The following is a 113,052-nucleotide window of genomic DNA, read 5'->3' as shown; positions in this document are numbered from 1 at the left end:
AAGCATGTCTGCGCAGACATTGCACATTTTGCTGTTCGGTACGAACGGAGAACACTCCTTGCGAATCCTCAGAAGCCGCCCCCGGCAGGGCGCGGCCGCCGCGGTGTCGGCGCTGGTACTCGCCCTCACCACCCTGACCGTCCCGGCGTCCCAGGCACACGCGGCCGCGACTCCGTCGGGGGTCCTCGACAGCGGGACGAAGAGCGTCACCTGGCAGAGCCCCGTCTACGCCAAGGGCACCGTCGACGCTCCCGACAAGTGCGGTACGACAGCCGACGATCCGGACCAGGCCAAGTGCGCCCGGTTCGATCTGACGGTCAACCCGCCGGCGGGTCAATGGGACGACAACCCCGAGGGGGGAGTCCCGGTCTCCATCCAGTGGCAGACCCCCACCGACGACTTCGACATGTACATCTACGACAAGGACAACAAGCAGGTCGCGTCGAGCGCCGGGACCGCCGACCCCGAGGCGACGGTCATCCCCAAGGCGTCGGGCACGTACCACGTGGTGGTCGTCCCGTACGACGTGCACAACAACTCCTTCACCGGCAAGGCGTATCTCCCGGAGCCCACCGACGCGGGCAAGCTGACCGGTTTCAGCGGATCGCACGGCACCTACGACATCGCGGCCGGTGACCTCAAGGCGCGCGCCTCCTTCTTCACCGACGAGACGATGCGGCTCCAGGCGTCCCCCGACGGGGATCTCTCCGGTCCTGCGGGCAGCCACATGATCCAGAAGCAGCCGGTGGTCCAGTCGCACACCTCCGCCTTCAACGCCGGTTCCTACTACGGGATCCGGTCGAAGGGCGTCGTGCTGCGCGTCTACAAGAAGCCGCTGACGTTCGCCCTGTACAAGGCGGACAACCGCACGGTGATCTGGGCGGAGGCCGACCCGCTGCGCTGGACGTCCGGCGGAATGCGGCAGAGTCTGAAGCGCGGAGCCAAGGAGCAGTTCTTCGGCGGCGGTGAGCAGAACGGCAGCTTCTCCCACCGCGACCAGGTCATGAACGTCGGCAACAACACCAACTGGAACGAGGGCGGCTACAACAACTCCCAGCCGTTCTACATCTCCAGTGCCGGATACGGAGTCTTCCGCAACACCATGACGGCAGGGGTGTACGACTTCGGCTCACCGGTCAGGACCGGTCAGCAGGAACGGCGCCTGGACGCCTACTACTTCACCGGTGACACCAAGTCGGTGATCGGCCAGTACACCTCGCTGGTCGGCAAGCCGTTCATGCCGCCGGTGTACGGCCTTGAGCCGGGCGACTCCGACTGCTATCTGCACAACGCGAACCGGGGCGAGCGCCACACCCTGGACTCGCTCAAGATCGCGGACGGCTACAACCAGAACCAGATGCCGCTCGGCTGGATGCTCGTCAACGACGGCTACGGCTGCGGCTACGAGAACCTGCCGCAGACCGGTGAGGGGCTGAACAAGGACCACGCCCAGCTCGGCCTCTGGACCCAGAACGGTCTGCCGAACCAGGCCGAGGAGGCCAAGGCCGGAGTGCGCGTCCGCAAGCTGGACGTCGCGTGGGTCGGCAACGGCTACGGTATGGCGCTCGACGCCTGCGACCAGGCCAAGGCCGGTATCGAGGACAACAGCGACGCCCGCGGCTTCGTCTGGCTGCCGGTCTCCTGGGCCGGGGCCCAGCGCTGCGGAGTGCTCTGGAGCGGTGACCAGAAGCTGTCCTGGGACTACCTGCGCTGGCAGATTCCCACCTATGCGGGTGCGACCCTGTCCGGCATCGCGTACAACACCGGTGACGTCGGCTCGATCTACAGCCACGACCCCAAGATGTACGCCCGTGACCTCCAGTGGAAGGCGTTCCTGCCGGCCATCATGACGATGGACGGCTGGGCCAGCGACATCACCACCAAGAAGCCGCACGACCAGCAGCCCTGGCTGGACGGTGAGCCGTACACCTCCATCAACCGGAAGTACCTCCAGTTGAAGGAGCGGCTGCTGCCGTACATGTACACGCTGTCCAAGGACGCCACGAAGACCGGCGTCGGATCGGTGCGCCCGCTGTCGCTGGAGTACCCGGACGACCCGGCGACGCTCGGGGCCGACGCGAAGTACGAGTTCATGTCGGGCTCGGACTTCCTGGTGGCGCCCGTCTACAGCGACACCGACGTCCGCAACGGCATCTACCTGCCGAAGGGCACCTGGACCGACTACTGGACGGGCAAGACCTACCAGGGCCCGACCACGGTCAACGGCTACAAGGCGCCGCTCGACACCCTCCCGCTGTTCGTCAAGGGCGGCTCGATCGTGCCGATGTGGCCCAAGGGCACGACGTCCTGGGAGACCCGGGACAAGAGCGAACTCGACTACGACATCTACCCCAAGGGCACCACGGACTACACGCTGTACGAGGACGACGGCGTGACGCGGAAATTCGCGGAGGGCTCGTCGGCCACCCAGCACCTCCAGGTGAAGGCCCCCACGCACGGCAAGGGCGCCACGACCATCAAGGTCGGTGAAAGCGTGGGCAGTTACACGGGCAAGCCCGCCTCCCGCTCGTACACCTTCACGGTGCACGCCAAGGACGCACCGTCCAAGGTGGCCATGGCGGGCGGCAAGCTGCCCCGGCTGGACTCCGCGAAGGCGTTCGCGGCGGCCGAGTCCGGCTGGTACACGGACCCGGCCACCGGCGTGACCGAGATCAGGACGCCGTCGCTCTCCACGGGCCACGGCTTCTCGGTGACTCTGCGGGGCTAAGCGCTCTCCCGAGCAGCACGAGGCAGGTCAGGGGCCGTCCGAGGACGGTCCCTGACCTGTGTGCACGCGATCGGCCGGCGGCTCTTCGAGCGGCTTGTGATCGGCGCGACCGCACTGGCCGGCGCTCAGGTGCTGCTGCGCCGGGCCGCCCCGTCCCGCAGATCCAGCACTATCACCGAACCCCAGTCGTGCCGCCGGGCCTCGGTGAAGCCGAGCGCCAGATAGAAGGCGCGTGCTCCCGGGTTTCCGCCGCCCACCCCGAGGTGCAGCCCCCGCACCCCGCGTGCCCGCAGAGCTTCCAGCAGGGCCGACATCAGACGCCGCCCGAGCCCGGCGCCCTGGCCGCGCGGCAGGATGTCGATGTGCAGATGCGCGGGATGGCTCTCGTACAGCGGGTCGCCTTCGGCGAGCGGTTTCCGGTGGAGCTGCGCCACCAGCTGCCAGTCCCGGCTGCCGTCGCCCGGATCGTCCGCCATGGCCTCCGGGTGGCGCAGCCGCAGCGGGGCGTACCAGTGGTGCTCCCGCCACTTCTCGTACGCGGCGGAGTCCGCGGTCGCCACCACGTAACCGAGGACCCCGAACGCGTCCGCGGCCACGAAGGTCAGGCCCGGATCGGCGGCCGGGTAGGGGCCGGCGAACACATGGCCCAGCAGATCGGGGTCGTGGTAGAGCGCGGTGGCGTCGCCGCCCGAGTCACCGGTGCGCAGGCACACCCGGTACATGCCCGGCAGGTCGAAGGGCTGGAAGGGCCGGATCTCGATACTCATCGGGCGGCCGCCGGGGAGCCGGGCGGGGCCGAGGCGGGTTCGGTGGTCATCGTGCCAGGGTAGGCGGGTGGACGGACGTATGGTCGCCGGTGCCACGGCCGAGGTAGGTCAGCGGGCCCGCGTCCGGCACCGGGATCTCGTGGAACCCGAGCCGGTCGTAGAACGCTCGCGCCGGGGTGTTGGCCGTGACCATACCCACATGGACGGCGGACACGCCGTGCTCCGCCAGCGTGCCGAGGAACCGCGTCATCAGCGCCCGTCCGCACCCGGCTCGTTGATGGCCGGGCAGCAGATCGATGTGCAGATGGGCGGGGTACGCGGCCACTTCGGGCACCAGCATGCGCTCGGGGCGGTGCAGGAGCACGGCCATCTGATCGGCCGGTGTCCGCGGCGGCCCGGCCGGTTCCGGGTAGCGTCCGGCGACCTCGGGCAGCCACTCCGTACGGAAGCGTTCCACGAACCGCGCGGTGTCCGCGGTGCCGACGACGTACCCGACGGCGAGGCCGCTGCCGTCGTCGACGACGAAGGCGAGATCCGGTTTGAGCTCCACGTAGGGCCCGGCGAAGACACTGGGCAGCAGCCCGTGGTCGGCGTTGCGGGCAGCCGGTGACGACAGGGCCAGCGGGTGGCCGGCGGATGGAATGCGGCCGACCCGGCAGGTCAGGCGGCGGTCAGCTCGTACGCCCACAACCCGTCCAGGTCGGCGCGCCGGGTGAACCCGGCCCGGAGCAGGACCTGTTGCGAGGGCAGATTGCCCGGGTCCGTCGTGGCCAGCACCGTGTGCACAGCGGGGAGCCGCAAGGTCCAGCGGGTGAGCGCGATCACCGCGTCCGTCGCCCAGCCCGCGCCCCGCGCCGACTCCGTCAGGTCGTAGCCGATCTCCACCGCGCCTTCGGACGGCGGCCCGTGGAATCCGATCCCGCCCAGCGCGACGCCGTCGCGGGCGCGCTGGATCACGAACAGCCCCCACCCGGGCAGGTGCGCCCCGGCTTCGGCGGCCATCGCCACCATCTTCCCGGCGATCTGTGTCCCGCTGCCCGGAGCCGCGTCGAGCCAGTCGAGTCCTGCCGTGTCGCCCTCGGCGAGCACAGCGGCCGCGGCGGGCGACTGCTCACGCAGGACGAGCCGGTCCGTCTCCAGAACGAGCAGGCCGTTCTCTCGGAAGTAGCGCAGGGTCATGGCGTCGGCCACCTCGATACGGGGGAGTGGAGACCGGCGCCTCCGTGAACTCAGCCCGGCCAGTATCTCCCGGCCCGCCCCGGGAGGCCGCAGCGGCGGAGAAATCCGCCCTGTCCGACGGCGTCAGGGGCCGCTCGCCGGAACCGGACCGGGCTGCGTCGGCGCCGACCGCCCGCGCCCTCCGTTACGATTCCCGCTCATGAGCACTCCTGACCAGAGCGAAGCGGTGGACACGGACCTGACCGAGCCCGGAAAGCCGGGCCTGACGCCTCGTCAGGCCCGGAGGATACGGATAGCGGTGGCATCCGTCATGATGGCCGCCGTCGCGCTGGTGCTCGCGGAACGGATCACCAGCCGGTCGTCCCTGCTGGTCGTGGCCGACTACGGGATGGCACTGATCCTCTGCGGTGTGGTCATCGAACTCAGCCGCAGCGGCCGTACCAGGATCGCCAGTTGGCTGCTGTGCGTGGGCCTGGTGGCCGCAGTCGCCGCCGACTGGCTCGTACTTCCCTGACCTGACCTGAGAGGCCGGGTGCCAGGGTGCAGGTCAGGCGCCCTGGCCCGACCCGGTCCCCGAAGTGGGCGCCGCCTTGATCCCCTTGGTGATCTGGTCCATGACGGAGAGCGCGGGCGCCTTGGAGTTGATGTCGAAGCCGGAGCGGACGACGATCAGCATTCCGTCGGCCCCCGGTGACGGGAAAGCCAGCGACTGGACGTACCCGTCGTCACCCTTCTCCGTCACCACCTTCCAGCGCACCAGATAGCCCTGCCGGCCGGCCACCGTGACGGCCTCGGACTTCAGCAGTTGGTGCGAGGTGATCCCCGAAGAGGACTCCCCGTACGACTCCTTGGCATTGCCGGCTATGTCCTTCTTCGCGGCGGTCTCCGGGTCGGTCGCCGAGATCTTCAGGGCGAGCGCCGGTTCGGAGAACACCCCGCCGCGCACACACTGTGCGGCCTTGCCGTTCGCGCCGGCTCCGTCCGGGCAGGTGTACTTGCCGATGGTCACGCCGGCCCCGACGGTCCCCGACTGGCCGGTCCAGCCCTTCGGCACCGGGATGCTGATCCCGCTGGCCGCGTCGGTGGCGTAGCCGTCCTCGGTCTGCGGTGCCTGCCCGGGGCCCTGGTCACCGCCGCTGCCGCCGCCGTTCTGACCGCTCCCGTCACCGCCGCCCGGCGTCCCGGGGCGGCTGGGCGCCGTGGACGGGGCGGTCGCCGCGTCCGATGTGTGCCCGGAGCCCGATCCGTTGCTCAGCAGATAGATGCCGCCTCCGACGGCCGCCAGGACCACCACGGCGGCCGTGACCGCGGCGCCGATCCGCAACCGGCGCCGCCGGGTCGCGGCAGGCGGCATACGCAGCTGGTCGGTCCACTGGGCGCCGTCCCACCAGCGTTCCTGGACAGGGCCTATTCCTGTATACCCGGGGTCTCTGTGCCATCCGGGCGGGCTCATCTGGGTCACAGCCGCCACCGTAGCCGGACTGCGTGAAAATCACATGAATCGGGTCGGGGGAGTGCGTCCGGCCGCCGCCGCGTCACGCGTCGGCCCGGGCCGGACCGGCATCAGTGGTCGGTGAACTCCGCCAGTACCTCCGTGAGCCACTCTGTCCAGTACTTCTCCAGACCGATTCCGGCCCGGAGCACCAGATGCTGGAGACGGTCCTCCGGGGGCAGGCCGGGGCGCGAGAAGTCCCGCTCCTCGATGGCCAGGTACTCCGCCAACTGCTTCTCGTGCAGCCTGAGGTGGCGCGTCAGCTCGGCTCCGAGGCCGTGCGTCCCCACCATGGCAGCCGCCCGGAGCCGCAGCAGCAGGGGATCGCGTGCCGTTCGGGGATCCTCCGGTCTGGCCACCCAGGCCGTCAGTTCCGCGCGCCCTTCGGGCAGGACCTCGTACTCCCGCCTCCGCCCCCGCGAGGGCTGCTGCGGCAGCGGGCGGATGAAGCCGGACTGCTCCAGTTTCGCCAGTTCGCGGTAGATCTGCTGATGCGTCGCCGACCAGAAGTAACCGATCGACCTGTCGAACCGTCGGGTCAGCTCCAGCCCGGACGACGGCTTTTCGAGCAGGGCGGTGAGGATCGCGTGCGGGAGGGACATGCGGGCATCCTAGAGAGATCCAGACCGGGAGCCGCCGCACCGGGACACCGGGGGCTGCCGCATCGCGCCACCGGGCGCGGCCGCGATGCGGTGGCTAAGGGCTGTCCCGCAATTCCCGGCGGGCGCGCGACGACAGCTACGGCACCTCGCCGCGTTGTCGGAACGTCCACATACATCCAGTATGCGGACGTCCCTCCGCCTTGCGATGCACCGCATCTGACGCCGCGCGCTGATCCACCAGGAATTGCGGGACAGCCCTTAGGACGGTGGCTCAGACGCTCGCGGCCAGTTCGGTCCCCTGGCGTACGGCCCGCTTGGCGTCCAGCTCGGACGCCACATCGGCGCCTCCGATCACATGCACCCGGTGGCCGGCGGCGCACAGCGACTCGTACAGCTCACGGCGCGGTTCCTGACCGGTGCACAGCACGACCGTGTCGACGGGGATCACCTGCGCGGCGCCGTCGACCGTTACATGCAGGCCTTCGTCGTCGATCCGTTCGTACGTCGCGCCCGCGACCATCGTGACGCCGCGGTGCCTGAGCTCCGTCCGGTGGACCCACCCCGTCGTCTTCCCGAGCCCGGCACCGACCTTGCCGGTCTTGCGCTGGAGCAGATACACGGTACGCGGCGAGGCCGGCCGGACCGGGGTGCGCAGACCGCCGGGCGCGCTGTACTCGGTGTCGACGCCCCACTGCCGGAAGAAGACCTCCGAGTCCTGGCTCGCCGACTCGCCGCTGTCGGTGAGGAACTCCGCGACGTCGAAGCCGATCCCGCCGGCTCCGATGATCGCGACACGCTGTCCCACCTGTACGCCGTCCCGCAGGACGTCCAGGTAGCTGACGACGCTGGGGTGGTCGAGGCCGGGGATCTCCGGGGTATACGGCACGACTCCGGTGGCGAGCACGATCTCGTCGAAGCCCTCAGCGGTGAGCGTCTCCGCCGTGACCAGGGTCTTCAACCGGACATCGACACCGCGCAGTGCGAGCTGGACCCGGAAGTAGCGCAGGGTTTCGTTGAACTCCTCCTTGCCCGGTATCCGCCGCGCCACATTCAGCTGCCCGCCGATCTCGTCCGCGGCGTCGAAGAGCGTCACCGCGTGGCCGCGCTCGGCAGCCGACACGGCGAAGGCGAGCCCGGCGGGCCCGGCCCCGACCACACCGACGCGCTTGCGGCGCCGGGTCGGCGACAGGACCAGTTCGGTCTCACGGCAGGCCCGCGGGTTGACCAGGCAGGAGGTGATCAGACCGCTGAAGGTGTGGTCGAGACAGGCCTGGTTGCAGCCGATGCAGGTGTTGATGGTGTCGGAGCGGCCCTGCCCGGCCTTCGCGACGAACTCCGGATCGGCCAGGAAGGGGCGGGCGAGCGAGACCATGTCCGCGCACCCCCCGGCCAGCAACTCCTCGGCCAGCTCAGGGGTGTTGATCCGGTTGCTGGTGATCACGGGAATGCTGACCGCGCCCGTGACCTTCTTCGTCACCCAGGTGTACGCACCACGCGGCACCGAGGTCACGATGGTGGGGATCCGGGCCTCGTGCCAGCCGATTCCGGTGTTGATGATGGTCGCGCCGGCCGCCTCGATCTGCTGGGCGAGCGCGATCACCTCGTCCTCCGAGGAGCCGCCCGGGACCAGGTCGAGCATGGAGAGCCGGTAGATGAGGATGAAGTCGGGCCCCACCTGTTCACGCACCCGGCGGACGATCTCCAGGGGGAACCGGATGCGGTTCTCGTACGATCCGCCCCAGCGGTCCTCGCGGTGGTTGGTCTCCGCCGCGATGAACTCGTTGATCAGATAGCCCTCGGAGCCCATGATCTCGACGCCGTCGTACCCGGCGCTCCGGGCCAGCCCGGCCGCCCGTACGAAGTCCTCGATGGTCTGCTCGACCTCGTCGTCGGTGAGGGCGTGCGGAGTGAACGGGCTGATCGGCGCCTGGATCGCGCTCGGCGCCACCAGGCCGGGCTGGTAGGCGTACCGGCCGGAGTGCAGGATCTGCATCGCGATCCGGCCGCCCGCCCGGTGGACCGCCGCGGTCACCGGAGCGTGCTGTGCGGCCTCCGCCGCGGTGGTCAGCTTGGCGCCGCCGTCGCGCGACCTGCCCTGTTCGTTGGGGGAGATTCCGCCCGTCACGATGAGCGCGGCACCGGCGCGTGCGCGGGCCGCGTAGAACTCGGCCAGCCGCTCGAAGCCGTCGGGTGCCTCTTCGAGCCCGAGGTGCATCGATCCCATCAGGACACGGTTGGGCAGCGTGGTGAAGCCGAGGTCGAGGGGGCTCAGCAGGTGGGGGTACGGGCTCATCCGGCGCCTCCGGTGCGCAGTGGTGGTCAGCTCTTTCTAGACCAGCCGCCGCCCGTTGTGCAACAAGTTGCATAATGGAGTGCGTCACTGAGTGTGCCGTGGGGTCTGCTCCTGCCTGTCCCTGTATCAGTCCTTGTGCTGGTCTCTGCGCAGCAGGTACGTCTCCATGATCCAGCCCTTCCGGGCGCGGGCCTCCGACCGCAGTTCCTCGATGGGCCCGGCGACCTCCGACAGCCGTCCGGAGACCAGGATCTCGTCCTCGGTGCCCAGATAGGCGCCCCAGTGGATCACCGGGTCCTCGTCGACGTGGTGACGGAAGGCCTGCTGTGCGTCGAGCATGACGACGACGTCGTCCACACCGTCGGGCCACCCCTCGGCGAGCCGCCGCCCGGTGGTGATCTGCACGGGCCGCCCGACCCGGTTCAGTCCGGTGCGATGTCTGGCCGCCAGCGCCGACACACTGCTGATGCCGGGAACCACCTCATGGTCGAAGGCGACCGCGCCCCGCTCCAGGACCTCTTCGAGGATGGCGAGCGTGGAGTCGTACAGAGCGGGATCGCCCCACACCAGGAACGCGCCGCACTCGTCCTCGCCCAGGTCCTCCGTGATCATGCGCTCGTAGATACCGGCACGCGCCCGCCGCCAGTCGTCGACGGCCGCGGCGTACCCGGAACCCCCGGCTACGCGGTCCCGGTCGGGATCCCGTGCCTCTACGAGACGGTAGCCGCGGCCGTGCCCGATGTGCTCCTGCAGGATGTTGTGGCGCAGCCGGATCAGATCGGACTTCTCCGCACCCTTGTCGAGAAGGAAGAAGACGTCCGTCTTGTTGAGGGCTTTGACCGCTTGAATCGTCAGATGGTCCGGGTCGCCCGCACCGATGCCGATCACATAGATCTTTCTCACCCGCCGAGTCTGACGCATGCCCACGACGTCCGGCGCCCGCCGGGTCGAACAGCGGACCGGGCGCGGACCCGTCGGCGCCGCCGGGCCGGTCGGAGGCAGGCCGGAGAGAGGCGGAGGGAAGGGAGCTGGTCAGGCGCCGGTCAGGCGCGGGGCCGAAGCCCTCGCGTCGACCGGTTCCCGGAGCCCGTCCGCGAGTTGCTCGGCCCAGGCGGTCAGGCCGCCGATGTCGATCCCGTACGGCATGGGCTCGGGGTACGCGGCGAGTCCGCCCGCACCCCGGAGCAGCAGCCGCGCACCGCCCGCGCTATTGCCGCGAGCGGCATGCGTCAGCCCGACGGCCAGCTGCGCAAGGCCCCGCCACAGCGCGCGCTCCGACTCGGGCCCCGCCTTCCAGGCATCCTCGAACACCTCATGCGCGTGGAAGGGCATCCCGGCGTCGAGCAGCCGCTGCGCCTCCCGCACGGTCTCCGCGGGAGTACGCGTCACCCCCTCCGGCTGCCGCTCCACACCCTCGGCCCCGTACGGGAGCGGCCGCCCGAGCCCGTCCCGGGGCCGGGCGTTGCGTGCCCGGCCCTCCGCGTCGCGGTCCCTCGCGGTGTCGCGCGAGCCGTCGCTCTTCTCGTTCATCCGCTGATTGTCTCCCCATCGCCGTCCCTTATGGCGGAGTCGGTCCGGCGGTCGGAGTTGGGGTATGGTTCTCATGCAGGTCAGGCCAGGGGAAACCCCAGGTCAGACGGGCACCGGGACGTGGCGCAGCTTGGTAGCGCACTTGACTGGGGGTCAAGGGGTCGCAGGTTCAAATCCTGTCGTCCCGACGGGAGCTTGCTCCATTGTCGCAGGTCAGGGCCTTGTTTCACGAAAGTGAAGCAGGGCCCTCGGTCTTTTTCAGGGCCTGCCTCTTCGCGGCTTCTCACAAATGATGACGATCATGGGCGGCCGAACAGTTCGCCGAGCCTCCGAGGGCCGGCCTTGAGGCTCTTCGAGTCGGTGGTGAACGGGTGTCCCGGGGCCTGACCGGAGCCGTGACGACGTGGCGGGAAAAGGGTTGAGGGGTATTTACCGGGCTGGTAGCTTGCAGTCGACCGTGACACCGCCCGAGGAGGTGAGACCCGTGAACGCTGTATCAACATGGGTGCTCCTCCTTCCCCATCACGGCCGGCGATTGACGTAGGTGTCGTCGGGAGCGCCTCGACAACAAGGCACTCCCGGAAGGCAACACCTATGCACTCTCTGCAGTTCGCCGCCGAGTCGTCGTCAAACGGCGTGGCTGAGCGCGACTTCACCGTGGACAACGTCCCCGGCGTTCTCTGGTCGCCGGCTTCCGGCGCAGCCGATCACGCGCCCCTGATTCTGATGGCCCACGGCGGCGGCAACCACAAGAAACATCCGGCGATGTCCGGCCGCGCCCGTCTCCTCGTGTCTGGCTGCGGCTTCCACGTAGCCGTCATCGACGCACCCGGTCACGGCGACCGGCCGCGCACGACGCACGACGAGGCGGAGATCGCCGAGCTGTTCCGGGCACGGGCGGCGGGCGAGCCGGAAGGCCCGGTCGTCGTGCGCTACAACGCGCACCTGGCGGAGCGCGCCGTGCCCGAGTACCAAGCGGTCCTGGACGCCCTCCAGGGACTCCCGGAGATCGGTACCGGCGGCCCGGTCGGCTTCTGGGGCATCAACATGGGCACCGCGATCGGCATACCGTTCGTGGCCACCGAACCCAGGATCAGCGCCGCGGTCTTCGGCCAGCACTGGCCCGATGCCCTGGCTGAGAAGGCGGAGCAGATCACCATCCCGATCGAGTTCGACCTGCAGTGGGACGACGAGCACATCTCGCGCGAGGAGGGTCTTGCGCTGTTCGACGCCTTCGCCTCGAAGGAGAAGTCATTGCACGTGAACTCGGGCAGGCACAAGGAGCTGCCCCGGTTCGAGGCGGACAGCGCGCTCCGGTTCTTCGCCCGGCACTTCGGCCGGCCGGTCACCTCGCCGGCCTGACGTGCGCAGTCGCGACGTCCGGCTTGCCGGCCGGACGCCGCGACCGCGGCCCCGGGTTTGAGGCTGCGTACCCGGGCCTTCGGCCTTCTCCAATATCGGTGAGGGCCCGGGCCGGTGGAGGGCTCGGTGTCGCGTCGGGCCAGGCGTGCGTGAGGTGCCGACTGCCGGGCCATTGCCGCAGGTTGCGGTAGTCCCGCCCCTTGCCGGCGAAACTCGGGGGCCCTCAGCGCACCGTCTGGGTAGAGTCGGGCGGTGCCCGAGTTGAAGCGACTGCGTACTGACCATGCCCCAGCGGTCCTGGCCTTCGAGCTGGCGAACCGTGCCTACTTCGCTGCCTCGATTTCCGACCGCGGCGACGAGTTCTTCGACCAGTTCCCCGACCGGCACAGCGCCGCGCTGGCTGAGCAAGAGGCCGGCATCTGTGCCTTCTACGTGCTTGTCGCTGATGACGGCTCGGTTGTGGGCCGGTTCAACCTGTACGACATCGAGGACGGCACTGCCAGACTCGGCTATCGGGTCGCTCAGCAGGTGGCCGGCCGTGGCGTGGCGACCAACTCCGTCCGGGAGCTGTGCCGGACAGCTGCGGCGCGGCACGGGCTGCGCACACTGCGGGCGGCCACCTCCCACGACAACGCCGCGTCCCGGAAGGTGCTGGGCAAGGCCGGGTTCGTTCCGGTCGGTCCGGCCACCGCAGCCGATCTCGGCGGTAAGACCGGCACCTGGTACCAGCGCGACCTCCAGCCATAGACCTCAGTCGACGCCGGACGAGGGCAACCGAGCCAACGCGTTCCCGTGTGACTCCGGCGACTGGTTTGTGCCGTCCTGTCGCAACCGCTCCAGCCCGTGCGAGGTACGGCGGAGCCTCGGTGCAATGACCCCGTCCTGGGTGAACGGGGCCTGGCGGTACTCCTTCATCTCGCCTAGTAGCCGCGCCAGACGTTGTCGAACGCCGCGTCCTCGATCGCCCTACGCTGGCGTACGGCTCGCAGCTCCTGCACGGCGCCCCCGACGGCGGCCAGCACCACCGCGACCGCATCAACGACGAGTTGCGGTGTGTCCTCGACCGGCTCGTCGCGGATTCCTGCCTCGGACGCCAGGGCGGCGAGCACGGGTTCGCCCGCCGCCCAGCGGGCCTCGGCACGGGTCCGGGCCGCCGAGTCGACCAGGTCCGTGTGCCCGGTCCGCAGCGGGATCCGGCGGCCCCGCGGCCGGGCCGCCAGCCCCGCCCGCTCCAGCTCGTCGACGTATGCCGTGGAGAGCCCTCGGCCCCTGCGCCACAGCCAGTCCTCGACCGACTCGTACGGTTCCTGTCGCCTGAGCGCCCCGGCGGCCTGGTCCAGGAGGCCGTCCCCCGTGGGTGCCTGGGCGCTGGGCAGGATGCGGTCGCCGTCGACGACGAGGGCGTTGGCCTCCATGAGGTCGAGCACCTCGGCTCCGGCGAGCGCGAGCGACAAGTCGCCCTGCTCCACGGGGAGGCGGGGTGCCATGCCCAGAGCGACGATCGCGAGATCCTGTGCGGTGGTCATGAGCGGCTCCACGTCAGTTGGCCGAGTGCGGGCGAGCGAGTCGAGGCCGGCCGCGGCGGGCAGGGCGTCCGGCCGGTTCTCGCCGTTCATCATGTGCCGTGCGAGGGCCACCGGGGTTCGTCAAGGCCCGGTCGTATCGGCGTCTACTGTACGGTCAGGCCGCGCTGTCCATCGCGGACACCTCAGAGCCCCCTGTGTCGTCGTCCTGCTGCCCTTGTCCTGCGATCCCGGCCAGGAAAGGCCAGGGCATGCGGCCACACGCCGCGGAGTGCGTTGTTGAGCGCGTCCGACGCGCTGCTCGGGGAGCCGTACGGGTCTTCACCGCCACCAACATCACGAAACTGTTGAACGGCACAATCCCCACACGGGCGGCCTGCACCTTGGCGAGCGCGTCGGCCTCCGTGAACGGTGGTACGGGAGGGCGGGCTTGGGCTTCGGGGGTACGGGGCACCGGCTACGCGGGCCCCGGGGGCAGGTGGACGGTCATGATCAGGTGGCAGGTTTCGGCGCCCGCGCCGCGGTAGGTGTGAGGGGTGTCGGCCTCGAAGGTGGCGGTCTGACCGGCTTCGACAGGGTGCTCGGTGCCGTCGACGACGAGTGTCATCCGTCCTGCGGTGACGCTGACGGTTTCGGTCACGCCCGCCTGGTGGGGGTGGCTGGGGTACTCCTCACCGGGTTCGAGTGTCCAGCGCCAGACCTCGGTGGCCGCCGGACCGCTGGTGGTCAGCATGAGCCGGGCCTCGCTGCCACGCGCGCCCTTCCACAAGGGCATGACGGCGTCGGCGCCCACCACCCGGACGCGTTCTTCGGTGTGGCCTTCCATCAGGGCCGATACGGACACGCCGAGCGTGTCGGCGAGACGGACCAGGGTGGCGAAGTTCGGGTTGCCCTGAGCCTTCTCCAGACCGACCAGGGCGCCCTTGCTGACCTTGGCGCGGCGGCCGAGTTCGTCCAGGGACAGCCCGGCGCGGGTACGGGCCGCGCGTACGTTGTGCGCCAGCGTCCGCAGGGCCGCCTCGGTCTCGGTCATCCCCTCACCCTCCAGGGTGGTTCAGTGGATTGCACCACACGGTCGTTCGGTTGACGAACGGCGGTCGGTGCGTTGTACGGTGTAGTCGTTCCGTTGATAGTAAGGGATGTACCCGTGATCGCTCTGCTGCTGGCCCTGGGCAGCTCCCTGGCCTACGGATGTGCCGACTTCCTGGGCGGCCTCGGGGCCCGTAAGGCCCATGTCCTGCGTACCGTGATGATCGCCGCCCCGGCTTCGCTCACCGTCGAGTTGCTGCTGTGGCCCTTCCTCGGTGCTTCCTTCGCCCCCGCAACCCTCGCGTGGGGCGCCGCGTCCGGTGTGGCGTCGGCGGCCGCGTTCGCCCTGCTCTACCGCACACTCGCGATCGGCCCGATGAATGTCCTGTCCCCGGTCACCGCGCTGGTCTCGGCGATGCTGCCGGTCGGCGTCGGGCTGCTGCAGGGCGACCACCTGGGTCTGGCCGGGCTGATCGGTCTGCCGCTGGCGCTGGCGGGGGTGGTGCTGGTCAGCGCCGGACACGGCGCCAAGTCGGCCCGCCCCTCGCGTACCGCGTTGCTGCTGGCCTTCGGCGCCGGGGCCGCCATCGCCCTGCAACTGGTCTTCCTGCACCAGGCCCCCTCCGACAGCGGCGTCGGCCCGCTGATCATCGGCCGCGCCGTCTCTTCCGCCGTCACCCTGGCTGCCGCCGGACTCATGTACCGGCGGCTCGGCCCGGAGAAGCCGGCGTACGCGATGTCGGCGACGGCCGGCGTGCTGGACTCGGTGGCCAACCTGCTGTTCCTGCTCGCCGCCCGCAGCGGCGACCTGGCCGTCGTCGCCGTCATCATCGCCCTGTATCCGGTCGGCACCGTCCTGCTGGCCCGCGCCGTCCTCGCCGAACGCATCCACCGCGGCCAGCTGATCGGCCTGGGCACCGCGGCCGTCGCCGTCAGCCTCCTCGCCCTCACCTGACCTCGCACCCCACCCGGAGGGACTCGCGCATGTTCATCCAACCCTGGGACGCCGCCCTGGACGACGCCGAGTGGCAGTCCTGGATCGCCGACGGCCACGACTTCGGCATCCTCAGCGTCAACGGCCTGCCCGGCCAGGCGCCGGTGGTCGTGCCCACCCACTTCACCGCCGACGGCAGCACCCTGCTGATCCACCTCGCCCGCCCCAACCCGGTCTGGAAGACGGTCGAGGCCGACCCGAACGTCACCTTCACCGTCACCAGCGACTACGCCTTCATCCCCGGCCCCTGGCGCGCCAAGCCCGACATCCCGCCCACCGACGGTGTCCCGACCAGCTACTACGCAGCCGTCCAGTTCACCGGCCGGGCCACGATCATCGACGACCCCGAAGCCAAGGCACGGTTGCTGCGCCACCAGATGATCCACTTCCAGCCCGAAGGCGACCACGCCCCCATCGAGGTCGACCAGCCACCCTACGGGCGGATGCTGCCCGCCATCCGCGGCCTGCGCCTGGACGTCACGGAGGTACGGGCGAAGTTCAAGTACGACGACCACAAGCCCGTCGAGCAGCGCACCGGTAACGCCCGCCGGCTCACCGAACGCGGCACCGGCCTGGACGCGCCCACCGCAGCCCAGCAACTACGCCGCCTGGGCCGCATGGGCACCTGGACATCCTGACGCGCCCTCCCGCCCGCACCACCCTGGAACGGACCCCCCAATGACCACCTTCCGCATCAGCGCCGCCGTCGCGGACGCCTTCCCCGACACCCTCATCGCTGTCGTCACCGGCGCAGGTCTGCGCGGCCATGAATCCTGGCCCGCCACCACCACCGCCCTGCAGAACCTGGAACAACAGCTCGCCGCCGGCGCCTGGCAGCCCGCCGACGAGACCGACCCGCGCATAGCGGCATGGCACACCGCCTACCGTTCCTTCGGCACCAACCCCCGCCGTATCCGGCCCAGCGTCGACGCACTCGGCCGCCGCCTCGCCAAGAAGGGCGCCCTGCCCCGCATCAACCCGGCCGTCGACTCCTACAACGCCGTCTCCGTCCGCCACGGCCTGCCTGCCGGCGCCTTCGACCTCGACCACGTCACCGGCGACGTCGAGATCCGCTACGCCGACGGCACCGAGACCTTCACCCCGCTCGGCGAACCCGACGCCACCGAGAACCCCAAGCCGGGCGAGATCATCTACACCGACACCACCGACGTGCTCACCAGGCACTGGAACCACCGCGATGCGCACCGCACCCGGGTCACCGACGGCTCCACCCATGTCGCCTTCGTGCTGGAGACCGTCGCCGCCACGCGCGACGGGCACCTGCTCAAGACAGCGACCGACGAGTTGCAGACCCTGCTCCAGCCGCACTGCGAGACGAGCACCGTGCAGTACCTCGGCCCTGCACAGCCCGCCACCCCTACCACCTGAAGCAGTCCCTGCTCGCTGAGGAGGACCGCACCGACACCTACGGCCGCATGCACTACTGGCGGGTGTCGGCGCTGAGTGGGCGGCTGGAAACTCGCACTGGCCGGTCTGGCAGGCGGCGGGCCCGGATGAGTTGCTGGACGATGGGGGCGCCCTCATCGGGGTGGTGCAGCAGATCGACGGACTCGACGCGGAAGCCGTACTCGGTGAGCAGGTCACACCACAACTGCGGTGCCAGGACCCACATCTGGGTCGGCAGGGGCGGGTCGTCGCGCAACAGGATGGTCTGTTCGCGCGGTGCCACCTCCGGCGACGGTTCACGGCCGTCCACGTCGGTGTGCAGGAGCGAAAGGATGAGCGGCGCGCCGGGGCGTAAACCGTCGTGCAACGCGGGCAGTACGCGGTGGGGATCGATGAATGCCAGGGTGCCGATGGCGTAGGCGGCATCGAACGGTCGGGCCTCGGCGAGGTAGTCGGCCACATCCCCGTGCGCGAATTCCACGCCGGACACGGCCGCGTGCGTGGAGACAGCGCGTTCGTGCTGGGTCGGGGACAGCTCGACCCCGGTGACGCGCGCGCCGTGGGCCTGGGCGAGATGCACGGCATGGTGACCGGCGCCCGAGCCGATGTCCAGGACACGCCGGCCGGTGACGTCGCCCAGGACTTCAGCTCCCGGCCCGGCCCCCTCCCAGGGCGTCCAGCAGATGTGGTCGGGAACGGGCGGTGTGTAGGCGCGGGCCAGCTGGCGCTTGCCGTAGACGGTCCAGGCTTGGGTGTTGATGTCCTCGGAGGGCACGGTGTCTCCTCGGTGGAAGGCGCGACACGGTCAGGTGTGCGTGATGAGATACGCGGGGCCTTCGCCGCGCCGGGCTCGTTCGACGGCGTCGAGGCGGACAAACGCCCGCAGCGTCATCAACTCCCGCCAGCCGGCGAGGTCGTGGATGGCCCACATGTCGTGCTCGGCGGGATCAAGGCGGATCCGGCGGAGCTGGTCCGTGCCGAGCCGGCCTCCGTCGAAGATGAGACCGATCTTGTTCAGCGGCATCCGGGAGCCGCCGGCGTGCAGGAAGTGGGTGAGGAGCAGCTTCGGTGTGCCCAGGCCGAGTTCGAGGCCGGTCTCCTCCACGGTTTCGCGGCGGGCGGTCTGCAGCGGGTCTTCCCCCTGCGCGTCGAGGTTGCCGCCCGGGAACTGCCAGAGCCGGGACCCGTAGACCGAGCGCAGCTGTACCGGCCGGTCGTGCTCGTCGCGTACGTACAGGCAGCCGTACACCGTGTGGTGCGGGACGGTCGGCGCGTACTGCGAAGGTGTCATCGGCATGGGGCGGCCGGGCTGAGCGGGACGGTGGTCGAACTCGAAGGCGACGGGGCCGAGAGACTCATCGGCCGCCGGACAGATGGTGCGCAGGCTGGTCAGTAGTTCCTCGCGCGGCCCGTCTGGATCGATGCGGGCGGGGTCCTCCGCGCTGAGCAGCTCCTCGAACGAGGCGTACCGGCTGACCCGCTTGACGATGATGTCGAGCTCCCGACCGCTGTCCTGGTCGTGGAAGACGACCGTGTCCCCGACCTCCACGGTCGCCTTCACGGGAGTGCGGACGCGCACTTCGATCGTCTTCCGGCCCGACTCCACCTGCCCGTAAGAGCGTCCCAAGAGGTGGAAGTCATGCCGCCGGGGCGACGTGGCCCCGGCCGCCCCGGGACTCCCCGTGCCGGACGGACTGCTCTGCGCTCCGGCGACCGGGGAACCGACTTGCAGGGGGGCCTCGTCCGTCCCCGGGCCACGCAGGATCACGAAGGCCAGCCCTTCGGTGTCGTAGCGTTCGGAGGTGGACCAGCGGGCCTGGAGTGCTGTGAGCTCGGCTTCGCCGAGTGCGATACCGCGCCGCTCGGCCGGGGTATCGGTGGCGAGCGGTGTGATGACGACGAGGGCGCCCCCGGGGCGCAGACGGCGCCCCAGGGCGCACAGCGTGCGGTCGCGGGAGTTGAGGAATGGAGCCACGAACCGCAGCGTGATCAGGTCGTATCCGTCGGCGAGGGGCGCCCAGTCGTCGCTTTCGACATCGAGGCGGAGCCATCTAGCCGCCTCGCCATGGTGGGTGCCGGCGTCGGCGAGAGCGGCTTCGGACCAGTCGACGGCGTCCACGATGTAGCCGACGGCCCTCAAGTGGGCGGCGAGTTCACCCACCCCGCACCCCACATCCAGAGCCCTCCCGTCGGCCGGCGCCGGCGCGTGGGTGGCCAGCAGCGAGCGCTCACTGTCGCTGAGCCCGCGATAGCGGCTGCCTTGGGCGTAGCCGGTGTTCCATTCGTCCCGTGTGTAGAACATGAGGGGTTCTTCCCGGAAACGGTGCACTCAACGGGGCGCACAGGGGGCGGCTGGGTGTGACGCTGCGCTCCGGCCGCCCCCTGGGAGTGCTGATCGGGGTCAGGTCCACCCAGTAGCTCCCAGCTCTCCTGCCACCACGCGGCTCATCGTCCGCACGACCTCGAACAGCAACTCGTCGGCGGGCGTGGAACCGCCCCCTCACCGACATCACCACGGTCTCCCATCCTTGGACGACCTCGCGGCCTGGCAGCCGTAGGTCAACTGCGCTCATCCGGGGCGCAGCCGGCCGGCTCGACCCGTCCGCTGAGGAGGCGTCCCGCACCCGGCACCGTCGGCGTCAGGCCGAGCTCGGTCAGCAGGCGGAACGTCGTAGCCGTCGCCGCGGAGAGCACCGGGATCCCGCACTCGTCCTCGACCGCCTGGATCGCGTCCAGGGAGGGCATCTGCACACAGGCCGACAGGACCAACGCGTCCGCCCCGCTCAGATCCAGGCGCTTGTAGTGGTCGCGGAGGTCCGCGGGGTCGAGGCGGGCGACGGCGAGGTTGTCGGGGACCTCCAGGCTGAGGGAGTCGACCACCTCGGTACCGGCGGACTCCATGTACTGCGTGACGAGTGAGGTCAGTGGCTTCATGTACGGGGTGACGATGGCGACCCGCCGGGCGCCCAGCGCGGCGATCCCGTCCAGGAGCGCGCCGGCGCTGGACACGACGGGGGCCTTGGCGCCCTGTTCCCGGAGTACGGAAGTGATCTGGTCCTCCGCCGTGCAGTGGTAGCCCGGGCCCTGCGCCATGATCGCGACCAGGCAGGCGGTGGCCACCACATCCGGCTGGGCGTCAGCCAGTTCGAGAGCGGCGCGCTCTGTCTGCGCGTTCATGCTGCGCAGTTCTTCGGGCGTGACCTGGCGCATCCGCATACGGCTGCTGTGGAAGACGAAGCGATCACCGGGGTCGGCTTCTTCGCGGGCCCGCAGCATCCGCGGGACCTCGGTCTCCATCGTCAGGTTCGAGCTGGGCACGATCATCCCGATGTGGTGCGTGGTCATGTACTTCCTCCACTGAAAGTCCGGACACGTACGAAATAGGTTGTGGTGAGCCCCGAATGCCTGGCGGAGGCGGGGCGGTTGGGGGAGTCAGGAGCTTCGGGCCAGCTGCTCCCAGTGGTCGGCGAGGCGGGTCAGCTCCCGGACGATCTGCTCGCGACGTTCGGGGGCGTAGGGCTGCAGCAGCTGCTCGTCCAGTTCACGTGCACGTGTGTTCGCCCTCTCGACCACCTCTTTCCCCTCGTCCGTCAGGTGCAGCAGCTTGCGCCGTGCGTCGGCCGGCGAGGGGGTGCGGGCGAGCAGCCCCCGGTTCTCCAGGCGCCGTGCGATGTCCGCCATGGTGGACGTGTCGAGCGCGGCGAGCGCGGCCAGGGAGCTCTGGTCGAGTCCCGGGTTGGCCTGGGCGATCTGCAACACCGCGAACTGCGGGCCCGTGAGGGTCGCGTCGACGCTGCGTACCCAGACCGCCAGATACGCCTGGTAGAGGCGCCGGGCCTGGAATCCGGGCGCTTCGACGAGCCGACGTGGAGCAGCGGGGGCGTCAGTGGCCGCCGTGGAGTCAGTCATAGGGCAACTTTCCCACGGACACGGGCTCGTCGGCGGAGTGGGGAGCGCCGAGCACATCACGGAGCAGCGTGAGGGAAGTGTCCGGGTTGTCCCAGAAGACCATGTGTCCTGCGTCCGGTACGCGGATGAGGCGGGCGGCGGGAAGCGCACTGGCGGCCTCGGCGGCCCCTGCTGCCGTCACGACCGGGCTGTCAGCCCCGTACAGGAGAGTTGTCGGTGTGCTCGTACCGATCCGCGGCCACCAGTCGAAGAAGTCCTCGCTCTCGAATCCCTCGTGCGTGGCGGTGATCGCCGCGTCACCGCAACTGCTCAGCCATCGCGCGCGCAGCTCCTGTTCGCGGCGGGGCCAGCGCGGCCAGGAGCGGGCGACCTCGTCGGCGTCCGTGCCGCGCCGGGCCTCCTGCAGTTGGTTCGAGAACGCCGTCAGCGGGGTCGGGTACGGGCCGCGCCCCGGCCCGGACATCGGTGGGTCCACGACGACCGTGCCGCTCAGCGGCACCCGTGCGCGTACGGCCGCGACCGTGGCGATGCGCGCGCCCATGGAGTGCCCCAGCAGTATGGGGCGATCGAGACCCAACTGTTCGATGACGGCCTCGGCGTCGGCCGCGTAGTCCTCCAGCGCATAGCTCTCGCCGTCGTCGGAGAGGCCTCGGCCGCGTACGTCCAGGACAACAGGGCGTACGGGACCGGTCAGGGCCCGGGCCACGAAGTCCATGGTCACGGCCGGGGAGGTGATACCGGGCAGGATCAGCACCGGAACGCCGTCGCCGCCGTAGTCCAGCGCGTGCAGGCGCAGGCCGCCGTGGTGGGTCCAGCGGCTGCGGGCGGGGATGCCGGCGAGGTCGGCGAGGGCCGGCTGGGTGAGCGAGCGGTGGTGGTTCATGTGCGGGAGCCTCACTGTGCGGTGGGGAGTGCGGCGAAGTAGCCGATGGCGTCGGACTGGTCGATGACGTCGCCGTACTTGGCCTGGATGTCGAAGAGGGCGGCGTCGTGCGGTCCTTGGGCGCGGTCGCCGACCGCGTCGCTCGGCACCAGCACCTGGAAGCCGGACTGGACGGCGTCGACGGCGGTGGCGCGCACGCAGCCGCTGGTCGTGGCCCCGCACACCACGGTCGTGTCCCGGCCGAGTGCCGTGAGCTGTGCGGCGAGCGAGGTGCCGGAGAACGCGGATGCGCCCTTCTTCACCACGAGTACGTCCTCGTCGCGATACGGCAGCCGGGGGTCGAGCGCGACCGCGTCGCTGCCCTCGCGCAGGGCGCGCATACCGGTCGCCTTGTCCAGCCAGGCGACGGAGCGGCCGTCGGCTTCGGCGGGCGTGTAGCTGATCGCGGTGAAGATCACGGGTACACCGGCTTCGCGTGCCGCCTCGATGAGCCGGGTCGTGGCGGCGACGGTCGCGGTGAGGTCGCTGCCGGTCGGGAAGTCGTCTTCGGTGAACCCGCGGGTGAGGTCGACGACGACAAGGGCGGGCCGGGTGCCGCGGGGCACGGGGGCGCCGAAGCCGGCCCGTGCGTAGACGGAGTCGGTCCGTGGGCCGTAGTGCGCGGTCATGGTGGGTCCTCACATGGGGGTGTCAGCGGCGGGCGAAGGCGCGGGTCATCAGCCAGCCCTGGAACATCCCGGCGGCGAAGGCGGCCACGACGGGTACGTAGCGGGTGGCCGTGGGGCCGACGAGGAGCGCCAGCCCGTCGAGTTCGGGTGCTGTGGCGGCAGGGGCAGCCGCGGGTGCCGGGCTTCCGGCGGCGACCGTGGTGGTGCTTCCTGTGGCGATGACCGGGCTGTCGCCGGACAGCTGCCCCACCAGGTTCTGGGCGAACTGCCGCAGCAGCCGGTCGGAGACCGTCACGATGGCGCCCTTCCCGAACTGGGCGATCTTGCCGCGGATGACCAGGTCGGTGGAGATCCGCAGCAGCGACCCCGAGCCGTCGGGGGCCTCCGCCACCTCCAGGTCGACCGCGGCCTCGGCGTCGCCGCTGCCGTGTACGTCGGCGCCGCTGGCCTGCAGCCGCAGGCGGCGTGCCGCCGGGTCGGATTCCAGGAACCGCACCGTCCCCGCGTAACCGGCCGTGATCGGCCCGACCTTGACCTTGACCCTGCCGCGCCACGCGTCGCCGTCGAGTCCATCGAGGGCGGCGCCCGGCATACAGGCGGCCACCCGCTCCACCTCGTTGAGGAGCTTGAACACGGCATCGGGCGCTGCCCGCACCGCGATCTCGTTGGTGAGGATCACTGGACGTTCCCTTCCTGGTGCCCGCGACGGGCCGCGGCGCAGTGCTCGACCGCGTCGACGATGGTCTGGTAGCCGGTGCAGCGGCACAGATTGGAGGAGACGGCCTCGCGGATCTCCTTCCGGCCCGCGTCCGGGTTCTCGGCGAGGAAGCCTTCGGCGAGCATCAGGAAGCCGGGGGTGCAGAAGCCGCACTGGAGTCCGTGGTGGTCGGCGAACGCCTGCTGGAGATCGCTGAGCCGGCCGTCGTCGGAGAGTGACTCGACGGTCCGGACCTGCTTCCCCTCCGCCTGCACGGCGAACATGAGGCAGGAGCGGGCCGGACGTCCGTCGACGAGTACGGTGCAGGCCCCGCAGATGCCGTGCTCGCAGGCCAGGTGGGTGCCGGTGAGGCCGAGGTCGTGGCGGAGGGTGTCGGCGAGGGTGCGGCGTGAGTCCAGTACGACCTCACGCTCCGTGCCGTTCACGGTGAGGCTGACCAGCTGGTGGTCCGTGGTGTTACTGCTCATGCTGGTGCGGACTCCTTGTGCTCGTGGGCCGCCTGTTCCAGGGCGAGTTGGATCTGCTCCGGGCGGACGGGGGTGTTCTCCAGCTCCACGCCGGTGGGGCGCAGGGCGTCGTTGACGGCGTTGAGGACAGCCGCCGGAGCGCCGATGGTGCCGCCCTCGCCGGCGCCCTTCGCGCCCGTCTCGGTGATCAGGGAGGGAGTCTCCAGGTGGTGGATGGTGATGTCGGGGATCTCGGCCGCGGTGGGCATCTTGTACTCCATGAATCCGGTGCACTCGGGGTCGCCCTGGGCGTCGTAGGTGACCTGCTCGTACAGTGCCCCGGCGATTCCCTGGGCGATGCCGCCGCGGCACTGGCCTTCCACGACCGTGGGGTTGATGGCGACGCCGCAGTCCTCCACGCAGATGTACCGCAGGATCTCGACCTGGCCCGTGCCCTCGTGCAGCTCGACGACGACGCCGTGGGTGGCGTTGGAGAAGGTGCCGTCACTCAGGGTGTCGAACGACGCGGTGGCCGTCAGGCCGGGTTCCGTACCGGCGGGCAGCAGGTCCGCGCGCAGATAGGCGACCTCGGCCAACTCGACGTGGCTCAGGCCGCGTTCGGGGTCGTCCCGCAGTCGTACCCGGCCCTTGTCGAGGACGGTGTCCTCGTACGGGACATCCAGCAGCCCGGCCGTGAGGGCGCGCAGCCGCTCACCCAGCTTTCCCGCGGCGCGGCGTACCGCGCTGCCGCCGATGGCGATGGAGCGGCTGGCGAAGGTCCCCCAGCCGTAGGTGATCCGTTCGGTGTCGCCCTGGTGCAGCTTGACCTTGTGCAGCTCCAGGCCGAGCTCGTCGGCTGCGATCTGGGCCATCGTCGTCTCGTGGCTCTGCCCGTGACTGATGGTGCCGGTCGTGACGGTGAGCGCGCCGGTGGTGTCCATCCGTACTTCGGCCAGGTCGAACCCCGGCACTACCTTCATCTTCCGTTGCGCGAAGGCGGCGGTGCCGTACCCGGTGCGCTCGCTGAAGCAGGAGTAGCCGATGCCCAAGTGGCGCCCCTGCTCAGCCGCTTCGGCCTGGCGCGTGTACCAGCCCTCGTCCCGCAGCGACTTCTCGCACAGGTCGAGCGACTCCAGGTAGGAGCCGGGGTCGTACGTGATGTTGTTGACGCCGGTGTACGGGAATTCGGTGATGACGTTCCGGCGGCGTATCTCGACCGGGTCCAGGCCGAGTTCCCGTGCGGCACGCTCGAAGACCCGCTCGACGGCCATCACGTACTGGGGGCGGCTGACGCCCCGGTAGGGGGCGGTCGGTGCCTTGTTGGTGGTGATCGCCCGGCCGCGCACCCGGTAGGCGGGGACGCGGTAGACGCCGGGCATCTCGGACGAGGCCATCAGCGGCTCGATGCCCACGGTGAACGGGTAGCAGGAGTAGGCACCCATGTCGCAGACCACATCGGCGTCCAGGGCCAGGATGTGGCCGTCGGCGTCGAACGCGGCGCGCAGGCCGTAGTGCTGTTCGCGGGCCAGGAAGGACGCGGTCAGGGCGTCCTTGCGGTCCTCGATCCACTTGACCGGACGGCCCAGGCGCAGAGCGGCCGCGCCGACGGCGATCTCCTCGCGGCCCACCACGCACTTGATGCCGAAGCCGCCGCCCATGTCGGGCACCACCACCCGTACGGCCCGCTCGTCCAGGCCCATGCAGTTCGCCATCACGGTCCGCACCTGGTGGGGGATCTGTGTGCATGTGTGCACCACCAACTGCTCCTCGCGTGCGTCCCACTGGGCGAGAGCGCCACGTGTCTCCAGCGGCAGTGCGTTCTGCCGCCCGGTACGAGACTCGACGCGGACGGTGCACGGGGCGTCGGCGAAGATCCGGTCGATGCCCTCCGTCGCGAAGAGGGACACGTCCAGCAGGGTGTTGCCCGGGGCCTCTTCGTGGACCAGCGGGGCATCAGGGGCCAGCGCCGCGTCCTCAGTCAGGACCGGCGGCAGCACGTCGTAGACGGCCTTGGCGGCCTCGATGCCGTCCTCGGCGGCGTACGGGTCCTCGGCGATCACGATCGCGACGGGCTCGCCGACGAAGCGCACCCGGTCGCGGGCGAGTACCGGCATCCCGGTGGGCACGTACTCCTCGGGGGGGCGGTGCAGACCGGCGGTGATCGCGTTCAGCTCCAGGTCATCGGCGGTGAACGCGGCCACCACACCCGGCACTTCGCGCACCGCGGACAGGTCCAGGGAGGTGAGCCGGCCCGATGCGACACTCGCCCGTACGAACTGGGCGTGCAGCATGCGCGGCACGTCGATGTCGTCGACGAACCGTCCGCGCCCGGTCAGCAGCCGGGGATCCTCGCGGCGCGGGACGGCGGAACCGACCAGAGTGGCAGTGGATGGGGCCGGATGTGTGTGGCTCATCGGGACATCGCCTCCTCGCAGGCCTGCAAGACCAGTCGGCGGGTGAGGACCCGCCGGTAGCGTGCGCTGCCGTTGCCGTCACCCGGCGGATCGATCGCAGCGGCGGCGGCCTCGGCACAGGCCGCGAACAGCACGTCGTCCGACCCGCCCCGGGCGAGCGCCTCCTCCGCTTCCGGCACCCGTACCGGCGCCGGGGCGACGCCGCCGAGCGCCACCCGCCCGCCGCGCACGGCGCCGTCCTCCACGTCCAGATCGACAGCTGCCACCACGATGCCGAAGTCCCCCTTGCGCTCGGCGAATTCGGTGAGCGCGGCATGGGGTGCCGGGCGCGGGAACACCAGCTCGGTGATGAGCTCGTCGGGTTCCAGCGCGGTGCTGAAGAAGCCGTGGAAGAAGTCGCCGGCGGTGATGGTGCGGGTGCCCCGTGGGCCCTGGGCCACGATGTGCGCGCCGAGCAGGACGGCGAGCACACACCACTCGGCGGTGCTGTCCCCGTGGGCGATGCTGCCGCCGACCGTGCCCCGCGTACGGATCGGCAGGTGGCCGACCCAGCCCATGGCGTCCCTCAGCACGGCGAAGCCGGCTCCCAGCCGCGCTTCGTCCGCCGTCTCGACCGCGTGGTGTGTGGTCAGGGCGCCGATGCGCAGCCCGTCGGGGCCGCGCCGGAACCCGGTCAGGCCCTCGCTCGCCGGGAGGCTGCCGATGTCCACCAGGTGCCGGGGCCGTGCGAGCCGGTAGTTCATCATGGCGATGAGACTCTGACCGCCCGCCAGCAGCTTGGCCTCGTCACCCAGCTCGGCGAGCAACCGGGCGGCGTCCTCGGTCGAACGCGCGCGGTGGTAGGTAAAGGGGGCGGGTTTCATGGCCCTCCTCTCTTCGTGCTCGGATACGGGTCAGACGGCGGGCCGGGCCGCCTCGGCGGACGGGCCGGCCGAGCGGTCGGCCGCAGTGGCGGAGGACGGGTCCGCCCCCACGTGGTCCAGCTCGCGGCCCTTGGTCTCGGGAGCGGCCACGGCCATCCACCCCACCGCAAGCGCCGCCACGGCACCGAGGACCGTGAAGGTCAGCGGCAGTCCGAGCACCGGCCACATGAGCGTGCCGAACAGGAGGGGCGCGAAGCCCGTGGCGACGCGGCTCGCAGCGGAAGCGGAGCCGAAGCCGGTGGCCCGCATCGAAGTCGGGTACAGCTCGGCCACGTAGGCGTACAGCACCGGGATGGTCAGTTGAATGGTGAACCCGAAGACGCCGAGCGCCACCATGGCGGCCGTCGGAGTGCCCAGCAGCAGCGCGAACAGCACCAGCGCGGCGGACGCGAGCGGAGCCGAGACACCGATCAGCCACTTCCGGCCGACCACGTCCACCAGCCAGGCCGACGCGGCGACTCCTGCGATACCCACGGCACTCATGAGCGTGGTGCCCGTGAAGGCCGCCGTGTTGCTGTATCCCTCGTCGGCGAGGATGGAGGGCATCCAGCTGAGCGCTGCGTAGTACACGAGCATGATCGTGACGAACAGCGCCCAGGCGACCGACGTGATGCGTGGGTTGAACGTCCACACCCGTCCCAACTGCGCGAACGTTTCGGTGAGTCCACGCTTCGGGGAAGCCTCCTCCGGTGGGGGAGCGGGTACGGCGTACGGCTGGGCGGGGGTTCCGGTGCGGGCCACGAGGGCGTCGATGACGGTACGCGCCTCGGCCTCACGTCCCTTGGCGGTGAGGTAGATCGGTGACTCGGGTACCCCGCGCCGTACCCAGAAGAGCAGCAGTGCGGGCAGCGCCATGGCGCCCAGCATCCAGCGCCAGTTCCCGCCGAGGTCCAGCATCACGGTCGAGGCCAGGCCGCACAGCGTTCCGCCGATCGGCCACCACAGATCCAGCGCGGTCAGGATGCGGCCGCGGTATCTCCGTGGTGAGAACTCGCTGATGAGCGCGTAGTCGACGGGGATGCAGCCACCGAGACCGACGCCTGCGAGGAAGCGCAGCAGCAGGAAGGAGCCGTAGGCGGGGGAGAAGGCGGCCAGGACGGAGAAGACGGCGAAGACCAGCAGCGTGGTACTGAATGCCTTCTTGCGGCCGACACGGTCGGCGACGGAGCCCCAGGCCACCGCGCCGGCCGCCATTCCGATGAGGTTGGCGGTGGCGACGAGACTGCGTTCCCCGACGGACAGGTCGAACTCGGTGCCGAGCAGCGGGGTGAGGAAGCCGTTGAGGGCGACGTCCCAGGCATCGAAGAGATAGCCGAGGCCGCCGATGATGAAGATGCGGCCCTGTACGGCCCATCTCCAGGGGAGTTCCTGGACAATCTGGTCACCGGTTTTCACGCGCGTACTCCAGATCTGCAGAGGAGGGGCGCCGCGTCGTCGCGGGCGCTGGGGTGACTGCACGAGCTGCGGGTGCCGGCCGCCGGGCGCGGCCCGGGGGTGAGCGGAGCCGGGGAAGGGATCAGCGGTGGTGCCGGTAGGCGAACTGCTCCTGACCGGCGCTGTCGAGCGGACTGCCGCTCCACAGCCAGTCGTACGACACGTCCGACTCGCCGTCGAAGCTCGCCGCGAGCGCGGCGTCCCGGGCCTGCTGCTCGGGCCCGTCCGGGTGACGGTAGAAGGTCCTGTTGCGCAGCGAGGCCTGCTGCACCATCCCGGCGTGCCCGGCCCGGCGGTGGACGTAACGCTGCAACGCGTCCTCCACCCCGGCCACCGTCACGCCGGCGAGTTCTTCGGCAAGGACGGCGGCGTCCTCCATGGCCTGCGACGCACCCTGGGCCTGATAGGGCAGCATCGCGTGGCAGGCGTCGCCGAGCAGCGCGACCCGGCCGTCGGTCCAGACCGGGTCGGGGCGCCGGTAGTACAGGGCGAAGCAGGTGACATCGTCCTTGGCCTTCGACAGCATCGCCGGAACGCGGTCGTCCCACCCCTCGTAGGCATCGACCAGCTGCTGGGCGGAGGCTGTGGTCGCCCACTGCTCGGCGACCTCGTCGGTGCACGGGACACAGCCGACGACGTTGAGGGACTCGCCGCCACGGATGAGGTAGTGCACGAGGTGGCGTCCGGGCCCGTACCAGATGGTGCTCTGGAAGCGGTCGAACAGAAACCGGGTGGCCGGGTCGGCCCGCAGCAGATCTCCGGGGATCAGGGCGCGGAAGGCCATGTCGCCGGAGAAGACGAGCGTGTCCTCGGCGCCAATGAGGTCGCGCACCTGGGAGCGGACGCCGTCGGCGCCGATGAGGGCGTCGCCGGCGTACCGGGTGCCGTCCTCGGTGACCGCGACGGGGCGCTGCGGATCGCTGCGGTCGAGGGCGGTCACGCGGCTGCCGGTGCGGATCCGCACGGCGGGGCCGGGACCCTCCGGATCGGTGCAGGCGTCGAGGATGACCTGGTGCAGATCCGCCCGGTGGTAGTGCCAGTACGGGGCGTTGAAGGTTTCCTTGACGCGCCGGCCGAGTGGCGTGAGCCCGATGATGCTGCCGTCCTGCCAGCGACGGCGGACCTGGTCCTGGGGCTCCGTACGGATGGCCTCCAGGCGGCGGCGCAGGCCGAGGCCCATCAGGATACGGCTGGCGTTCGGCGCGGTCTGGATGCCCGCTCCCACCTCGCCGAGCTCGGCGGCCTGTTCGAGGACGGTGACCCGCAGGCCCTGATGACGCAGCGCCAGGGCGGCGGTGAGCCCGCCGAGGCCCCCGCCGACGACGGTGATTTCAAACGACTGGCTGAGAGCCACGATGGCTGTTCTCCCGGGAGTCTGGTGAGGTCGTGGGTCCTGCGGGGCCGGCCGGCGGCCGCGACTGTTCGGGTGTCGGCCGCAGCTGTTCCCTTGTCGGCCTCAGCTGTTTCGGTGCTGACCGCTTTCGATGTCAGCTCTCGGCCAGGCAACCACTGATGACGACCTCGGCGCCGTCGACGGCGACCGTGCAGCCGCGCATGGCGATGTCGAGGTGGGCGTACGACTCGCGCTGCAGGTGCGGGTGCGGGCCCGTCGACCACAGGAAGTTCCCGGCGAAGGCGCGGGCGTCCATGCCCATCAGGTCGTCCTTGCCGTACATCGCGGTCGCGAACCAGTCCGCGGTGCGCATCAGGCCCCAGCCCATGTGGGAGAGGCTGCGGGCCCACCGGTCCTGCGAGTCGTCGAAGAACGTGTTGAGCATCTCGGCCTCGGCGCCGCCGGTGACCTTGTCGATGTGTCCGCCGGAGACCTCCAGGGTGACGGGCGTGCGCACGTACTCCTTGAACGGGAGCAGGATGTCGCCCTCGGCGAGCACGATCCGCCCGTCCGAGATCTCCGGCCAGCACAGCACCATCGTGCTCGGCCAGTGGTCCCAGCGCCCCGGGTCGTCGGCGAAGCCGCACTGGAACTCCGGCTTGGAACCCGGGAGTTGGATGGTCAGGTCGGTGCCGGCGGCCGAGGTGACGTGCATGACGGACGAGGCCTTGAGCAGCTCGACCCCGCGCAGCACCTCCTCCTTGTCCGACTCCTTGGGCAGATTGCGGATCAGCACGTCCGGGGCGTCGCAGACGAAGATGATCCGGGTGCCGGCGCGCAGGATCTCCTGCTGCACCGGGGCGTGGATGAACCCCTCGCGGGTCAGGTCGACCACCAGGTCGGCGGACTTCAACAGGGTTTGCGCGGTGGTGTCGTTGAGTACGGAGATGAGGCCGGGACCCGCTCCCGTGTGGGTGCTGGGCATCGGGGCCGGGCTGCCGCCGGGCACCGTCGCGGCGATGACATGCGCGCCGCACGTCTTGGCCGCTCCGAACGCGGCGGCCACGTAGTCGCCGCGGCTGCCCGGCTCGGACAGCACGACGACGTGTTCGCCCTCGCGGAGCTTGCAGAGGCGGAGCTGGCGGGTGAATGCGTCGAGCAGATCGACGGAGGTCAGATCGAACACGAGATGTCCTTCCTGGGCTCGGCTGGGTGCACGAGGGCATGACGGAACAGCCTCTTGTGCACGGGTGGTGAGCTGCGAAGACATGAGGCGGAGTACCGCCCGACAGAGATAATCCGAACACGTACGATCTCGCTTTGGCAAGGGGTGGGGGAGGAGTCGACGCGGCTTTCCCGGCACGGCGGCACCTCCGTCCGCGCGTGCGGCCGGACAGCGGGCCCTCTGGCGCTTGGCATCGGAGGGGACCGGCCCGATGTGAACACTTGAGCAGCGGAGTGTGCCGTGTGTCAGCGTCATGTCCGCGTATCGTCCTGCGGGCCGGGGCTGTGGACCGTACGGGCGTGAGGAGTACAGGTGGACGGGTTGAAAGCACTCCGGGCCGGCGCGGTGGCGGCCCTCGTCGTGGGTCTTGCCGTCGGCTGTTCGTCGGCGAGCGGCCGGCACCAGGGTCCGGACCGCTCCGTCCTCACGGGGGAGGGCGGGGCAGCCGGTCGGGTGCTCGCCGTCAAGGTCGACAACGTAGGCCCCGCCCGGCCGCAGACCGGGCTCAATGACGCGGACCTCGTGTACGCCATCGAGGTCGAAGGCGGGCTCTCGCGGCTCATGGCCGTCTACGACAGCAGTCATCTGCCGCCGGCGGTGGGGCCCGTCCGCAGTGCGCGGGAGACGGACCTTCAGCTGCTCGCCGCCTACGACAGGCCCGCCCTCGCGTTCTCCGGTGCCCAGAGCATGCTGCTGCCCGTGCTCAAGAGCTCGGACATCATCCTCAGAACCGGTACCGGCGCGTTCTTCCGCGCCCAGGACCGGCCGGCCCCGCACAACGAGTACGTGCACACGAAGGGGCTCACGGACGGCGCCGGTGCGGCCAAGGACATCGGTCTGCGCTTCGCGTCGAAGACGCCCGGCGGCGGCAAGGCGGTGTCCGTCACCTCGGCCTCGATGCCCTCCGCCCGGTTCACCTTCACCTGGGACGCGCCGCGGTACCGGGTCGCCATGGACGGCTCGGCGTCGCCCTGGACGGCCGACAACGTGATCATCCAGCGGGTGCAGATCAAGGAGTCACGCTTCCACAGCCGTACGGGCTTCGTCCCGTTCACCCGGACCATCGGCAGCGGTTCCGGCGTGGTGCTGCGCGACGGGCGTTCGTACGACGTGCACTGGAGCCGGCCCACGGCGGACGCCGGGACGGCGTACACCTCCGACGGGCGGACCCTGCCGCTGCGGCCGGGCAGGACCTGGATCGTTCTCGCCCCCGCCTGACAGTGCCGCGCGTCGCCCGGGGCCCGCTGACTACTCTCGCGAGCCGGGCGCGCGGGGGTCAGCGAGGGCCGCGGCGCCGAGCAGCCGCGCCGCCGCCGACCGGGCCGATGCCAGGGCCGTCCGGCGTTCCGCACCCCGCTGGCCCAGCGCCACCCGGGTGCTCAACCCGTCCAGCAGCGCCAGGAGTTCACCCGCGCGGCCCGCTACGTCGTCGATCGTGAAGCGGTGCTGCGCCGCGCCCTTGGCGAGCACGGCTTCGAGGTCCTCCTGCCAGCCGCGGTCCAGCTCCTCCTGAGCCGCGCGCAGCTGCTCGTTCGACCCGGCGCGCGCCCACAGTTCGATCCAGAGCATCCAGCGCGGGTCCCGCGGCCCCTTGGGCAGATACAGCTGGAGGAAGCGGTCGAGCAGGCGCGCCGCCGCCGTCCGGCCCGCGAGCAGCGCCCGGCGCTCCCCGGTGAGCGCCTCCTCGCTCCAGCGCAGCGCATCGAGCAGCAGCCGGTCCTTGCTGCCGAAGTAGTACAGGATGTGGCCGCCGCTGGTTCCCAGCCGTTCGGCGAGTGCGGACATGGTGAGCGCGGCGAGCCCGTTCTCGGCGATGGCCGTCATGGCCTCTTCGAGCATCCGGTCCCGTGCGATCTGTCCGTCCTTGCGATGTGCCACTTCCGCCCCGCTCACGCTGGTCTGCCCCGGACGCTGCCGAGCCTATCCCCGACCGGGGACACCGATTCGGCCGGAGGTCTTGACGTGCCGCCGGTGTGGGGCGCATCTTGAATGCCGTTCTAACTCTTAGAACGGCATTCAAAGTATGGATGCGGAAGACGGAGGCCTCGTATGGCGCGACAACCGACGGACGTCACCGAGCGGAGCACGCCGCCGAACTCGCCGGGCGCCGAGCCGAGCACCCTGCCGAGCGCCCCGCCGGCGCCGGCCGGCGGGGGCACCGCTGTCGCCAGCGACGAGGTGTTCCAGGTCGAGACGCACGGCATCGACCCGATTCCGGACGAGGAGCGGCACGGCAGCGCCAAGGACCTCTTCTGGCTCTGGTTCGGCTCCAACCTGACCTTCACCTACGTCATCAACGGCGCTCTCGCCGTCAGCTTCGGGCTCACCTTCTGGCAGGCCACCGCGGTCGTCGTGATCGGCGGGCTGACCTTCTTCGTCATCAGCGCCGCCGGGCTGAGCGGTATCCGTACCGGCACCGCGACGCTGGTCATCTCACGTGCGTCCTTCGGCGTCCTCGGGAACTTCCCCGCCGGGCTGCTCAACTGGATCGTCTCCATCGGCTACACCATCGTGAACACGGTGGTCGGCACCCTCGCACTCGAATCCCTCTTCGCCGACCTCGGCTGGCGCGACGGCGGTGACACCGCCCGGGCGCTCGCGCTCGTCATCACCCTCGCCGTGACGTTCGCGGTCGCCATGTGGGGGCACGCCACCGTGCAGTTCGCCGAGCGCTGGATGGCGTACGTGCTCGCCGCCGGCTTCGGCGTGCTGCTGGTCTTCCTGCTGCCCGGCGCCACGACAGGCGCCGCTTCCGGCGATGCGGCCGGGTTCTCCGGCTGGACGCTCGCCTTCGTCGTCATGCTGGCCGGGCCCTTCTCGTACCTGCCGATGCCCGCCGACTACACCCGCTACCTGCCCCGCGAGACCTCACTGCGCTCCATCACCTGGAGCGGTGCGCTCGGCGGCCTCATCTCGTCCGTGGCGCTCGGTGTCGCCGGTGTCGCGGCAGCCACCCAGGCCGACATGACGGACGCCGTGGCCGGGGTGGAGAAGCTGCTGCCCGGCTGGTTCCAGCCGGTCTTCCTGCTGCTCGTGCTCGGCGGTTCGGTCACCAACTCCATCCTGACCCTCTACTCCTCCAGCCTGAACCTCCAGGTGCTCGGCATTCCGTGGAGCCGTGCCAGGGCGATCATCGTCAGCGTCGTCGTGACCGCGCTCGGCTCGCTCGGCGCGCTCTTCCTGGTGGACTTCACCGAGTCGCTGCTGAGCTTCCTCTCCCTGCTGATCATCGTGTTCGCCCCGTGGGGCGGGGTGTTCCTGGCCGACATGCTCATACGCCGCTGCCGGTACGACACCCTCGCACTGCACGCCGGACGCGGCGGGGCGTACTGGTACCGCGGGGGACTCCACCTCGCCGGGATGGCCTCCCTCGTCGCCGGTATGGCCTTCGCCGCCCTGACCTGCAACTCCGAACTGTGGACCGGGCCGCTGGTCGCCCCGCTCGGGGGCGGCGACCTCACCCTGCTCGGCTCGGTCGTCTCCGGGCTCGTCTACTGGGCGCTGACCCGCCGCCGGTTGCGTACCGCCCCCGCCGACAGCTGACCGGTCCGCACGCGGGAGCCTCCGGCCGCCCCCTCGTACAGCCCGTACCGACCGCCCCACACCCGTACCGCCCGCCCCGTCTACCCGAGGAGCACGTCCTTCATGACCCGCACCACCGCCCCCGCCGACATGATCCTGCGCAACGCCCGTATCCACACCGTCGACCCGCGGCTCCCCGCCGCCGAGGCGCTCGCCGTCCGCGACGGCCGTATCGTCTGGCTCGGCCCCGACGCGGAGGCGGCGGTCTGGGCGGGGGAGGACACCCGGATCGTCGACGGCGCGGGCAGGCTGGTACTGCCCGGCTTCATCGACGCGCACAACCACGTACGGCTCGGCTCCGACGACGCCTGCGTCCAGCTCGCCGGAGCCCGTACGCTCACCGAGATCCACCACCGCATCACCGCCTGGAGCGCCGAACACCCCGACGCCGAGTGGATCGAGGCCGAGGCCTTCGACTACTCCGCGATCCCGGACGGCCGGATGCCGAACGCGGCCGACCTCGACCAGGTCACCGGCGACACCCCGGCCTTCGTCCTCAGCTACGACGTTCACACCGCGTGGCTCAACACCGCGGCCATGCGCCGCCTCGGCGTCAGCCGGGAGGCGACCTCACTGCCGTTCGGGCGTGCCGAGACCGACCCGGCCACCGGTGAACCCACCGGTTTCATCAAGGACTTCGCGGTCAAGGGGCTGTCGCGCGACGGACACCGGGCGCTGCGCGAGCTGGGCGTGCCGTGGGCCGCTGCCGACCGCCAGTACGGCCGGCTCGTCAAGAGCCTGGACGACGCGATCCGCTTCGGCATCACCACCGTGGTCGAACCCCAGAACTCCCTGGACGACCTTGAACTGTTCACCCGTGCCCGTGCCGAGGGCCGGCTCCGCTCCCGCCTCGTCGCGGCGCTCTTCCACCCGCGCGGCACCACCGACGCGGACCTGGACGACTTCGCGGCCACCGCCGCCCGGTTCGACGACGACCGGCTGAAGGTCGGCCCGCTCAAGCTCTACATCGACGACGTGGTCGAGCCGCGGACCGCCGCGCTGCTCGAGCCGTACACGGGCTGCGGCAAGCACCGGGGCGACACGTTCTACCCGGCGGAGGAGTTCGCCGGGCTGCTCGCCAAACTGGACGCCCGGGGCTTCCAGTGCTTCGTGCACGCCACCGGCGACCGGGGCATCCGCACCGTACTGGATGCCGTCGAGCACGCCACCGCGGTCAACGGCCGGCGCGACGCCCGCCACCAGGTCGTCCATGTCGAGTGCCTCGACCCGCAGGACACGGCGCGCTTCGCGGAGCTCGGCGTTGTCGCCTGTATGCAGCCGAGGCACTGCGCTCCCGAGATCGCGGGCCCCGGCCAGGACTGGGCGGAGAACATCGGCTCCGGTCGCTGGCACAAGGCATGGCCCATGCGCAGCCTGCACGAGGCGGGGGCCGTACTGGCCTTCTCCAGTGACTGGAACGTGGCCGAGATGGACCCGATGATCGGTATCTACACCGCGGTCACCCGCCGGCCGCTCGGCGGCGGCGAGCCCTGGCAGCCGGCCGAGACGGTGGACGTGGAGACGGCGGTCCACGGCTACACCATGGGCTCCGCCTACGCCAACTTCCTCGAGGAAGAACGCGGTTCGCTCAGCGTCGGCAAACTGGCCGACTTCACCGTCCTGTCCAGGGACATCCTGCGGATCAGCCCGGAGGACATCCCCGGTACGACGGCCGAGCTGGTCGTCGTCGGCGGCGAGGTGGTCGCCGGGACCGGGGCCTGAGAGCCCGGTGGCAGGCGCGGTGGCCCCCGGCGGCCGCCGCCCCTGCCGCGTACGGCATCGTGATGACCGGCAGGGACCTCCGGGTCCACCGGAACCGGGCGGAACCGCCGCGGCCGTGCGGGCGCTCCACCGGGACAAGCACAGGCAGGGGACCGGCGATGAGCGACGACTGCGTGCTGGCGCGCGCCGAGGGGCGGATCGGCCACCTCACCCTCAACCGGCCGAAGGCGCTGAACGCGCTGAACCGCGCGATGGTCAACCGCATCGACGAAGCGCTCACCGCATGGGAGCAGGACCCCGCAGTCGAGAGCGTCGTCCTCACCGGGGCGGGGGAGCGCGGTCTCTGCGCGGGCGGCGACATCCGGATGATCTACGAGGACATACGCGCCGGAGGGACCGCGTCGGACGAGTTCTGGCGTGACGAGTACCGGCTGAACGCCCGGATCGCCCGCTACCCCAAGCCGTACGTCGCCCTCATGGACGGCATCGTGATGGGCGGCGGTGTCGGGGTCTCGGGGCACGGGAGCGTCCGGATCGTCACCGAGCGCTCCCGGGTCGCCATGCCCGAGACGGCCATCGGGTTCGTCCCCGATGTCGGGGGCACCTTCCTGCTCGGCCGGGCGCCCGGTGAGCTCGGTACCCATCTCGCCCTGACCGGGGCCGCGGTCGGTGCGGCCGACGCTCTGCTGTGCGGGATCGCCGACCACTTCGTACCGGCGGACCGGCTGCCCACCCTGGTAGCGGACCTCGCCCGGGAGCCGGTGGCCGACGTGCTGCGGGCCCATGGAACGCAGGCCCCGGACGGGGAGTTGGCCGAGCGGCGGGAGTGGATCGACCACTGCTACGCGGCCCGCACCGCCGAGGAGATCGTCGACCGGCTGCTCGACACCGGCCTCCCGGCCGCCAAGGAGACCGCCGCCACCCTGCTGAGCAGGTCGCCCACCGCGCTGAAGGTGACGCTGGCCGCCGTCCGCCGCGCCCGTGAACTCGGCCCGCTGGAGCGGGTCCTTGAACAGGAGTACCGCGTCTCGTGCGCCGCGCTGACCTCGCCCGACTTCATGGAGGGGATCCGCGCCCAGGTCATCGACAAGGACCGCGACCCGCGCTGGTCGCCCGCGGAGCTCGCCGGGGTCGCCGATGAGCGGGTCGCCGGATTCTTCGCACCGCTCGGCGCGGCGGAGCTCAGCCTGTCCTGACCGCGGCCCGGGGAACGGGTGAAGAGCGGGCTCATGCAGTTCTCATGAACGGCCGGATCGGGATCGGTTCAGGCCAGTGCCTGTGCGACCAGAGCGAGGCCCTTGGTCGTGGGTACGCTCATGCGCACGCTGCCGGGCACACCCAGCGTGCTGCCGGGACGGGCCGAGACGCCACCGGCGGCCAGACGCGCGAGCAACAGCTCCTCGTCGGGGGCCTGCACCAGGACGAAGTTGGCCTGGGAGGGGACGACGTCGTAGCCGGCGCCGGTGAGAATCCCGGTCAGGGCGGCGCGCTTCTCAAGGGTGTGCGCGCGGACCTTGTTCCGGTGGCCGGGATCGCGCAGCGCGGCCACCGCGGCTGCCTGGGCCGGCGTGCTGACGGAGAACGGGGCGCGGACCTTACGCAGCGTCGCAACGACGTCTCGGCCGGCCACCAGGTAGCCGACCCGGAGTCCGGCCAGCCCATGGATCTTGGAGAAGGTGCGGAGCACCACCGCCTCGCCGTCACGGGCCAGGGGGAGCGCGGTCGTGGCGGCGGGGTCGTCGCTGAAGTCGATGTACGCCTCGTCGACCACCACCAGACGAGCCCTGCTCGCGGCGACGAAGCGCTCCAGGTCCGCGCGGGACAGTGCGGTGCCCGTCGGGTTGTGCGGATTGACCACGTAGGCGATGTCCGCCTCCACGCGCGCCATCGCCTCCAGGTCGTGAGTCCAGTCGGCGAGCGGGACCTTCGTCAGCCGGGCGTTGACGACCTGGCTGCTGATCTCGTCCATCCGGTACGCCGGGTCGGCGCAGACCGCGTGACCGCCGTGCGCGAGATAGGCCCAGGCGAGCAGGAAGATCAGCTCGTCGGAACCGTTGCCGATCAGGATCTGCTCGGGGTCGACCTGGTGCCGCGCGGCCAATTCCTCGCGCAGTTCCGTGGCCAGCGGGTCGGGATAGTGGTGGGCGCGGACGACGGCATCGGCCATGGCGCGGGCGACCTGGGGACTGGCGCCGAGCGGCGACTCGTTGGAGGCCATCGAACCGTCCTCGGTCGCGGCGTGGGTGCCGGGCCGGTACGGCTGGATCTGCCTCAGCCAGGGCCTGGGCTCGATCATGTGTTGCTTCCTCCGAGTATCGATGTCAACCGGGCGGCGGCGTGCCGCACCTGCTCCGTGAGCTGTGGACCGGGCGTCGGGGAGCCACTGAGGTAGCTGACCCCGACCGCACCCCTGGGACCGCCCGCGTCGAACACCGGTGCCGCGACGCAATCGACGCCCGAGGCGACCTGGCCGTGGTCGTCGGCGTAACCGCGCTCACGGATCCCGGCCAGTTCCCGCACCAGGGCTTCCCTGCCCTCGGCCCACGCCACGGGCTCCACGTGGACCGCCACCTGCGCGGGCTCCAGCCACGCCAGGCCGCACTTGCCGACCGCGGTCAGGTGCGCGGGCAGCCGGGCACCCACGGAACTGGCCAACTGCACTCCCGACCGCGGCGGGTCCTGCTTGTAGAGGTACACGGCCTCGACGCCGTCCAGCACCGCGTAGTGGGCGGTCACCTCCAGCGCCCGGGTCAGTCCCGCCAGTTCGGACGCGATCACCGTGTCCACACCGGCGACGCGCAGGTGCGCGGCTCCTACCTCGAACGCCTTGATTCCCACGGTGTACGCCGTGGGTTCGTGAACATCCACGAACCGTTCCCTGGCGAGGTCCCGCAGGATCCCGTGAGCGGTGCTCTTCGGAATCCCCAGGGTCTGCGCGATGTGCTTGAGAACGACCGGGTTCTCCGCCCTGGCGATCAGGTCCAGGATTCGCAGCGCCCGTGTGACTGAGCTGCTCTGCATCAACATTCCGTTCGTATATACGAATGATGATCGCTTATGCGAACAGTCGTGACCTTAGGAGCGAGCGCGGGCGCGTGTCAATGCTCCGGGCCACTCGCCGGCCTGCGTCTGCGCGCCTCCCGGTCTGCGAAGACGTGCTCAGCGGCGGCCCGGCGGCATCATCAGGCGGTGAGTGCGGGCGGAACCGCCGCCAGCGCTTCCTGGATCGCGGCGACCAGGGCGCGGGCGGACCCGGCCGTCAGCTCCAGGGCGACCCGGGCCGACGGGCCCTTCGATGGATCGGTGAAGTCGATGTTGAGCGTGTGCTCGGCCATCGCGTGCACCGGGTGGTCGAAGTACACAGTCACGTCGGACACATGGAACCAGGAACCGCCCGGTCCCTTGGCGCTGCCGTCCACCGTGTCCTTGATCGTCGTGTAGGTGCACATGCTCAGGCTCCCAGGTGCTTGGCGAAGAAGGTTTCGATCTGCTCCCAGCCGTCGTTCGCCGCAGCCACGTTGTACGAGGGCCGGTCGTTGGAGAAGAAGCCGTGGCCGGCCCCCTCGTACGTGTGGAACTCGAAGTCCTTGCCGTGCTCCGTGAGGATCTGCTCCAGCTCGGCGACCTGCTCGGGGCCGGGGAAGCTGTCGTCGGCCCCGAACAGGCCGAGTAGCGGAGCGCGCAGCTGGGGGAGCTCGCCGACCAGATTGCTGACCTTCAGGGGGAAGCCCTCGGGCGGTGTTCCGGTGACGAACGCGCCGTAGCAGTCCACCGCCGCGTCCAGGTCGAGACGGCACGCGGCGAGTACGCTCTGCCGTCCGCCGGAGCAGTAACCGATCGTGCCCACCTTGCCGTTGGAGGTGGCCAGCGCGCGCAGATACGCCGCTGACGCGCCCACGTCGCCGGCGAGACGGTCGTCCGGCACTCCGCCTGCCGCGCGGTTGGCGGCGGCCGCGTCGTCAGGGGCCGCGCCGGGCGCCTCGCGGTAGAAGAGGTTCGGGCAGATCGCGTCGTAGCCGATCTCGGCGAACCTGCGGACGATCTCCTTGCTGCCCCGGTCGAAACCGGGCATGTGGTGGATGACCACGACGCCGCCGCGCGGGGCCCCGCCCCGCGGGCGGGCCAGATATGCCTCGATCTCATCGCCGTTGTGACCGGTGAGCCTGACGGTTTCCGCGGTTAGTGAGTCACTCATGAGACAGCTATACCACCGGATCCGCCCGGCCCACGAAGACCGGCTCCCGAAGACCGGCCCATGAAGACCGGCGCATGAAGACCGGCCCACGAAGACCGGCCGGACAGGCCTACCCGCCGGACGACTCCCGGGGCCAGCTGCCGGTCGTGCGCAGCAGGGCGATGAACGCCCGCTCGGCGGGGGAGAGCAGCCGGTCGCGCCGGCTCACCAGACTGATCGGGCGGGACCGCGGCTGCGGGCTGACCGGCACCACGGCCAGCGAACCGGCCCGTACATCACCGTCGACCGCGTGCTCGGAGATCAGCGCGAGCCCGAGCCCGGCGGCCACACACTGCTTGACGGCCTCCGGGCCCCAGATGTCGCCGTGCGACACCTCCGTCAAGTCCCACTCGGCCAGCACCTGTTCCTGCAGCTCGCGGGTCTGTGAACCGGGCTCGCGCAGCAGGAACCGGGAGCCGGCCAGCTCGGCGGGACCGACTTCGCCGGCCCCCGCCAGCGGATGCGACGGCGCGGCGACGAGCACCAGCCGCTCGTCCAGTACGTGTTCGACGACGAGCTGGGCCGTGGTGGGCGCCCCCGCCACCACCGCGACCCCGATTCCGCCCCCGGCCAGCCGTTCCAGTACGGCCTCGTTGTTGCCCACGAAGATGTCGCACTCGATGCCCGGATGCGCTGACTGGTACCGGGCGAGGAGCGACGGCAGCAGATAGGTGCCGACCGTCGTCGTACCGCCGATCAGCAGCCGGCCCGAGATCAGCCCGCTCACCTGCTGCACCGCCGCGACGGCCTCGTCGGCCAGCAGGAAGACCCGTTTGCCGTACTCGGCCAGGACCTCGCCCTCGGCGGTGGGCCGGGTCCTGGCGCCGGAGCGGTCCACCAGGGTGACCCGCAGGGACTGCTCCAGTCTGCGTACCTGGTTGGAGACGGACGGCTGGCTCATGTAGAGCTTCTGGGCCGCCGCCGAGAAGCCGTGGTGCTCGACCACTTGCATAAAGATCCACAATCGGTGGAGGTTGAGTTCCACAGGCCTCCTGACATTGCTCACCGACCGTCCGCGCGGCGAGCCTAGCGGCGAACGGCCCTGGTGGGGAGGGGGTGCGCCGGTCCCTGCACAGCTATGACCGCCATAGCGATTCCGGTGGTTCTCCACCCGTGGTGGCGGGTGCTACCCATGAAAAGGAGAGCGGCAGCCACCGCTCCGGACTACGACCTCAGGGGTGGATCCGTACATGAAGGAACCTGTTGCCGGACGGCTCGATGTGCTCGATGTGAACGGGCGCGGCTACGGCCGGCCCCGTCGGCCGGTCGTCGTGGTCTGCATCGACGGCAGCGAGCCCGCGTACCACGAACGGGCCGTGGCAGACGGCCGGATGCCCTTCCTGGAACGCATGCTGGAGCACGGCAGCGATCTGCGGGCCGACTGCACCATGCCGTCCTTCACCAACCCCAACAACCTGTCCATCGCAACCGGTACACCGCCCTCGGTGCACGGCATCTGCGGCAACTACTTCTACGACACCGCATCCGGCACCGAGGTCATGATGAACGACCCGGCGCTGCTGCGGGTGCCCACCCTCTTCGCCGCGTTCTCGGCGGCCGGGGCGAAGGTCGCCGTCATCACGGCCAAGGACAAACTGCGCAGGCTGCTGGGGCGCGACCTGGTCGACGGCATGTGCTTCTCCGCCGAGAAGGCCGACCAGGTCACGGAGGAGGAGAACGGCATCAGCAAGGTGCTGGAGCGCGTCGGCATGGAGCTGCCGTCCGTGTACAGCGCCGGGCTCAGCGAACTGGTCATGGCAGCCGGTACGGACGTCCTGGAGCAGGAGCGGCCGGACCTCATGTACCTCTCGCTCACCGACTACATCCAGCACAAGCACGCACCGGGCTCGTCCGTCGCCAACGACTTCTACGCCATGCTCGACGGTTACTTCGAGCGGATCGACGCACTGGGCGCCGTCCTGGTCGTCACCGCCGACCACGGGATGAACGCCAAGAGCGACGCCGGGGGAGACGCCCGGGTCGTGTTCCTCCAGGACGTCCTGGACGCACGGCTCGGCGAGGGGACGGCGCGGGTCGTGCTGCCCATCACCGATCCGTACACCGTGCACCACGGGGCGCTCGGCTCGTACGCGACCGTGCATCTGCCCGCCGCCACCGACGTGGCGCCGCTGGTCGCCGCGCTCACCACGCTGGACGGCGTCGACACCGTCCTCACCCGTGCACAGGCCTGCGAGCGCTTCGAGCTGCCGCCGGACCGGATCGGCGACATCGTCGTCATCGCCGAACGCAACACGGCGCTGGGCACGACCCCGGCGCGCCACGACATCTCCGGCTTCGAGGAGCCGCTGCGCTCGCACGGCGGGCTGACGGAGCAGCGTGTGCCGTTCCTGGTCAACGCCCCGACCGGGCCGCTCCCCGAGGGACACCGGCTCCGGAACTTCGACGCCTACTGGGTGGGCACCGCACTCGCGGCCGACCGGCCGCTCACCACCTGACCGGAACGCTCCCGAAACGAACGTTCCCCGCACCACTGACCCGGCCCCGGCGCGCGCGCTGTCGAGGCGCGCGCCGGGGCCGAGCCATGCCCAGGTACGACTCCGATCCCTCCCCCCGCACCCCCGCGCCGAGGACAGGACACCGCCATGGCAGACACCCCACTCCAGCAACCACCACCGACCGGAACCCCCGTCACCACACGTGAGGCGCTCGAAGAGGTCTCACCGCTGCTCCGTTCGGCGCGCGCCCGCCGTTGGCGACGGCAGATCTTCGCGATCACCCGGCTCGCGTACGTCGGCTTCTACTTCGTCCGGCAAGCGTTCTCCGTGGCCAAGCTGGGCATTCTGGACGACCCTTCGGTGAACACGGTGCTCACCGAGCACGTCCTCGGCATCATCGACGCGGTCTATCTGGCGGCCTACGCGGCCGGGCAGTTCCTCTGGGGCATGTGGGCCGACCGGTTCGGGCCGCGCGTGGTGGTGATCGGCGGGATGGCCGGTGCCATCGCCGCGGCCTGCCTGATGGGGCTGAACAGCGCGCTCCTGGTGTTCGGCGGCGCCATGGTGGTCCAGGGGCTGTCCCAGTCGGCCGGGTGGGCGCCCCTCTGCAAGAACATGGGGAACTTCTTCTCGGTGGGGGAGCGCGGCCGGGTGCTCGGTGTGTGGAGCACCAACTACGCGTTCGGCGGGCTCGTGGCCCCGCCGTTCCTCGGGTGGATCGCCTACTCGCTGCTCAACAGCTGGCGGGCCGCCTTCCTCTCCGGCGCCGCCACGCTCGCCGTCGTACTCCTGCTGTTCGTGCTCCTGCAGCGCAACTCGCCCCGAGACGTGGGACTTCCGGAACCCCCAGAACCCACCGAAGTCATCGAAGACACCGAACTCACTGGAGCCATCGGAGCCACCGACCCCGCGGAGCCGACGGACTCCGCGGAACCAGTGGGACCTGTGGGACCTGTGGGACCCGTGGCGCCGGCCGGGCCGCGTCGCTCTGCCATCGGCCTCTACCGTGAGACCCTGCGCGACCGCATGGTGCTCACCCTCGGCCTCTGCTACTTCCTCCTCAAGCCCGCCCGTTACGCCATCCTGCTCTGGGGACCGGTCATCGTCAGCCAACGGCTGCCCGAGATCAACAAGGTCGGCGCCACGCTCATCCCCATCGCGTTCGGGGTCACCGGCGTCCTCGCCCCGATCCTGGTGGGCTGGGTGTCCGACCGGCTGTTCCGGTCCCGGCGGGTCCCGGCGTGCGTCCTCGCCCTGGGCATTCTGACCGTGGCCCTCGCTCTGTTCATGCCGCTCACCGCGGCCGGCAGCGTCGAGGTGATGATCGCCGTTCTCGCGGTGATCGGACTCGCCGTGTACGCGGCCGACGCGATGATCTCCTGTGTCGCCGCCGTGGACTTCGGCAGCGCCAAGGGCGCGGGAACCGCCGCGGGGCTGGTCAACGGCTGTGGCTCGGTCGGTGCCATCCTCGGCGGCCTGCTTCCCGGATTCCTCTCCGGCGGTGTGCTGTTCACCGGTTTCGCGGGGGCCGCGCTGCTCGCCGGGCTGCTGATGCTCCCGCACTGGAACCGCGTACCGCGCCCCGCGACCTGAGCCTCCTGCACGCACTCATGCACCCACTGCTGCATTGACCGAGAAGGAGATCCCATGACCGTCAACCGTGCCGACACCGCCGTCGTCGGCGGAGGCATCGTCGGCCTCGCTCACGCACTCGCCGCCGCCCGACGGGGGGACCGCGTCGTCCTTTTCGAGCGCGACGACTTCGCCGTCGGCGCCTCCATACGCAACTTCGGCATGATCTGGTCGATCGGCCAGCAGCGCGGCGAGGTCTACGAACGCGCCCTGCGGACGCGCGAGATCTGGCTGGAGATCGCCGCCAAGTCCGGCCTCTGGGCCGCACCGACCGGATCGCTGCACCTCGCGCACCACCCCGATGAGGTCGCGGTGCTCGAAGAGTTCCTCGCGATCACACCGCCGGCCCGGGACCGCGGTAGCCGGATGATCACGCCGGCCGAGACCCGCGACCTCAGCGCCACGGCGCGCACCGACGGTCTGCTCGCCGCGATGTGGAGCCCGACCGAGCTCAACGTCGACCCGAGGCTCGCCATCCCGGCGGTCGCCAAGTACCTGGTGACCGAGTACGGCGTCGACATCCGGTTCGGCACGACCGTACGCGACATCTCGCTGCCGACGGTCTCCACCACCGAGGGCGAGTGGCACGCCGACCGGGCCTATGTGTGCAGCGGCAACGACTTCGCGACGCTGTACCCCGAAGTCTTCGCCCAGAGCGGTCTGATGCGGTGCAAACTCCAGATGATGCGCACCGGGGCCCAGCCGGCCGGCTGGCAGCTCGGCCCGATGCTCTGCGGCGGGCTGACCCTCCTGCACTACGCGGCCTTCGACGATTGCGAGTCGAAGGCCGCGCTGGCGGCCCGGATGGGCGAGGAACTGCCCTTCCACCGGGAGAACGGGGTGCATGTCCTGCTCTCCCAGACCGCGGACGGTCGGCTGACGATCGGTGACAGCCATGCGTACGCCCAGACTCTCCACCCCTTCGAGAGCGAGGAGATCAACGAGGCGGTCGTCGACTATCTGGGCACATTCGCCCAGTTGCCCAACCCGGCCATCACCGAGCGCTGGAGCGGCTACTACCCGTCGCTGCGGGACGGCCGTTCGCAACTGGTGGTCGAGCCCGAACCGGGCGTCACCGTCGTGAACGGGGTCGGCGGCGCCGGGATGACGCTGTCGTTCGGACTGGCCGAGGAGGTCGTCGGCGGCTGACGCCGGCTCACCTGCCAGCCGGCGGTGCCCCTGACCGGATCCCGGTGAGGGGCACCGCCGGTTGCTGTCACCCACGGCCTGCCCCGGCGATCAGTGATTTTGCCCGGGGTTTGGTCCAGTCCCGATCAGCCAGCGTCAGGCCCATGACAACGTAGCCCTCGGAGGAATTGGTCTAGTCCTTAATTGGTCCAGACTATTGACGTCTCCTCCAGCCGCGGATATCTCCTTATCAACCGTGCTGCGCGAGCCGGTGTGCCACATCCGCCATCTGGAGGTTCCCGTGCAATCCAGGAAGAGAACGCTCATGGCCGCCGCCATGAGCGCGGCGCTGGCCGCGGGAGTGCTCACCGCACTCGCAGCCGGCGTCTCCGGCGCCCAGGCGGACTCCGTGTCCGCCGCCAAGCCGCTGGCTGCCGCCGCGAGCAGCGGGGGCGTCAAGATCGCGTACTACGACCAGTGGAGTGTGTACGGCAACGCCTTCTACCCCAAGAACCTCGACACCGAGGGGATAGCGGGCAAGCTGGACATCCTCAACTACTCGTTCGAGAACATCGACCCGAGCAGCCACACCTGTTTCGAGGCGACCAAGGCGTCTGACTCGACGAACGAGAGCGACCCCAACGCCGGGGACGGCGCGGGCGATGCCTTCGCCGACTACCAGAAGTCTTTCGGCGCCGACATCAGCGTGGACGGTGTAGCCGACAAGTGGGACCAGCCGATCGTCGGCAACTTCAACCAGCTCAAGAAGCTGAAGGCGAAGTACCCGAAGCTGAAGATCATCGCGTCGATCGGCGGCTGGACGTACTCCAAGTACTTCTCCGACGCGGCCGCGACCGACGCCAGCCGCAAGAAGCTCGTCAGCTCCTGCATCGACATGTTCATCAAGGGCAACCTGCCGGTGCAGGGCGGTTACGGCGGAGACGGCTCCGCGGCCGGCATCTTCGACGGCTTCGACATCGACTGGGAGTACCCCGGCTCGCCCAACGGCCACACGGGCAACCACTACAGCACCGCGGACAAGGCCAACTACACCAAGTTGATGGCCGAGTTCCGCACCGAGCTGGATGCCTACGGCGCCGCCAACGGCGGCAAGAAGATGCTGCTCACCGCGGCGTTGCCGGCCGGCCAGGACAAAATCGCGAACCTTGAGACCGACAAGCTCGGCCAGTACCTCGACTACGCGAACGTCATGACGTACGACATGCACGGCGCCTGGGACGCGACCGGTCCGACCAACCACCAGGACCCGACGTACGTGTCGCCCGACGATCCGTCGACGCCGGTCTCGCCCGGGACCGAGAAGTACTCGACCGACAACGCCATCAAGGCATGGACCACCGGTGACCCGGCCTACGGCATCCCGGGCGGGTTCCCGGCCGACAAGATCACCATGGGCTACCCGCTGTACTACCGGGGCTGGACGGGCGTTTCGGCAGACAGCAAACACGGCCTGTACCAGCCGGCCACCGGGCCGGCGCCGGCGCGCGGTACCAGCCAGGTCCCGGGGACCGCGTACTACAAGGAACTGACGGGCATCGTCGCCAACCCGTCCACCACCTTCTACGACGCGGCCTCGCAGTCCAACTACTTCTACAACGGGACGGAGTTCTGGACCGGACTCGGCGACCAGAGCATCCAGGCCAAGGCCGACTACGCGCACTGCCACGGCCTGGGCGGCTCGATGATGTACTCGCTGCTCGACCTCGACCCGGCGGCCACCCTCTTCAACAAGATCGTGTCCGCGACGAACGGGTCCGCGTCCGGGTGCTCGGCGCCCCCGACGACACCGCCGACCACTCCGCCGCCGACCACTCCGCCCCCGACGACGCCGCCGCCCACCACGCCGCCGGTCACCCCGCCCCCCTCCGGTACCTGCACCTCGCCGTCGTGGAGCGCCTCCGAGGTCTATGTCGGCGGCAAGCAGGTCTCCTGGAAGGGCCACAACTGGAAGGCCAAGTGGTGGACCACCAATGAGGAGCCCGGCACCACGGGCGACTGGGGGGTCTGGCAGGACCTGGGTGCCTGCTGATCATTCCGCAACTCCCGCGATGCCCGGCCGGGGCCTTGGCAGCCCCCACCTGTTCCGGCCCGCCGGGCATCGCGGGGCCCGTAGACGCGCCCCGCGCTTCCGCTCCCTCCAACCGGTGTTCTCAGGAGACTCGCATGAGACCTGTACGTACCCTTCTCACTGCCTTTGTCACAGCCGCGGCCGCGGCCGGGCTCGTCACGGTCGGCAGTGGATCCGCTCAGGCGGCGACGCCGTTGCCGGCGCATGTGTACGCCCCGTACTTCGAAGCCTGGACCGGCGACAGCCCGGCCGCCCTGGCCGAGCAGTCCGGCAGCAAATACCTGACGATGGCGTTCCTCCAGGCAGCGAGCAAGGGCTCGTGCACGCCGTACTGGAACGGCGACAGCAGCACGCCGGTCTCGTCCGCCAGCTTCGGCAGCGACATCAGCACCATCAAGGCCAAGGGCGGTGACGTCATCGCCTCGTTCGGCGGCTACACCGCTGACAACACCGGCACCGAGATCGCCGACAGCTGCACCGATGTCAGCCAGATCGCCGCCGCATACGAGAAGGTCGTCACCACCTACGACATCACCCGGATCGACCTGGACACCGAGGACAACTCCCTCACCAACGCCGCGGGCATCGACCGGCGCAACAAGGCCGTCAAGCAGGTGGAGGACTGGGCAGCCGCCAACGGGCGCGCCGTCGAGTTCTCCTACACGCTGCCCACGACCACACACGGTCTGGCCTCCAGCGGTCTGGCCGTGCTGAAGAACGCGGTGTCCAACGGCGCCAGGATCGACGTCACGAACATCATGACGTTCGACTACTACGACAATGCGACGCACGACATGGCCAACGACACCCAGACCGCGGCCCAGGGCCTGCACGACCAGTTGGCGAAGCTGTACCCGTCGAAGACGGACGCGCAGCTATGGGGTTCGATGGGCGTCATCGAGATGCCGGGCATCGACGACTTCGGGGCCGCCGAGACGTTCACCACCGCCAACGCCACGGCCGTCTACAACTGGGCTGTCGACAAGGGCATCAACACCCTGTCCATCTGGGCCCTTCAGCGTGACAACGGCGGCTGCCCGGGACAGGGCGGCTCGGACTCCTGCTCCGGCATCGACCAGAGCACCTGGCAGTTCGCCCACACCTTCGAGCCGTTCACCAGTGGCAGCACCACACCGCCCCCGGCCAACGACTTCTCCGTCTCGCTCTCCCCGGCCTCGGCCACCGTCGCGGCCGGCGGCTCCACCACGTCCTCGGTGCACACCGCGGTCACCGCCGGCTCGGCGCAGCCGGTCGGCCTGACGGTAAGCGGCGCCCCGGCGGGCGTCACCGCATCGGTCAGCCCCGGCTCGGTCAACGCCGGTGGCAACGCGACCCTATCGGTCTCCACCACCTCGTCCGCCGTCTCCGGCACGTATGCCCTGACGGTCACCGGCAAGACGGGTTCCGCCGCCCACGCGGCCACTTACACACTGACCGTCACCGGCGGGGCCACCGCCTGCAGTGCGGCGCAGTGGAACAAGACGGCGGTCTACGTCGGCGGCAACACCGTCTCGTACGGCGGCCACACCTGGAAGGCCAAGTGGTGGACCACCGGCGAAACACCCGGAACCACGGGTGACTGGGGCGTCTGGCAGGACCTCGGCGCCTGCTGATCCTCCCGACCCCGAGATCTCGATTCTGATGTCCCGGTTCTGATATGCGGTGTCCGGCAGGGCCACATGCCCTCCCGGGCACCGCAATCGCGTTTGAAGATCCCTAAGGGCTGTCCCGCAATTCCCGGCGGGCGCGCGACGACAGCTACGGCACCTCGCCGCGTTGTCGGAACGTCCACATACATCCAGTATGCGAACGTCCCTCCGCATTGCGATGCACCGCATCTGACGCCGCGCGCTGATCCACCAGGAATTGCGGGACAGCCCTTAGTAGCTGATGCAGGCCGAATGCCACTCCGTGTAGAAATCCCACACCTCGGGGGAACACTCCGGCGGGCCGTACTGCGACGCCTTCGACCCGACATGCGGGAGATGGGAGTACGCCCCGACGCCCGGACGGTTCACATGGAGCATCCCCGCCTCGAACCGCTCGATGGCTTCGAACGCCCGTGACTGGGACGCCGTGAAGACGGTGCCGGACATCCCGTACTTCACCGAGTTCGCCACCGACATCGCCTCGTCGAAGCCGTCCGCGTCGATCACGGCCAGCACCGGTCCGAACACCTCCTCCTGCGCCAGAGAGCTGTCCGCCGGCACATCACGGATGACGGTCGGCTGGACATAGCAGCCATCGGGCAGATCCGCCCGCTCCTCCCGGCCCCCTCCGCACAGCACCTTGCCGCCGTCGCGCTGCGCCCCGGCGACCGCCGCCAGCGCCGCGTCCATCCGGACGGTGTTGACGACCGGGCAGACCCGAGATGCCGGATCGTCGCCCGGCCCGACCCGCAGACCGGCGACCCGCTCCACCAGCCGGTCGAGGAACTCTTCCCGCACCCGGACATCCACCACGGCCCGGCTGGTGGCCGAACACCGCTGGCCCGCCTGGCCGAAGGCGCCGTTCACGACGGCGTCGACGGCCTTGCCGACGTCGGCGTCGTCGCAGACGATCAGCGCGTTCTTGCCGCCGAGTTCGAGCTGGGTCCGCAGCAGCCGGTGCGCGCCGCCGCTGTGGATGGCGGTGCCGACCGGTAGCGAGCCGGTGAAACTGATGCCCGCGACCGAGGGGTTGGCGACCAGAGCCTCGCCCGCCGCCGCATCGCCCTGCACCAGATTCAGTACCCCGTCGGGGACCCCCGCCTGCTGGAAGATCTCGACCAGCAGCGCCGAGGTGAGGGGGGTCAGCGGGGACGGCTTGAGCACCGCCGTGCACCCCGAGAGCAGCGCGGGCGCCACCTTCCACATGGGAATGGCGAGCGGGAAGTTCCACGGGGCCACCAGACCGACCACCCCGATGGGCCTGCGGAAGGTGTACGCGAAGGTGCGCTCCTCCTCCGCGGGCGCGGTCACCCCGCCGAGCAGCCGGGCCTGTCCCGCGGTGAAGTCGATGACGGCCCGCGCCCTGGCCACCTCGCCGCGGGCCTCGCTGAGCAGCTTGCCCTGCTCGCGGGTGATGACGGACGCGACCTCCGCCGCCCGCTCACCGAGGATGCGGCTCGCCGCGGTGAGATATCCGGCGCGCGCGATCGGCCCCTGCGCTCGCCACGCGGGCAGGGCCGTGGCCGCGGCGTCGACGGCGTGGTCCACGTCGACGCCGCCGGACTCGGTGAACTCGCCGATCACATCGGAGAGGGCGGCGGGATTGATGTTCTCCCTGAGCTGTCCCGATTCCGCCGGGAGCCACTGCCCGTCGATGAAGTTGAGCCGAAGGTGCCGCGGAACCTGATTCTCCTGCGCAACGCTTGTCATGCCCTCCCCTTCGCTGGACCTGCCGGCGCTGCTGCCGGTCCTGGCCAGGCTCGCTCAGGGGAGGGGTCCGTCACAATGCGCGATTGACGAATACGCTTGATAGCCGGGGTCTATCGGGTCTCCGGAGCCCCCTGCCCGCCGTGGTCGTGACGGACGGGCGGGGGCCGGCCGCACCGCTGCTGTCCGCTGGGTCAGAGCAGCACCGGCGTCAGGTCCGGGCCGCCCTCGCTCTCGTACGCGTCCTCGTCGAAGGGGTACAGCGGGCGCTCCACCCGGTGGTGGCCAAGGCGCAGCAGATCCTGGTCGACGCCGCCGGGGGTGAGGGCCAGCAGCCAGTCCGCCGCCATGTCGTGCAGCTCCGGCTCCAGGTAACCGATCTTCACGACGACCAGGTCGAAGGTGCGCGGGTCGATGCCCAGACCGCCCTGCGCCGGTCCGGTGAAGTCGGCGACCGTGTGGAACGGCTTGCGCTGCCCGGTGACGACGACCGTGAGTCCGCCGACCGTGATCGCCGCGAGGTCGCAGCCGCGGTCGTACGCGCCGCCCTCGGCCCGGTCCGTCTTGTCGGCCGCGCGCTGCAGGCCCGTCACCGTGCCGGTGATCTTGCACGGTCCGCCCTGGCTGGTGTCGACCTTGCCGCCGACACCGACGGTGACCGTGGCGCCGATCCCGGCCTCGAAGCAGGCGCGGACCGCGGCCGGGTCGGTGATGCCGGGGTGCACGGCGGTCACCCTGCCGGAGGCGATCTCCTCGTTCTCCAGCAGCTTGCCGAGCATGTACGCGAGGTCGCCCGCGCCGCCGGCCGTGGGGTTGTCCCCGGAGTCGCTGATCAGGAACGGGCGGCGGTCGGACGCCACCGCCGCCGCGATGCACTCATCCGCGGTGCCGGTCGGGCCGACGAACTCGAAGTCGCGGCGTACGTCCCAGTACTGACGGGCCAGCGACTCGGCCTCGGCTGCGGCGAGTTCGGCGTCGTCACCGGTGACCACGATGGCCGCCTTGCAGCGCGGCTCGTCGGCCCAGGCGTACCCGACCCAGATCGCGGCGTCCACGATGCCGGGCTTCGCCTCGATCCCGGCGAGACGCCCGTACAGCCCCTTCGCGGGTTCCAGCCGGGTGCTGGTCTTCTCGCCGGGCAGCAGGACGGGCACCTGCACCCAGGCGCGGTGCGGGCGGCGGTCCGCTGCGGGCAGCCGCAGCCGCTCGACCAGCTTGCGGGCCGCACGCTCGCGGGTGTCCCAGGCGTCCTCGTGCGGGGCGAGCCGGTGGGCGGTGAGCAGCTCGACCGGCTCGGCGAAGCGGCGCGAGACGTTCCCGTGCAGGTCCATCGCCGCGGACATCATCGGGCGGCCGGACGCCGGGTCCTCCGGGGTGCCCACCGCGTCCAGCGCGGCGCGCACGGCCTCGGTCAGATCGCCCTCGGCGTCGGTGAGGCCGATGACGCTCATCGCGCCGTGCAGGTCGTAGACCATGCCGTCGAGGGGGCCCGCTGCCCGGATCCGGGAGACCAGCTCGTCCTTGAGCAGCAGATACGACCCCGCCTCGACGGGACCGCCGGGCAGCGCGGTGGCGTGCAGCAGCGGGACCCACTCGACGAGCCCGTCGAGGTCCGACCCGGGCTGCGTCCAGGTGTAGCGGTCGAGGAGTTCCTGACCTCGGGTCTGGCGGAAGTCGTCGGCGGTGGAGCGGTGCGGACAGAAGGTGGACGACTCGATGCCGATGCCGCCGATGGCGATGCGCAGACGGCGGGCGGGGGTGGCGGTGGTCATGTGGCGCTGCTCTCCGGGTTGCGGGTGGGGTGGTACGGGGCCGTGCCCGCCGGGTGTCCGGGCGCGGCGGGGGCGGGATCAGGGCGCTTCGGCGTACGGAGCGCCGGTGCGCAGGGCCGTCAGCCCCGCGCCCAGCAGGCCCGCGTCGCGGCCCGAGACGGTGGTGGTGATTTCGAGCCCCGCCGTGGCCATGGGCAGGCAGCGCTCGTACAGGACTCCGCGGACCGCGGCCACCAGGGGCTCCGCCGACGCCAGCGCGCCGCCGAGCACGACGGCCTGCGGGTTGAAGAAGTTGACGACGACGCTGAGGACCGTGCCGATGTGCCGGCCGGCCGCCCGGACCAGGGTGGTCGCCTGCGGGTCCCCGTCGGTGACCAGCCGCAGCAGTTCCGCCGTGCCGTCCACCGGGGTACCCCGGCGGGCGAGTTCACGCAGCACGGCGGCGCCGCTGGCGACCGTCTCCAGGCAGCCGATGTTCCCGCAGCTGCACGGGCGCTCCTCGGCGGCTTCGACCCGGACATGGCTGATGTCGCCCGCGCAGCCGTTGGCCCCGCGGTGCGGGCGGCCGGCGGAGATGACTCCGCAGCCGATGCCGCGGCCCGCCTTGACGACGACGAGGTGCTGGAGCTCCGGACGGGCCGACTGGTGCTCACCGACGGCCATCAGGGTCGCGTCGTTGTCCACCGTCACCGGCAGTCCGAGCCGGTCGGCGAGGACGTCGCGGAGCGGGAAGTTGTGCCAGCCGGGCATCCGGGAGGGGGTGAGCACCCGGCCGGCCTGGACGTTGACAGGGCCGGGGAAGGCGATGCCGACGCTCCGTACGGTGCGGCCCGCCGCGCGCTGCCGGTCGGCGAGCGCGGTCAGCCGCTCCACCAGCCAGTCGGCGGCCTGTTCGGGTCCCGCGGTGAGGTCGTGGCTGTGGTCGGCGGCGTCCATGACCGTGCCGTCCGCGGAGACGGCGGCCAGCCTGCCGTGGTGCGAGCCGAGGTCGGCTGTCAGGGCCACCCCGCCCTGCTGCGGGACGCGCAGCAGTCTGGGGCGCCTGCCGCCGCGGGACGCGCCCTCGCCCGACTCCGTGAGGAGCCCGGCCGCGACCAGCTCCTGCACCCGGAGCGAGACGGTGGAGGCGGCGAGCCCCAACTCCCGGACCAGATCGGCCCGTGAGGACGCGGTGCCGGACGTGACCATGCGCAGAATCTGCTGGTTCGATGCGCTGTCCGTCATTGGTCTCCCCGTCATCGCGCTCCCCGGACCGTTCCGAGTGGCTCCGTGCGGCTCGGAGTTGTACCGAGCCACTTCTGGCCAGTCGGCCACTTCCAGTTACTTCGAAATTTCAAAACAAGTTCATGCTGTCCCGATGAAAGTTAGCGATCCAAGGCCATCTTTCGCCAGGGGTAACGGGAATGTTTTCAGTAATTCGCCATTGAAATATGGGACATATGGCATCAAAAGCTCCAGGAAGGGTACCCTAAGTCGAATCTTTACCCTTGACTTAGTTTCGAAGGCCGTCCTAACTTTCAGACATTCTCCAGCCGATGTTCACGTCGGCTCGCTGCTGGAACCCGATGGAGGCCCACCCATGCGCCCAAGGCGCTCATCCGCGCGGCGTCGCGCGCTCGCCGCAGCGGTCACCGGGGCGGCGCTCGTCGTGGCCCTCTCGGCCTGTTCGCAGGACGGCGGCAAGATCGACATGGGGCCCACCGGCGGCACACCCGTCGAGGGCGGCACCGCCACGATGGCCCTGCCGCCCGCGGCCACCCCCAACTGGATCTTCCCCATCGGGGCCCCGGGGTACGGCGCCACGTACAACTTCGCCATTCAGTCACTGCTCTTCATGCCGGTGTACGACGCGGTGAAGAAGGACGGCGCCCTCACCACCACCGGGCCCAACACGCTGGGTACGAAGCCCGTCTACAGCGACGGCAACAAGACCGTCACCGTGCCGCTCCGCAAGGACATCACCTGGTCCGACGGCAAGCCGGTGACCGCGCGCGACATCGAGTTCTGGTTCAACCTTGTCAAGGCCGACAAGGCGGAGTGGGGCAGCTACTCGGTCGGCACCATGCCCGACAACGTCAAGAGCTTCGAGACCGTCGACGCCCACACGGTCCGGCTGCACCTCAACCGCTCGTACAACCCCGACTGGTTCACCGCCAACCAGCTCACCCTGATGCGCGCCCTGCCGCAGGCCGCCTGGGACGCGAAGAAGGACGGCGGCGCCGTCGGCGACTGGGACCGGACCACCGCCGGCGCCAAGGCGGTCTTCGCCCGGCTGACCGCGCACTCCAAGAGCCTCGGCGCCTACTCCAAGGACCCGCTCTGGAAGACCGTCAACGGGCCCTGGAAGATAGCCGAATGGCAGAACACCGGCCAGGTCACCCTCGTACGCAACCCGAAGTACACCGGTAACAACAAGGCGCATCTGGACAAGGTCGTCCTCAAGCCCTTCACCACCGCGGACTCCGAGTTCAACGTGCTGCGCTCCGGCGGCGTCGACTACGGCTACATAGCGCCGTCGGTGCTCGCGCAGAAGAAGAAGTTCGAGAGCCGGGGCTACCGCGTCGACCCGTGGGAAGGCTGGGCGGCCACCTACATCGTCTACAACTTCAACTCCTCGCACGGCGGCGCGGCCATGCGCCAGCTCTACATCCGCCAGGCCATGCAGCACCTGGTCGACCAGAAGTCGATGAGCAAGGTCATCTGGCAGGGCAGCGCCGACCCGACGCTGGGCCCGGTGCCCGTCACACCGAAGACGCAGTACACCACCCCGCAGATGCAGAAGAACCAGTACCCGTACTCCGTGAAGGCGGCGCGCGCGCTCCTCGCCGACCACGGGTGGACCGTCCGCGACGGCCAGGCCCGTTGCACCCGCCCCGGCACCGGCGCCGACCGGTGCGGAGCAGGTATCGCGAAGAACGCCCCGCTCAACCTGACCCTGCTCTCGCAGTCGGGCTCCACCGAGTCCACCAACATGATGCAGGAGCTGAAGTCCTCGCTGAGCAAGGCCGGTATCGACCTCAAGGTCCGCCAGCAGCCGCTCAACTCGGTCCTCGGTAACTCCGTACCCTGCAAGCCGGGACAGCCGGGTTGCGACTGGGACATGTCGTTCTTCGGCACGGCCGGCAGCTGGTACTACCCGCTCAACCCCAGCGGTGAGCAGCTCTTCTCGACCGGCGCCTCCGCCAACTTCGGCAACTACTCGGACCCGAAGGCAGACAAGCTGATCCGCGCCGTCCAGTACTCCAGCAATCCCGACGCCATCCACGCGTACGGCCAGTACCTCTCCCAGCAGCTCCCCGTGATGTGGATGCCGAACCCCGCCTACCAGGTGTCGGTGATCCGCAACGACCTGCGGGGTGTCGACCAGAACCCCACCGTGACCCTCGCCCCGCAGGACTGGTACTACGTCAAGAAGGGGGCCGACCAGTGACCGGCTTTCTCCTCAAGCGCCTCCTCCAGGCGGTGGTCGTTCTCTTCCTGGTGTCGGTCATCGTCTTCGTCCTGCTGCACATGCTCCCCGGCGGACCGGCGCGTGCCATCCTCGGGCCCAAGGGCACACCGCAGCAGATCGAGCACTTCAACCACGCCCAGGGCTACGACCGTTCGCTGCCCTTCCAGTACTTCGAGTATCTGAAGCGGCTGCTCACCGGTGACCTGGGAGTGTCGTACAAGCTGAACCAGCCGGTCTCCGACCTGCTCATGCAGCGGCTCCCCAAGACACTGCTGCTCACGGCGCTCTCCACGCTCCTCGCCGTGATCGTCGCGATCCCGCTCGGCCTGCTCCAGGCCGTCCGGCGCGGGAAGATCACCGACTACCTGCTGACCGGGGCGGCCTTCCTGGCCTACGCGACGCCGGTCTTCTTCCTCGGCCTGATCCTGATCATCGTCTTCTGCCAGACGATCCCCATCTTCCCGTCGGAGGCACCCCAGGGCGAGTCCCTGTCCAGTATCTTCAGCGGCTTCTCCGGCATGGTGCTGCCCATCGTCACCATGGCGCTCGGCGTCATCGCGATGTTCAGCCGCTACATGCGCTCCGCCACGCTCGACAACCTCACCGAGGAGTACGTCCGTACGGCGATGGCCAAGGGCCAGTCCAGCCGGCGGATCCTCGCCAAGCACGTGATGCGCAACGCGCTCATCCCGCTCGCCACCCTCCTCGGCCTGTATCTGCCGACGCTGTTCAGCGGCGCCCTGGTCGTCGAGGCGATGTTCAACTACCCGGGTATGGGCCTGCTGTTCTGGAACGCGGCGCAGGGCTCCGACTTCCCCGTACTGCTCGGGGTGACGCTGGTCGTGGGCGTCGCCACCGTCGTCGGATCGCTGCTCACCGACATCGTCTACGCCGTCCTCGACCCCCGGATCCGGAGCGTCTCATGAGCACCGCAGTCATAGCCCCCGGACACGAGGACGCCGACCTCGCCACGCCTTCGCTGGCAAAGCGCACTCTCCAGGTCTTCACCGGCAACAAGCTCGCCCTCACCGGCGTGATCGTGCTGGTCCTGCTCCTCGCGTTCTGCTACATCGGCCCGCTGGTCCACTCCACCGACCAGGTCCACACCGACCTGGCGCAGGCCAACCTGGCACCCGGCAGCCCCGGACACATCCTGGGGACCACCGACCTCGGTTACGACCTGCTGGGCCGGCTGATGCTGGCCGGACAGTCCTCGCTCGAAGTCGGCCTCGCCGCCGGTCTGCTCGCCACCCTCTTCGGCACGCTCTGGGGCGCCGTCTCCGGCTACTTCGGCGGCTGGACCGACGCCGTGATGATGCGTGTCACGGACGCGGCGCTCGCCATCCCCGCGATGTTCCTGCTGGTGGTCGTCGCCGCGATCATCACGCCCAGCAAGGGCGTGCTCATCGTGATCATCGCGGCGGTGGCCTGGCTGTCCCCGGCCCGCCTGGTCCGTGGTGAGGCGCTCTCGCTGCGCGACCGCGAGTACGTCCAGGCCATGCGGATGATGGGCGGCGGCGGAGCCCGCGCGGTGTTCCGGCACATCGTGCCCAACGCCATCGGCACCGTCATCGTCAACTGCACCTTCCAGATCGCCGACGCCATCCTCTACGTCAGCTATCTGGCGTTCCTCGGCCTCAGCATCCCGCCGCCCGCGACCGACTGGGGGTCGATGCTCTCCTCGGGCATCACCTACACCCAGAACGGCTACTGGTGGCTGATCTTCCCGCCGGGCATCGCCATCGTGCTCGTCGTCGGCGCGTTCAACTTCGTGGGCGACGGCCTCCGGGACGCCTTCGAAGTACGGCTCCAGAAGAAGTAGCCACACCCCCTGCCTGCTTTCCTGCCTGCACTGCCCGGAGGACACTCCCATGACCGAGCCGCTGCTGCGGATCGACGATCTCCATGTCGACATAGCGTCCCGCAATCGCACCGTCCACGCCCTCGACGGCGTCAGCCTGGACCTCGCCCCCGGCGAGGCACTCGGAGTGGTCGGCGAGTCCGGCTGCGGCAAGACGATGACCGCGCTCAGCGTCCTCGGGCTGCTGCCGCCCGGTGGCGCCGTCGCGTCGGGCCGGGTCCTCTTCGACGGACACGACCTGGCGTCGGCCGGTGAACCCGTGCTGCGCGACGTCCGGGGCAACACCATCGGGATGGTCTTCCAGGACCCGCTGACCTCCCTCAACCCCACCATGACCATCGGCGCACAGGTCGCCGAACCCCTCCTGCTGCACCGCCCCGTCAGCAAGCAGGAGGCCTGGGCGCGGGCCGAGGAGATGCTCGGCCTGGTAGGTATGCCGCAGCCCTCCGAGCGGATGAAGGCCTATCCGCACCAGCTGTCGGGCGGTATGCGCCAGCGTGTCGCCATCGCCATGGCGCTCGTCTGCGAGCCCAAGCTCCTCATCGCCGACGAGCCCACCACCGCGCTCGACGTCACCACCCAGCACCAGATCCTGGAGCTCATCGACGGGCTGCGCTCCCGCCTCGGCATGGCGATGATCCTGGTCACCCACGACCTCGGCGTCATCGCCAACCGGGTCGACCGGGTCGCCGTGATGTACGCGGGCAAGGTCGCCGAGACCTCCGGCGTACGGGACCTCTTCGCCCGCCCCAGGCACCGCTACACCCAGGCGCTCTTCGCCGCGCTCCCCGAGAAGGCCGTCGAGGGCGAGACCGAACTGCGCACCATCCCCGGTCTGCCGCCGAACCTCGCCACCGCCCAGCAGGGCTGCCGGTTCGCGGCGCGCTGTGCGTTCGCCACCGACGTCTGCCGCACCGACGAGCCGCAACTGACCGAGGGCGACCACCGGTTCGCCTGCTTCCACCCCGTACCGGAGGAGGGCGAGCCGAACCTCGGCGATGCACTCACCCAGGAGCGGCAGGCTGCCGGCGCCGTCGTACCGGACGGGGTGCCCCTCCTCGAAGTCACCGGCCTCCGCAAGGACTTCCCGCTCACCGGCGGCCCGTTCTCACGCAAGCGCGGCACGGTCAGCGCCGTCGGCGGTGTCTCACTGACAGTGCGCAAGGGCGAGACCTTCGGCATGGTCGGCGAGTCCGGCTGCGGCAAGACCACCATCGGCCGCATGATCGCCGGCCTTGAGGACCCCACGGCGGGCTCGATCGTCTTCGAGGGCCAGGACCTGGCCACCATGGACCGTGGCCGTCGCCGCGCCCACCGCCGCCGGATCCAGCTGATGTTCCAGGACTCCGCCGCCGCCATGGACCCGCGGATGCGGATCGGCACCATCCTGCGCGAACCGCTCGTCATCCAGGGCGTCGGCGACCGGGCCGAGCAGGACCGGACCGTCGCCGAACTCCTCGACGCGGTCGGGCTGCCGCGTGGCGCCGTCGACCGCTACCCGCACGAGTTCTCCGGCGGCCAGCGCCAGCGCCTCGGACTCGCCCGCGCGCTGACACTCTCCCCGGACCTGATCGTCGCCGACGAGCCGGTCTCGGCGCTGGACGTCTCCGTACAGGCGCAGATCCTCAACCTGATGCGCGAACTGCAGCGCGAGCGCGGGCTGACGTACCTCTTCATCTCCCACGACCTGGCGGTGGTCCGCTACCTCGCCGACACGGTCGGGGTGATGTACCTCGGCAAGCTGGTCGAGTCTGGCCCGGCCGAGAAGGTGTACGCGAACCCCCTCCACCCGTACACGCGCGGCCTCCTCGACACCGTCAACGTCCCGGACCCCGGGGCGGCGGGCTCCGGCCGCATCCCGCTCGGCGGTGAGACGCCCTCCGCGGCGAATCCGCCGTCGGGCTGCCGGTTCCGCACCCGCTGCCCCATCGCGAAGGACATCTGCGCCGAGACCGAGCCCCCGGCCAGCACCCCGGCAGGCGCGGACCACCAGGTGGCCTGCCACTTCCCGCTGGTACGGGAGAACGCGGCCTGAGCCGGCCGGCGGGCGACCGGGTGGGGACAGTGCCGTGGTTACGCCACTGCCTCGCGCAGCGCCCGCCGGCAGAGCGCGTCGGCGCGCCGGGTGGACTCCGGCAGCCGGTAGTCGGGGGAGAGCCGCAGCGTGTGGGCGCAGGCGTTGTCGATGGAGACCCGGTGCCCCACGGACACGAAGACCGGCTTGACCCCGTCCTGGGTGCGCAGCGCCCGGCCCACCTCCTCGCCGCCCTCGGCCAGCAGCGGCGCCTCCGCACCGCGCCGGACGCCCGGCTGCTCGTACGAGAAGGTGAAGGGGTTCTTCGCCACACCGATCACCGGCAGACCCGTCAGCACCCCCAGATGGCTGGCGAGGCCGAACCGCCGCGGGTGCGCCAGTCCGTACCCGTCACAGACGACAAGACCGGGTCCGGCGGAGAGTGCTTCGAGGGCCGCCAGTACGGTCGGGATCTCCCGGAACGCGAGCAGTCCCGGGACGTAGGGGAACGTCACCCGGCCCACCGCGGTGGCCTCCTCCACCACGGCCAGCGTCGCGGCGTCGAGCACCACAGCGGCGGCTGCGACCATGTCCCGCTCGTCGTCGTACGCCACATCGACACCGGTGATGAGCCCGGTGCCCGGGGCGGGACCCGGCTCGTCCAGCACCACACGGGTGCGTAGTTCGTCCTGGACCGCGCGGGCTGCCGTCTCATCGGCGGGTGTCTCCATGGGCCTCACCCTATGAGGGCGGTTCCGCGCCGGAGCGTGCCGCGGTGACCTGCGACTTCGGCCGGATGGGCCAACCCCGTTGCGGGCGGGCCGGACAGGGAGGGGAGAGTGGGTACGTACGTCCGCCGCCGGGGCCGCTCCCGCTGTCCCGCGGGCGGCCGTCGCCGCTGATCCGCTGCCACAGATCTGGAGACTTCCGATGACCTGCATCAAGCGACACGACCTCGGACTGCTCGCCCTGCGGGCCGGTACCGGGGCGGTGCTCGTCGCACACGGTTCGCAGAAGCTGTTCGGCTGGTTCGGCGGCGGCGGGCTCGCGGGGACCGCGGCGGGGATGGAGCACATGGGCTTCCTGCCGGGACGCCAGAACGCGGTCGCCGCGGGCCTCGGCGAGGCGGGCGGCGGGGCGATGCTGGCGCTGGGCCTCGGCACCCCCGTCGCCGGCGCCGCCATCGCCGGCACCATGGCGGGAGCGGTGGCCGTCCACGCGCCCGCCGGATTCTTCGCCCAGTCGGGAGGCTACGAGTACCCGGCGTTCCTCGGCTTCACCGCTGCCGCCATCGGGGTCGCGGGCGCGGGACGCTACTCCCTCGACCACGCCACCGGCCGCCGCTTCGACCGGCCCTGGATGCTCGCCCTGGCCTTCGCCGGAAGCGCGCTGGCGAGCGCCGCGGTGGTCAGCAAGCGGAACAAGGCCCAGGCCGCCCGCGCGAAGGCGGAGGCCGACGCGGTGCCGGGAGCGGGCGCGTAACAGCCACAGACAGATACGGAGACGCATCGCGTGGCACGCTCAGGCGGCGGTGACAAGCACCCGGCGCCTGGGCGCTGCGCGCGACCGGCCTGCGGCTCGCCGGCCGGGAGGCCGAACAGCAGCCCTATTTCTGCAACAGGTCGGCGAGAACCGTGGCCTGGCTGATGTCGGAGCGCTTTGTCGCTGTCAGAAGCGTCAGCTTCCGTTTCTTGGCGAGGTCGCGCAGATGAGACAGCGCCTCGGCCCGGTCGGTCTCCTCCAGCTCGCTCCGGTAACGCTGTCCGAACTCCTCGAACTTGTCGGGGTCATGGGCGTACCACTTGCGCAAGTCGGTCGAGGGCGCCACCGCCTTGCACCATTCGTCCAGGCCCGCCTTCTCCTTGGAGAGGCCCCGGGGCCAGATGCCGTCGACCAGCACCCGCGCCCCGTCCCGGTCCGACGGGTCCTCGTACACCCGCCGTACCTCCACTTTCGGCCGAGCTGACATATGCGCCGCCTCCTGCTGCCGGAACGGTCTGATCCAGACGGAGGGCCCTAGCTTCCCTGCTGCCCGCCGTCCCCGAACCGCCTCTCGAATTTGGCGACTTGACCTTCCGAGTCGACCACCCGGGCCTTACCCGTGTAGAAGGGGTGGCTCTCCGCGGAGATCTCGACATCGATCACCGGGTAGGTCTGCCCGTCGTCCCAGGCGATGGTCTCGTCGCTCCCCGCCGTGGACCTGGTGAGAAACGCGTATCCGGCGGAACGGTCGCGGAAGACGACCGGCCCGTACGCAGGGTGCTTGTCCTCTTTCATCTGCTGCTCCTTGCCGGTGGTTCGCGGATGCCTGTCCGGGCCCGGTCGCCGCGAGCGCCGGACATTGGCCGCCTCAGGATCTGTGCGGGTGTACTTCCAGCGGAGCCACGTGCGCCTGATGGCCTCCTGATGCCAGCATGCGCACTTCGCCGCCCTGGCTGATCTCCGCGCGCACGATGCCCGTTCCGTCGGCGTAGACCGGGGAACCGCCCGCGCCCGTCATCGTGGTGCGCCGGACGAGGACGATGTCGCTTCCTTCGCCCGTCTTCTCGAAGACGAGTTCGTAGCTGTCCGGAAAATCAGGTGTGTTCATGGTTGGCCCACGCTTCCCGGTTGAGCTGCGCCTATCCGAGTACGCCCCGCGTGTGCACCGGCACACGACGACCGGCCCCGTACCCGGACCACGATGCCGGGTTTCGCCCGGACGCGCATGCCGAGCTGTACGGAGAGTGAGTGATCGCAACCCGTGCATACGGTGCGTGACAGTCTGGGATGCGGCAGGAAGCGGTACCTGGTTCGCTGAGAGGACCCCTTCCAGAACACCAGGAGCTGTGATGAGCGGTGCGGGCGAGAGCGGCAGGCGGATCCAGCAGATGCGTGCCAAGGCGCAGGACCTGAAGCAGGCGGCCGAGCGGACCACCGACCCGGAGGAGCGGCGTCGGCTGAAGGACAAGGCGAGCAGGCTGGACCGGCAGAGCGAGCAGGAGAGCGGCATGGCGGCCGGGGACATCTATCCGTCCGAGTGACGGCATCCTCCTGCCTCTGCGAGGACTGCAAGCCGGGCACGTAGGTGGCTGACGGGCCATCACTTCGCTTCTCGGCAGGTCACTTCGCATCCCGGTAGGGGCGGAAGAACGCCCGCAGTTCCTCCGCGTAGAGCTCGGGCTCCTCGAACGGCGCGAAGTGCCCGCCGCGTTCGGGTTCGGTCACGCGCACGGCGTTCGCCGTGCGATCGATCCACGCCCGCGGCGGGCGGACGATGTCGCCCTGGAAGAGCGAGAAGCCGGACGGGACCTCGACCCGGCGGGCGAGCTGCGCCGGCGGGATCGCGGCGTTCGCGCTGTACATGCGCATCGACGAGCCGATGGTCTCCGTGAGCCAGTAGAGCGTGACGTTCGTGAGGATCTCGTCCTTCGTGAAGCTCCGCTCGATCTCGCCGTCGCAGTCGCTCCAGCCCCGTAGCTTCTCGACGATCCACGCGGCGAGCCCGGCCGGCGAGTCGGTGAGCCCGAAAGCGGCGGTCTGGGGCTTTGTGCGGTGCATGGCGGCGTAAGCGCCCTCGGTCGCGCCCCAGGACGCGACGCCGTCGAACCAGGCCCGCTCATCGGGTGCGAGGTCCGCCGGGTCGCCGGTGAGAACGGGCAGGCCCGCGTCTGTGCGGTGGACGGCCACGACCCGGTCGGGGTGGTCGAGTGCGAGGTAGCGGCTCACGTGGCTGCCGACGTCCCCGCCCGCCGCGCCGAACCGTTCGTAGCCGAGGGTGCCCATGAGTCGGGCCCACAGGCCGGCGACCGAGACGGAGTCGAGAGGCAGGCCGGTGGGGCGGTCGGAGTACCCGTAGCCCGGCATGTCGGGCACGACCACGTCGAACGCGTCGGCGGGGTCGGCCCCGTGCGCGCCGGGGTCGGTGAGGAGCGGGACGACCTTCGCGTAGCGCCAGAAGGAGTCCGGCCAGCCGTGGCAGAGGACCAGCGGAAGGACGGGCCCGGCCGGCGCGGTGGCCCGGGCGTGTACGAAGTGGATCCCGAGGCCGCCGACCGGGACACGGAAACGGGGCAGCCGGGCGAGCGCCGCCTCCTGCGCGGGCCAGTCGAACTCGTCCGCCCAGTAGGCGACCAGTTCGCGGAGGTAGCCGACGTCGGTCCCGAGCGACCACCCGGCGTCCTCGGGCGAATCGGGCCAGCGCGTCGCGCGCAGCCGCGCACGGAGGTCCTCGAGAGCCGAGGGGGAGGCCTGCGGGGTGAACGGTTCAGGGCGGGGCGCGGAGTCCGGCATGGGCGTCAGCCTATGCGCGCGCTACTGGAAGTCCGAGCGCCAACCGACGCGGGGGCGGGGACGGGGGCGGCCTCCGGCCGAACCCTGTCAGCCCTCCCGGCTGAGGCGGTTCGTGCCGATGTCCGCCAGGGCCGCGATCAGCGCGGCGACCACGAACGCGACCGACACGATGAGGCCGTGGTCGTACGCGGTCGGCCACCCGTCGGCCACCTGGGCGAAGAACACCGAGCCCACAGCGGCGATGCCGACCGCCGAGCCCACCCGCTGGCCGGTCTGGAGTGTGCCCCCCGCGCTGCCCCCCATCGCCACCGGAACCTCCGACAGCGTCAGGGTCTGGTTCGGGGCGATCACCAGACCGCTCCCGAGCCCCGCCAGCAGCAGCGGCGCCGCCATCGCCCAGCCCGCCCCGCGGCCCGGCACCATGTGCACCGCCAGGGCCGTGCCGCCCAGCCCCACCGCCACCATGGTCAGCCCGATGGCGATGAGCGGCCGGCCGAACCGGCCCACCAGCCGGCCTCCCAGGGCAGCGGTGGCACCCGAGCCGAGCGCGAAGGGGGTGATGGACAGCCCGGCGAGCAGTGCGCTGTAGTGCAGCCCGCTCTGCAGATACAGCGTGCTGATGAAGAAGATGGAGGTGAAACCGGCGAAGTACAGCAGGATCAGCAGACATCCCAGCCAGTACGAACGCACACGGAAAAGCGCCATGTTCAGTACGGGCTGGACGCCACCCGCTGAGCAGCGGGACTCCCACCAGGTGAAACCGCCGAGCAGCAGCAGTGCGACCGGCAGCAGCAGCCACTTCAGCCCGCCGTGCCACTGCTGGGCCTGAACGAAGGGCAGGAGCAGCGCCAGCACACCGGCGCCGAGCAGGAAGACACCGAGGGGGTCGAGGTCGCGCAGTCGCACATGGCCGGCGGTCGGGGTGTCGGGCAGGAGCCGCCGGGCCAGCGGGAGGCAGACGGCGCCCAGCGGAAGGTTCACGTAGAAGACCCATCGCCAGCCCTCCTCCGGGCCGGCCGCCTGGATCAGCAGGCCGCCAAGGAGCGGTCCCACGGCCGTCGAGATGCCCACCACGGTGCCGAACATCCCGAAGGCCCTGCCGCGCTCGCCGCCGCGGAACATCTGCTGGATCAGTGCGGAGATCTGCGGCGAGATCAGGCCGCCCGCCACGCCCTGCACCAGCCGTGCGATCACCAGCCACGTACTCGACTGGGCCGCGCCACAGGCCGCCGACGCGAGGGTGAAGAGAGCAAGGCCCACCATGAACACCGCGCGGCGGCCTCGCGCGTCCCCCAGCCGGCCCGCCGGGATGAGGAACAGACCGAAAGCGAGCGCGTACCCGGACAGGACCCACTGCAGATCGGATTCCGGGGTGTGCAGTCCTTCGCGGATCGAGGGCAGCGCCACGTTGACGATGGATACGTCCAGGAGCGTCATGAAGCCGGCGATCAGGCACACCCCGAGCGCGGTCCAGCGCCGCGGGTCCGGGGCTTCGGGTGTGCCGCCCTGCGGCGGCGGTTCTCCCTGTTCTCCGTGGACCGACGTCACTTCCGTGCCCGTCCGATGAGCGCTCTGCCCACCCCGAGGGCGATAGCCGCACTCACCGCTGACACCAGCCGGGCGTGCTGGGAGGCCCAGACCTGCACGCTCCGTGTGTGCGCGTTGTTGTCGAAGGATCCGTGCGCCCCGTAGTCCTTGGCTCCGGACTTGTCCATGGGCTCCCAGAGGTTGCCGGGGCGCTCCGGCACACGCTCGGCCGTCTGCTGGGAGTCGTAGCCCGTGCGGCCCAGATAGCGGTCCAGCAGGGGCGCAGCGAACTTCTGCGCGAGAATCGTGGCGGCCGTGCTCCCGGCCACCCAGTACTGCTTGCGCCGGGGATGGTCCGCTGCGAACACGATGGCGCGGGCCGCGACTTCGGGCTGATAGATCGGGGGCACCGGCTGCGGGTGGCGCGGCAGCCGGGACAGCACCCAGGAGAACTGCGGGGTGTTGACCGCGGGCAGCTGCGCGATGGTGATGTGTACATTGCTGTGGTCGTGGATGAGTTCGCAGCGTACTGATTCCGTGAACCCGTTGATGGCGTGTTTGGCGCCGCAGTACGCGGACTGCAGGGGGATGCTCCTCGATCCGAGCGCGGAGCCGACCTGTACGACGGTGCCGCGGTCGCGCGGTTTCATGCGGGCCAGGGCGGCCATGGTTCCGTGTACGAAGCCCAGGTAGGACACCTCGGTCACGCGGCGGAACTCATCCGCCCCGATCTCGGCGAACGGGGCGAACACCGAGGTGAAGCCCACGTTGATCCATACGTCAATGGGTCCGAAGGTCTGCTCGGCCTGCTCGGCCGCGGCCTCGACGGCTGTGTAGTCCGCGGTGTCGGTGGGGATCGCCAGGGCTGTACCACCGGCCTCCTCGACATCGTGGGCCGCGCCTTTGAGCCCCGCCTCACCGCGCGCGAGGAGGACGACGTTCGCCCCGCGCCGGCCGAAGAGCTCGGCGGTGGCCCGCCCGACGCCTGCGCTCGCTCCGGTGATCACTACGGTCTGCGGCATCTGTGTGCCCGTCCTTTCTGACTGGGGTGGAGTGCCGGCCGGCCTCGGGAAAGCGGGCGCGGCTCGCACTGAGCCGGCGCTATCCGGGCGGCGGAGGCTCTTCGGTGAGGCGGCCCGCGCACTCCAGGAGCAGTGCGTGGACGAAGGCCTGCGGCAGGTTGCCGCGCAGCTGCCGCTGTGTGATGTCGTACTCCTCCGAGAACAGCCCGGGCGATCCGCATGCCGCCCGGTTGCGTTCGAAGAAACGCAGGGCGCGCACGGTGTGACCCTGCTGGTGCTCGGCCAGCGCCATCATGAATCCGCACAGCAGGAAAGCCCCTTCGGCGTCGCCGAGCGCCCGCTGGTCGTGGCGGAAGCGGTAGACGTACTCGTCGCGGGACAACTCCTCCCGGACGGCGCGCAGGGTGGCGAGGGTGCGGGGGTCCGAGGCGGGCAGCGCGCCGCGAACGGGCGGCAGCAGGAGTGCCGCGTCGACGCCGGGGTCGTCGGGCGCCCGCTGCCACCGGCCGTCGGCGTGCACGCTGGTACGCGCGGTGTCGGCCAGGATCGTGTCGGCGAGCGATGCGTACCGGGCGACGTCCCTGGCTCTGCCCGGCAGCGCGGCGACGGCACGCAGGCCGCCGACGCAGGCGAGCCGCGAGTGCGTCCAGCGCCGGTTGTCGATTTCCCAGAGGCCGGCTTCCGGCCGGGACCAGACCTGCTCGACCGCGTCGACAGCGGCCTGTATGGCGCCCCATCCTTCGGGGCCCAGACGCTCGCGCCGGTCAGCGGCGGCCAGCAGTTGCAGGGCCTCGCCGAACGAGTCGAGCTGGAACTGCTGGTTCACCCAGTTGCCGACCTTGTCGGTCCCGCCCGGATAGCCGGGCAGGTTCAGCTCGCGCTCGGAGGGCACCGCGCCGCCCGTGACGGTGTAGGCCGGTTTGAGGTGCGGCCCGTCTTCGAGGAGCCGGGCGGAGACGAAACCCACCGCGGAATCGAGCAGCTCGTCGGCGCCGACACCCGCCGCAGCGATGCCCGCGTAGCACTGGTCCCGGATCCACGCGTAGCGGTAGTCGTAGTTGCGGCCGGTGCCCGCGCGCTCGGGCAGGCACATCGTGGTCGCGGCGACCATGCCGCCACCACTGCTCGTCAGGCCGCGCAGGACCGCTTGGGCATGGTGTGCGTCGCGCGTCGCGATGGTGTTGGCGGGCGCCGGGCAGGCCCGCGCCCAGGACGCCTCAGTGGCTGCCCATGCCAGGTCCGCGTCCACCGGTTCATCGGGCAGCGCCTCCCTGGACAGCTCCAGCACCAGGTCGTGGTGGCCGCCCGGGGGCACGGTCAGATCGAATGCCAGCAGCTCGCCCTTGCCGTCCACGTGGTCGGTCGGCCGCGCCGCTTCGGCGCCCGTCCAGCGCCACCGCAGTGGGCCTGTCCGTCCCGTCCATACCCCGCCGTGCTGCCTCAGGTGGCGGTTGTGGTCGTACCCGAACCCGCCCCGTGGCTCCAGCAGCACCCGTACGCGCGCCGGGCGGTCGACTGCCAGGACGCGGCGCAGCAGGACCACCCGGTCGCGGTCGCCGGGGAACGCGAGCGCCTCGCGGCATTCGATGGGGCCGTCGGTGGTGATCCAGCGGCTGTGCCAGATCAGGCTTCCCCGCTCATAGGAGCCGCCCCACACATGGTGCGGGTCCTGTGGGGTGACCGCGTAGGCCCCACTGCCTCCGATGAGGGCGGAGAACACCGCGTCGGAGTCCCAGTGCGGAGCGCACATCCACGCGATGTCCCCCTGCGGGCCGACCAGTGCGCCCCGCTCTCCGTCGGCCAGCAGCGCGTAGTCGCGCAGCACATGCGGGGTGAACGCCGCACCGGTGTCGGTGGCGTTCGGTGTCACCATGGCGGAACGTCCTCTCGGCGGGCGGGGGCATGGACCGGGATCAGGTCAGGCGATGCGGTAGGGCTCGGCTGCTTCGTGGCGGAGTGTCAGGCCGAGCCCGGCCGCTCCGGACAGGCCGGGCCGGAGCGCCCCGCCGTCCGGGTCGAGTACGCCGTCGAACAGCATCCGCTCGATGCGTACGTGGTCGTGGAACCATTCGAGATGACGGAGGTTCGGCACGGACGCCGCCACGTGGGCATGCATGTGCGGGGCGCAGTGCCCGGAGATCTGGAGTCCGGCGGCCTCGGCGAGCGCCGCGACGCGCAGCCATACGGTGATGCCGCCGCATCGGGTGACGTCGGCCTGCAGGCAGTCCACGGCGCCCGCGTCGAGCATGTGCCGGAAGTAGGACAGCGTGTAGCCGTACTCGCCGGCGGTGACCTCCGTCGTGACCGCGTCCCGGATGCGCGCCAGACCCCGGAGGTCATCGGACGACACGGGCTCCTCGAACCAGGAGACGCCGTTGTCATCGAGGTGCCGGGCGAGCCGGACAGCCTGTTTGACCGTGTACGCGCCGTTGGCGTCGACGAACAGCTGAGCGTCGTCACCGATGCTCCGCCGGGCCCGTGCGACGCGTTCGCGGTCCCGCTTCTCCGCCTGCCCCCAGGACTCACCGATTTTGATCTTGACCCGTGGGATGCCCTGCTCCGCCACCCAGGTACGCAGCTGGCGGTCCTGCTGCCCTTCGTCGTACGTGGTGAAGCCCCCGCTGCCGTAAACGGGCACCTCGGTCCGGCTCGCACCGAGCAGCCGGACAAGGGGGAGGCCGAGCAGGCGGGCCTTGAGGTCCCACAGCGCGATGTCGACGGCGGAGACGGCCCCGGCGGCCACACCCGGGCGCCCGGCGTTGCGCAGGGCCCGGGTCATGGCCTCGTTGGCACCGGGTGTGTCCCAGACGGACCGGCCGGTCACCACGGACGTGAGGTGGTCCCTGATGACGTTGGCGGTGGCCGGCGCACCGTAGGTGTAGCCGAGCCCCACGGCGTCGCCGCAGTGCACCTGCACGAGAACCAGGGTGGTCGACTCCCAGGCCAGCGTGCCGTCCGCCTCCGGTACGTCGGTCGGCACCGTGTACGCGGCGACCTCGACGCCCGCCACCAGCGGGTCCGTATCCGGAGGAGTGCCTGGAGCAATCAACTGTCAGCCCCTCCCCGGGACTCCGGAGCGTCGCCGTGCCGGTGGCCGCCGGGCAGCATTTCCTGCACCTTGGCCTTGAAGCCCTGCCGGATCATGCCCGCCCGGTCACTGTCGCCCTTGGCGATGGCGGCGGCCGCGGCCTCGATCTGGTCCAGGCTGGCGTGCGGCGGAATGGGCGGTACGGCGGGGTCGGTGCGGAAGTCGATGACGAAGGGGCGGTCGGCGCCCAGAGCCCGGTGCCAGGCGGATTCCACCTCTCCCGGCTTCTCCACCCGTACCCCGTCGAGGCCGATGGACCGAGCGAAGTCCGCGTAGGGCACATCCGGGATCGCCTGTGAGGGAAGGAACTGCGGGGCCCCCGACATCGCGCGCATCTCCCAGGTGACCTGGTTGAGGTCCTGGTTGTTGAGTACGGCCACGATCAGCCGGGGATCCTCCCACTCCTGCCAGTACTTGGCAGCGGTGATGAGCTCGGCCATCCCGTTCATCTGCATCGCACCGTCACCCACGATCGCGAGGGCAGGCCGGCCCGGGTGGGCGAACTTGGCGCCGATCACATAGGGCACACCGGGCCCCATGGTGGCGAGGGTCCCGGACAGAGAGCCGCGCATCGTCCCACGCATCCGCAGGTGCCGGGCGTACCAGTTCGCGGCTGAGCCGGAGTCGGCGGCGAGGATCACGTCGTTCGGCAGCAGTGCGTCGAGCGCGTGCACCACGTACTCCGGATTGACGGGGTCGGCCTCCACGGCGGCCCGCCGTTCCATAACCTCCCACCAGCGCGCCGTGTCCTTCTCGATCTTCTTGCGCCAGGCCCCGTGCTTCTTCCGCTTCAGCTGCGGCAACAGCGCCTTGAGCGTCTCCTTGGCGTCGCCCACCAGGTTGACCTCGAACGGGTACCGCATCCCGATCATGTGGGGGTCGATATCGATCTGCACCGCGCGCGCCTGGTCGAGCTCGGGCATGAACTGGGTGTACGGGAAGCTGGAGCCGACGACGAGCAGCGTGTCGCAGTCCTGCATCAGTTCGTACGACGGACGGGTGCCCAGCAGGCCGATCGCCCCGGTCACATACGGCAGATCGTCGGGCAGCGCGTCCTTCCCCAGCAGCGCCTTGGCGACCCCGGCGCCCAGCACATCGGCCAGTTCCTCGACCTCGGCGCGGGCACCGCGGGCCCCCTGGCCGATCAGGATCGCGACCTTCTCTCCCGCGTTCAGTACCTCGGCCGCTTTGGTGATCTCGGCTGCGGCGGGCACCGGAGCGTACTGGGCCATGCCCAGGCTGGAGGGCACCATCTTGAAGGCGTGGGCCGGAGGCGTGTAGTCCAGCTCCTGCACATCGGCCGGAATGATGATCGCGGTCACCGACCGGCGGGCGTAGGCGGTGCGCATGGCCCGGTCGATGACATTGGGGAGCTGCTCGGGGACCGTCACCATTTCGCAGAAGTCGGAGGCGACGTCCTTGTAGAGGCTCAGCAGGTCGACCTCCTGCTGGTAGGAGCCACCCATGGCGGTGCGGTTGGTCTGTCCGACGATCGCGACCATCGGGACGTGGTCGAGCTTCGCGTCGTACAGACCGTTCAGCAGATGGACCGCTCCCGGGCCGGACGTCGCGGCGCACACACCGACCTTGCCGGAGAACTTGGCGTAACCCACCGCCTCGAAGGCCGCCATCTCCTCATGGCGCGCCTGGACGAACTTCGGCTTGTTGTCCGCGCGCCCCCAGGCGGCCAGGAGGCCGTTGATGCCGTCACCGGCGTAGGAGAAGACATGGTCGACATCCCACTCGCGCAGTCGCTGGAGAATGTAGTCGGACACCTTGATCGACACGGGGCTTCCTCTCGTTCGACTTCTGGATGGTCTTGGCCGGGCGTCGAGGGCTCATCCGCGGCCCTGCCCGTTCGGATCACGGATCAGCGGCGCCGCCACGCCCACACACCGATGGCGGCCCCTGCCGCCCCGGCCGCGAGGGCCGTGGCTGTGGTCAGGCGGGCGCCGTTCGGCGAGGCGCCGGGACGTTCGGTGAGTTTCTCCGGATGGTCCGCGGGTGCATGGGGGTCGAGGCCGAGCGCGAGGGCCTCGGCCAGGTGCATCGCGCGGCGCCCGGTGTCGCCCTGTTCGATCTGCGTTCTGCAGCTGAACCCGTCGGCGAGGACCAGAGCGCTGGGCGACGCCTCGCGCACGGCGGGCAGTACCCCCTGTTCGCCGACCTTCATGGACACGTCGTGGTGGCCGCGTTCGAAGCCGAAGTTCCCGGCCAGACCGCAGCACCCCTCGTCCAGTACGTCAGCGTCGATGCCGGCGCGCTTCATCAGCTCACGATCGGCGTCGTACTTCATCACCGCGTGCTGGTGGCAGTGCGTCTGCACCATGGCAGTGCGGCTGAGCGACGGCGGCTGCCAGCCATCGGGGGCGTCGTTGACAAGCAGCTCGGAGAACGTCCTGAACTGCTGCGCGAGGCGCTGCACGTCCTGGTCGTCGGGCATCAGTTCCGGCGCGTCGGAGCGGAAGACAGCGGTACAGGACGGCTCCAGTCCGACGACAGGGGTGCCCGCCTCGATCCATGGGCGCAGCACGTCCAGCGTGCGGTTCAACACCTGCTTCGCCGTCGCGAGTTGGCCGGTGGAGATCCAGGTGAGCCCGCAGCACACCGTCCCGGGCGGCACCGCCACCTTGAACCCGGCGTCCTCCAGCACCCGCACCGCGGACTTGGCCACGCCGGGATGGAAGTGGTTACTGAAGGTGTCGGGCCACAGAACGACCGTACGCGGATCGAAGGGATCGGGCTCCGGGGTGCCGCGCCGGACCCACCACTCGGCGAAGGACTCCCCGGCGAAGAGCGGCGCCTCACGCTCGGCGGCGACCCCGGCGAGGCGCTTGCCGATCCGCGCCAGCCCCGGGGCGTGCAGGACAGCGTTGGCCAGACCCGGCGCCACCCGTGCCAGACGCGCCCACAGCGGCAGCCAGCCCATCGAATAGTGGGCGGCGGGCCGCAGCCGCCCCTCGTAGTGGTGGGAGAGGAATTCGGCCTTGTACGTGGCCATGTCGACACCGGTCGGGCAGTCGGACTTGCAGCCCTTGCAGGCCAGACACAGGTCGAGGGCGTCGCGGACCTCAGCCGAGCGCCACCCGTCGGTGACGGGCGAGTCGGCGTGGCCGCCCAGCATCTCGAACAGCAGCCGGGACCGGCCCCGGGTCGAGTGTTCCTCCTCACCGGTGGCCCGGTAGGACGGGCACATCACACCGCCTTGGTGGCTGCGGCAGTTCCCGATACCGACACACCGCATCACGGCCCGGGTGAACGAATGGTCGTCCTCCGGGTAGCCGAACTCGGTGTCGTCGTCACGGGGGCGCCACAGAGGCCCCAGCCGCAGGTTCTCATCCACCCGGTACGGATCGACGACCTTGCCCGGGTTCATCCGGTTGCCGGGGTCGAAGAGCGCTTTGACCTCGCCGAACGCTGCGACCAGCCGGTCGCCGAACATACGGGTCAGCAGCTCGCCGCGTGCCTGTCCGTCACCGTGCTCACCGGACAGCGACCCGCCGTAGGAGGAGACCAGATCGGCGGCCCTCATCAGGAACTCCCGGAAGGCCGCCACACCGTCAGCGGTCTTGAGCCCGAAGGGGATACGGGTGTGCACGCATCCGTGGCCGAAGTGTCCGTAGAGCGACGGGTGGTCGTAGTCGAACTCGTCGAAGAGCTTCTTCAGATCACGCAGATAGTCGCCCAGCCGCTCGGGCGGGACCGCGGAGTCCTCCCAGCCTTCCCATGTCTCGCGGTCGTCCGGCGGCCTCGCGGTGACCCCGAGCCCCGCCTCGCGGGCCTGGAGCATTTTCTGCTCGCGCCCCGGATCGTCGGAGACGGCGACCGAAGGATCGTGCTCGTCCCGCCCCAGCGCCCGCAGCATGTCGCGAACCTTGGAGTCGGCCTCCTCGCGGCTTTCCGCGCTGAACTGCACCAGCAGCCAGCTCTCCCCCTCGGGGAACCGGGCCAGTGAGTCCAGATGGGAGTGCTCCTCCCGCATCAGCTGGGCCATGCGTCCGTCCAGCGCCTCCAGGAGCTCCGGATCGCTGTGCTCCAGCACCCGCGGTACGTCATCGGCCGCGGCGCAGATGTCGCTGTACCCGAGCACCGCCATCGCCTCGTAAGCCGGTACCGGCACCAGGTCGAGCTCGGCCGACAGCACCGTGACGAGAGTGCCCTCGCTGCCCACCAGGGCCCCGGCCACATCGAAGTGCTTCTCGGGCAGCAGCGAGTCGAGGTTGTAGCCGGACACCCGGCGGGGGATGTCCGGGTATCCGCGCCGGATGTCCGCGAGGCAGCGCTCACTGATCTGCCGCAGGCCCCGGTACAGCTCGGCCCGGCGGCCGCCCCCGGCGACGATGTCATCGAACTCCGCGTCAGTGGTGGGGCCGACCCAGCAGCGCAGCCCGTCGTAGGTCAGGATCTCCAGGCGCCGTACGTTGTCCACGGTCTTCCCGTACGCCTGGGCCGACGCGCCGCAGGAGTTGTTCCCGATCATCCCGCCCAGCGTGCAGTGACTGTGAGTCGCGGGCTTCGGCCCGAACTTCAGCCCATGACCGGCCAGTTGCCGGTTGAGCTCGTCGAGTACGATCCCCGGCTCCACGACACAGGTCCTGGCTTCCGGATCGACCGACACCAGGTGGTGGCAGTACTTCGTCCAGTCGATGACGACCGCCGTATTGGTGCACTGGCCGCCCAGACTGGTGCCGCCGCCCCGGGACAGCACCGGCGCGCCGAACTCGGCGCACACTCGCACCGCCTCGGCGCCCGCCTCCACATCGTGGGGCACGACCACACCCGTCGGCACCTGCCGGTAGTTCGACCCGTCCGTGGAGTAGGCACCCCGGCTCCCCGGGTCGAACCGCACCTCGCCCCGCACCCTGGACAGCAGCGCCTTCTCAAGCCCGGCTGTGTCGAAGGCCGCTGTCGCGCCCGCCCCTGTGGCGGCGTCCTGCGCCGGCTCCGGCTGCATGGCTCCCTTCCTTTCCCGAGTCTCACGAACGTGTGCGCATGACGCGGGCACGCGGACCTGGCTGCCCCTGCCTTCGCTCACAGGACGCGAAGATCCGAGTCGCCTCGAACATCCTCACGCGGAGTGGCGGCTGTGGCATCTCGGCGCTGTCCGCCGTAGCCACAGCCATCAGCCATTCGCGTAGCCGCAAGAGCGCGACGGAAACCCCACAGGAAGAAATAACCACAGGAAGAAATAAGGGGGCCCGGGAGCGGTTCAGGCCCCGGGGGAGAGGTCACCCGAGTGGTAGGAGGAGCGAAAACGGCGGAACGTTGTCCCACGTGGGGGTGTGGCCCGCCCGCGAATCCTGAAAGGAGCGTGACGGCAGTGTCGTCCACTTTCAGCGTGCTCAGTAACCGGGCGGCACAGGCCCGCCCGCGACGAGCGGCGCCCGGCTCATGAGCAAGAGCGCGCTCATCGTCATTGACATGATCAACACATATGACCACCCCGATGCGAACCGCCTCCTTCCCACCGTGTCGGAGGTGGTACCGACGATCGCCCGGCTGCTGGAACGGGCCCGCGCCGACGGCATTCCGGTGATCTACGTCAACGACAACTTCGGGGAATGGCGATCGCACCATGGCGAGATCGTCGACACCGCGCTGGCGGCCCCGCACGCGGAACTGGTCGAGCCCATCCGGCCGGACGACACGTCGCTGTTCGTGGTGAAGGCGCGACATTCGATCTTCTACGAGACGCCGCTTGCCTACCTGCTCAACCAGCTCGGCATCGCCCACGTGGTGCTCTGCGGCCAGGTCACCGAGCAGTGCGTCCTGTACTCCGCCCTCGACGCGCACATTCGGCATCTCAAGGTCACCGTCCCGCGTGACGCTGTCGCCCACATCCACGATGACCTCGCTGACGCCGCGTTGCGCATGATGGAACGCAACATGAGCGCGCGCATCTGCTCCACCGACGAGATCGAGTGGTAGCCGGCTGGGACATCGCAGCCGTACACCGACCGGGCCGGACGGTACCCGCTCGGCCCAGCGCCGCATTCCGGCCGGACGCCGGGTCAGCGCAGTCTGTCCAGCCTCTGCCGGGCTGCCGGGAGGGACCGGCCGCGCCCCAGGCCCGACCAGGGTTCTGACCCGGCGAGCTCCACGATGGCGTCCACATCGCGCAAGGACCAGCTCCGGGCGGTGAGGCCGGGGTCTTCGAGGTGGTCCCAGGTCAGTGGCACCGCGACCGGCGCACCCTCCCTGGCCCGTACCGACCACGGAGCGACCGCGGTCTGGGCGTAGGCGTTGCGCTGGACATCGAGGTAGAGGCGGTCGCCGCGCGCGTCCTTGCGTACCGCGGTGGTCAGCCGGCCGGGGTCCCGGGCGGCCAGGACTTCGGCCGCCTCCCTCGCGAAGGCCCGGCAGTCGTCGAACCCGGTGCGACCGTCGAGCGGGACGGTCACATGCAGCCCCTTGGAGCCGGTGGTCATCAGCATGGCGGGCAGCTTCAGTTCGTCCAGCAGCTCCTTCGTCAGGCGAGCCGCGTGACGCACCGCCTCGAAGTCGTGTCCCGGCGGGTCGAGGTCGAAGACCAGGCGGTCGGGCTGGTCCAGGTGCGCGGTGGTGGACAGCCAGCGGTGCAAGGTGACACAGGCCTGGTCGGCGAGGAAGACCAGGGTGGCGGCGTCGTCGCAGAGGGTGTGCCGGACGGTGCCGCCCTCCTTGGCGACCTCGGCCGTGTGCACCCATTCCGGGTAGTGGTCCGGTGTGTCCTTCTGCATGAAGTGCGGCTGTGCTCCGATGCCTTCGGGATGGCGTTCCAGCATCAGCGGGCGCCCTTTCACCTCGGGCACCATGTACCGGGCGATCCGCCGGTAGTACTCGGCGATATCCGCCTTCGTCAGACCGCCGTCCTCCGCGAAGAGCACCTTGTCCGGCCTGTGCACTTCGAGGGTGCGCCGGCCGGCGCGGATCCGATACGTGTCGTTCATGACGGTGTCCTGTTCCTTCCCGTCTGCGGCTGTTCCCGTACGACATCTGCCGCGGCCTTGTCCTGCCGGAGCCCCAGGAAGCGCGGATGGCGCAGCATTCCGTCGCGGGTCCATTCGGTGAAGCCGGTCTCCGCCACGAGCACGGGCTCGACCCAGTGGGCGCCCCGCTCCCGTACCGCCGTGCTGAACGGCGAGGCGGTGGTCTCCAGCGCGTCGAGCCGGGCGCGGAGCCGGGCCAGCGTCCTCTGGTCGAAGCCGGTACCGACCTTGCCGGCGTAGATGAGGCGGCCGTTGTCGTAGTAGCCGAGGAGCAGCGCGCCGAATCCGGTGCGCGACCCGGCGGGTTCCGTGAAGCCGCCGATCACCAGTTCCTGGCCGTTCGCGCACTTGAGTTTGAGCCAGTCCGGGGACCGGCGGCGCTGGTAGCGGCCGTCGGCGCGCTTGGCGATGAGGCCCTCCCAGCCCCGGCCGCAGGCCTCATCGAGCTGCTGCTGTCCGCCCTGGTTGCGGTGCGGGGTGAAGCGTACGGGGGCGCGGAAGTCGAGAGCGCGTCGCAGCAGGGACTTCCGGGTGCGCAGCGGAAGCCGGGTCAGATCGAAACCGTCCAGCCGGAGCAGGTCGAAGACGTAGTAGGTGACGGCGACCCCACTGGCCCGCGCACGGCGCGGATCGGTGAGCTGCATGCGCTGCTGGAGGCGGGCGAAGTCGGTACGGCCGTGGGCGAAGGCGACGATCTCACCGTCGACGGTGAATCCGTCGCTCGACTGCCCCGCGAGCGCGTCGGCGATCTCCGGATAGCCCCCTTCCACCGCACGGCCGGTGCGTGAGAGCAGGCGTACGCGGTCCGCGTCGCGGGTGGCGAGGGTCCGCATCCCGTCCAGCTTGCGTTCGAAGACCCAGTCGGAGCCGAAGTCGCGGCGGTCGGTGAGGACGGCGAGCATCGGATCGGCCGCCGATTCGTGAGCGGCCGGAGCAGGCGTCAGCAGCCGCTGCTGGGCCTCGGGCAGAGCCCGGAGCAGGTCGTTCATCCGGCGTCCCCCGAGCCTTCCGCAGTGTTCTCCGGGTCCTCATCGGCGACCTGTTTCAGGGTGCGGCCGCTGAGCGCCGAACGGGCCCGCTGCGGGTCGGGGGCGGGTTTGCCGTCGGCACGGGCGTCCTTCTTCTTGACGAGGAGCCAGGACTCGCGCTCTCCGGACTTCTCGCCTCCGCGGAAACGGGTGAGTGCGTAGGCGCCGTGCAGTTTGGACCCGTCGAGACGGAAGGTCGCGTGACCGTGTTCCAGAGCCTCGGCGAACGTACGGCCCTTGTCCCCGGTACTGCCCGCCAGCGGTTCGTACGTGCCCTGGTCCCAGACGATCACTGTGCCCGCCCCGTACTCGCCACTGGCGATCACGCCCTCGAAGGTGCGGTAATCCATGGGATGGTCCTCCGTGGGCATCGCCAGCCTCTTGTCGTGTATGTCCGCGGAGGGCCCCTTCGGCACGGACCAGGACTTGAGGGTGCCGTCGACCTCCAGCCGGAAGTCGAAGTGCATCGTCGATGCGTCGTGGATCTGGACCACGAAGACGGGCTTCTCACTGGCGTCGCTGTCCTCGCCGCGGGGTTCGCGCGTACGGTCGAAGTGACGCTTCCCCCGGTACCTGGCCAGCTTGTCGTTGTCGTTGTCGCTCACGCCTGCATGCCTCCTGCGGGACGGCCGCCGGCTCCTCGTCCACTCCGGGGGCCCCGGGTCACCGCCCGTACGTCTCGTCGGGGCGACCCGGGGCCGCGCCTTGTCAACAGGCCGGCGCAAGGTTCTAGGGCTGGTCCTCGGCTCGTGGAGTTCCGCGGTGGTGGGACGGCCCGGTGCCGGGGTCGTCCGACTGTGGTCCGGACGCGCGCCGAGACCGGTCGGCGGACCTTTCATCGGCGGGCTTTTCGTCGGCGGGCGAACCGGTCGCACCGCCCCTGGTGCGGCTGGGCTCAGCGGCCTTCATGTCCTCGTCCGTCACAGGGCCCGTCGCGCCCCCGGTCTTCGCGCCGCCTCTGGTTGATTGCTGCTTGCCCTCGGTGTCGGCCGATTTCCGGCGCCCGGCATAGGGCGGTACGGATTTGCCCGCGGCGTCCATGTCGTCGGGTCCGCTCGATTTCCTCGTCACGGTGGGTTCTCCTCCCTATGCCCCGAGCTTTCTCACATCCCAGCCGGAGCTGTCTCAGCCGCCGCCCGACTGCAGGTCGGGGGCGTCCGGATGGGAGGACTTCCGAGGCTTGATGGACGTGTCGGACTTCTCGTCCGCCGTGCCGGCCGGCCTGTCGGCCGGTCCGCCGGACGGTTCGTCCGAGCCCGTGTCGCGAGACCCCTTCGCCCCGCGCTCCTCCTGCGGCTCTTCCTGGATCCTCGCACCTTTTCTGTCCGACATCGGAACCCGCTTCCTTGCTGCCATCGCACAACCGCGGCTGTCCGCGGGTGCTGGGTCGGCTGCTGACCCGGAGCATCGCCTCCGGGCCGGGAAGCACGGAGGAAACCCCCGTCAGACCATCCTTCACCCTTCTGCACCAGCCTCGCATCCGGAGCGGCACCAGCGCTGCTGACGCCAGTGAATTCCGGGGCCGGACGACGAGACGCCCAGGTATACGCGGTGGTGCCGGTCACCGGTGGTGGCGCGCCCAGGCCGGGAGCACGAACCAGCACAGGATGAACCAGACCACCATGGCGCCCACCAGCCACATGGCGAGCGGGCTGTGCAGGGCGACCCGCAGGATCAGCAGCAGCGACAGAGCCATGGTGCAGAGCAGGAGCCCCAGCCCCACCAGCGTCAGCCTGCCCGCCCACTCCACGGTCTGCGGCTTCAGCTGCCGGCCGGTGAGGAGGCGGTGCATTGAGACGGGCCCGACGAGGGCGCCGGTCGTGGCCGCCCCGAACATGACGGTGACGGCGTAGATGTTGCGATCGGTCCCGGACAGATCACTGAAGCGCTGCTGGAAGACGACGGTCAGCAGGAAACCGAACAGGATCTGCACCCCGGTCTGGGCCACGCGCAGCTCCTGAAGCAGATCCGTCCACTTCCGGTCTGCGCGTTCCTGCGGAGTCTCGCTGCGACCGTCGTCCCTGCTGCCTGCGTTGTCTTCGCTGTCTGCGCTGTCGTCCCGCACGTCGGAACTACCGGCGACGGCAGAGACAGAAGGGGTGACCGGCCGGGTCGGCGTAGACACGGAAGCCGCGCTCGCCGTCGGCGTCGTCCAGATCCAGTGGGGTGGCGCCCAGCGCGAGCACCTGCTCCTGCGCCTGCTCGATGTCGTCGACGTCGAAATCCAGGTGTGCCTGCTGGGAGTTGTCGCCGGCCTGCGGCCAGTCGGGCGGGCGATATCCCGGAGCCCGCTGGAAAGCGAGCCGTACACCGCCGGGGGCGTACAGGTCATACCAGTCTTCCGCGTACTGTTCGACCTTCCCTCCGAGCACATCAGCGTAGAAGCGGGCCAGCGACTCCGGCTCGGGGCAGTCCAGAGCCACCAGACTGAACGTGGCGACAGCCATCGTGTCCTCCTGAACATCGACATCTGTACGAGAACCAGTGCCCTCTGCGGCCAACGTAAACCTTCCGGCGACAGCCCGCTGGGGCTGAAGGGCGAGCAGGGAGGCGATGACTTCAGCACGGAACCGGCGAAGGCCGGTTGGAAGGAGTGCGGGTCATCCGGCGCGGGCGGTCGCGCCGGAGAGGGCTTTGACGAGCTCCTCACGGGTCATCGAGGACCGGCCGTGGATTTCGGCAGCCGTCGCGCGCTCATAGAGCTCCGCCTTGGTCAGCTTCCCCAGATCCTCGGCGGTGGACCGCCGATCGGATGCGGCCCTGCCGCGCTTGTGGCTCTTCCCCCCGCCCCGGGCCCCGCTCCGGCTCCCGGACTGCTTTCCGGACTGCTTTCCGGACCCGCCTCCGGCCGAGTCGACGCTGGCCCGCAGCGCGCTCATCAGGTCGATGACATTCGTCGACTCCGGAGGCGCCTCCGCCTTCTCCACGGTCTCCCCGCTGAGTTTGGCTTCGATCAGCTTGCGTGTCTGTTCCTGATAGGTGTCGTGGTATTCCTCGGGGTCCCATTCGATGCTCATGGCCTCGACCAACTGCACGGCCGTCTTCATCTCCCGGTCGCTGACCTCTGCTTTCCCCGGCAGATCGGCCACTTCGCGGCGGGGGTCGCGTACCTCGTCGGCCCAGTGCAGAGTGTGCAGGGCCAGAATGTCGCCTTCGGCCTTCACAGCAACCAGATATTGGCGGTTGCGCATCACGAACGTGGCGATACCCGCCTTGTTCGACTGCGCCATGGCCCGGTGAAGCAACGCGTAGACCTTCTCGTACTCCTTCCCGCGCGGGCCCAGGTAGTACGTCTTGTCGAAGAAGATGGGATCCACGTCGTCGAGGTCGACGAAGCCGCTGATCTCCAGCGATTTGGAACGCCCCGGCGCGATGTCGTCCAGCTCCCTGGGTTCGACCAGTACGTACTCGTCACCCGCGTCGACCCCCTTCACGATGTCGTCCAGCGGTACCTCTTCGCCCGTACGCTCGTTCACGCGCCGGTTCCGTACCCGGTCGGAGGTCCCGCGCTGGAGCTGGTGGAAGTGGACCGTGTGGCTCTCCGTCGCGGAGTACAACTGGACGGGCAGGCTGACGAGCCCGAACGACAGGGCCCCGCTCCACACCGGACGCGCCATTGTCACCACCACCCTCTCTCCCTCCATCGCACTCCCTTCCGGCGCCACCCGCATCCCCGCAGCTCCGCAACGCCGCATGGCCAGGGGCGCCGGAGCCTGGAGCAGGCGGCCCGAGGAGTGCATGCCGGCAAGCCACTTGGTACGTTTTACGGGGGGTGTTTCTCCGTACGGAGGAGGTATTCACGGTGTTCCGGCTGGCGCGCTGTCCCCATCTCTCCCCGGCCCGCGGTAGTCACCGGAGCCCGTACGGTCTGGACCGGGGATGACCGGCCGCAGCGAAGGCGCAGCGGGACAGGGCTACGACGCCACCCCGTACCTCCCGGCCCGCGGCGGGCTCCCGGCCCACCGGAAAGCGGCCTCCGAGTGCCATGGCTGCCCCCTCTTCGAGAACGCCTCCGGCACGGTTTTCGGAACCGGTGGTGCTGCGGCCCGCGTCGTACTCGTCGGTGAACAGCCGGGCGACCAGGAAGACCGCCAGGGAGAGCCGTTTGTCGGGCCTGCGGGGCGGATGCTGAGAAAGGCCCTCGAAGAAGCCGGTGTGGACGTGGAGGAGGCCTACCTCACCAACGCGGTGAAGCACTTCAAGTTCACCTCTGACGGGACGGGCAAGCGCCGGATCCACAAGCCGCCGAGTCTGCGTGAACTCACCGCCTGCCGCCCCTGGCTGACCGCCGAGCTGCGGCTGGTCGACCCGGATGTGGTCGTGGCGCTCGGTGCCACGGCGGCCCGGTCCTTGTTCGGTCCCACCTTCCGGGTGACGAAGGACCGAGGTGTGCTGTTTCCGCTGCCCGCTTTGGACGGCGGCGATGACGGAACGGCCGCAGACGGCGGCGCCGACGCCATGGCGACGATCCATCCGTCGGCCGTTCTGCGGTCCGACGACCGCGCGGCCATGTACTCGGGACTCGTAGCGGACCTGCGGGTGGCGGCTGAAGCCCTCCACTGAGCAGGTTCCACGCCGATAGGGAGCGACAGATGCCGGAGCTGCCCGATGTCGAAGCCTTCCGCGCGGTCCTCGACTCGTGTGCGGGCGGCCGGACCGTCCAGCGGGTCGAGGTGCGGGACGCCGGTGTCCTGCACGGGGTGAGCGCCGCCCGGTTCCGCCGTGAGGTGGAGGGGTGCCGGTTCACCGAGTCCCAGCGGCACGGGAAGTGGCTGCTGGCCCGTACCGACGGCCCCACGCTTCTGCTGCACTTCGGCATGACCGGCCAGCTCGTCTGCCGCCGCCCGGACGAGAGCCTGCACCCGCACGACCGCGTCACGTTCACGGTCGGGGACGACCGGCAGCTCCGTTACCGCGACCAGCGCAAGCTCAAGGGCCTGTGGCTGGCCGGGGGAGGTGACGTGGAACGCCTGCTGGACAGTCAGGGGCCCGACGCCGCGGAGATCGGACGGGACGACTTCGACGGGCTCATCGCCAGACGCAGGGGCGGCGTGAAGTCGGCCCTCATCGACCAGTCCAATCTGGCCGGGCTCGGGAACCTGCTCGCGGACGAGATCCTGTGGCGCGCCCGTGTCGACCCGGCCCGCAAGGCGGGCAGGCTGACCGGTGAGGAGCGTGGGCGTCTGTACACCGATATGAGGCGCACGGTCCGCTCGGCCGTGCGCGCGGGGCGCGTGCCGCCGAGAAAGACCTGGCTCACCGGGCATCGTGACGACACCGACGCGACCTGCCCGCGCTGCGGCGAAAAGCTGCGCAGAGGCCGTGTCTCGGGACGGAGCACGGTGTGGTGCCCGCACTGCCAGACCGGCTGACCGGGCAGTTCCACCTACGCACCCACCTTGAGCAGTTCCACCTACGCACCTTGAAAGGAACGTGAGGGCATGTCGTCTTCCTCCACCCGGGGCACCGGGAACACCGGGCTCTACGGGCTTTCCGCTGTGGTGATCGGCGGATCACGCGGGCTCGGGCTGCTTCTCGCGGACGAATTCCTCCGCCGGGGCTGCGCGGTGACCATCGCGGCACGCGACAAGGAGGAACTGGAGCGGGCGGAGGGGGCGCTGCGCCGACGCCGCGGCAGTCGGGTGCGGGCCGTCGTATGCGATGTCCGCGACCGCGAAGCCGTCCATGATCTCTTCCGGGAAGCGGCCGCGGAGTGGGGCTCGGTGGATATCGCTGTCGCCAACGCGGGCATCATCCAGGTGGCCCCACTCGAAGCCCTCGGGCCGGCCTCCTTCGAGGACGCGATGAGCGGCATCTTCCAGGGGGCCGTCCACACGGCGCTGGAATCGATGCCGTACCTGCGCGACAGTTCCGCCGGGGGGCGGCTGGCGCTGATCGGGTCCGTGGGCGGGCTGCTCGCCGCTCCGCACCTTCTGCCGTACTCCTGCGCGAAGTCCGCGGTGGGGACGCTCGCGGAGGGGCTGTACGCCGAAGCGGCCCGGGACGGTGTGTCGGTCACCGTCGCACACCCCGGTCTGATGCGCACCGGTTCCCATCTGCATGCCAAGTTCGGCGGAGACCGGCGGAAGGAATTCGGCTGGTTCTCCGCGGTGGCCGGGACCCCGCTGGTATCCATGGACGCCCAGCGAGCGGCCGGCCGCATCGTGGCAGCGGTCGAGCGCCGCAGTGTCCGGCTCGTGCTCACACCGGCCGCCCGGGCGGCCGGGCTGGCACACGGGCTGGCGCCCGTGCTCACGACGCGTCTCAGCGCCATCGCCGCCCGGGCGCTTCCCACCGCGCACGGCGAGCCGGAGCTGCGTCCTGGCGCCGATATCGAGCCTCCCTCCCACCCGGTGGGGGCAAAGCTGCGCGCCTGGGGCAGCGCGCTCAACGACCGTGCGGCAGATGCCTACAACGAGCGGCGCCGGGCGCAGGAGTAGGCGGGGCTCCACGGACGACGTAACGACCGGAATACGTGTCATGGATTGCGGGTATTCGCACCTGACCTTGTTCCAGCCACGACGATGAGGTCTCCATGGTCAACGCACATAACGACGACGAGGACGAGTTCTACTCGCGCGACCGGCCCGAACACCCGGTACTGCCGGAAGACCGCCCCCGCGGAGGACAGCCCAAGCAGCCGTTGCAGCACCGGGGTCCGTGGACGGTGGCGGCCATCATCGTCGCGGTGATCGTGCTGATCATCGTCGGGGTCGCGCTCTTCCCGTAGTCGCGCCTCCCGCTGACGGGATCAGCCGCACGGTACGCAGAGCGGGGCCCGGTCTCAGCCGACGCGGAGGGCGGAGCGGCCGGCTCGCCACTTGCCCAGGAGGCAGGCGGCCAGTCGGTCCTCCAGGAACACGGTGGCGTCCGCACCGAAGGCCACATCGTTCTCCAGACACGGCTCATCGGTGAGCAGCCCACCGATGACCTCGCGGCGTACGACCTGTTCGTGCACGGCGTCCGCCTCCACATGCTCGGCGTAGAACCGTTCAGCGGCCGGCCCCGCTCCGATGCGCCGTATGGCGTGGACGAGTCGGCGCGATCCCGGCGGCGAGGTCACCTCGACGCACGCGAAGTGGCCGACCAGCGCTCCGCGCAGGCCCCGGTGCAGCCCGAACAGCGTCATCAGGTTCACCGTCGCGAGCGCGGCAGCCGGCGCCGACTTGAGGTAGTGGCCGTAGCGGGTGTCAAGACCCAGATCTGCCATGAGGTCGGCGAAGAGCTGTGCATGCACGTTCTCGGCCCGGCCCGCACCGAACTCGTCGTACTCGATGGCTGCCATCGCGGCCTTGGCCCGGCCGCTCAGCCGCGGGATCACCCAGACATGCGGGTCGGCCTCCTTCAGGTGGTAGAGGGAGCGCAGGGCTGCGTACTCGCGCAGCTGCCACAACTCGCCCTCGTGCTCCAAGTGGTATGCCACGCTGTCCCGTTGATCGGCGGGTTCCAGCAGAAGTTCCCCGAACGCGTCCTCGGTGCTCCGGCCTCCGGGGATGTCACGGCGCAGAGCGCGGAGGAAGCGGTCTTCGAGCGCCTTGCGCAGCGGCATCAGAGCGGGATGCCATTCGCGGTTGTCGGCCACCCCTGCGAAGCCGCGGTAGTGCAGCTCGTAGAGCAGGTAGAGGGACAGCTGCAGATCCTCGCTGTACGGATCCGCCGCGTCCACGGCCTCCAGGACACCGGGGGCCGGCTGGGGCTCCGCGGTGAGAGCGGTGATGACGGCCGCTGACAGCGGGCCCCGGTGAGCGGGCAGAGCGGGCTCGGCGCGGTGCCGCTCGGAGCTGGTCGTCGCAGCGGTCATGACGCGCCTTCCCCGGTGTGGTCAGGGCCGTGTACGGGGCGGTCGGCGGGGGACGGCCGTCTGCGGCCGCGGTGGCTGGTGTCGCACCACGGGTAGGCGTGGCTGCGCCGACAGGTGCAGAGGGCGACGACGAACCGGTCGGATACGACAACCGTGCCGTCGTCGAGGGCCACTTCGACCGGTCCCTCGATCAGTATCGGACCACCTGGGTCGACGGCGACCCGCCTGGGCCGCTCAGCATCGCTCGGCACGGATCACCACCAGTTCCTCGGTGTCGTCGGCCGGCCCGATCAGGCCCTGCGCGCGGAGCCAGGGCAGCCGTGGGGTGAGTACCGGCCCGAAGGGCACCTGCACCCGGTCGAGGACCGAGCACCGCAGGCCGGCCCCTGTCAGCTGCCGCAGCGTCGTCCCGGTACCGCACAGGCCGGAGTGCACCATCAGCAGCACCCCCCGCGGGCCGAGGAGCGACGGGGCGTGAGCGCAGACGCGGTCGAGTACGTGCCTGCCGTCGCGTCCCGCGTCCCACGCGCGGGCGCGGCCCCGCACCGGAGGCAGGGCCTGCTCGGACGGCACATACGGCGGATTGCTCACCACGACGTCGAAGGTCTGGTTCCACGCGACCGACAGATCGCCGCGCCGGACCCGGATGCGGTGTCCGCCCCGCAGGGCGTTGACGCGAGCGGTCACCACGGCCCGTCTGGAGATGTCGACCGCCGAGACCCTGGCGCCCATGCGAGCGGCCAGCAGGGCGAGAGCGCCGCCTCCCGTACAGACATCGAGGACCTCCATCCCGGCCGTGATCCGCTCGGCCCGAAGTGCCCGCGCGAGGAGAAGGGTGTCCATCTGGGGCGCGTACACCCCGGGAAACGTCCAGACGGACCCGAGGCCGGAGAGCCCGGCGGCGGTCGTCATGGAGCACCTCCGCGATTCCGGTCGGGTTGTGACTACCGCCCCACTCGTCGGGAGCCTCTTGTCTCCAGCGTCGGTGCAAGCGTTGTACGCCGCCAGTCGAGGCTGTTCAGCCGGAGGCCAGTGGAGTGGCACGAGTCGCCGGTCCGTTTGGGAGGGGACGCTGAAGGCAACCCGCATCACTATGCGGTTGTCTTCAGCAGTGTCCAGGAAGTTCGCGTCAGGCGCCCGGAGCGAGAGCCGGAGAGGGGCCGAGCGCGGCCCGGCCGAGGCTTCGCTACTGAAGTCACTTGATGCCATGGGTGACACGGAGTGGCTGGACGTGCTGATCAGCCCCGTGCAGCGTGTGGTGCGCGCCCTGCCTCTGGGACCGGCGCGCGACGTGTTGCACGGCCGCCAGCTCGGTCATCCACTGCACCCTCTTCTGGTACAGATTCCGATGGGCGCATGGCTGTCCGCAGCGGTACTGGATCTCGTGCCCGGCAGAGAACGCAGCGCACGCCTCCTGGTGGGGGTCGGCGTTGTGTCGGCGGTGCCCGCCGCGTTGGCGGGCTGGGTCGACTGGGCCGAGCAGCACGAGCAGCAGATGCGCGTCGGCCTGGTGCATGCGGCGTCGAACGCCGCCGCGGTAGGCCTGTACGCCGCTTCCTGGGTGGCGCGGGGGCGCGGCCGCCAATGCTGGGGCACCGCCCTGGGGTTCACCGGGCTCAGCGCCGCGAGCATCGGAGGGATGCTGGGCGGGCACCTCGCGTACCGGCAGGCAGCCGGAGCCAACAAGACCGAACCGGTGCCCCATCTGCTGGAACCCACCTGGCAGAGCCTGGGCACGGTGGATGAGTACCCGATCGGTGAAGCCGTGCGCCGGGAACTGGGTGAGGTACCACTTCTGGTGGTGCGCGAGAGCGACACCGAAATCCATGTTCTGGCGGACCGGTGCAGCCATTTCTCCGGCCCTCTCTCCGAGGGGAAACTCGCCGACGGATGTGTGGAGTGCCCTTGGCACGGAAGCACCTTCCGGCTTTCGGACGGCTGGAATGTACGGGGCCCTGCCACCGCGCCGCAGCCTTCTTTCCAGACGCGCGTGGACGCCGACGGGACCGTGCGGGTGCGGCTCCCCGGCGCAGGCTGAGCGGTCACGCTCCAACGGCACGCCGATCGGCCGCCCCCACCGCTGCCGGGAGCACCACGACAGCGATCGTCGTGCACCCGGCCGAGGAGGACGGCGGAGAAGACCAACCCGGACAAGGAGTGAAAGTGCAGATCGGCTACAAACTCGCTGCCGAGGCCTTCGGCCCCAAAGAACTGGTACGGCAGGCCGTGCTCGCTGAGCAGGCAGGTTTCGACTTCGTGGAGATGAGCGACCACTACCATCCCTGGCTGGATGTGCAGGGCCACTCACCGTTCGCCTGGACGGTGCTCGGGGCGATCGCCGCCAAGACCGAACGCATCGGTCTGGCAACAGGAGTGACCTGCCCGACGGTCCGCTACCACCCCGCGATCATCGCCCAGGCCGCAGCGACCCTCGCCCTGGTGTCCGACGGCCGTTTCACGCTCGGTGTGGGCTCGGGGGAGCGGCTCAACGAGCACGTCACGGGAGAGGGCTTCCCCAACTCCGTGCCCGAGCGGCACGCACGGCTGCGGGAGGCGCTGGAGATCATCCGCCTGCTGTGGAGCGGTGGTTACCGGTCGTACGACGGCCGGTACCTGAAACTGGACGACGCCCGGGTCTTCGACCTCCCGCCGGAGCTCCCGGATATCGCGGTGGCCGCCGCGGGCCCCGCCGCCGCCCGGATCGCCGCCGAACTCGGGGACGGCCTCTTCGCCACCGAGCCGGCGAGGGAGACGGTGGAGGCTTACCGTCGTGCGGGTGGGGGCGGCCCGCGGTACGCCGAGGTCCCCATGGCCTGGGCCCGCCATGCGCACACCGGCGCCAAGGCCGCCCTGGAGACCTCGCGGTGGGCGGTGACCGGGTGGAAGGTGATGGCCGAACTGCCCAACCCGGCGAACTTCGAGGCCGCCACCAGCACCGTGCGCGAAGAGGACATCCTGTCGACGTTCGCCTGCGGAACCGACCCCGTGCGGTTTCTGCAGACGGCACAGCCCTTCGTGGACGCGGGCTTCGACCGGCTGGTGACCCAGAACGCCGGGCCGGACCCGGACGGGTTCATGGAATTCTACCGAAGCGAGCTGGACCAGCAGTTGCGCGCCCTGAAGCCCAAAGCCGGTGCCTGAGACGCCCGTTGGAGACTGATGGTCGTCGCGCTCTCCAGGTTGAGAGGTCGAACGCCCCGTCACCGGGCCCGCCCGGACGGGCCGGGCGTGAGCGGTGACGGGGCGAACCTGGTCCGGGACGGCCACAACCGCGGTCACCTGGGCAGCAGTTCCTGTTCGATCTGCTCCAGGCTCTTGCCCTTGGTTTCGGGGATGCAGCGGAGGGCGAACAGGGTCAGCAGCGCGCACACCACCGCGTACAGGGTGAAGGTACCCGCCCCGCCGAAGGTGCTGAGCAGGGTGAGGAAGGTGAGGGAGACCAGGAAGTTCATCGCCCAGTTCGAGAACATCGTGGCGCTCATCGCCGTCCCGCGGATGCGCAGTGGATAGAGCTCGGAGGGGATGATGAAGACCACCACGTTGAGCGTCGTGGCGACGGCGGCCACGAAGAGGACCACGAACAGCACCGCGAGCCAGGCGACCGATGAGCCCTGACCGCCGGCCGCGAGGGTGATGGCCAGGCCGGCCAGCGAGAGGGTCATGACGGCGGCGCCGGCGGCCAGCAGTTTCTTGCGGCCGAAGCGGTCCACGGCGAACATGCCGACCGGCGTCATCAGGAGGTTGACCACGCCGACACCCACGGTCGCGAGGATGGACGAGGAGGAGCCGAGTCCGCTGCTCTCGAAGATCTTCGGGGCGTAGTAGATGACGGTGTTGACGCCGGAAGCCTGGCCGAGGATCTGGAGGCCCACACCGGCGATGATCACCGGTCGCACGGAGCGGTCGGTCAGCGCCCGCCACCGGCCCTTACGGGGTACGCGGGCCTTAGTCTCGCCCGCCCCGGCCATCGCCTCGGCCAGTTCGGCTTCCACCCCGGCCGGATCGCCGGGCCCCCGCAACCGGGTGAGGACGGCCCGGGCGCGGTCGGTCCGGCCGCGCAGGGCCAGCCAGCGCGGGGACTCGGGCACCGACAGCATCCCCACACCGAAGAGCACGGCAGGCACGGCGGCGAGGCCGAACATCCAGCGCCAGCTGTCGGCGACGTTCTCCAGCGAGTAGTTGGCGGCATACGCCAGGACGATGCCCAGCGTGATCATCAACTGGTTGAGGCCCACCAGCCGTCCCCGGTAGAGGGGCGGGGCGGCCTCCGCGATGAAGACCGGCACCAGGTTCGAGGCCACGCCGATGCCGAGCCCGAGCACGACACGCGCCGCTGTGAGCATCGTCGCCGAGGGGGCGAAGGCCGCCATCGCGGCCCCGAGCGTGAAGATGGCCGCGGCTGCCACCAGGACGGGGCGGCGGCCGTAGCGGTCGGAGAGATTGCCCGCTGCCGCCGCACCGATCATGGCGCCCACCAGGATCGAGCTGACCACGACACCGGAGCTGAACGAGGAGAGGTGGAAGTCCGACTCGATCCTGAGGAGCGCTCCCGAGATGACCCCGGTGTCGTAGCCGAACAGCAGTCCGCCGAGAGCGGCGACCAGAGCGACGCCGATCACCGGCCGCAGACTGCCGTTGATCCCTTGCGTCACAGTGGTGTCGGGTGACGCCATGGCGCTTGTCCTTTCGAGACATGGAGACACGGACGGCCGGGTGGGGCGCCGAGCGACCGGGACGTTCTCAGACATCGCCGGTCTCGGAGGGACGCAGCATTACCGCGACTGTCCAAATTGGATGGGACCAATGTTGCACTCGGCTTGGCTATATGCAAGATCTGACGTAATAATTGCCTTATTGGTTGGTACCTATCCTGGGTGCCCTCGGATGTGGGAGTGGTGCGCGTGGCCAGACAGGCCAAACACGAAGAGCTCCGGCTGGCCTTGCTGACCGAATTCACCGGGGCCCCGCCGCACACCCCGCTCCCGACCGAGCGGGAGATCTCCGCCCGGCACGGCGTCTCACGCAACACCGTCCGTCAGGCCATGGACGCCCTGGAGGCCGCCGGGAACGTCTACCGCGTGCAGGGCGCCGGCACCTTCGTGTCACCCGCGGTGGTCTCCAAGTCGCTCACCCTCACCTCCTTCTCCGAGGACATGCGCGAGCGCGGCCTCGAACCCGGCACCCGGCTGCTGGCCGCCGAGACGGTACGGGCCGGACGGCACATCGCCGAGCGGCTCGACACCACACCCGACATGGAGGTGGTCCGGGTCTCCCGGCTCCGCCTCGCGGACGGCTCGCCCATGTGCCTGGAGACCGTCCACCTCCCGGCACACCGGGTGCCCGGGCTCCTCGAAGCGGACCTGACCGGCTCGCTCTACACCCTGCTGAGCGAGCGCTATCAGCTCGACATCCGCTCGGCCCAGCAGATCGTGCGCGCCGCCGACCTCGACGACACCGAATCGGCGCTCCTGGGCGTGGAGCTCGGCAGCGCCGGCCTACGGGTCCAGCGAGTCGGCATGGACCACCGTGAGACCCCCGTCGAGGCGACCACGACGACCTACCGCGCGGATCTCTACGACATCCGCTTCACCGTACGCAGGACACAGTGATGACCACTCCGCACCGGCCGCCCGCGGCCACATCCGTAGCCCCGACCCTCCTCGGTGTCGACGTCGGCGGCACGAAGACCGCCGCCGGTCTCGTCTCGGCCGACGGCACTCTGCTGACCTCCGTCGTACGGCCCACACCCGCGGCCCAGGGGCCGGCCGCGGTGCTCGACGCCATCGCGGCAGCTGTACGGGAACTCCCCGGCCATCACCTCGCCGAAGGTCTCGGCATCGGCACCGGGGGCGTCATCGACCGGGACAGCGGGGTCGTCCTCTCCGCCAACGCACTGCTTCCGGGATGGGCGGGCACCCGCCTGAGCGAGGAACTGACCGCCCGGCTCGGACTGTCCGTGGCCGCCGACAACGACGCCAATGTCTTCGCCCTGGCCGAGCAGACCTACGGCGCCGGCGCGGGCTGCCGGTCCGCGCTGTACGTCAGTGTGGGCACCGGCATCGGCGGGGGACTGGTCACCGGTGGCCGACTGCTGCGCGGCGCACACTCGACGGCCGGTGAGTTCGGCCATATCGCGGTGCCCGAGGCTGCCGGGCTGAGCTGCAATTGCGGCCGTACCGGACACCTCGAAGCCGTGGCCTCCGGCCCGGCCATGGCCGGGCGCTTCCGTGCGCTGACCGGACACGACGACGGCCGGGGCCTCCGGCAGGTCGCCGACCTGGCCGATGAGGACTCCGGTCGCGCCGGCGACACCGCCCGCGCGGTCCTCGCCGAGGGGGCCGGGGCGCTGGGCCGTGCGCTGGCCGGCCTGGTGAACACCGTGGATCCCGAACGGGTCGTGATCGGCGGCGGCGTGGCCTCGATCGGGGCCGTGTACTGGCGCCCGCTCACCGAGGCGTTCGTGGCGGAACTCCTGCCCGGCCCCTCCGGCCTGCGCCCCGTCCCGGCGAAGCTGGGCCCGCGCGCAGCCGTGGTCGGCGCGGCGGCGCTCCTCCTGGAGGACCGCGACGCCGCCGGCCAGCCGCTCCCGGCCACATCCTGACGGACCGGGCCCCACGGCGGAGCCCTCCACGGCGGAGCCCGGGAAAACCGCCAGAACCAAGAACCCCCCAGCCCCTAGCCTCCATCCCCAACCCCACACCCCACCCCACCGCCCGCACCAAAGGACCAAGGAACGACGTATGACCGAGTCCGTCCCCGCCGACGGCGGGACCAGGCCCAGCCGGACCGCGATGTCCGCCGAGCGCGTCCGCGAACTGCTCGACGCGCTGCGCGGACGACTGATCGTCTCCTGCCAGGCACCCCCCGGAGACCCGCTGCGTGCCCCCGAGCACATGGCGGCGGCCGCCGCGTCCGTCGCCGCCGGTGCGCCCGTCGCCGCGATCCGCGTACAGGGCGTGGAGGACATCCGCGCCGTACGCGCCGTCGTCACACTGCCCCTCATCGGCCTGTGGAAGGACGGCGCGCAGGGCGTGTACATCACTCCGACCGCGGCGCACGCGCGAGCCGTCGCCGAGGCCGGAGCCGAGATCGTAGCGATCGACGCCACCGGCCGTCCCCGGCCGGACGGGCGGCCCCTTCGCGAAACAGTCGAGGCAGTGCACCAGCTCGGCCGCCTGGTGATGGCCGACGTGTCCACGGCGGATGAGGGCGTGGCAGCCGCCTCGCTCGGGGTGGATCTGATCTCCACGACCCTCTCCGGCTACACCTCGTACAGCCGGCAGCAGACCGGCCCCGACCTGGCGCTGATCGCCGAACTGGCGGACCGCGTCGACGTGCCGGTCCTTGCTGAGGGCCGGCTGCACACACCGGAGGAAGCCCGTACGGCGATGGAGTCGGGTGCCTGGGCCGTCGTCGTCGGCGGAGCGATCACCGCACCCGCCGCCATCGCGAGCCGCTTCGCGGCCGCGCTGCCGCAAGTACAGTGAGGCAGAGCCGTGCTGCCGCAGGCACAGTGAGGCAGAACTGAGGAAGAACGGAGGCAGTTTCGCCTCCCGCCCTCCTTCTCGCGCTCGGTACGTAAGCTGGCAGGCATGCGGATGCGACCGACGCTGACCTGGGAGCCGACTGTCGGACTGCCACCGGCCTCGACCGATCTGAGCGCCGTGGCCGAGGCCGTGCGTGAGGGCGGGGTCGCCGTGCTGAGCGGAGCGGGACTGTCCACCGAGTCGGGCATCCCCGACTACCGCGGGGAGCACGGCTCACTGCAGCGGCACACCCCCATGACGTTCCAGGAGTTCACCGGCGACGAGCAGGCGCGGCAGCGTTACTGGGCCCGCAGCCAGTTGGGGTGGCGGGCCATGACCCGGGCCCGCCCGAACGCCGGGCACGGAGCCGTGACCGCCCTGGCCGGAGCCGGACTCGTGACCGGGGTGATCACCCAGAACGTCGACGGGCTGCAGCAGTCCGCCGGGTTGCGGGACGTCATCGAGCTGCACGGGAGCCTGAGCCGGGTGGTCTGCCTCGGCTGCCGGCGCGTCGGCACCCGCTCGGAGCTCGACCGGCAACTGCGGGAGGCCAACCCGCGGTTCGAGGCAGCCGCCGAGCGCCACCGGGCAGTACGGGTCAATCCGGACGGCGACGTGGACCTCCCCGAAGAAGCGGTCCGCGAGTTCCGGGTGGTGGCGTGTACGGCCTGTGGCACCGGCGTACTCAAGCCGGACGTCGTCTTCTTCGGCGAGAACGTTCCGCCGGAGCGGGTCGAAGCGTGCCGGCGCCTCGTCGACGAGGCTGCCGCCCTGCTGGTGCTCGGATCCTCCCTGACGGTGATGTCGGGGCTGCGCTTCGTGCGCCGGGCGGCGGAGAGCGGTAGCCGGTGCTGATCATCAACAGGGGGCCGACCCGCGGCGACCGATGGGCGGACCATCGCGTGGATCTGCCGCTCGGCCAGGCGCTCACGGCTCTCGTGGCACTGGCGTCCCACTGACCCAGCCCGCTGCCACGAGATATGCAATCCTTGTATTTCGTACCGTTTTGCGAATTTTTGTGTGGTGGTTCGCAGGAGATAAGCACGTGGCGCCGACCCGGAAAAGGAAGCGTGCCACGCAGGCCGGCGTCGCACACGTTCTTCTCATCCGGCCTTCTCATCCGGCGCAGCAGGAGGTACCGATGAACTCGTCCAAGCTGGTCTACAAGCCCCTCGGGATGGCCCTCGGCGCAGTCAGCGGGGTGCTTGCGGGCGCCGTGTTCAAGCAGGTCTGGAAAGTCGTCGGGCATGACGAGGACGCTCCTGACGCCACCGACCCGGAGCGCAGCTGGCGAGAGGTCCTGCTCGCGGCCGCGCTGCAAGGCGCGATCTTCGCCGGCGTCAAAGCAGCGGTCGACCGCGGTGGCGCCAGCACCATGAACCGGCTGACCGGGACCTGGCCCGGCTGAACGCACACGGACGGTCACCGCGGTGAGGAGCGGATCCCTCCCGATGGCAGGCGCCGGTCCCGGACGCCACGTGACTGCTCGTCCGATGAGCGGGTACCTGAGTCTGCCAGACGACGACAGGAGGACCCGTGCCTAGGAAGAACGTCTTTGTGATCGGCCTGAACGAGCCGAACCTGCCCAGCCTGAAGGCGATTCCTGACGCTCAGGACTATGAGTTCCATCAGCTTCTCACCATCGAGGAACTCCAGGTGGGAGAGGTGTCGGTGGCCGCGCTGCTGGAGAAGGCGCAGCGGCAGCTGGATGCCTTCGACGGGAGCATCGACGCGATCGTGGGCTACTGGGACTTTCCCGTCAGCACCCTGGTGCCGATCCTGAGCGAGCGCTACGGAACCACCAGCACCAGTCTGGAGTCCGTCGTCAAGTGCGAGCACAAGTACTGGAGCCGGCTGGAACAGGCGAAGGTCATCGACGAGCACCCGCGTTTCGGCCGGGTGGACCTGGATGCGGAGCACCCGGAACCGCCCGACGGCGTGCGGTTCCCGATGTGGCTCAAGCCCGCCCTGTCGTACTCATCGGAACTGGCCTTCGGGGTGAAGAACGAGGAGGAGTTCCGGGCGGCCGTCGCCGAGATCCGTGAGGGCATCAGCCGCGTCGGAGGGCCCTTCCAGTCCGTCCTCGACCGGCTGGAGCTGCCGGCGGAGATGGCGGGAGTCGGTGGGGAGGTGTGCCTCGCGGAGGAAGCGCTGTCGGGCATCCAGGTCGCGGTGGAGGGATACGTCCGCAACGGTGAAGTCACCGTGTACGGCGTACTGGACTCCATCAACTACCCGGACAGCTCGTCCTTCCTGCGGCATCAGTACCCCTCCACGCTGCCCCAGCCGGTCGTGCGCCGGCTGCACGACGTGTCCGAGCGGGTGATGCGGCAGATCGGTATGGACTCCGCGACCTTCAGCATCGAGTACTTCTACGACCCGCGGAACGACGAGATCAACCTCCTGGAGATCAACCCGCGCCATTCGCAGTCCCACGCGGAGCTGTTCAACTACGTCGACGGCGTACCCAATCACCACTGCATGGTCAGTCTCGCTCTGGGCAAGGACCCCAGCCTGCCCCGTGGCGCCGGCCCCTACCGGACCGCCGCCAAGTGGTACTACCGGTGGTTCGCCGACGGCACGGTGCACCGCGCGCCCACCCATGAGGACATCGAGCGCATAGAACGCGAGATTCCCGGCGTGCGGGTGGAAGCGGTGCCCGAGGAGGGGCGGCGGCTGTCACGTATGCCTGAGCAGGACAGCTACAGCTTTGAGCTCGCCCATATCTTCACGGGCGGGGACAGTGAGCAGGAGCTGCGAGAGAAGTACGACCGCTGCGTGGCGGCCCTGAACCTCAGTTTCGTCGAGACCACGCCCGGTGGGCGCGAGGTGAAGAACCCTTGAACTCCCTCCGCGCGCCGCGCGCCGCACCGCCATGCCGGGGACGTCTGCTGTACTGCCTCGCACGAAAGGAACGACCGGCCGAATGCGTTATGTGAGCAATCTGCCCCATGCGACAAAGGCGGAAGAACACGTCGCGATCACCATGTCCGACGGGATCCAGCTGTCGGCGCGCATCTGGCGCCCGACGGACTCGGACCGGACCCCGGTGCCGGCGGTGCTTGAGTACATCCCTTACCGGAAGCGCGACCTGACGTCCGTGCGCGACTCGATCCACCACCCGTACATCGCCGGGCACGGCTACGCCTGCGTCCGCGTCGATCTGCGCGGCACCGGAGATTCGGAAGGGGTGCTGAAGGACGAGTACCTGGAGCAGGAGCAGGCCGACGCGGAGGAAGTCCTCGCCTGGCTGGCCGAGCAGCCCTGGTGCGACGGCAACACCGGCATGATGGGCCTCTCCTGGGGCGCCTTCGCCGCCCTTCAGGTCGCCGCCCGGCAGCCGCCGAGCCTGCGTGCCATCGTCATCGCCTCCTTCACCGACGACCGCTACGCCGACGACATGCACTACATGGGAGGCGCGCTGCTCTCGGACAACCTGGCCGAGGCAGGCACCATGTTCGCCTATGCCACGCTCCCGCCGGACCCGGCCCTGGTGGGCGACCGCTGGCGGGAGATGTGGCACGAGCGGCTGGAGAACACCCGCCCCTGGGTGCTGGAATGGCTGCGCCACCAGCGCCGGGACGACTACTGGCGCCATGCGTCCGTCTGTGACGACTACCAGGGCGTGCGTTGCCCCGTTCTGGCGTCCAGTGGCTGGGCGGACGGCTACTCCAACGCGGTCACCCGGCTGCTCGGCAATCTGGACGTTCCGCGCAAGGGCCTCATCGGGCCCTGGTCGCACAAGTTCCCGCACCTGGGCGAGCCCGGCCCCGCCATCGGCTACCTCCAGGAGGTCGTGCGCTGGTGGGACCACTGGCTCAAGGGCATCGACAACGGAGTCATGGACGGCCCCATGCTGCGTACCTGGATGCAGGACAGCGTGCCCCCGTCCACCTCCTACGAGGCACGACCGGGCCGCTGGGTCGGCGAGGACACCTGGCCTTCGGAGCGCATCGAGTCCGTGTCCTGTCCGCTGGTGCGGCACCGCATCCTCGGCCCTGCCGGGACCTCGGAGCCCGAAGCGGAATCTGCTGCGGACCACGACGCGATGACCGTGCAGTCGCCGCTGTCCGTAGGGCAGTTCGCCGGCAAGTGGGCGTCGTACAACGCGCCCCCCGACCTGCCGTACGACCAGCGTGAGGAGGACGGCGGCTCGCTGGTGTTCAACACCGACCAGCTCACCGAGCGCGTGGAGATCCTCGGTGCGCCGACCGTCGAACTGGACCTCACGGCCAGCGAGCCCATCGCGATGGTCGCGGCGCGGCTGTCCGATGTGGCCCCCGACGGCAGCGCCACCCGTGTCACCTATGGTCTGCTCAATCTCACCCACTGCTCCGGTGCGGACGAGCCGAAGCCGCTGGAACCCGGTCGGCGCTACCGGGCCACCTTCCAGCTCAACGGGGTGGCTCAGGCTTTTCCACCGGGTCATCGCATCCGGCTCTCCCTTTCGACGTCGTACTGGCCACTTGCCTGGCCGCCGCCCAAGCCGGTCCGGCTGAGTGTGTACCAGGGCTCCAGCACGCTGACGCTGCCGGTGCGTCCCACCACGGAACCCGACCGGTTGCCGCAGCGTCCTTTCCAGGAGCCGGAGGGTGCACTGCCCCTCGCGAGTACCCAGTTGACGCCTCCCGAGGAACGCTGGGAGGTCAAGCGCGACCTCATCGGCTACCGGAATGAGCTGGAGATCCTTAAGGACCGTGGCATGGTCCACTTCGAGGAGACCGGCCTCGACGTGGGCCGCCGCGCCTACGAGCGCTACACCTCCACCGCCGACGACTTCACCTCCGCCAGCGGCGAGTCGACGTGGACCATGCGCTTCAAGCGCGACGAGTGGGACGTCCGGGTGGAGACCCGCACCGTGTTGCGGTGCAGCGAGGAGGAGTTCTTCGTGGATGCCACCCTGGACGGCTTCGAGAACGACCGGCGGGTGTTCTCCCGGAGCTGGAACGAGAAAGTGGCCCGCGACTATCTGTAGTCCTGCTTGTTCACCCGTACCCGGCCGTACGTGATCAGCGACTGACGGGCCCTCCGCGGGGCGGTCCGGCGTGGCCACACGCCCGGACCGCCCCCGCAGGCCCGGGCGTGCGGAACAGTTTGACCCTCCGCGGTACGGACAGGCGGAAGTGAGCCGTTGCCGAGCCAATACTGTCCGCGCCCGAGTGGCTTCCGGGCCCGGCGCTCAGTTCCTTCCTGGCCGCGGCGACCGTGCTCCGGGCGTGGCGCCCATGGTGACGACATGGAAGGCCGCCAGGCCCGCCAGAGGCAGGACGAGGAGGACTGGACGATGTCCGGGGCGCTGTCCGAGTGAGAGGGCCGCACGGTTGGCGCAGCGGGGCGCGCCGGGGCCCAACGGGTCTGGGACGCTCACTTCGACGTTGATGTCCCCGGAGAAAGGTGTCGTCATGCTGGAGCGTTCCCGCCGTAAGGACAAGAGGGAGATCACCTTCGTCCTTCCGGCCGATCAGCCCACCGGTCAGGTCAGTGTGGTCGGTGACTTCAACGACTGGAAGCCCGGGGTCCACCCGTTCACCGAACGGGCAGACGGAACACGTGCGGTCAGCGTCACACTCCCCGGTGAACGGCACTACGGTTTCCGCTACCTCGCTGCCGGAGACTACTGGTTCGACGAGGCACACGCTGACGGTCACGACGGGCAGAACAGCATCCTGCACACCTGACGGCTCAAGGGCCCGGCGGGCCGCCGGGCCCGTTGGCTTTCCCCTCACTGGTGGACCGGACGCTCCTCGGGCCGGGAACCCCCGGCCTTGACCACAAACACCCTGTTCCCGTGCAACTCAGCGCACCGGAACAGGGCAGTTCGCGTACCGGGGAACAATCCCGATCGAGAGAATGCGAATGGGCCGTTCATCCGGGGGCAATTCGTCCCAGCAGACAGAACGAACCTCGAAGCGCAGGGCAGCTCATTCCGCGCCATCCTTTCGCGCACTTGCCCCGGGAGGCCACACGATGGACCATTCGCAAGCGCCGGTACTCGACGCTCTGACGGCGTACCAGGCTCAGCGACAGCTGCCGTTCACACCGCCCGGCCACAAGCAGGGGCGCGGCGCCGATCCACGGGTACGAGCCGTGCTTGGGGATTCCCTCTTCGGCGCGGACATGCTCGCGTTGGCCGGTATGGACGACCGGACCATGTCCCAGGGCGTCCTGCAACGGGCCGAAGAGCTGATGGCTGACGCGGTGAGCGCCAAACACACCTTCTTCTCCACCTGCGGCAGTTCCCTCTCGGTGAAGGCAGCCATGCTGTCCGTCGCCGGCCCGCACGAGAAGCTGCTGGTGGGGCGGGACGCGCACAAATCGGTGGTGTCCGGCCTGATTCTCGCGGGCATCCGCCCGGTGTGGGTCGAACCACGGTGGGACGCCGACCTTCGCCTCGCTCATCCGCCCGGCCCCGAGGCCTACCAGGCTGCGCTCGACGAACACCCGGACGCGCGCGGCGCCCTGGTCACCAGCCCTACGCCCTACGGCACCTGCGCCGACATCGGAGCCGTCGCCGCGCTCTGCCACGCACGGGGGGTGCCGCTGATCGTGGACGAAGCGTGGGGTGCCCACCTGCCCTTCCACCCCGACCTGCCCACCTGGGCCATGGACGCCGGCGCGGACGTGTGTGTGACATCGGTCCACAAGATGGGTTCCGGCCTCGAACAGGGGTCGGTCTTTCACCTGCAAGGCGACCTGGTGACCGCGGACACGCTGGCCTCCCGCGCCGACCTGCTGGGCACCACCAGTCCCTCGGTCCTCGTCTACGCGGCCATGGACGGGTGGCGCCGTCAGATGGTGGAACAAGGTACCGAGCTGATGGGGGGCGCGCTCTCAACAGCCCACGATGTACGGAAGGCCGTCGAAGCCATCGAGGGGCTGCACGTCAACGACCGCGCCGACTTCTGCGGTCCAGGACGTGCCTTCGACCTGGACCCCCTCCAGGTCTTCATCGACCTGCATGAGCTCGGGTTCAGCGGTTACGACGCCGCTGACTGGATGCGCCGCCATCACCGCATCAACCTGCACACGTCCGACCACCGCCGTATCAACGCCCAGCTCACCCATGCCGACGACGAAACGACTACGACACGACTGCTGGACGGCCTGCGCGACCTCGTGGCCCATGTCGGCCAACTGCGGCCGGCCCCGGACATCCGCATCCCTGACCCGGGAAGCCTCCGCCTCGAACAGGCAACGCTTCCGCGAGACGCCTTCTTCGGCGACGTCGAACAGGTCCCCGCTGACGAAGCGGTCGGCCGGGTCTGCGCCGAAATGCTCACCCCCTATCCCCCCGGCATCCCTGCTGCCCTTCCCGGTGAGCGGCTCAACCGTGCCGTGGTGGACTATCTGCGTACGGGAGTCGACGCCGGAATGCTCATCCCCGATGCGGCGGACAGCGATCTCGGGACCATCCGCGTCTCCGTGCACGACGTGGGCGCCGACTGAGCGGAGGCGGTGCTTGACCGGCCGACGGCGGCCTGCTCGGGGCCGTCGGCCAGTGGAGTCCTTCGGCTTCGCAGGTGTGGAGGGCGTTCAGCCACTGCCCGCCACACGCCGGACTCGGCCAAGCGCTTCAGGAAACCGGGTTGGCCGGCCACCACCGGTGCAGGAACGGGGGTCATCGAGCATCCGCCCGCGCCGGTGCCAGTCCGCGCTGCGGGGCCAGGTGCGGTGGCTCCCAGTAGAAGGTGCTGAGAGTGCTGGCATTCAGCCGCACCCGGCTCGTCGCCGTCGCGCGCAGCGACGGTCCACAGCAGCACCGGGTCGAGGTATCGCTTCATGCCGAGTCCTTCCGGTGTTCCGTCAACCGTCCGGTCAGACGGGAAGCTCGGTGATGCTGAGGGCGAAGTCCAGGTTCCCCACGCCGTGATTGGCCAGGCCCACCGTGACCACGCCCGCTCCTTCCAGCCAGTGCGCCATGGTCAGGCCGCCGACGTCCAGCGGGCGCAGCCCGAGGCTCTCGATGAACGCCTCCACACTTGCCTTGGCCTGCGCATTGTCGCCGGCGAGGAAGACGTCGGGCCGGCCCTTTTCCAGGACATGGCGGAAGACGGTGTTGAACGCCTTCACCACGCTGGCGCTGGCCGGGGCCGTCTTGGCGACTTCCTGCGCGATCGAGGTCTGCTCGCGGTGGGCCAGCCCGTCGAATGTGGAATTGAAGGGGTTGCTGATGTCGACGATGACCTTGCCCGCGAGAGCGTCTCCGTACTGGGCGACTGCCGGCACAACACCGTCGTACAGCAGAGCCACGATGACGACGTCCCCGGCCGGGGCGGTGGCCCACTCTCCCGTCGTGGCGCCGCCGCCGAGAGTCTTGGCCAGGTCGGCGGCCTTGGACTGATCGCGGCCCATGATCTCGACGGTGTTGCCGCCCGCTACCGCTCGCGCGCCGAGGGTGCGAGCCATATTCCCGGTGCCGATGATGCTGATGCTGCTCATGAGGTGTCCCGTCCTGGATGTGGTTGTTCGGTTCAGAGGGCGGTGGTTCCGCCGTCGGCGACGAGTTCCATGCCGTTGACGTAGCTGGAGTCGTCGGAGGCGAGGAAGAGGGCGGCGGTGGCGATTTCGTCGGGGCGGCCCATCTGGCCGCGGGGGATGAGTGACTCGAACTGGCGCCTGGTGGCCTCGTCGAAGAGTTCTTCCTGCTTGGCGGTGGCGACCTGGCCGGGGGTCAGGACGTTGACGCGGATGCGGCGGTCCTTGAGCTCGTTGAGCCAGATTCGGGCCCATGCCTGCTGGACGGCCTTGCTGCCGGCGTAGACGCTCCAGCCGGGGAAGGCGCCGAGGGAGGCGTTGGAGCCGGTCATGAGGATGGAGCCGCCGTCGTTGAAGAGCGGGAGGGCCTTCTGGACGGTGAACAGGGTGCCGCGGGCATTGAGCCCGAACCAGGTGTCGAACTGGGCCTCGGTGATCTCGCCGAGCGGGGCGGGCTCGCCCCCGCCCGCGCTGGCCCACAGCACGTCGAGGCTTCCCTTCTCCCTCTTGACGGTGTCGTACAGGCGGTCCAGGTCGTCCAGGTCGGCGGCGTCGCCCTGGACGCCGGTGACGTTGCGGCCGATCTGCTTCACGGCCTCGTCCAGGGCGTCCTGGCGGCGGCCGGTGATGAAGACGTGCGCTCCCTCAGCGACGAACAGCTTCGCGCCGGACAGCGCCATGCCGGTGGTGCCGCCGGTGATGACCGCGACCTTGCCGTCGAGCTTTCCCATGGTCATTCCCCTGGGTCGGTGGTGCCGTGTGTGCCTGGGAAGGCGGAGTTAAGTACACCGCCTTGTGTGCTTAACGTAGGCGGTGCGGGGCCGGGGCGCAACTATGTACACCGGTCGTTACCCGGCTGCGGTACGGTGGACCCATGACGGAGTTGGAGAAGGGCCCCACGGGCAGCCGCCGCGGCCGGGGCGCCCGCGAGCGCATCATCAGCGCGTCCCAGCAGCTCTTCCGCGAGCAGGGCATCAACCGCACCGGCATGAACGAGCTCTGCGCGGCGGCCGAGGTGTCCAAGCGCACGGCTTATCAGCACTTCGGCGGCAAGGACGAACTCGTCGCCGAATACCTCCGCCGGTTCGACCCCTCCGTGCTGTCCGGCGTGTTCGACCGCACCGACCTCACCCCCCGCGAACGGCTCCTCGCCGCCTTCGATACCTCCCCAGACACACCCCTGTGCCCGTACATCGCTGCCGCCGTGGAGCTCCACGACCCCCAGCACCCCGCGTCCCAGTGCGCACGCGACTACAAGAAGGCCGTTGCCGCGCGGCTCGCCGACACCGCCCGCGAAGCCGGCGCGGCCGACCCCGAGCAGCTCGGCGAGCAGCTCGCCCTGCTCATCGATGGCGCCGCTGCCCGCACCCGGGTCCTTGACGCCGATGCCTTCCCCACCGCCGCCGCGATCGCCGCCGTCCTCATCGATAACGCTCTCCCCGCCGCTGCGGGCCACAACCGCCGACGGGAGGGAGTGTCGAGTTGACCTGGCACTCCGGGCCTGACTGGACTCGTTGCCGGTCATGCTGCTGCACCCGCTGGTAGGGGACACCCTTCGCCCGGCACCTGAAACGGACCTGCTGACTTTTTACGGAACTGGCCGCCCGCTGAAGGCCGCAGTGGAAGCCGCCACACGCAAGGGAGGACGCGAGGGGGCTTGTCGCAGGTGGCTATTGGGGCGTGGCCCGACTCCCGGGCGGCCCGTGCGTGTGACCGTGATCACGGACGTCCTTCGGCGGTGCTGCGTAGGCTTGGGGCGTCGTCGCGGTGGGATCCGTGAGGGGATGGCCCTCCTCCGATCACCTGACGTAGTGTCAGGAAAGGCAGCAAGTGGTCAGCGTGAGTCCTGAAAAGCCTGGGGAAAGCTGCCCGCACATGCGACTCGTTGTAGGGTGTCGAAACAGCCCTTGACCTGCAAAAACGCAGGCAGGGAGCCTAGAGCCAGGAGTGCCCTGATGCTGCGCACCATGTTCAAGTCCAAGATCCACCGTGCAACCGTGACCCAGGCCGACCTGCACTATGTCGGGTCCGTCACCATTGACGTCGCGCTGATGGAAGCCGCCGACCTGCTGCCGGGCGAGCTCGTGCACATCGTCGACATCGACAACGGCGCCCGTCTGGAGACCTACGTCATCGAGGGCGAGCGCGGCTCGGGCGTCATCGGCATCAACGGGGCCGCCGCCCACCTCGTGCACCCCGGCGACCTGGTGATCCTCATCAGCTACGCCCAGGTCGACGACGCCGAGGCGCGTACGTTGCGGCCGAGCGTCGTGCACGTCGACGCGGACAACCGGATTGTCGCCCTCGGGGCCGACGCATCCGCGCCCGTACCGGGAACGGACCAGGTGCGCCCTCCGCACGCCCGGTCGCTGGCCGCCGGAGTCTGACAGCGCGGGCACGCACAACTGGCCGGTAACCGGTACGGCCGGGAACCCGTTCCGGCCACGCCGTGCGGGCATCGTTACCATCTCCGGCATGCTCACGCTCCTGCACACCTCGCCCGTCCATGTCCCGGTCTTCGAAGCGCTGCGGGACCGGGACCTCCCGGGTCTGCCGATGCGCCACCTGGTGCACGAGAACCTGCTGGCCGGTGCACGCGAGGGGGGCCCCGAATCGGTCGGCGGCGAAGTGCGGCGGGTGCTGGCCGGAGCCGTGGCCTCGGGCGCCGGCGCCGTTCTCTGCACCTGCTCGACCATCGGCGGGATCGCCGAGGCGGCCTCCGCCGCGACCGGGGTGCCCGTCCTGCGCGTGGACCGGCCCATGGCCGCCGCCGCGGTGGCCGTCGGGCCGCGGATCGCGGTCGTCGCCACAGTGGAGAGCACACTGGCGCCGACCACCGCGCTGCTCCACGAGGCGGACCCGGACGCCGACGTCTTCCCCCTGTTGGCGGAAGGCGCCTGGGAGCGCTTCGAGGCCGGGGACCGCGACGGACACCTGGACCTGGTGGCCCGCACGGCCGACGCCGTGCAGGACGTCGATGTGATCGTGCTGGCCCAGGTCTCCATGGCGGACGCGGTCGGCCGTACGAGCACTGCCGTGCCGGTGCTGTCGAGCCCGCTCTCCGGGCTGCGTGCGGCGGCCGGGCTGGTTTGACCCGGCGCGCGTGGGCAGGCGGAGCGGGAGACATTGGTGAGGACACGCACCGTACTGTGGGAGGTCCACCGTGACGCATCCTTATCCCCGCCCTGCGCCGCCGAATCCGGGCGGTCCGGATCCTGTGCCGCCCTCGCCGACTCCGCCGCCCGGCCCCGGCCCGGCCCCCGAGCCGCCGCCGCTGCCCGACCCGCTGCCCGACCCCGTACCGCAGCCGCCCGGCCCCGAGCCGACACCGTCGCCTGGGCCTGGGCCTGGTCCTGGCCCGGACCCCTCGCCGGAGCCGCAGCCCGGCCCCGTGTCGGACCGCTGACCAGTAGCACTCGTGGCATAGGTCTGAGCCACGGCGCACCGATGTGCGACCGGCGGGCTCCGCGGAGCCCGCTCGGACGCGCGGTGTGCGGAGCACGTCGGCTCGTCGTCAGCCGCGGTGAGCGCCGGTCAGCTCTGGACCTCGGACTTGTCGCCGCTCCAGAGCGTGTGGAAGACGCCGTCGCGGTCGACGCGGCGGTAGGTGTGTGCGCCGAAGTAGTCGCGCTGGCCCTGGGTCAGGGCGGCGGGGAGGCGTTCGGCGCGCAGCGAGTCGTAATAGGCGAGAGTGGCGGCGAAGGCCGGGGTGGGGACGCCCTGGGTGACGGCGGTGGCGATCACGGCGCGCCAGTCGTCCTGCGCGGCGGCGATCTCGTCGGCGAAGCTCTTGTCGGAGAGGAGGCTCGGCAGCTGAGGCTGGGCTTCGTAGGCGCTGGTGATCCTGTCGAGGAACGCGGCCCGGATGATGCAGCCGCCGCGCCAGATCGCGGCGACCTTGCCGAGGTCGATGTTCCAGTCGTACTCCTCGCTGCCGGCCGCGATCTCGTGGAATCCCTGGGTGTACGAGACGATCTTCGAGGCGTACAGGGCCTGCTCGACCTGCGCGGCGAAAGCCGTCGCCTCGGCTTCGCCGAGCTTGCGGGCGGTCGGTCCGACGAGGTGGTGTGAGGCCTCGCGGAAGGCGGCGTGTCCGGAGACGGAGCGGGCGAAGACGGCCTCCGCGATGGCGGACACGGGGACGCCCAGGTCGAGGGCGATCTGCACGGTCCAGCGGCCGGTGCCCTTCTGTTCCGCCTGGTCGAGCACCACGTCCACGAAGGGCTTGCCGGTCGCCGCGTCGACGTGCGAGAGCACCTCCGCGGTGATCTCGATGAGGTAGGAGTCCAGGCGCCCGGTGTTCCAGGTGCGGAAGATGTCCGCGATCTGCGCGGCGGAGTAACCGGCCACGTCCCGGAGGAGTTGGTATGCCTCGCCGATGAGCTGCATGTCGGCGTACTCGACGCCGTTGTGCGTCATCTTCACGAAATGTCCGGCGCCGTCAGGGCCGATATGCGTGACACACGGCGCCCCGTCCTTGGCCTTCGCGGAGATCTTCTCCAGCATCGGCCCGAGTGAGGCGTAGGACTCCTTGCTGCCGCCCGGCATGATGCTCGGGCCGTTGAGCGCTCCCTCCTCGCCGCCGGAGATGCCGGTACCGACGAAGTGGATCCCCCGCTTGCGCAGCTCCTTCTCGCGCCGCCTGGTGTCCGCGAAGTGCGCGTTGCCGCCGTCGATGATGACGTCGCCCTCTTCCAGCAGCGCTGCGAACTCCTGGATCACCGCATCGGTCGGGTCGCCCGCCTTCACCATGACCACCAGCCGGCGCGGGCGTTCCAGGGCTGCGACGAACTCCTCCGGGCTGTTCGCGGGCACGAAGGCACCCTCCTCGCCGAACTCTTCCACCAGCTCGTGCGTCCTGGCCGCCGTGCGGTTGTGCAGCGCGACGGTGAATCCGTTTCGTGCGAAGTTACGGGCGAGGTTGCGGCCCATCACCGCGAGACCCGTGACGCCGATCTGGGCTGTTCCACTCATTGGCCGTACTCCTCGGACTCGTGGGGGATGCGACGCCTGGGCGTATACCCGGACCGTACGTCCGGCGACGCGATCCTGTCGGGATCTGTGGGCCGGGCGGCGTACTGGGCACCGGGGCCATTCCGGGGAGACGGCTGCCCAACTCCACCGGGGCGTATCCCCGTTCAACCGCCCTTGATGCCCGATCGGCCTGCTACTCGACCCGGCCCCCGGTTCCCCGCCCCGCTGTCAGGCTCGCGAGACGGGACGGGCGGCGGTGGCCGTCGTCCGCGCGAGCAGACCGCGGGTACCGCTGACCGCCAGCGGCACCACCAGTGCGGCCAGGGCCGCTGCCTGGATCTCGCCGCCGTCGATGGTGGAGCGCGGGGCCTGCGCCTCCGTCAACAGGCCCATCAGGGCGCAGCGTTGGGCCAGAACGGCGGCTCGGCCAGCGCGAGTGGCAGGGCTGGTTCGGCGGTCCCCGAACCGCGCCGTGACGGCCGGATCCGTACGACCCACCAGGCGATGCCCGCCGTAACGACCACGGTGCCGCTGCCCCAGACCGAGTCCGCACCCTGGGGCTACACCACCATCGAACCGCCCATGAGCACACAGGCGCCCAGCAGCGTGGGGCCCGCCGGAGCGAAGGGCAGCCGGGCGGGCGGGGCGTCCGAGTGGTACCCGCACCGCACGGCCGCGACCGTCAGCCAGGCCGTCGCGGCTGTCACGACCGTCAGCGCGGACGGCGCCACGCCGGGCCCCCGGTCCAGCGGCCGGCCGACGAGATACCAGAGTGAGGGCGCCGCCCCGAGCAGGGCGAGCGTGAACGCCGCCCGCCGGCGGTCCCGCAGCAGCGCGGCGTACGCCACCGGCCAGGCGAGCGGCAGCACCCACAGCAGGGTCTGGGCCACCCCCATGAGCACCCCATGACCGGTGAAGGTCTTCATGAAGTCGGCCCGGTCCTTGGGGCCGGCGCCGCTGAGCCAGGCCGCCGGAAGCGCCCGTCCGGTGAGGGCGTCGGCCGCCAGGAGCGCCACGCTGAGCAGGGCGAAGAGGCGCACCGCTGATCCGAGGGCCGCGTAGCGGGGCGGGGCGCCCGCGCTGCCGAGCCTGGTGCGGACCGAGAGGGCGGCGATGCTCGCCACCTCTCCCCAGGCGGGGCGCGCGAGGTCCTGGCCGGTCTCATCCATGTCGTCCAGATAGGTCTCGACCATCTCCTCCTCCCGCTCGGCCCGGTAGTACGCGGGCAGCAGCCGCAGCACCGTGCGGTAGCGCTGTCCGAGCAGTGTGGTCATGCGCCGCCTCCTGCGAGGCCCGGGCGCCCTGCCTTTCGGGCCTTTCGGGCCTTTTCGGGCCTGAGGGTGAGGCGTCCGCCTGCTCGCGTGTCACCTGCCCGCGGGTCCACCTGCCTACGGGACGAGCCCCACGCCGACATAGCCGGGGCACGGCGTGAACTCGGGTGCGGGGGCGCCCTTGAACCACTCGGGTGCCGTCACCACGCCCGGCTCCACCGGATCGAGCCCGTCGAAGAACCGCACGATCTCGGCGCGCGACCTGGGCTGGAAGGGGATGTGGCTGGAGTAGGTGCTGGCCACATGCTCCTCGGCCTCCGGGAACGAGTCGAGACTGGCCTGCGCGAGGATGAGGCAGCTGCCGGACGGCAGGTGGCCGACCAGCTCCCGCACGATCGCGTACGGCTCCTCCTCGTCGAGGATGAAGTGCATGATGGCGATGAGCGACAGGGCTACCGGCCGGCTGAAGTCCAGGAACCTGCGCGCGTGTTCGAGGATCACATCCGGTTCGCGGACGTCGGCCTGGATGTAGTGCGTGGCGCCCTCCGGGGTGCTGACCAGCAGGGCCTCGGCGTGGCGCAGCACGATGGGGTCGTTGTCCGCGTAGACGACCCGGGCCGCAGGAATGACCTCCTGGACGATCTGGTGGAGGTTCGGCTCGGTCGGGATCCCGGTGCCGATGTCCAGGTACTGGTCGATGCCTTGATGCGCGGCCCAGGCGGTGGCGCGGTGCATGAACGCCCGGTTCTCTTCCGCTCCGACCCGGATGAAGCCGGCCAGTTTCTCGCCCAGTTCACGGTCGACGAGATAGTGGTCCTTGCCGCCCAGCAGATAGTCGTAGACGCGCGCGGGGTGCGGCTTGCTGGTGTCGATCTGATGCTTGGGGCTGCCTGCCGTCATGGGTGCTCCGTTGCGGGTCCGAATGTGGCGAGGGGCGTGACCGGGAAACCGTCGGGGAGGGCGGCGGAGCCACGGCGCTCACGCACCGCTCGGCCGCCGATCCCCACCTCGGAGTCTGTCACTCCCGCGCCTGTCGATGCGGGGTCACGGTCCGGGCCCCGCGGCATGCGCTCTCCGGGATCGTCCGCCGGGTTACGTGAACACGCACTCTTGTCATTTCCTCCACAGCGGCCTTACTTTTGCGCCCTGCGACGTATCCGGCAGGCATATCCGACGGGTGTGACCGACGGGCGTGCCCGACGCGCGAGTGGGGGAGCCCAGCATGGCCGCATCCGGTCGTCATCGCCGTTACGAGCCGGGCCGCATCAACCGTGCCTCGCTCGCGGTCACCGCCGGCGGTGCCGGACTCGCGCTCCCGCTGCTCACCGCCGGATCGGCCGGCGCGGCCTCGGGTGACGTCTGGGACAAGGTGGCGCGCTGCGAATCCACCGGTGACTGGCAGATCAACACGGGCAACGGTTACTACGGCGGGCTGCAGTTCAGCCGGTCCACCTGGCAGGCGTACGGCGGTGGCGTGTACGCCGCGCGTGCGGATCTGGCGACCGAGCGGCAACAGATCGCGGTCGCGGAGAAGGTACTCAGGGCGCAGGGGCCCACCGCCTGGCCGATCTGCTCGGTACGGGCCGGGCTCAGCAGGGACGACGCCGCGCCGGAGACCATCGTACGGACGGGGACAGGGACGCGGACGGGGACAGGGACGCGGAACAGCGGGTCGCGCGAAGCGGCACCGAAGCCCCGGACCGCGAAGCCGGAACACACGTCGGTGCCGACCGCGAGACCGGCGGTGTCCACGACCCCCGCCGCGCACCACGACGCCTACACAGTGGTCGGCGGCGACTCGCTCTCCGGGATCGCCGAGGCCGAGGACGTCAGCGGAGGCTGGCACCAGTTGTACGAGCAGAACCGCACGGTGGTCGGCGCCGACCCCGACCTGATCCGTCCCGGCCAGCGGCTGCGTATCGGCGAGCAGCAGAAGCAGAAGAAAGACGCGGCGGAGCACACCGCGGGCCCCGCGAAGACCGGCCCCGCAAAGACCAGGCCCGCAAAGACCAGGCCCGCAAAGACCAGTCCCGCGAAACACCACGCCACGGCGCCGGCCGCGACATCGACCGCCCTGGTCGCGCCCGTACCCGGCCACCACACCACGCCCTACCGCGCGTCCGGCGGTTCCTGGTCCAGCGGCCACCACACCGGCATCGACTTCCCGGTCCCGACCGGCACCTCGGTCAAGGCGGTCGCCGCGGGCCGGGTCGTGGCCGCGGGCTGGGGCGGGGCCTACGGCTACCAGGTGGTCATCCGGCACGCGAACGGCAGGTACACCCAGTACGCCCATCTGTCCGCACTGACGGTCCGGATGGGCCAGAACGTCCAGCAGGGACAGCGCATCGCCCGCTCGGGGTCGACCGGGAACGCCACCGGTCCGCATCTGCACTTCGAGGCGCGGACCGGTCCGGCGTACGGCAGCGACATCGACCCGCTGGCCTACCTCAGGGCGGGCGGTGTCGCCGTCTGATCGTCCTTCTTGGCCCGGGAGCGCGCGGCCACCAGCCGCGGCGCCGGTCCCGGCGGCCCGCCGGGTGGCGGGACGTGGGCGGAGGTCCGCCGGTCCTGTGACCCGCGCCCGTCGCCGGACCCAGGCCGGCTCGCGGAGAGCCGCTCCGTCGTCAGCAGGATCAGCCCGCCCGCCGCCACGACACCGCAGGCGAGCGCCAGCACCGTACCGGTCACCCCGAAACGGAACTGCTCGCCGAAGAGCGTGACCCCGATCGCTGCGGCCAGGACCGGGTTGACGACAGTGACGGTCGCCAGCGGGGCCGCGAGCCCGGCTCCCCGGTACGACGCCTGCGAGAGCAGTACCCCGGTCGCCGCGAACCCGGCGATCGCCAGCAGGCTCGCCCACTCGGCAGTCGGCGCGTGCGAGGTCAGGTCCACCGCGACGGTCTTGGTGAAGACGGACGCGGCGCCGAAGGCCACACCCGCGCCCGTCGCCAGCACGATGCTCCGCACGACGGGCTTGCGCACACGCAGGGCTGCCAGGAAGAGCACCGCGATCCCGCCGAAGGTCGCGAGCGCCAGTACGATCCGCTCACCGCCCGGGAGCGTGCCGCTGTCCGCACCGCCGGTCAGCGCGAGCAGCCCCGCAAGACCCACAGCGGCCATGATCGCGCCGCGCCAGGCCGCAGCGCCCGCCTTGCGCCGTACGAACACGGCGGCCATCGGGAGCGCGAAGACGATGGTCAGCGCGCCGAGCGGCTGTACCAGACTCAGCGGCCCGTAGGCGAGTGCGACCACGTGCAGTCCCGCTCCGAGGCCGTTCAGCGTCATGGCGGCCCACCAGCCGCCATGACGCAGGGGTGCGTACGGGCTGCCGGGGGTGGCCGCGGCGACGCGTTCCTGCACGATGGCTCCGGCCGCATACGCGACCGCGGAGACCAGCGACAGCAGAACGGACAGCGCGAGGGCACTCATGTTTCAACGATCTCTCCTTTCGGCCGGAATGTCGTCGTACCCAGGCACCGAATCCTCCGTACTACCAGAGCAGTACGCGCCCGCCCGGGAGGTAGTCCTCGCGGCGGTCGTGCGGGAGGCCGAGATCCGCCCCGTGCGACCTCACCCGCCGCCGGGGGCGGCCGGGCCGGGTGTCACAGCATCCTGCGGCGCCTGCCCAGCCAGGTCTGGGCGATGACCACGGCCGCCAGGAAGGCGCCGCTGACCACCTGCTGGTAGGCCGAGTCCAGCGAGCCGATCTGGTTGATGACGTTCTGGATGACCTTCAGCAGCAGCACACCGACGAGCGATCCGCTGATGAAGCCGAATCCGCCGTTCAGCAGGGTGCCGCCGATGACGACGGCCGAGATCGCCTCCAGCTCCATGCCCGAGCCGAGGATGGTGACACCGGAGACCAGCCAGGCCGCGTTGAGCGCGCCCGCCAGCCCTGAGCAGACCCCGGAGAGCGCGTACACGGTGGTCTTCGTACGGGCGACGGGGGCGCCCATCAGCGCGGCCGCGTCCTCGTTGCCGCCGACCGCGTACACGTACTGGCCGAAGCGCGTGCGGCGCAGCACCACCGCTCCCAGCACGAAGAGCACCACGGTGATCCAGACCGGCACCCCGACGCCGAGCAGCTTGTCCTGGCCGAGACGGGCGAAGAACGACGTGTCGTCGACCAGGTAGGTCGTCGCGCCCTCATGGGTGATCGCCAGCAGAATGCCGCGTGCGGCCAGCAGGGACGCGAGCGTCACAATGAACGGCGCCAGCCTGGCCCTCGCGATCAACAGGCCGTTGACCAGGCCGATCAGCCCGCAGACCGCCAGCGGGAGGAGCAGGGCCACCAGGGTCCCGTACCGCGAACCCCACGCGCCGAGCACGCCACCCAGCGCGAAGAGCGAGCCCACCGACAGATCGATTCCGCCCGTGATGATCACGAAGGTCATACCCAGGGCCACAACGGCGAGGAAGGCCGAGGAGACGGCCATGTTGCCGAGGTTGTCGGTGGTGAGGAAGGTGTCGAAGCTCAGCGAGGCCGCGATCACGGCGACGATCAGTGTCACCAGGGCGCCGTGCTGCTGGGCGAGGGCGCTGATGCGCTCCCCGCGGGACGGCCCGGGCGGCCCGGCCCCTTCGGTCGGCTGACCGGTCCCGATGGTCTGCACGGCGGTCACCGCTTCCCCCGTTCCCGTGCCGCGTACACCGCGAGCACGATCACCACGGCCTGGGCGATCTGCGTCCAGGACGGAGGCAGATCGTGCTTGATGAGTGTGGCGGTCAGCAGCTGGATGAGGACGGCCCCCGCCACGGTGCCGCCGATCCTGATGCGGCCGCCGCTCAGCGGCGTACCGCCGACGACCACCGCGGTGATAGCGGAGAGTTCCATCAGATTGCCGAGCGAGGTCGGATCACTGGCCTGCAGGCGCGCCGACGCGAGGACACCCGCGACCGCCGCCAGCACCCCGGAGCAGACATAGACCAGGATCAGCACCCGCC

General features: G+C 70.3%; 105 protein-coding genes, 1 tRNA gene and 1 pseudogene (1 of these 107 cut by a window edge). 43 read left to right on the top strand and 64 right to left on the bottom strand.

Features of this window, described 5'->3' with window-relative positions; translation table 11 throughout:
- Positions 1-58 precede the first annotated feature (58 nt).
- On the top strand, positions 59-2,728 hold the full coding sequence (locus OG452_RS03140; RefSeq protein WP_327294058.1) for a glycoside hydrolase family 31 protein: 2,670 nt from the start codon (positions 59-61) through the stop codon (positions 2,726-2,728).
- A 125-nt stretch (positions 2,729-2,853) separates the two neighbouring features.
- Here OG452_RS03140 and OG452_RS03135 read toward each other — a convergent pair whose 3' ends face one another.
- Genes OG452_RS03135 through OG452_RS03125 form a run of 3 tightly spaced genes read right to left on the bottom strand, consistent with a single transcriptional unit; the run spans position 2,854 to position 4,674 of the window.
- Positions 2,854-3,495, bottom strand: a complete 642-nt coding sequence (locus OG452_RS03135) for a GNAT family N-acetyltransferase (RefSeq protein WP_327294057.1) — start codon at positions 3,493-3,495, stop codon at positions 2,854-2,856.
- A 46-nt stretch (positions 3,496-3,541) separates the two neighbouring features.
- Positions 3,542-4,138, bottom strand: coding sequence for a GNAT family N-acetyltransferase (locus OG452_RS03130; RefSeq protein WP_327299490.1), 597 nt, complete (start codon positions 4,136-4,138; stop codon positions 3,542-3,544).
- Between the two features lie 17 nt (positions 4,139-4,155).
- Positions 4,156-4,674 (bottom strand): GNAT family N-acetyltransferase, encoded by a 519-nt coding sequence (locus OG452_RS03125; RefSeq protein WP_327294056.1) that lies wholly within the window; start codon positions 4,672-4,674, stop codon positions 4,156-4,158.
- A 199-nt stretch (positions 4,675-4,873) separates the two neighbouring features.
- On the opposite strand from OG452_RS03125, the gene OG452_RS03120 reads away from it, so the two are divergent.
- Entirely contained in the window at positions 4,874-5,188 is a 315-nt protein-coding gene (locus tag OG452_RS03120) for a hypothetical protein (RefSeq protein ID WP_327294055.1), read from the top strand.
- Positions 5,189-5,221: 33 nt separating this feature from the next.
- Here OG452_RS03120 and OG452_RS03115 read toward each other — a convergent pair whose 3' ends face one another.
- The 5 genes from OG452_RS03115 to OG452_RS03095 all read right to left on the bottom strand — a co-directional run bounded on the left by OG452_RS03115 (position 5,222) and on the right by OG452_RS03095 (position 10,591).
- Positions 5,222-6,127 (bottom strand): DUF2510 domain-containing protein, encoded by a 906-nt coding sequence (locus tag OG452_RS03115; protein ID WP_327299489.1) that lies wholly within the window; start codon positions 6,125-6,127, stop codon positions 5,222-5,224.
- 110 nt (positions 6,128-6,237) lie between these two features.
- On the bottom strand, positions 6,238-6,768 hold the full coding sequence (locus OG452_RS03110; RefSeq protein ID WP_327294054.1) for a PadR family transcriptional regulator: 531 nt from the start codon (positions 6,766-6,768) through the stop codon (positions 6,238-6,240).
- A 271-nt stretch (positions 6,769-7,039) separates the two neighbouring features.
- Entirely contained in the window at positions 7,040-9,061 is a 2,022-nt protein-coding gene (locus tag OG452_RS03105; RefSeq protein ID WP_327294053.1) for an NADPH-dependent 2,4-dienoyl-CoA reductase, read from the bottom strand.
- Positions 9,062-9,187: 126 nt separating this feature from the next.
- Positions 9,188-9,964 carry a precorrin-6A synthase (deacetylating) gene (gene cobF / locus OG452_RS03100; RefSeq protein ID WP_327294052.1) on the bottom strand — a complete coding sequence of 259 codons (777 nt, stop codon included), beginning with the start codon at positions 9,962-9,964 and terminating at the stop codon, positions 9,188-9,190.
- Positions 9,965-10,093: 129 nt separating this feature from the next.
- Complete coding sequence (locus tag OG452_RS03095; RefSeq protein ID WP_327294051.1) at positions 10,094-10,591, bottom strand: DUF309 domain-containing protein; 498 nt, start codon at positions 10,589-10,591, stop codon at positions 10,094-10,096.
- A gap of 114 nt (positions 10,592-10,705) precedes the next feature.
- Here OG452_RS03095 and OG452_RS03090 point away from each other — a divergent pair.
- The 3 genes from OG452_RS03090 to OG452_RS03080 all read left to right on the top strand — a co-directional run bounded on the left by OG452_RS03090 (position 10,706) and on the right by OG452_RS03080 (position 12,700).
- Positions 10,706-10,779 (top strand) — tRNA-Pro (locus OG452_RS03090).
- Positions 10,780-11,185: 406 nt separating this feature from the next.
- The gene (locus OG452_RS03085; RefSeq protein WP_327294050.1) at positions 11,186-11,953 is read left to right on the top strand and encodes an alpha/beta hydrolase; all 768 of its coding nucleotides are present in this window, start codon (positions 11,186-11,188) and stop codon (positions 11,951-11,953) included.
- Between the two features lie 252 nt (positions 11,954-12,205).
- Complete coding sequence (locus OG452_RS03080; protein WP_327294049.1) at positions 12,206-12,700, top strand: GNAT family N-acetyltransferase; 495 nt, start codon at positions 12,206-12,208, stop codon at positions 12,698-12,700.
- A 173-nt stretch (positions 12,701-12,873) separates the two neighbouring features.
- Here the strand turns inward: OG452_RS03080 and OG452_RS03075 are convergent, their stop codons facing one another.
- Together OG452_RS03075 and OG452_RS03070 are read right to left on the bottom strand one after the other, a co-directional pair.
- The gene (locus tag OG452_RS03075; RefSeq protein ID WP_327294048.1) at positions 12,874-13,479 is read right to left on the bottom strand and encodes a GOLPH3/VPS74 family protein; all 606 of its coding nucleotides are present in this window, start codon (positions 13,477-13,479) and stop codon (positions 12,874-12,876) included.
- Between the two features lie 454 nt (positions 13,480-13,933).
- A complete protein-coding gene (locus OG452_RS03070) occupies positions 13,934-14,509 on the bottom strand; it encodes a helix-turn-helix domain-containing protein (protein ID WP_327294047.1) in 576 nt (191 codons plus the stop codon).
- Between the two features lie 114 nt (positions 14,510-14,623).
- On the opposite strand from OG452_RS03070, the gene OG452_RS03065 reads away from it, so the two are divergent.
- Genes OG452_RS03065 through OG452_RS03055 form a run of 3 tightly spaced genes read left to right on the top strand, consistent with a single transcriptional unit; the run spans position 14,624 to position 16,888 of the window.
- A complete protein-coding gene (locus OG452_RS03065) occupies positions 14,624-15,460 on the top strand; it encodes a DMT family transporter (RefSeq protein ID WP_327294046.1) in 837 nt (278 codons plus the stop codon).
- 29 nt (positions 15,461-15,489) lie between these two features.
- The gene (locus OG452_RS03060) at positions 15,490-16,137 is read left to right on the top strand and encodes an FMN-binding negative transcriptional regulator (protein WP_327294045.1); all 648 of its coding nucleotides are present in this window, start codon (positions 15,490-15,492) and stop codon (positions 16,135-16,137) included.
- 40 nt (positions 16,138-16,177) lie between these two features.
- Positions 16,178-16,888 (top strand): B3/B4 domain-containing protein, encoded by a 711-nt coding sequence (locus OG452_RS03055; protein WP_327294044.1) that lies wholly within the window; start codon positions 16,178-16,180, stop codon positions 16,886-16,888.
- Positions 16,889-16,940: 52 nt separating this feature from the next.
- Here OG452_RS03055 and OG452_RS03050 read toward each other — a convergent pair whose 3' ends face one another.
- The 13 genes from OG452_RS03050 to OG452_RS02990 all read right to left on the bottom strand — a co-directional run bounded on the left by OG452_RS03050 (position 16,941) and on the right by OG452_RS02990 (position 30,820).
- Positions 16,941-17,681 carry a class I SAM-dependent methyltransferase gene (locus tag OG452_RS03050; protein ID WP_327294043.1) on the bottom strand — a complete coding sequence of 247 codons (741 nt, stop codon included), beginning with the start codon at positions 17,679-17,681 and terminating at the stop codon, positions 16,941-16,943.
- Between the two features lie 30 nt (positions 17,682-17,711).
- Entirely contained in the window at positions 17,712-19,208 is a 1,497-nt protein-coding gene (locus OG452_RS03045) for a methyltransferase domain-containing protein (protein ID WP_327294042.1), read from the bottom strand.
- Between the two features lie 257 nt (positions 19,209-19,465).
- Positions 19,466-20,251: a maleate cis-trans isomerase family protein gene (locus OG452_RS03040; RefSeq protein ID WP_327294041.1), complete on the bottom strand. Its 786-nt coding sequence runs from the start codon at positions 20,249-20,251 to the stop codon at positions 19,466-19,468.
- A gap of 87 nt (positions 20,252-20,338) precedes the next feature.
- Entirely contained in the window at positions 20,339-20,815 is a 477-nt protein-coding gene (locus tag OG452_RS03035) for a MarR family winged helix-turn-helix transcriptional regulator (RefSeq protein WP_327294040.1), read from the bottom strand.
- Positions 20,808-21,698: an alpha/beta fold hydrolase gene (locus tag OG452_RS03030; RefSeq protein ID WP_327294039.1), complete on the bottom strand. Its 891-nt coding sequence runs from the start codon at positions 21,696-21,698 to the stop codon at positions 20,808-20,810. Before OG452_RS03030 ends, OG452_RS03035 begins: the two co-directional genes overlap by 8 nt.
- Before the next feature lie 11 nt (positions 21,699-21,709).
- Positions 21,710-22,366 (bottom strand): isochorismatase family protein, encoded by a 657-nt coding sequence (locus OG452_RS03025; protein ID WP_327294038.1) that lies wholly within the window; start codon positions 22,364-22,366, stop codon positions 21,710-21,712.
- 22 nt (positions 22,367-22,388) lie between these two features.
- Entirely contained in the window at positions 22,389-23,045 is a 657-nt protein-coding gene (locus OG452_RS03020; protein WP_327294037.1) for an SRPBCC family protein, read from the bottom strand.
- Positions 23,042-23,551, bottom strand: a complete 510-nt coding sequence (locus OG452_RS03015; RefSeq protein WP_327294036.1) for a (2Fe-2S)-binding protein — start codon at positions 23,549-23,551, stop codon at positions 23,042-23,044. Before OG452_RS03015 ends, OG452_RS03020 begins: the two co-directional genes overlap by 4 nt.
- Positions 23,548-25,944 (bottom strand): xanthine dehydrogenase family protein molybdopterin-binding subunit, encoded by a 2,397-nt coding sequence (locus tag OG452_RS03010; RefSeq protein ID WP_327294035.1) that lies wholly within the window; start codon positions 25,942-25,944, stop codon positions 23,548-23,550. The genes OG452_RS03015 and OG452_RS03010 overlap by 4 nt, the downstream gene beginning before the upstream one ends.
- Complete coding sequence (locus tag OG452_RS03005) at positions 25,941-26,807, bottom strand: FAD binding domain-containing protein (RefSeq protein WP_327294034.1); 867 nt, start codon at positions 26,805-26,807, stop codon at positions 25,941-25,943. Before OG452_RS03005 ends, OG452_RS03010 begins: the two co-directional genes overlap by 4 nt.
- Positions 26,808-26,837: 30 nt before the next feature.
- Entirely contained in the window at positions 26,838-28,262 is a 1,425-nt protein-coding gene (locus OG452_RS03000; protein WP_327294033.1) for an MFS transporter, read from the bottom strand.
- 121 nt (positions 28,263-28,383) lie between these two features.
- Complete coding sequence (locus tag OG452_RS02995; RefSeq protein ID WP_327294032.1) at positions 28,384-29,655, bottom strand: FAD-dependent monooxygenase; 1,272 nt, start codon at positions 29,653-29,655, stop codon at positions 28,384-28,386.
- Between the two features lie 133 nt (positions 29,656-29,788).
- Positions 29,789-30,820, bottom strand: coding sequence for a hypothetical protein (locus OG452_RS02990; RefSeq protein ID WP_327294031.1), 1,032 nt, complete (start codon positions 30,818-30,820; stop codon positions 29,789-29,791).
- 351 nt (positions 30,821-31,171) lie between these two features.
- Here OG452_RS02990 and OG452_RS02985 point away from each other — a divergent pair, with 351 nt between their 5' ends.
- A complete protein-coding gene (locus OG452_RS02985) occupies positions 31,172-32,077 on the top strand; it encodes a DUF3048 domain-containing protein (RefSeq protein ID WP_327294030.1) in 906 nt (301 codons plus the stop codon).
- A 30-nt stretch (positions 32,078-32,107) separates the two neighbouring features.
- Here OG452_RS02985 and OG452_RS02980 read toward each other — a convergent pair whose 3' ends face one another.
- Positions 32,108-32,698: a TetR/AcrR family transcriptional regulator gene (locus OG452_RS02980; protein WP_405565710.1), complete on the bottom strand. Its 591-nt coding sequence runs from the start codon at positions 32,696-32,698 to the stop codon at positions 32,108-32,110.
- 210 nt (positions 32,699-32,908) lie between these two features.
- On the opposite strand from OG452_RS02980, the gene OG452_RS02975 reads away from it, so the two are divergent.
- The 3 genes from OG452_RS02975 to OG452_RS02965 all read left to right on the top strand — a co-directional run bounded on the left by OG452_RS02975 (position 32,909) and on the right by OG452_RS02965 (position 37,359).
- Positions 32,909-34,402, top strand: a complete 1,494-nt coding sequence (locus OG452_RS02975; RefSeq protein ID WP_327294028.1) for a purine-cytosine permease family protein — start codon at positions 32,909-32,911, stop codon at positions 34,400-34,402.
- Between the two features lie 102 nt (positions 34,403-34,504).
- Positions 34,505-36,163: an amidohydrolase gene (locus tag OG452_RS02970; RefSeq protein ID WP_327294027.1), complete on the top strand. Its 1,659-nt coding sequence runs from the start codon at positions 34,505-34,507 to the stop codon at positions 36,161-36,163.
- Between the two features lie 158 nt (positions 36,164-36,321).
- Entirely contained in the window at positions 36,322-37,359 is a 1,038-nt protein-coding gene (locus tag OG452_RS02965; protein WP_327294026.1) for an enoyl-CoA hydratase/isomerase family protein, read from the top strand.
- A 68-nt stretch (positions 37,360-37,427) separates the two neighbouring features.
- Here OG452_RS02965 and OG452_RS02960 read toward each other — a convergent pair whose 3' ends face one another.
- From OG452_RS02960 to OG452_RS02940, 5 genes are all read right to left on the bottom strand, one after another.
- Entirely contained in the window at positions 37,428-38,459 is a 1,032-nt protein-coding gene (locus tag OG452_RS02960) for a pyridoxal phosphate-dependent aminotransferase (RefSeq protein ID WP_327294025.1), read from the bottom strand.
- The gene (locus OG452_RS02955) at positions 38,456-39,184 is read right to left on the bottom strand and encodes an IclR family transcriptional regulator (protein ID WP_327294024.1); all 729 of its coding nucleotides are present in this window, start codon (positions 39,182-39,184) and stop codon (positions 38,456-38,458) included. Before OG452_RS02955 ends, OG452_RS02960 begins: the two co-directional genes overlap by 4 nt.
- Positions 39,185-39,345: 161 nt before the next feature.
- Positions 39,346-39,612: a DUF6295 family protein gene (locus OG452_RS02950; RefSeq protein WP_327294023.1), complete on the bottom strand. Its 267-nt coding sequence runs from the start codon at positions 39,610-39,612 to the stop codon at positions 39,346-39,348.
- A gap of 2 nt (positions 39,613-39,614) precedes the next feature.
- Complete coding sequence (locus OG452_RS02945) at positions 39,615-40,358, bottom strand: dienelactone hydrolase family protein (protein WP_327294022.1); 744 nt, start codon at positions 40,356-40,358, stop codon at positions 39,615-39,617.
- Positions 40,359-40,467: 109 nt separating this feature from the next.
- The gene (locus OG452_RS02940; RefSeq protein WP_327294021.1) at positions 40,468-41,382 is read right to left on the bottom strand and encodes a LysR family transcriptional regulator; all 915 of its coding nucleotides are present in this window, start codon (positions 41,380-41,382) and stop codon (positions 40,468-40,470) included.
- A 205-nt stretch (positions 41,383-41,587) separates the two neighbouring features.
- On the opposite strand from OG452_RS02940, the gene phnA reads away from it, so the two are divergent.
- The 5 genes from phnA (at position 41,588) to OG452_RS02915 (ending at position 49,315) form a co-directional block, all read left to right on the top strand.
- Positions 41,588-42,853 carry a phosphonoacetate hydrolase gene (phnA, locus tag OG452_RS02935; protein WP_327294020.1) on the top strand — a complete coding sequence of 422 codons (1,266 nt, stop codon included), beginning with the start codon at positions 41,588-41,590 and terminating at the stop codon, positions 42,851-42,853.
- A gap of 147 nt (positions 42,854-43,000) precedes the next feature.
- Positions 43,001-44,446 (top strand): MFS transporter, encoded by a 1,446-nt coding sequence (locus OG452_RS02930; RefSeq protein WP_327294019.1) that lies wholly within the window; start codon positions 43,001-43,003, stop codon positions 44,444-44,446.
- 54 nt (positions 44,447-44,500) lie between these two features.
- Positions 44,501-45,634 carry a TIGR03364 family FAD-dependent oxidoreductase gene (locus OG452_RS02925; protein ID WP_327294018.1) on the top strand — a complete coding sequence of 378 codons (1,134 nt, stop codon included), beginning with the start codon at positions 44,501-44,503 and terminating at the stop codon, positions 45,632-45,634.
- Positions 45,635-45,938: 304 nt separating this feature from the next.
- Positions 45,939-47,663 (top strand): glycosyl hydrolase family 18 protein, encoded by a 1,725-nt coding sequence (locus tag OG452_RS02920; protein WP_327294017.1) that lies wholly within the window; start codon positions 45,939-45,941, stop codon positions 47,661-47,663.
- A gap of 134 nt (positions 47,664-47,797) precedes the next feature.
- The gene (locus tag OG452_RS02915) at positions 47,798-49,315 is read left to right on the top strand and encodes a chitinase (RefSeq protein WP_327294016.1); all 1,518 of its coding nucleotides are present in this window, start codon (positions 47,798-47,800) and stop codon (positions 49,313-49,315) included.
- 267 nt (positions 49,316-49,582) lie between these two features.
- On the opposite strand, the gene OG452_RS02910 is transcribed toward OG452_RS02915, so the two are convergent.
- The 3 genes from OG452_RS02910 to OG452_RS02900 all read right to left on the bottom strand — a co-directional run bounded on the left by OG452_RS02910 (position 49,583) and on the right by OG452_RS02900 (position 54,054).
- Positions 49,583-51,061: an aldehyde dehydrogenase family protein gene (locus tag OG452_RS02910; protein ID WP_327294015.1), complete on the bottom strand. Its 1,479-nt coding sequence runs from the start codon at positions 51,059-51,061 to the stop codon at positions 49,583-49,585.
- A gap of 191 nt (positions 51,062-51,252) precedes the next feature.
- On the bottom strand, positions 51,253-52,830 hold the full coding sequence (locus OG452_RS02905; protein WP_327294014.1) for a M81 family metallopeptidase: 1,578 nt from the start codon (positions 52,828-52,830) through the stop codon (positions 51,253-51,255).
- Between the two features lie 78 nt (positions 52,831-52,908).
- Positions 52,909-54,054: an ROK family transcriptional regulator gene (locus tag OG452_RS02900; protein WP_327294013.1), complete on the bottom strand. Its 1,146-nt coding sequence runs from the start codon at positions 54,052-54,054 to the stop codon at positions 52,909-52,911.
- Between the two features lie 355 nt (positions 54,055-54,409).
- Here OG452_RS02900 and OG452_RS02895 point away from each other — a divergent pair, with 355 nt between their 5' ends.
- Genes OG452_RS02895 through OG452_RS02880 form a run of 4 tightly spaced genes read left to right on the top strand, consistent with a single transcriptional unit; the run spans position 54,410 to position 60,177 of the window.
- A complete protein-coding gene (locus OG452_RS02895) occupies positions 54,410-56,260 on the top strand; it encodes a peptide ABC transporter substrate-binding protein (protein WP_327294012.1) in 1,851 nt (616 codons plus the stop codon).
- On the top strand, positions 56,257-57,207 hold the full coding sequence (locus tag OG452_RS02890; RefSeq protein ID WP_327294011.1) for an ABC transporter permease: 951 nt from the start codon (positions 56,257-56,259) through the stop codon (positions 57,205-57,207). Before OG452_RS02895 ends, OG452_RS02890 begins: the two co-directional genes overlap by 4 nt.
- Positions 57,204-58,103, top strand: coding sequence for an ABC transporter permease (locus OG452_RS02885; protein ID WP_327294010.1), 900 nt, complete (start codon positions 57,204-57,206; stop codon positions 58,101-58,103). The genes OG452_RS02890 and OG452_RS02885 overlap by 4 nt, the downstream gene beginning before the upstream one ends.
- A gap of 49 nt (positions 58,104-58,152) precedes the next feature.
- Positions 58,153-60,177 (top strand): ABC transporter ATP-binding protein, encoded by a 2,025-nt coding sequence (locus OG452_RS02880; protein ID WP_327294009.1) that lies wholly within the window; start codon positions 58,153-58,155, stop codon positions 60,175-60,177.
- A 38-nt stretch (positions 60,178-60,215) separates the two neighbouring features.
- Here the strand turns inward: OG452_RS02880 and OG452_RS02875 are convergent, their stop codons facing one another.
- A complete protein-coding gene (locus tag OG452_RS02875) occupies positions 60,216-60,887 on the bottom strand; it encodes an endonuclease V (protein ID WP_327294008.1) in 672 nt (223 codons plus the stop codon).
- A 199-nt stretch (positions 60,888-61,086) separates the two neighbouring features.
- Between OG452_RS02875 and OG452_RS02870 the strand changes: the two genes are divergently transcribed.
- Positions 61,087-61,638, top strand: coding sequence for a DoxX family protein (locus OG452_RS02870; protein ID WP_327294007.1), 552 nt, complete (start codon positions 61,087-61,089; stop codon positions 61,636-61,638).
- 124 nt (positions 61,639-61,762) lie between these two features.
- Here the strand turns inward: OG452_RS02870 and OG452_RS02865 are convergent, their stop codons facing one another.
- The 3 genes from OG452_RS02865 to OG452_RS02855 form a co-directional block, all read right to left on the bottom strand.
- Positions 61,763-62,125 carry a DUF488 domain-containing protein gene (locus tag OG452_RS02865; protein ID WP_327294006.1) on the bottom strand — a complete coding sequence of 121 codons (363 nt, stop codon included), beginning with the start codon at positions 62,123-62,125 and terminating at the stop codon, positions 61,763-61,765.
- Positions 62,126-62,172: 47 nt separating this feature from the next.
- Complete coding sequence (locus tag OG452_RS02860; protein ID WP_327294005.1) at positions 62,173-62,433, bottom strand: type B 50S ribosomal protein L31; 261 nt, start codon at positions 62,431-62,433, stop codon at positions 62,173-62,175.
- A gap of 73 nt (positions 62,434-62,506) precedes the next feature.
- Positions 62,507-62,746: a DUF6296 family protein gene (locus tag OG452_RS02855; RefSeq protein WP_327294004.1), complete on the bottom strand. Its 240-nt coding sequence runs from the start codon at positions 62,744-62,746 to the stop codon at positions 62,507-62,509.
- 241 nt (positions 62,747-62,987) lie between these two features.
- Between OG452_RS02855 and OG452_RS02850 the strand changes: the two genes are divergently transcribed.
- Positions 62,988-63,179, top strand: a complete 192-nt coding sequence (locus tag OG452_RS02850) for a DUF6381 family protein (RefSeq protein WP_327294003.1) — start codon at positions 62,988-62,990, stop codon at positions 63,177-63,179.
- 79 nt (positions 63,180-63,258) lie between these two features.
- On the opposite strand, the gene OG452_RS02845 is transcribed toward OG452_RS02850, so the two are convergent.
- From OG452_RS02845 to OG452_RS02815, 7 genes are all read right to left on the bottom strand, one after another.
- Positions 63,259-64,428 carry an epoxide hydrolase family protein gene (locus OG452_RS02845; RefSeq protein ID WP_327294002.1) on the bottom strand — a complete coding sequence of 390 codons (1,170 nt, stop codon included), beginning with the start codon at positions 64,426-64,428 and terminating at the stop codon, positions 63,259-63,261.
- A gap of 87 nt (positions 64,429-64,515) precedes the next feature.
- Positions 64,516-65,976, bottom strand: coding sequence for an MFS transporter (locus OG452_RS02840; RefSeq protein WP_327294001.1), 1,461 nt, complete (start codon positions 65,974-65,976; stop codon positions 64,516-64,518).
- On the bottom strand, positions 65,973-66,977 hold the full coding sequence (locus OG452_RS02835) for an SDR family oxidoreductase (protein ID WP_327294000.1): 1,005 nt from the start codon (positions 66,975-66,977) through the stop codon (positions 65,973-65,975). Before OG452_RS02835 ends, OG452_RS02840 begins: the two co-directional genes overlap by 4 nt.
- Before the next feature lie 79 nt (positions 66,978-67,056).
- A complete protein-coding gene (locus OG452_RS02830) occupies positions 67,057-68,850 on the bottom strand; it encodes a glycoside hydrolase family 15 protein (RefSeq protein WP_327293999.1) in 1,794 nt (597 codons plus the stop codon).
- A gap of 45 nt (positions 68,851-68,895) precedes the next feature.
- Complete coding sequence (locus OG452_RS02825; protein WP_327293998.1) at positions 68,896-69,987, bottom strand: enolase C-terminal domain-like protein; 1,092 nt, start codon at positions 69,985-69,987, stop codon at positions 68,896-68,898.
- A 35-nt stretch (positions 69,988-70,022) separates the two neighbouring features.
- Positions 70,023-71,846: a thiamine pyrophosphate-requiring protein gene (locus tag OG452_RS02820; protein ID WP_327299488.1), complete on the bottom strand. Its 1,824-nt coding sequence runs from the start codon at positions 71,844-71,846 to the stop codon at positions 70,023-70,025.
- 89 nt (positions 71,847-71,935) lie between these two features.
- Entirely contained in the window at positions 71,936-75,019 is a 3,084-nt protein-coding gene (locus OG452_RS02815; protein WP_327293997.1) for an FAD-binding and (Fe-S)-binding domain-containing protein, read from the bottom strand.
- Between the two features lie 437 nt (positions 75,020-75,456).
- Between OG452_RS02815 and OG452_RS02810 the strand changes: the two genes are divergently transcribed.
- The gene (locus OG452_RS02810; RefSeq protein WP_327293996.1) at positions 75,457-75,993 is read left to right on the top strand and encodes an isochorismatase family cysteine hydrolase; all 537 of its coding nucleotides are present in this window, start codon (positions 75,457-75,459) and stop codon (positions 75,991-75,993) included.
- Between the two features lie 83 nt (positions 75,994-76,076).
- Here the strand turns inward: OG452_RS02810 and ligD (OG452_RS02805) are convergent, their stop codons facing one another.
- The 8 genes from ligD (OG452_RS02805) to ku all read right to left on the bottom strand — a co-directional run bounded on the left by ligD (OG452_RS02805) (position 76,077) and on the right by ku (position 81,705).
- Positions 76,077-76,994: a non-homologous end-joining DNA ligase gene (ligD, locus tag OG452_RS02805; protein WP_327293995.1), complete on the bottom strand. Its 918-nt coding sequence runs from the start codon at positions 76,992-76,994 to the stop codon at positions 76,077-76,079.
- A complete protein-coding gene (ligD, locus tag OG452_RS02800) occupies positions 76,991-78,022 on the bottom strand; it encodes a non-homologous end-joining DNA ligase (protein ID WP_327293994.1) in 1,032 nt (343 codons plus the stop codon). Before ligD (OG452_RS02800) ends, ligD (OG452_RS02805) begins: the two co-directional genes overlap by 4 nt.
- On the bottom strand, positions 78,019-78,666 hold the full coding sequence (locus OG452_RS02795) for a DNA polymerase ligase N-terminal domain-containing protein (protein ID WP_327293993.1): 648 nt from the start codon (positions 78,664-78,666) through the stop codon (positions 78,019-78,021). Before OG452_RS02795 ends, ligD (OG452_RS02800) begins: the two co-directional genes overlap by 4 nt.
- 124 nt (positions 78,667-78,790) lie before the next feature.
- Entirely contained in the window at positions 78,791-79,132 is a 342-nt protein-coding gene (locus OG452_RS02790) for a hypothetical protein (RefSeq protein ID WP_327293992.1), read from the bottom strand.
- 54 nt (positions 79,133-79,186) lie between these two features.
- A complete protein-coding gene (locus OG452_RS02785) occupies positions 79,187-79,393 on the bottom strand; it encodes a hypothetical protein (RefSeq protein WP_327293991.1) in 207 nt (68 codons plus the stop codon).
- A gap of 229 nt (positions 79,394-79,622) precedes the next feature.
- Positions 79,623-80,126, bottom strand: a complete 504-nt coding sequence (locus OG452_RS02780; protein ID WP_327293990.1) for a DUF6328 family protein — start codon at positions 80,124-80,126, stop codon at positions 79,623-79,625.
- A 7-nt stretch (positions 80,127-80,133) separates the two neighbouring features.
- Entirely contained in the window at positions 80,134-80,508 is a 375-nt protein-coding gene (locus OG452_RS02775) for a VOC family protein (RefSeq protein WP_327293989.1), read from the bottom strand.
- Between the two features lie 153 nt (positions 80,509-80,661).
- Entirely contained in the window at positions 80,662-81,705 is a 1,044-nt protein-coding gene (ku, locus tag OG452_RS02770; protein WP_327293988.1) for a non-homologous end joining protein Ku, read from the bottom strand.
- A gap of 235 nt (positions 81,706-81,940) precedes the next feature.
- On the opposite strand from ku, the gene OG452_RS02765 reads away from it, so the two are divergent.
- The 4 genes from OG452_RS02765 to OG452_RS02750 all read left to right on the top strand — a co-directional run bounded on the left by OG452_RS02765 (position 81,941) and on the right by OG452_RS02750 (position 84,791).
- Positions 81,941-82,624, top strand: a complete 684-nt coding sequence (locus tag OG452_RS02765) for a UdgX family uracil-DNA binding protein (RefSeq protein ID WP_327293987.1) — start codon at positions 81,941-81,943, stop codon at positions 82,622-82,624.
- 29 nt (positions 82,625-82,653) lie between these two features.
- Positions 82,654-83,433 (top strand): Fpg/Nei family DNA glycosylase, encoded by a 780-nt coding sequence (locus OG452_RS02760; RefSeq protein WP_327293986.1) that lies wholly within the window; start codon positions 82,654-82,656, stop codon positions 83,431-83,433.
- Between the two features lie 69 nt (positions 83,434-83,502).
- Positions 83,503-84,501, top strand: a complete 999-nt coding sequence (locus OG452_RS02755) for an SDR family NAD(P)-dependent oxidoreductase (RefSeq protein ID WP_327293985.1) — start codon at positions 83,503-83,505, stop codon at positions 84,499-84,501.
- 95 nt (positions 84,502-84,596) lie between these two features.
- The gene (locus tag OG452_RS02750; RefSeq protein WP_327293984.1) at positions 84,597-84,791 is read left to right on the top strand and encodes a hypothetical protein; all 195 of its coding nucleotides are present in this window, start codon (positions 84,597-84,599) and stop codon (positions 84,789-84,791) included.
- Positions 84,792-84,845: 54 nt separating this feature from the next.
- Here OG452_RS02750 and OG452_RS02745 read toward each other — a convergent pair whose 3' ends face one another.
- Genes OG452_RS02745 through OG452_RS02735 form a run of 3 tightly spaced genes read right to left on the bottom strand, consistent with a single transcriptional unit; the run spans position 84,846 to position 86,774 of the window.
- Positions 84,846-85,862, bottom strand: coding sequence for an iron-containing redox enzyme family protein (locus OG452_RS02745; protein ID WP_327293983.1), 1,017 nt, complete (start codon positions 85,860-85,862; stop codon positions 84,846-84,848).
- Positions 85,859-86,113 (bottom strand): CDGSH iron-sulfur domain-containing protein, encoded by a 255-nt coding sequence (locus tag OG452_RS02740; RefSeq protein ID WP_327293982.1) that lies wholly within the window; start codon positions 86,111-86,113, stop codon positions 85,859-85,861. The genes OG452_RS02745 and OG452_RS02740 overlap by 4 nt, the downstream gene beginning before the upstream one ends.
- Positions 86,097-86,774 (bottom strand): HemK2/MTQ2 family protein methyltransferase, encoded by a 678-nt coding sequence (locus OG452_RS02735; protein WP_327293981.1) that lies wholly within the window; start codon positions 86,772-86,774, stop codon positions 86,097-86,099. The genes OG452_RS02740 and OG452_RS02735 overlap by 17 nt, the downstream gene beginning before the upstream one ends.
- A 295-nt stretch (positions 86,775-87,069) precedes the next feature.
- Between OG452_RS02735 and OG452_RS02730 the strand changes: the two genes are divergently transcribed.
- Entirely contained in the window at positions 87,070-87,900 is an 831-nt protein-coding gene (locus tag OG452_RS02730; protein WP_327293980.1) for a Rieske 2Fe-2S domain-containing protein, read from the top strand.
- A gap of 125 nt (positions 87,901-88,025) precedes the next feature.
- Complete coding sequence (locus OG452_RS02725; protein ID WP_327293979.1) at positions 88,026-89,003, top strand: TIGR03557 family F420-dependent LLM class oxidoreductase; 978 nt, start codon at positions 88,026-88,028, stop codon at positions 89,001-89,003.
- Positions 89,004-89,137: 134 nt separating this feature from the next.
- On the opposite strand, the gene OG452_RS02720 is transcribed toward OG452_RS02725, so the two are convergent.
- Entirely contained in the window at positions 89,138-90,535 is a 1,398-nt protein-coding gene (locus OG452_RS02720) for a sugar porter family MFS transporter (protein ID WP_327293978.1), read from the bottom strand.
- 228 nt (positions 90,536-90,763) lie between these two features.
- Between OG452_RS02720 and OG452_RS02715 the strand changes: the two genes are divergently transcribed.
- The 9 genes and pseudogenes from OG452_RS02715 (at position 90,764) to OG452_RS02675 (ending at position 100,834) form a co-directional block, all read left to right on the top strand.
- Positions 90,764-91,471, top strand: a complete 708-nt coding sequence (locus tag OG452_RS02715) for a GntR family transcriptional regulator (protein ID WP_327293977.1) — start codon at positions 90,764-90,766, stop codon at positions 91,469-91,471.
- Complete coding sequence (locus OG452_RS02710; RefSeq protein ID WP_327293976.1) at positions 91,471-92,463, top strand: ROK family protein; 993 nt, start codon at positions 91,471-91,473, stop codon at positions 92,461-92,463. The genes OG452_RS02715 and OG452_RS02710 overlap by 1 nt, the downstream gene beginning before the upstream one ends.
- Before the next feature lie 190 nt (positions 92,464-92,653).
- The gene (locus tag OG452_RS02705; RefSeq protein ID WP_327299487.1) at positions 92,654-93,349 is read left to right on the top strand and encodes an N-acetylmannosamine-6-phosphate 2-epimerase; all 696 of its coding nucleotides are present in this window, start codon (positions 92,654-92,656) and stop codon (positions 93,347-93,349) included.
- Between the two features lie 105 nt (positions 93,350-93,454).
- Positions 93,455-94,347: pseudogene (locus tag OG452_RS02700) on the top strand (NAD-dependent protein deacetylase).
- Between the two features lie 182 nt (positions 94,348-94,529).
- Positions 94,530-94,796 carry a DUF4235 domain-containing protein gene (locus OG452_RS02695; protein WP_327293975.1) on the top strand — a complete coding sequence of 89 codons (267 nt, stop codon included), beginning with the start codon at positions 94,530-94,532 and terminating at the stop codon, positions 94,794-94,796.
- 128 nt (positions 94,797-94,924) lie between these two features.
- A complete protein-coding gene (locus tag OG452_RS02690; protein WP_327293974.1) occupies positions 94,925-96,232 on the top strand; it encodes an ATP-grasp domain-containing protein in 1,308 nt (435 codons plus the stop codon).
- Positions 96,233-96,314: 82 nt separating this feature from the next.
- Positions 96,315-98,363 (top strand): CocE/NonD family hydrolase, encoded by a 2,049-nt coding sequence (locus tag OG452_RS02685; protein WP_327293973.1) that lies wholly within the window; start codon positions 96,315-96,317, stop codon positions 98,361-98,363.
- 427 nt (positions 98,364-98,790) lie between these two features.
- A complete protein-coding gene (locus OG452_RS02680; protein WP_327293972.1) occupies positions 98,791-99,066 on the top strand; it encodes an isoamylase early set domain-containing protein in 276 nt (91 codons plus the stop codon).
- A gap of 289 nt (positions 99,067-99,355) precedes the next feature.
- Positions 99,356-100,834, top strand: coding sequence for an aminotransferase class I/II-fold pyridoxal phosphate-dependent enzyme (locus tag OG452_RS02675; RefSeq protein ID WP_327293971.1), 1,479 nt, complete (start codon positions 99,356-99,358; stop codon positions 100,832-100,834).
- Positions 100,835-101,203: 369 nt separating this feature from the next.
- Here OG452_RS02675 and OG452_RS02670 read toward each other — a convergent pair whose 3' ends face one another.
- On the bottom strand, positions 101,204-101,827 hold the full coding sequence (locus tag OG452_RS02670; RefSeq protein WP_327293970.1) for an NADPH-dependent F420 reductase: 624 nt from the start codon (positions 101,825-101,827) through the stop codon (positions 101,204-101,206).
- A gap of 32 nt (positions 101,828-101,859) precedes the next feature.
- Positions 101,860-102,594: an SDR family NAD(P)-dependent oxidoreductase gene (locus OG452_RS02665; RefSeq protein WP_327293969.1), complete on the bottom strand. Its 735-nt coding sequence runs from the start codon at positions 102,592-102,594 to the stop codon at positions 101,860-101,862.
- A 143-nt stretch (positions 102,595-102,737) separates the two neighbouring features.
- Between OG452_RS02665 and OG452_RS02660 the strand changes: the two genes are divergently transcribed.
- From OG452_RS02660 to OG452_RS02650, 3 genes are all read left to right on the top strand, one after another.
- On the top strand, positions 102,738-103,349 hold the full coding sequence (locus OG452_RS02660) for a TetR/AcrR family transcriptional regulator (RefSeq protein WP_327293968.1): 612 nt from the start codon (positions 102,738-102,740) through the stop codon (positions 103,347-103,349).
- Positions 103,350-103,818: 469 nt separating this feature from the next.
- Complete coding sequence (panD, locus tag OG452_RS02655) at positions 103,819-104,250, top strand: aspartate 1-decarboxylase (protein ID WP_327293967.1); 432 nt, start codon at positions 103,819-103,821, stop codon at positions 104,248-104,250.
- Between the two features lie 88 nt (positions 104,251-104,338).
- Entirely contained in the window at positions 104,339-104,956 is a 618-nt protein-coding gene (locus OG452_RS02650) for an aspartate/glutamate racemase family protein (protein WP_327293966.1), read from the top strand.
- Positions 104,957-105,397: 441 nt separating this feature from the next.
- Here the strand turns inward: OG452_RS02650 and gndA are convergent, their stop codons facing one another.
- The 4 genes from gndA to OG452_RS02630 form a co-directional block, all read right to left on the bottom strand.
- Positions 105,398-106,837: an NADP-dependent phosphogluconate dehydrogenase gene (gene gndA, locus OG452_RS02645; protein WP_327293965.1), complete on the bottom strand. Its 1,440-nt coding sequence runs from the start codon at positions 106,835-106,837 to the stop codon at positions 105,398-105,400.
- A gap of 228 nt (positions 106,838-107,065) precedes the next feature.
- Positions 107,066-107,230, bottom strand: a complete 165-nt coding sequence (locus OG452_RS02640) for a hypothetical protein (RefSeq protein WP_327293964.1) — start codon at positions 107,228-107,230, stop codon at positions 107,066-107,068.
- Between the two features lie 167 nt (positions 107,231-107,397).
- The gene (locus OG452_RS02635; protein ID WP_327293963.1) at positions 107,398-108,111 is read right to left on the bottom strand and encodes a hypothetical protein; all 714 of its coding nucleotides are present in this window, start codon (positions 108,109-108,111) and stop codon (positions 107,398-107,400) included.
- Between the two features lie 114 nt (positions 108,112-108,225).
- Positions 108,226-109,008, bottom strand: coding sequence for an SAM-dependent methyltransferase (locus OG452_RS02630; protein ID WP_327293962.1), 783 nt, complete (start codon positions 109,006-109,008; stop codon positions 108,226-108,228).
- A 322-nt stretch (positions 109,009-109,330) separates the two neighbouring features.
- On the opposite strand from OG452_RS02630, the gene OG452_RS02625 reads away from it, so the two are divergent.
- Complete coding sequence (locus OG452_RS02625; protein WP_327293961.1) at positions 109,331-110,581, top strand: transglycosylase family protein; 1,251 nt, start codon at positions 109,331-109,333, stop codon at positions 110,579-110,581.
- Here OG452_RS02625 and OG452_RS02620 read toward each other — a convergent pair.
- The 3 genes from OG452_RS02620 to OG452_RS02610 form a co-directional block, all read right to left on the bottom strand.
- The gene (locus OG452_RS02620) at positions 110,551-111,537 is read right to left on the bottom strand and encodes a DMT family transporter (protein WP_327293960.1); all 987 of its coding nucleotides are present in this window, start codon (positions 111,535-111,537) and stop codon (positions 110,551-110,553) included. The genes OG452_RS02625 and OG452_RS02620 overlap by 31 nt on opposite strands.
- A 173-nt stretch (positions 111,538-111,710) precedes the next feature.
- Positions 111,711-112,730, bottom strand: a complete 1,020-nt coding sequence (locus OG452_RS02615) for an ABC transporter permease (protein WP_405564665.1) — start codon at positions 112,728-112,730, stop codon at positions 111,711-111,713.
- Positions 112,727-113,052: the final stretch of an ABC transporter permease gene (locus OG452_RS02610; protein WP_327293959.1), read on the bottom strand. The gene runs 637 nt beyond the window's last position; the window shows 326 of its 963 coding nt (coding positions 638-963); its start codon lies beyond the right edge, outside the window; its stop codon occupies positions 112,727-112,729. Before OG452_RS02610 ends, OG452_RS02615 begins: the two co-directional genes overlap by 4 nt.

Source organism: Streptomyces sp. NBC_01197 (assembly GCF_036010505.1).
In the GTDB taxonomy this organism is placed as follows: Bacteria; Actinomycetota; Actinomycetes; order Streptomycetales; family Streptomycetaceae; genus Streptomyces.
This window is presented reverse-complemented; position numbering and strand designations above follow the sequence as displayed.

Bases quoted from the DNA above. Each gene is read 5' to 3' on its own strand.
- OG452_RS03045 (WP_327294042.1), bottom strand. From the start codon at position 19,208: ATGTTCTACACACGGGACGAATGGAACACCGGCTACGCCCAAGGCAGC.
- OG452_RS02815 (WP_327293997.1), bottom strand. From the start codon at position 75,019: ATGCAGCCGGAGCCGGCGCAGGACGCCGCCACAGGGGCGGGCGCGACA.
- OG452_RS02830 (WP_327293999.1), bottom strand. From the start codon at position 68,850: ATGGTGACACCGAACGCCACCGACACCGGTGCGGCGTTCACCCCGCAT.
- ligD (WP_327293995.1), bottom strand. From the start codon at position 76,994: ATGAACGACACGTATCGGATCCGCGCCGGCCGGCGCACCCTCGAAGTG.
- OG452_RS02880 (WP_327294009.1), top strand. From the start codon at position 58,153: ATGACCGAGCCGCTGCTGCGGATCGACGATCTCCATGTCGACATAGCG.
- OG452_RS02960 (WP_327294025.1), bottom strand. From the start codon at position 38,459: ATGATCGAGCCCAGGCCCTGGCTGAGGCAGATCCAGCCGTACCGGCCC.
- OG452_RS03120 (WP_327294055.1), top strand. From the start codon at position 4,874: ATGAGCACTCCTGACCAGAGCGAAGCGGTGGACACGGACCTGACCGAG.
- OG452_RS03095 (WP_327294051.1), bottom strand. From the start codon at position 10,591: ATGAACGAGAAGAGCGACGGCTCGCGCGACACCGCGAGGGACCGCGAC.
- OG452_RS02765 (WP_327293987.1), top strand. From the start codon at position 81,941: ATGACCGGCCGCAGCGAAGGCGCAGCGGGACAGGGCTACGACGCCACC.
- OG452_RS02670 (WP_327293970.1), bottom strand. From the start codon at position 101,827: ATGAGCAGCATCAGCATCATCGGCACCGGGAATATGGCTCGCACCCTC.
- OG452_RS02945 (WP_327294022.1), bottom strand. From the start codon at position 40,358: ATGAGTGACTCACTAACCGCGGAAACCGTCAGGCTCACCGGTCACAAC.
- OG452_RS03030 (WP_327294039.1), bottom strand. From the start codon at position 21,698: ATGAACCACCACCGCTCGCTCACCCAGCCGGCCCTCGCCGACCTCGCC.
- OG452_RS02680 (WP_327293972.1), top strand. From the start codon at position 98,791: ATGCTGGAGCGTTCCCGCCGTAAGGACAAGAGGGAGATCACCTTCGTC.
- OG452_RS02955 (WP_327294024.1), bottom strand. From the start codon at position 39,184: ATGCAGAGCAGCTCAGTCACACGGGCGCTGCGAATCCTGGACCTGATC.
- OG452_RS02885 (WP_327294010.1), top strand. From the start codon at position 57,204: ATGAGCACCGCAGTCATAGCCCCCGGACACGAGGACGCCGACCTCGCC.
- OG452_RS03060 (WP_327294045.1), top strand. From the start codon at position 15,490: ATGTTCATCCAACCCTGGGACGCCGCCCTGGACGACGCCGAGTGGCAG.
- OG452_RS03085 (WP_327294050.1), top strand. From the start codon at position 11,186: ATGCACTCTCTGCAGTTCGCCGCCGAGTCGTCGTCAAACGGCGTGGCT.
- OG452_RS02950 (WP_327294023.1), bottom strand. From the start codon at position 39,612: ATGTGCACCTACACGACGATCAAGGACACGGTGGACGGCAGCGCCAAG.
- OG452_RS03075 (WP_327294048.1), bottom strand. From the start codon at position 13,479: ATGACCACCGCACAGGATCTCGCGATCGTCGCTCTGGGCATGGCACCC.
- OG452_RS02760 (WP_327293986.1), top strand. From the start codon at position 82,654: ATGCCGGAGCTGCCCGATGTCGAAGCCTTCCGCGCGGTCCTCGACTCG.
- OG452_RS03010 (WP_327294035.1), bottom strand. From the start codon at position 25,944: ATGAGCCACACACATCCGGCCCCATCCACTGCCACTCTGGTCGGTTCC.
- OG452_RS02665 (WP_327293969.1), bottom strand. From the start codon at position 102,594: ATGGGAAAGCTCGACGGCAAGGTCGCGGTCATCACCGGCGGCACCACC.
- OG452_RS02810 (WP_327293996.1), top strand. From the start codon at position 75,457: ATGAGCAAGAGCGCGCTCATCGTCATTGACATGATCAACACATATGAC.
- OG452_RS02720 (WP_327293978.1), bottom strand. From the start codon at position 90,535: ATGGCGTCACCCGACACCACTGTGACGCAAGGGATCAACGGCAGTCTG.
- phnA (WP_327294020.1), top strand. From the start codon at position 41,588: ATGAAGGAACCTGTTGCCGGACGGCTCGATGTGCTCGATGTGAACGGG.
- OG452_RS02975 (WP_327294028.1), top strand. From the start codon at position 32,909: ATGGCGCGACAACCGACGGACGTCACCGAGCGGAGCACGCCGCCGAAC.
- OG452_RS03125 (WP_327294056.1), bottom strand. From the start codon at position 4,674: ATGACCCTGCGCTACTTCCGAGAGAACGGCCTGCTCGTTCTGGAGACG.
- OG452_RS02855 (WP_327294004.1), bottom strand. From the start codon at position 62,746: ATGAACACACCTGATTTTCCGGACAGCTACGAACTCGTCTTCGAGAAG.
- OG452_RS03135 (WP_327294057.1), bottom strand. From the start codon at position 3,495: ATGAGTATCGAGATCCGGCCCTTCCAGCCCTTCGACCTGCCGGGCATG.
- OG452_RS02835 (WP_327294000.1), bottom strand. From the start codon at position 66,977: ATGCCGCAGACCGTAGTGATCACCGGAGCGAGCGCAGGCGTCGGGCGG.
- OG452_RS02845 (WP_327294002.1), bottom strand. From the start codon at position 64,428: ATGCCGGACTCCGCGCCCCGCCCTGAACCGTTCACCCCGCAGGCCTCC.
- gndA (WP_327293965.1), bottom strand. From the start codon at position 106,837: ATGAGTGGAACAGCCCAGATCGGCGTCACGGGTCTCGCGGTGATGGGC.
- OG452_RS02965 (WP_327294026.1), top strand. From the start codon at position 36,322: ATGAGCGACGACTGCGTGCTGGCGCGCGCCGAGGGGCGGATCGGCCAC.
- OG452_RS03035 (WP_327294040.1), bottom strand. From the start codon at position 20,815: ATGACTGACTCCACGGCGGCCACTGACGCCCCCGCTGCTCCACGTCGG.
- OG452_RS02660 (WP_327293968.1), top strand. From the start codon at position 102,738: ATGACGGAGTTGGAGAAGGGCCCCACGGGCAGCCGCCGCGGCCGGGGC.
- OG452_RS03015 (WP_327294036.1), bottom strand. From the start codon at position 23,551: ATGAGCAGTAACACCACGGACCACCAGCTGGTCAGCCTCACCGTGAAC.
- OG452_RS02745 (WP_327293983.1), bottom strand. From the start codon at position 85,862: ATGACCGCTGCGACGACCAGCTCCGAGCGGCACCGCGCCGAGCCCGCT.
- OG452_RS02750 (WP_327293984.1), top strand. From the start codon at position 84,597: ATGGTCAACGCACATAACGACGACGAGGACGAGTTCTACTCGCGCGAC.
- OG452_RS02915 (WP_327294016.1), top strand. From the start codon at position 47,798: ATGAGACCTGTACGTACCCTTCTCACTGCCTTTGTCACAGCCGCGGCC.
- OG452_RS02865 (WP_327294006.1), bottom strand. From the start codon at position 62,125: ATGTCAGCTCGGCCGAAAGTGGAGGTACGGCGGGTGTACGAGGACCCG.
- OG452_RS02925 (WP_327294018.1), top strand. From the start codon at position 44,501: ATGACCGTCAACCGTGCCGACACCGCCGTCGTCGGCGGAGGCATCGTC.
- OG452_RS03105 (WP_327294053.1), bottom strand. From the start codon at position 9,061: ATGAGCCCGTACCCCCACCTGCTGAGCCCCCTCGACCTCGGCTTCACC.
- OG452_RS02895 (WP_327294012.1), top strand. From the start codon at position 54,410: ATGCGCCCAAGGCGCTCATCCGCGCGGCGTCGCGCGCTCGCCGCAGCG.
- OG452_RS02685 (WP_327293973.1), top strand. From the start codon at position 96,315: ATGCGTTATGTGAGCAATCTGCCCCATGCGACAAAGGCGGAAGAACAC.
- OG452_RS03005 (WP_327294034.1), bottom strand. From the start codon at position 26,807: ATGAAACCCGCCCCCTTTACCTACCACCGCGCGCGTTCGACCGAGGAC.
- OG452_RS03115 (WP_327299489.1), bottom strand. From the start codon at position 6,127: ATGAGCCCGCCCGGATGGCACAGAGACCCCGGGTATACAGGAATAGGC.
- OG452_RS03070 (WP_327294047.1), bottom strand. From the start codon at position 14,509: ATGACCGAGACCGAGGCGGCCCTGCGGACGCTGGCGCACAACGTACGC.
- OG452_RS02675 (WP_327293971.1), top strand. From the start codon at position 99,356: ATGGACCATTCGCAAGCGCCGGTACTCGACGCTCTGACGGCGTACCAG.
- ligD (WP_327293994.1), bottom strand. From the start codon at position 78,022: ATGAACGACCTGCTCCGGGCTCTGCCCGAGGCCCAGCAGCGGCTGCTG.
- OG452_RS03110 (WP_327294054.1), bottom strand. From the start codon at position 6,768: ATGTCCCTCCCGCACGCGATCCTCACCGCCCTGCTCGAAAAGCCGTCG.
- OG452_RS02930 (WP_327294019.1), top strand. From the start codon at position 43,001: ATGGCAGACACCCCACTCCAGCAACCACCACCGACCGGAACCCCCGTC.
- OG452_RS02785 (WP_327293991.1), bottom strand. From the start codon at position 79,393: ATGTCGGACAGAAAAGGTGCGAGGATCCAGGAAGAGCCGCAGGAGGAG.
- OG452_RS03055 (WP_327294044.1), top strand. From the start codon at position 16,178: ATGACCACCTTCCGCATCAGCGCCGCCGTCGCGGACGCCTTCCCCGAC.
- OG452_RS02695 (WP_327293975.1), top strand. From the start codon at position 94,530: ATGAACTCGTCCAAGCTGGTCTACAAGCCCCTCGGGATGGCCCTCGGC.
- OG452_RS02630 (WP_327293962.1), bottom strand. From the start codon at position 109,008: ATGACGGCAGGCAGCCCCAAGCATCAGATCGACACCAGCAAGCCGCAC.
- OG452_RS02710 (WP_327293976.1), top strand. From the start codon at position 91,471: ATGACCACTCCGCACCGGCCGCCCGCGGCCACATCCGTAGCCCCGACC.
- OG452_RS02625 (WP_327293961.1), top strand. From the start codon at position 109,331: ATGGCCGCATCCGGTCGTCATCGCCGTTACGAGCCGGGCCGCATCAAC.
- panD (WP_327293967.1), top strand. From the start codon at position 103,819: ATGCTGCGCACCATGTTCAAGTCCAAGATCCACCGTGCAACCGTGACC.
- OG452_RS02730 (WP_327293980.1), top strand. From the start codon at position 87,070: ATGGGTGACACGGAGTGGCTGGACGTGCTGATCAGCCCCGTGCAGCGT.
- OG452_RS02875 (WP_327294008.1), bottom strand. From the start codon at position 60,887: ATGGAGACACCCGCCGATGAGACGGCAGCCCGCGCGGTCCAGGACGAA.
- OG452_RS02920 (WP_327294017.1), top strand. From the start codon at position 45,939: ATGGCCGCCGCCATGAGCGCGGCGCTGGCCGCGGGAGTGCTCACCGCA.
- OG452_RS02870 (WP_327294007.1), top strand. From the start codon at position 61,087: ATGACCTGCATCAAGCGACACGACCTCGGACTGCTCGCCCTGCGGGCC.
- OG452_RS02905 (WP_327294014.1), bottom strand. From the start codon at position 52,830: ATGACCACCGCCACCCCCGCCCGCCGTCTGCGCATCGCCATCGGCGGC.
- ku (WP_327293988.1), bottom strand. From the start codon at position 81,705: ATGGAGGGAGAGAGGGTGGTGGTGACAATGGCGCGTCCGGTGTGGAGC.
- OG452_RS02705 (WP_327299487.1), top strand. From the start codon at position 92,654: ATGTCCGCCGAGCGCGTCCGCGAACTGCTCGACGCGCTGCGCGGACGA.
- OG452_RS02755 (WP_327293985.1), top strand. From the start codon at position 83,503: ATGTCGTCTTCCTCCACCCGGGGCACCGGGAACACCGGGCTCTACGGG.
- OG452_RS02735 (WP_327293981.1), bottom strand. From the start codon at position 86,774: ATGACGACCGCCGCCGGGCTCTCCGGCCTCGGGTCCGTCTGGACGTTT.
- OG452_RS02850 (WP_327294003.1), top strand. From the start codon at position 62,988: ATGAGCGGTGCGGGCGAGAGCGGCAGGCGGATCCAGCAGATGCGTGCC.
- OG452_RS02900 (WP_327294013.1), bottom strand. From the start codon at position 54,054: ATGACGGACAGCGCATCGAACCAGCAGATTCTGCGCATGGTCACGTCC.
- OG452_RS03025 (WP_327294038.1), bottom strand. From the start codon at position 22,366: ATGACCGCGCACTACGGCCCACGGACCGACTCCGTCTACGCACGGGCC.
- OG452_RS02640 (WP_327293964.1), bottom strand. From the start codon at position 107,230: ATGGGCCTGTTGACGGAGGCGCAGGCCCCGCGCTCCACCATCGACGGC.
- OG452_RS02860 (WP_327294005.1), bottom strand. From the start codon at position 62,433: ATGAAAGAGGACAAGCACCCTGCGTACGGGCCGGTCGTCTTCCGCGAC.
- OG452_RS02620 (WP_327293960.1), bottom strand. From the start codon at position 111,537: ATGAGTGCCCTCGCGCTGTCCGTTCTGCTGTCGCTGGTCTCCGCGGTC.
- OG452_RS02775 (WP_327293989.1), bottom strand. From the start codon at position 80,508: ATGGCTGTCGCCACGTTCAGTCTGGTGGCTCTGGACTGCCCCGAGCCG.
- OG452_RS02910 (WP_327294015.1), bottom strand. From the start codon at position 51,061: ATGACAAGCGTTGCGCAGGAGAATCAGGTTCCGCGGCACCTTCGGCTC.
- OG452_RS02980 (WP_405565710.1), bottom strand. From the start codon at position 32,698: ATGCTCGAAGAGGCCATGACGGCCATCGCCGAGAACGGGCTCGCCGCG.
- OG452_RS02635 (WP_327293963.1), bottom strand. From the start codon at position 108,111: ATGACCACACTGCTCGGACAGCGCTACCGCACGGTGCTGCGGCTGCTG.
- OG452_RS03040 (WP_327294041.1), bottom strand. From the start codon at position 20,251: ATGACCACGCACCACATCGGGATGATCGTGCCCAGCTCGAACCTGACG.
- OG452_RS02650 (WP_327293966.1), top strand. From the start codon at position 104,339: ATGCTCACGCTCCTGCACACCTCGCCCGTCCATGTCCCGGTCTTCGAA.
- OG452_RS02970 (WP_327294027.1), top strand. From the start codon at position 34,505: ATGACCCGCACCACCGCCCCCGCCGACATGATCCTGCGCAACGCCCGT.